Here is a 115,343-nt window from a genome sequence, read left to right on the forward strand (position 1 = left end):
GAAGGAAACCACTTGTTCGCGAAGATCCAACAGCGGCAGCAGGCGGTCGACGAAGGGGATCAGGATGGTGAGCCCGGGGTTGAGCGTGCGCTGGTACTTGCCCAGGCGTTCGACGACGCCAGCGCGCGCTTGCGGGATGATCCTGATCGAGCGGACCAACACGATGATCACAAATATGACGAGAACGAGCAGCACGATCGCGGCTGCAGTTCCTCCCAAGCTATCCATACATCTCCTTCATTCCCCAGTTACGTATTTGATGCGGTCTTGTGTACGGCAAGGCGCCGATTGTTGTTCAGCGAAGTCCGGGCTTGTACCGCCACGGGACGCCGCTCAGTGCGGGCTGTTTTCCGCCGTTGAGGCGACTACCGCCGTCGCGCCGTCAATCCTGGTGACTTGCACTGTCTGGCCGGCGTCAATGATTCCCGCAGCGCTGCGGGCGGTCCACACGTCGCCACCGATCTTCACCAATCCTGCCGTCGCGGAGACGGGCTCCATGACGAGCGCCGATTGGCCGATCAGGCGGTCCACGTTGGTACGTTGTTCGGCGGGACCCTTGCGCAGATGCCTCAGGGCGATCGGGCGGACGAAGGCGATCATGAGCAAGGACACGACGCAAAAGACGACGATTTGAAGCCAGAGATCAGCTCCGGCGAAGTCCGCGGCCAGTGCAGCCAACGCGCCACCGCCGAGCATGATGAAGAAGAAGTTGAGCGTCAGCATTTCCACTACGGCAAACGCGAGGAAAACCGTGAGCCAGAGAGCCCACCAGTTGCTGCCAAGCCATTCAAACATCGTTCCCCCTGTTTCCGGACTTGCGGCGGCAGCCGGCCTGGTCCGGACTGCAGCGTCGGCAAAATCACAGTCGCTGTTTTTCCATCCTAGCCCGGTGCGAAGCTTCGCGTTAGGAGCGTCCCTCCGGGGAAGTGAAAACACTGAGGGTGAACTTTGCGGTGGCACGGACTGATGATTCCGCGGCGGTCGACGCCAACAAGGCAGAGCGCTCAAGGTGGTGACCTGCCGGGCCCATGAAGGCGACATCGGCAATATCGCGCCCATTGAGTGTGAGCTCCACGTCGAGTTCTACGGAATCCGCGGGAGTGAAGAATTCCTGCATGGACTCGGCCAAGCGCTCGTCTTTGCCAGGCTCGATGCTGAGCATCCCAGTGCGGTCCGCAATCTCCTTGAGATGTCCGTTCCGGGGAGTCACCACGATCACCCGGCCTCCAGGTCGCAATACTCGTGCAAACTCAGGAGGATTCCGCGGCGCAAAGACCACGATGATGGCATCGACCGTGTGGTCGGCGAGCGGCAAGGGACGCCAGATGTCCCACACAAGATTAATGGCGCCGGGATTCAGCCGTGCTGCCCGGCGGAGGGCGAACTTCGAGATATCGATGCCAATAGCTGCCGCGGGAGTGCGCTCCAGCACCGTACGTAGATAGTGGCCGGTGCCCGTCCCGGAGTCCAGGACGAGGGATCCCGGCGCCGACAGGACGGGCGCTGCCAGCTTCGCGATCGCATCGGTGAGCGGGGCGTAATGGCCGCCGCCCAGGAAGTCGTTGCGGGCTGCGACCATCTCTGCCGTGTCCGCCTCGAAGACCGTGCCCTTGCCGGTGAGCAGGTTGAAGTAGCCCTGTTTCGCGGCATCGAAATTGTGGCCGGCGACGCAATTCAGCGAAAAGGGGGCCGCGCCCCTGAGCCCGAAAGGCCCCTGGCAGACCGGGCAGCGCAGGGAGGAGACGGCGTCGGAAAGCATACGGACAATCCTACGGTGGCCGGAGTGGCGCATACCGTCGCGGCGGGTCGGCCGCTAGGCTCACCAGCGTGAAAGCCGAACAACTCCCGCTGCTGAAGTCCGTCTCTTCCCCTGCCGCCCACCCGGACGGCACCCGCGCAGTCGTGGCCGTCACCCGGCCGGATTTCGACGCCGATGCGTACGTAGGGCAACTCTGGAATGTTGCTTTCGACCCCTCAGTGCCACCTCGCCGGATCACTCGAGGCTTCCGGGACACCGCTCCGGCATTTTCGCCGGACGGCAGGGTGCTGGCATTTCTTCGGGCGACGCCAGACGGCAAGCCGCAGCTGCACGTAGTGGAAGCCGGCGGTGGGGAGCCGCAAGCCATCACGGAACAAAAATTGGGAGTCTCGGAGTTTTCCTGGTCGCCCGATTCGCGCCGTATTGCGTTCTCGACGCGGGTTCCGGAACAAGGCCGCTATGGGACGGTTGACGGCGTGGGCCCGGGAAGCGAAGACCCCCGGCTGATCACGGACAACCAGTACCGGCTCAACGGGCTTGGCTACACGGCGGACAAGCCCGCCCAACTGTTCGTGGTCGACGTCCCGGAGCCCGGAGCGGAACCTCCTGTGGCTCCCGCGGGTCGGGCTGCGAAAGACAGCGGAACTGATCCGCCGAGTTTGCTGCCGACGGCGGTGCAGCTGACGTTCGACGACGCCGATCACACGTCACCGTCCTTCAGCCGCAATGGCGAGAGCGTCTATTTTGTTGCAGCACTCCATAAAGGGCACGACGCCGATATCGCTTCCGGGATCTATCGCGTCCCGGCCGCGGGCGGCGAGCCAGAAGCCGTGCGGCCGGACGCTGCGCCGCAGTCTGTCCAAGAAGCCTGCGAATCGATCGACGGCGAATGGCTGTTCTTTACGGCGCAAGACCTCGGCGACGACGGTCTGGACTTCGTCGCCAGGAACACTGCCCTGTATGTGATGCCTGCTCGCGGGGGCGAAGCCACCATGCTGAGCGATGTGGAGAACCAGGACATTTCCGGCCCCCTCGAACCTTTCGGGGTGGATGGCGTGCTTGGTCTGAACGCCCGGCGGGGGAGCGTCGAGCTGGTCAAATGGACGGCCGACGGCGGGAGTGCGGTCCTGCTCGAAGGAGCTCGGGTGGCCGGGGGTGCTTCTGCTGTGGGTGGCGTGGTGTCGGTCAGCGTCAGCGACGCTTCAAGGAATGGCGAAGTCGGCGTTCTGGAGCAGGGCGAGCTGCGCTTGCTTACGGACTTCTTTAAGGCACTCCGAGCCGAAGCAACGATTCTTGAACCGCAGGAATTCACTGCCACTGGCAAGGACGGCTACCCCGTCCATGGCTGGGCGGTGCTGCCGGAGGGGCAAGGTCCACATCCGGTGCTGCTGAACATTCACGGCGGCCCGTTCGCGCAATACACAGCCGCGTTCTTCGATGAGGCCCAGGTGTATGCCGAGGCGGGATATGCCGTGCTGATGTGCAACCCCCGTGGTTCTGCCGGATACGGTCAGGCACACGGCGGCGCCATCAAGGAGAAAATGGGCACGGTGGACATGGCGGATGTGCTTGCCTTCCTTGACGGCGCCTTGGACGCCTTCCCGCTGATGGACAGGGAAGCGATCGGCATCATGGGTGGGTCCTATGGCGGATATCTGACGGCCTGGGTCATCGGACATGAACACCGCTTCAAGGCGGCCATTGTGGAGCGGGGTTTCCTTGACCCCGTCAGTTTTGAAGGCTCCTCGGATATCGGGTGGTTCTTCGGCGGCCAATATACGGGTGGATTGCCCGAGCAGATGGCGGCTCAAAGTCCCATGGCCGTCGTGAATGCCGTCCGGACGCCTACGCTCGTGATCCACAGCGAAAACGATCTCCGTTGCCCGGTTGAGCAGGGCCAGCGCTACTTCGCCGCCTTGAAGGCGCAGGGCGTGGAGACTGCGCTGCTGCTCTTCCCCGGCGAGGACCACGAACTTTCGCGTTCGGGAACGCCACATCACCGTCGCCAGCGATTCGAACAAATCCTCGCATGGTGGGCAAAGTACCTGCCTTCCGCGGCAAACCCATCGCGCGAATCCGGCACGGCTAAGAGTTAAGGAATCCCAGCCCGCGGCGTGCCTCGTCGATTCCGGGGTACGCCCAATGGGCGCTGTATTGCTGATCATCGGCAAGGGACCGTAGCTCTGCCCTGTCCAAATAGAGTCCGCCTCGCAGGTGGTCGGTCTCGTGTTGGACTATCCGTGCCTGCCATCCGGAGAATCCTTCCGAGGCCGTACTTCCATCAGGACGTTGGTAGTGCAGCTGAACATCCCGATGCCGCGTCACCACGGCCTGGAATCCACGCATCGACAGGCAGCCTTCATAGAACGACGCCGTGGAAGTCCCTTCGGGCTCGTACCGGGGGTTCAGGATCGCGAAGAAACCCAGTGGTGTCCTCCCGCGGATCTCTGAAGCGACGGGGTCAACGTCGAAATGGTCCTCAAGCACGGCCAGCTGCAAGGGGATGCCGAGCTGGGGTGCTGCAAGGCCAACACCGGGGGCGGCGTGCATGACATCCCGCATCCGCTCGATCAATTGTGCCAGCTCGGTGTCCTCGAGCTGGCCATCATAAGGTGCGGCAAGTTGCCGTAGCACGGGGTGGCCGACCTGGACGATCGGTGGGAGACCGTCGAGCGCCAGTAGATCCTGAACCGCGGCGCGGATTTGGGAGGCGGTGAACGTCGTCTCCGGGCCGGCAGACAGGGGTCGAGTCTCAAAGTCCATGGATCGAGCTTAGTGCGCTGACCCCTCAACCGTCCCCGCAGCTCTTCGTGACGAAATCGTAGATGCTCCCGCGCAGCGCATTACCGGCGGCGACCTTGATAGTCCCGGCGACTCCGTTGACGGTCACGTGAAGCGGCATGAGCGTGCCCACTTTGTCCTCCGCGACGGCATGCGGGTCGCAACGCGCGGGGCGGATGCGCAGGCTGAGGGTCGAGTCGTTGTCGGTGCCATGAATCACGACGCCATGGGGCCACGGGCTGCCCGGATCCGCGGCGAGGAGAGTGGTTTCGCCGATTGACTCGATTGTCATGGATCCTGTTCCGCCGCGGGGTTTGACCATGATGGTCATTGTTGCTAGCCCTTTCTGGGGTCCCGGGTCCAACGTCGGCAGGAGCTCCAGGCCCGCTATGTCCGAGGCGCTGCGTTCCAGGCACAGTTCGCTGTTGTTCCGGCCCAGCACGCCGAAGGGGTCCGTCGCGGATTCGCTGAACACGTGATCCGAGCCCGCCAGGACAAAGTCAACTGTCGGTTCCAAGGAGCCCGGGGGACACGTGGCAGACGGAAGCTGTGCCGGCAGGCTCTTGGTCTGGCCCGGGGGAATGGCCGTGCCATCAGCGTTCGAAACCCATCCTATGCTTCCGTCAAAGGTCCCCGTCCGCAGCGCGGCCCGCACTACGGTGATGGTGTCCGGGCCGGGGTTGCTGAACTGGATCTCGATGACATGCGTGCTGTAGTTGTCCCGGAACTGGTTCAGTTGGACAGTCAATACACTTGCTGGCGTCGTGGGTTGCGGTCCTGGCGCAGCCGAACATCCTGCTGTGGCGGCTGCCGCGATGCCCACCAGGCCGGTGAGGACGACGGCGGCCGCCCGCCGTCGTCGCGCGCTCACTTTTCGCCCCTGGCGGTCATGGATGCAGTCTAAAACGCAATCACGCACCGGTCACGGTGCTGCGGGTCGCGCCGGAATAAGGTGTACTACGCTCGTTGAATGAGCGATTCGACCCCCTTGGAATGTGTGCTCGGATTTATCCGCGCGGTGGAGAGTGGAGGTGGCTCGGAGAGTGTCCGGCCTTACCTCGCGGACGATTTCAAGCTCACGGAATGGCCGCATGTTCTGTCCCCAACCGGCGCCATCCGGGATTTTCGGGCAACTCTCTCCGGCGCCGAACAGAGCAGGAACGTGGTGCGGGACCAGCATTTCGACATTGTCCGAAGCACGAGCGAAGGTGGCCGGGTGGTGCTGGAAATGAACTGGTCCGCAACCTTGCTGTTGGATCTTCCGCATTGGAATCCCGGAGAAATCATCCGCGCCAGAAGCACCGCCGTGTTTGAAGTGGTCGAGGGAAAGATCCGGAGCCAGGACAGTTACGACTGCTACTTCACCGAGCCCGGGCAAGAAGCAGTCCCCGCCGGCGGCAGTGTGCAAAACGGCGCCTAGTGCATGGTGAATCGGCGGGCCACGAGCTCCGAGAACATCGGCAAGGTGATCGCCCGGCCGATCAAGGCGTTCCGTGCGCTCAGGACTTTCGGGGGCAGCGGGCGGCCCAGCGCCATGTTCAGACTCGCCTGCCGGATGGCTTTCTTTGCTGCGCGCTGCCGGTTGCGCTCAAATTCCGCGAGTTCCTTGCTGGCAGGCCTTCTTCCAGACGTGCGCAACGCCTCGCTGATAATCGGCGCCAGCGCGGCCGCATCCAGCCAGCCCAAATTCATCCCTTGACCGCCGATCGGGCTGATCTCATGTGCGGCATCACCGAGCAAGGCAACCCGTCCGTGAACCATTCGGGAGACAAGGCGCGAGGTCACACCAAACGCACTGATCATCGTATTGCTTGCTGAGTCCACCGCCGTTCCGGTCCGCTTTCGGATCAGGGCGGCCAGTACGCGGGGAGTGGGTTCCTGACACGGGGCGTCAAGCCGGACCACCCACCTTCGGATACCGCCGGGCAGCGGAAAAGACTCGACGATCCCTCCCGGTTCAAGGAAGAGGACTGCGCTGCTGCCGTACGTCGATTCATCGTGGAAATCGCCCATGACGTAGTAGTCGGGGTAAGTCCGCAATCGCGGCTCCATGCCAAGGCCCTCACGGACGGCCGAATGGACACCATCGGCTGCAACCACGAAGCGGCCCAAGAACTCCACCGCCGCCCCTCCTTCCTGTCCGCGCAACCGCAGGTACCTGCCGTCGCCGACGACTTCCTCGATGTGTACGCCGCGGAGAAGGGCGCCTGGATCGAGTTCGATAACCCTGGACTCGAGGGCTTGGGTGGTGAGATATTGCGGCACGGAAAGGATGAACGGATACTCAGCTGACGGGCGGGCAAAGTTCATGTCGGCGACTTTGCGGCCGCCGCTGTACGCGGTCCCGTGGGTGATCCGGATACCCGCGGAGACCAAGGGGCGGGCAGCACCTACGGCGTCGAGCGCCGCGAGCGCTGGAGGATGGATCCCGATGGCGCGGGTTTGGCGGCCCGGCGTCGCGCGCCTTTCCAGGATGGCAACGCGGTGCCCGTGTTGTAAAAGCAATGCGGCCATGTAGAGCCCTACCGGACCCGCTCCGACCACTACCACGTCAAACATGCGGAGCCTCAATGGGACTGTAAATCAGGAGGTTGTGCCACAGGCCGCTGCCTTCTACGGTCCAGGCCGGGGGAGCGGCAGCACGGAGTTCGACCGCCGTGTAGCTGCGCCTGATGGACGTGAGCCCGTCGCCGTGGATGTAGGAGCCAATGCCGAGTGGCCAGGCGCCGGCCCAGAAGAGAGAGTAGGCGAGGCGGCTGCGCTTGAGGTCGTTATGGAGGGCAAGCCGGTGGCAGAGCTGTTCGGAGTCGCTGAGGAAGGAGGCGAGTTCCGGGGTGGTCAAGTGGTGCAGGACGTGGTTGGAGATGACGACGTCGAATTGGAGCCCTTCTGATACGAGCTCCGAGCTGAACGCCTTCCGGTAGCTCACGCCCTCGACTTGCGGTGCGGAGTTGGCGAAATGGAAGGCGCGCTCGTCCGGATCGACTCCGGTGACATCGAGCAGGTATCCGTCCGCGGCGGCCCAGAGAGCGAGGCTCCGGGCGACGTCGCCACCACCGCAGCCGATGTCAAGGACTGTGGTGGGTACCGCCGTCGTGAGCAATGGCTTGATCCGGGTCCGGTACGTATCGCGCCAGCCAGATACCACTGCGTTAACGAGCCGAAACCGCGCGTAACTCCGGTTGAGCCGGTCAAGATCGCAATCGAGACGGTCCATGTCTTCCACTGCGGTTTCATCCCGCACGTCGAGAAAGCCGCCTGGGCGGGGGAGGGCAGGTATCACAACGTTGGGGAAATCCGGGTGAACAGCCCCGTCTCCACGGTGAGACCGGGCCCGAACGCCATGGAACAGATACGTTCTTCCGGCTGTTCCGCAGTTTGTCCGAGGATGTGCTTCAAGACGAAAAGCACGGTGGCGCTGCTCATGTTGCCGTAGTTTCGAAGGACTTCGCGGGCGGGAATCATTTGTTCTTCGGTGAGTTCAAGCTTCGATTCGACTTTGTCGAGAATGCTGCGGCCGCCGGGATGGATGGCCCAATGCGTGATGTCCCGGTAGGGGAGTCCGGCGAGGGAGGGGTCCCGTGCAAGCAGGGGTTCGAGCGCCCCGGTGATGTGTTCTTCGATGATGTGAGGCACGTAGGTTCCGAGAACCATTTCGAATCCCTCGTCTCCGATATTCCAGGCCATGGCTTCTTCGCCGACAGGCGTCAGGACGGTCTCGAAATGATCCAGCCTGATCACCGGGTCCGGTCCCTCAGGCTCACGGGAAGTCACGACGGCGGCGGCCGCACCGTCCGCAAAGATCGCCGATCCCATGATGGTGTCCGGATCATTCGAGGTCCGGACGTGTAGTGAGCAAAGCTCCACACAGGTCACCAGGACCACAGCGGAGGGATCGGCCTGACAAAACTGCCGGGCTGCCCGGAGGGCCGGGAATGCAGCGTAGCAACCCATGAAGCCGAGGTGATAGCGCTGCACGGCCGGGCTAAGACCGAGGGCCCGGACTACCTTGTAGTCGGGCCCGGGGTTGAAGAAACCGGTGCAGGAAACAGTGATGACATGAGTTATGTCAAGTAAATCAATATCGGGACACTTCCCGACGGCGGCTTTGGCCGCCTCAATAAACAATTTGGTGGCCTCGACGGCAAAGATTTCGTTGCGGACCTTGGTACTGGGGCTCAAGACCCGGCCCGAATCAGGATCGAAGAATGACGGGTTGTCGGTGTGGTTATCAAGGGTTAGTTCGGCAACAGCGGTAAACCGGGTGTCAATGGCAGCTGAATCGAAGCACGTCCGGACGAGCCGGGATCCGAGCCGCGTCAGGCCGGGTTGGGATGCAAAAACGTCGCGTGCCTGTGGTTGCACAAGCACTGTGGGCGGTACGGCAGTTTCCAGGGACCTCACGTAGACCGGCATGCTTCATTGTTGGCGACGAAGATGCCGTTGACAATGGCAGAGGGCGGAAAAGTGGATGATTTGAGGGTTCAATTTCGCCCTGTGTGGCGGGTGCCGCTGAGGTGTTCAATATCGCCGATAATCTACATTATGTAAAGTAGAATCGTGAGGGACCGGATAGTCGGTGCGTCGATGCGGACGAATCTCAGAAGGCCGCGACCACGTCGGCTGGCCGCTCGGCGGCTCGGATCAGAGGAGGGCTGGCAAGGAGCGAGTCGATGGAGGCTCGGTAGTGGGAGACATCAGGGGGTTCATCCCGCACCTTGTAACGGTACATCGACATGCCTGCGAGCAGGTCCAGGATCAGGTTGCAGTCCGTCTCCGGCGGGAGCTGACCACGGCGTATCCCCCGCTCCAGTATCTCAAGGCCGAGCTGCCTCCGCTTGCCTAGGGGACCTTGCCAAAGGATTTTGACGACATCGCGTTCGCCAAGCGCGGCCCATCCGATCCCGGCCCCCATCGTCGGGACAGTCCTGTACCGCCGGCTGGATTGGAGGACGTGCTGGAGGAGGTCCTCCCCTACTTCTCCTGTGTCAGATGCTGCCGCATCCGTTTCCGAGAAGATCTCGGATGAAACGGCAGCAGCGACGAGCTCGGCCTTGTTGGGCCAGCGCCGGTAGATCGCCGCCTTGCCGCACCCGACGGCGGCCGCGATCCGCTCGATGCGCATCGCGCTGAAACCGTCTGCGCCCAAGCTCCGGCGCGCTTCCTCGAGGATGCGCTCCGTCATCCCCGCATCGAAGGGCCGGCCTCCGGTGGGTTCACCTGTATCCATGATCCATTCTTAGCACCCCAGCGAGGGAAACACTACGGTACGTAACGTTCCGTAATATATGGAACGGAGGGTTCCGTATCTCCCTCCATGCGTGCTTCACTCCTGTTGTCGGCTTTATGAGGCGGGTCACAACGTGGTCGACCCGAGTGCTTCCGGCCGGCGCATCCCAACCCATCCCAGGAGAATCGATGACGATCCATCCGCCATACCCCGAAAATCAGCCATCGCGTCCGCTCAGAGTCAGCGCGGTCGTTGGCTTCCTGGTCTTCGTCGAACTCGCGAGCGGTTTCGTACAGGGCTACTACAACCCCCTCTTCAGCGAAATCGCCCGTCACAGCGGCGTGTCCGATGCGGACATCACGTGGTTCGTGGTGGTCCAGACCCTCAGCGCCGCCGTCAGCGTTCCTATATTGTCCCGACTCGGCGACATGTTCGGACACCGGCGGCTCCTTCGCATTGCGATGCTCCTTGTCCTCGCCGGCGTCCTCATCGTGGCATTCGCGCCGAACTACGCCCTTGTCCTTGTCGGACGGGTCCTGGTCGGCCCGCTAGCAGTGTGGCTCCCCCTTGAGGTCTCACTCGTCCACAGCCGCATCAAGGGCGAAACCGCCCGTAAGGCGATAGGCTTCCTCGTCTCCGCCTTGACCATCGGATACGTCCTCGGCACGCTGGCAGCGGGCTTCACCTCCGCTCTCATCCACAACCTGACTTCCGTCATGCTCGTCCCTGCGGTATTCATTGCCATAGGAGTAATCGCCGTGTTCACCGCGGTCCCCGAGTCGGTCAACAGGACGAGGAAGCGCCTGGACTACCTCGGTTTCGGGGGCTTGGCCGCGGTGATGATCACGCTGCTGTGGGGTCTTCGCCAAGCCCAGGTCACCGGCTTCGCAACGTCCGATACGATCATTCCCCTGGCAGCCGCAGTTGTGCTGTTGGTGCTCTGGGTGTTTTGGGAACGACGGATAAAGAGTCCGGCCGTGGATCTGCGGGTGCTCGGAGCCCGGAATCTCTGGCCGGTCTACGCGGCATCTTTCCTTGCTGGCATGGTCATCTTCGGAACCATGACCATCCTCCCCACATTCCTTGCGGCCGACCCCGTCAAGGCCGGCTACGGCTTCGCCCTTGCGCCCGGTTCGATTGCCCTCTACACCGCATTCACCACCATCTTCTCCACCCTCGGAGCCGCCGTCTTCTCGTTCGTCGCCAAACTGATCGGGCTCCGGGGAGTCCTCATGGCGGGCGCAGCAGTCGGAGCGGTCGGCTACGTGGTTCTGGCCTTCTTCCACCAGCAGCCCTGGCAGATCTGGCTCGGGATCGGCCTGAGTGGCCTCGCCGCCGGCTTCCTCACCGGCGGCCTGCCGGCAGCGGTCGCTGAAGAAGCCCCGGCAGACCACACGGGAATCGCCACCGGCGTCTACAGCTCGATCAAGACCCTGGGCGGCTCGGCCGCCGGCGCTGTGTTCGGCGTCGTCCTCGCCACATTCACCACCCACGGGGCCAAGCTCGCCTCCGAGCAGGGCTACACGACCGTCTGGCTGCTCAGCGCCGCCGCATTCGCTCTGTGCCCGCTGGTCCTGACCGCCCTCCGAACGAACAGCTCCATCCCGGACTGCCCTGCCGAACTCGTAAAAAGCGCCAATGAAAGGACCGCAAGCTAATGCGACAAGCCCGCCTCCCTCTAACTCCCGCCCCGACCACTGGCCCGCTCCGCCTCACGGGGGCACGCCTCATCGACGGAACCGGCTCCGCCCCGATCGAGAACGCCGAGATCGTCGTCGAAGGAGACCGCATCTCTTACGCTGGACCCCACCGGGCCGGCCATCAAGTGCCGGGGGCGGTCGAGGTCGACCTCGCAGGCAAGACGATCATGCCCGGATTCATCGACACCCACGTCCACTTGGCTCTGTCCCTTGAGACGCCCCCGGCCAAGCTGGCCGCCCAGTTCGCCTCTGAAAAGGTCCTCGACGCGGCCAAGACGGTTCACAACACCCTCATGGCAGGTATCACGACCGCAAGAGACCTCGGCGGCCTCGACGCCGGCTACCGCAGGGCCATCGCGGACGGAACCATTCTCGGCCCGCGGCTCCACCTCGCTATCTCCGTCATCTCCCCCACCGGAGGCCACGCCGATCAGTGCATGCCCAACGGGCATGGGGCGCATATCGGGACCGGGCTGCGCCCGGTCGATTCCGACGACGAACTGCGCAAGGCAGTCCGTGAGCTCATCCGGGCCGAGGCCGACGTCATCAAAGTCTGCACCACCGGCGGAGTCTCCAGCCCCTCGGACACCCCGGAGGACCTCGGCGTCCCAGAGCACCAGGTGCGCATCGTCAAGGAGGAAACCTCAAGGCGCTCCGGCCAGCCGGTGGCCGCACATGCCCAAGGCGCCGAGGGCATCCTCGAAGCCATCCACGGCGGCATCGACAGTGTCGAACACGGCTACGGCATCGACGACGACGGCATCGCCCTCATGCTCGAGAAAGGCACCTTCCTCGTCCCGACCCTCAGCTCAGCCCTGCGCGTCCCGGACCCGGCAAAAGTGCCGCCCTACCTTTACGAGAAGAAGGTCGTCTGGTCTGACATTGCACGGGAACGCGTCGGCAAGGCGATCAAAGCCGGCGTCAAGGTCGCCATGGGCACCGACGCCGCCGTCTGTCCACATGGGGAGAACCTCAAGGAGCTCGGATACCTCGTCGAACTCGGGCTCACCCCTTTGGAAGCCATCAAGGCCGGGACCAGGAACGCGGCTGAACTGCTCAGGCTAGAGGATCATCTCGGAACCCTCGAGGCCGGCAAACTCGCCGACCTGGTCGTCACAGACGTCAATCCTCTCGAGGACATCACGCTCCTGGCAGACCCGGCCAGCATCAGTCTGATCATCCAAGGAGGCCGCCCCGTAAAAGACCTGAAGGGCTGGCTCCCCATCGAAACCACAGTTCCCTCCATCTCCGGTTGAGCGGGAATCCGATGAAACGAAGGAAGACCGGAAACACCCAGATGGCGGTCCCGGCCGCGATATCGCTCCAGATCCCCACACGCCCCCGCGGCCCACGGAACTCGGCAGCCTCCGGCAGGCAGGAGAAGCCGGAGGCAGCACACAGCGCATCCCCGGAGGACTACCGTGATTGACTCGTTCCCCGACGTCACGTCGATGGCGAGAGCTGTACGCTCCGGGGAAGTCTCGAGCCTGGAACTCGTTGAGGAAGCACTCGAGCGAGCCGATGCCCTCGACGCGGTCCTCGGGACCTTCATCAGCCGTTTCGACGCGCAGGCAAAACGCGATGCTGCCAGGATCGACCAGGCTCGGAAGGCCGGGGAGGACCTTGGCCCGCTGGCCGGCGTGCCGCTGGGTATCAAGGACTTCATCGCGACCCGGGAGGCCCCCAGCACCGGCCAGAGCCTCGTCTTCGACCCCTCGTGGTGGGCGTCGCGGGATGCGCCGGCGGTGAACCGTCTCCGCAGCGCAGGAGGGATCATCCTCGGCAAGACCACGATGGCCGAGCACGCTGCGGGACGCCCGGATCCGGCAGGGCCTTTCCCGATCCCCAGGAACCCCTGGGACCCAAGACGGTGGACGGGAAGTTCGAGCGCAGGAACCGGCAACGGGATCGCCGCCGGGATCTTCCCCGGAGGGCTGGGCACAGACACCGCGGGGAGCGTCCGGATCCCCGCGGCCATGTGCGGAATCACCGGATTCAAGCCGACACGTGGACTCATCTCCCTCGAAGGCTGCCTCCCCGCGAGCCCGTCGCTCGATGTCATCGGCCCGATGGCAAGAACAGCACAGGATTGCGCAGCCCTGATGTCCCTCATGGCACCGGAGGCCATGAGGGACACCAGCCCAGCCCGCAGCCTGAGGGATATTCGGATCGGAGTGCCTTGGGAGCTGGTCACCAATCCTGCGAGGGGTGTTCAGGCTGAATGCCTTGACTCCTTTGAGCAGGCTGTCACCGTCCTCAGAGAGGGCGGCGCGACGATCGTCAAAGTGGAAGTGCCCGACTTCGACGCGGTCTCGGCAGCGACCATGCTCGTCATGATCCGAGAACTGTTCGAGACCCATCGCAGCAATCTCCCCAACCGTTGGGAGGACTACGGTCGCTCTATCCGCCGCCTCGCCTTCAGTGGAAGCTTCGTGCCCGTGGCCGTCTACGAGCAGGCCCGGCGTTTCCTGTGCCGGGCGCGTGCGTCCCTGACGGCTCGGATGTCAGACGTCCACGCTCTGGCGCTACCAGCCTGGGGCACGGCTGCCCCTTTGTATCAGGGAAACGGGGGCGTGCCTGCCAAGGAAACGAACTTCACGATCGCGTGGAACGGACTGGGGGCGCCCGCCTTGGCGCTACCGATGGGTTTCGACGCCGGAGGCTTGCCCCTCTCCCTTCAGCTCATCGGAAGCCCTGGCTCGGACGGGAGGACCCTCGGCATTGGGATCCTCTATCAGCTTGAGACGGGGTGGCACGAGCTCAGCCCGACGGTTGACGGCCGTGCAGTACCCGCTCCTGTCCCCGACCTCGACCCCCCTTATTGGACCGGTGCCGACCCAGCAGACGTATGCGCCCAGCTGTCGGAGCTGCCCCGGGGGATCACGGATTCGGACCTTCTGGCGATCGCGGGTCTCCACGCCAACCTCAAGGCGGCCGCGGCTGCCGTCTGTTCGGATAACTAGCGAACGGATAGATGGGAAGCGTCCAGAGGACTCCCCCACGGTCAACTTGCCTCCATTCACAGCGCCACCTAGACACGTCTTCGGGGTCGACGGTGACGTTGCGTATTCCGGGCGCCCTACGGGCCGATAAGCCTGGGATGGCGATGCCCGGGAATGTGGTTTGCGAGCCGCGGCGATCCTCTTCGGGTCCGCCCGACCCCTGCATCACGTCCTTGCCACGAGTCACTGCGCCTCTTAGCCTTTCCTCATAGGTGAGGACATCACATCGGAGATTCGGTTGATGGAAGCAAAGTTGCATGGTCGGGATGTCCAGCTTGGGGCGATCGAGGCTTTCCTTATGGAACCCGGAAAGGACTCTCTCCGCGTCGTCAGCGGAGATGCCGGGGTCGGGAAGTCGGCCCTGCTCGAATTCATCGGAGACCGAGCCGCAAGCGCCGGTGCCCAGGTGCAGCTCGCGAGAGCCCTTGAATTTGAAGCGGACCTTCCGTACAGCACAATCAATCAGCTGTTGCTCCCGCTGGTCGACGCTCTCCCCGGGCTCGTGCCGGAACACCAGGAGGCAATCGCCGTCGTTTGCGGGCTGCGGATCGGCGCCATGCCCAGCCTTCTTGTTGCGGGCGCCGCGGCGCTTGCATTGCTCCAACTGACTGCTGCGAAGTCAAGCTCGGTGCTCTTGATTGTGGATGACTCTCCTTGGATGGATCTGCTTTCTGCTATGACGTTGACTTATGTTGGCCGGCGTCTACACGACGTGCCGGCCAAGATCCTGGTAGCGGCCCGAACGGATGAGGAAACAGTCTTCGTCCGCAGCGGATTTCCGTCCCTGCTTATCCCTCCGCTGTCCGACGACGCCGCCGACGCTCTGCTCGTCGAACGCTTTCCGGCTCTGGCACCAAAAGTTCGACGTCGGATCCGTGGCGAAGCGCTGGGCAATCCTCTCGGTCTCCTTGAGTTGCCTGCAGCCCTTGAATCCCCGAATACCCACCCGTTACCCAGCATCTTGCCCCTTACGAAACGGCTGAAGTCGCTCTACGAACACCGTTTGTCGGCGCTTCCCCAACCGACGCGGGAGATGCTGCTCTTCGTGCTTCTCGCTGGGGCCGAAAGCAGTGTGACCATCGAGAAATGTATTCCGTCTGGCGCTGGACACAAAGACTTGGATGCCGCTGAACGCGCTGGCGTGGTGCGTTTCGACCCCCGTTCACGGCGGTGGGAATTTCGTCATCCGCTGATCCGTGCTGCTGTGTTTGAGCTGTCGACAGATGGCGAACGTAGGCGGGTGCACGCAATCCTCGCCAAGGCGTTCGCGGACGAGCCCGAGCGGCGGGCCTGGCACCTCGGACAAGCTGCGACCGTACCCGATGAGGAAGTCGCAGAGCTCCTTGAAACCGTGTCTCAGCGGCTCATTGAGACCGGTGATGGCACCCGAGCAACGGCCGCCATGCTGAAGGCGGCGGAGCTAACTCCCTCTGTCAGCGACCGCGAGCGGCGAGTGGCGCGCGCGGCGTATCTTGGCTCGTTGATTGCCGGAGCAATCAATGAAAGCCCTGTCCTGCTGACCGAGGCGCTTCGAAACCCATCTCAATCACCACAGCTGGCGACTGTCATTGCGGTGACTTACAACCTGCTCAACAGTGAAGGCGACGTTGCAACCGCTAGACGGCTCTTGCTTGCCGCGCTCACGGCGGGAACTTCTGGCCTGGATACGGGCAACGATGAGTATGTAGAAGCCCTCTATACGCTCGTTTTGGTTGGGTTCTTCGGTGGTACGGGCGAATTTTGGCAGCCGCTTTTGGCGCAAACGTCAGCCGCGGGCGACCTGCCCAACGTACTGCAGTTTCAGATAAATCTCTTCATTGATGTGGCTCGGGCGGAAGGACCTGCCATAGAACGCTTTCATCGTGAAACAGATCGTCTTCGATTCGTTTCAGATCCGTTGTACATCGTGCGTTTCGCAATCGCCGGGGCCTACATTGACTCTCTTGGAGGTATGCGCGACGCACTCTGGCGGGTTGTTGATGCTGGGCGGAAAGGCGAAGCCATCACCCCTGCGATTCAAGCCCTCTTCTTGCTCGCCAATGACGACTATTTCACCGGCCGTTGGCATGAGCTTGAAGCAGTGGTTCATGAAGGTTTGGATCTCTCACTCGAACACGGCTATGCACTGACCACGGCTCCAGCCAGGTTCCTGATGGCACTTGTTCATGCGGCCCGTGGAGAGGAATCACTCGCCCACGGCATAGCCGAAGAGTTGCTTATATGGGCCGCGCCGCGACGCCTTTTCGCTCTTGCCAACTACTCGTCGCACATCCGATGCATGACGGCGTTGCCGGCCGGCCGCTTCGACGAAGCGTTCACCCACGCCGCGACTATCAGCCCGCCCGGTATCCTCCCGCCCTACATTCCGCACGCCATTTGGTCGGCTTTCGACCTCATCGAAGCGGCCGCCCGATCGGGCCGCAAGGTACAAGGAGAAATGCACCTAAAGGTGTTCGAATGCGCCGAAGTCGCGAGCCACTCTTCACGGTTGCGGGCTCTCGTCCTGGCTGCACACGGTTTGCTGGACGACGGCCCGGGGTGGAAGGGAAAATTCGAGGACGCGCTTTCAACCCAGGAGGGTGAGCGCTGGCATTTCGACCGAGCACGGATCCGGCTGCTGTTCGGAGAGCAGCTTCGACGTCGGCGCGAACGCGCCGCCGCCAAGATTCAACTCCGCGAAGCGAAGAAGATGTTTCTTCAGCTGGGTGCCAATGCGTGGGCCCTCCGCGCAGAGCGGGAACTTCGCGCACTTGGCGCACCTGAGGTGCGCTCCACCTCACTGACCCCGCAAGAATCTGCAGTTGCTGACCTTGCAGCGACGGGGCTTTCAAACAAGCAAATCGCCGAATCCCTCTTCCTGTCGTCGAGAACTGTTTCCACTCATCTTTCGCGTGTTTTCTCAAAACTCGGGATCTCGACGCGGGCCGGCCTGCGTGACGCCCTCTCGGCCGAGCCGAACAACCTGCGCCCGTGAATGTACGTCATTTGACAGATTACCACGTGCAACCGGAGGTCTAGCGTTGCTCCTGTCCAACACTATTAGGAGCAAAGCATGAAACCAACAATCGTTCTGGTTCACGGCGGATTCGTCGACGGATCAGGCTGGAGGGGCGTATACGACGACCTAGCCGCAGATGGCTTCGATGTTCGAGTTGTGCAGAACCCCACGAAGTCGCTGGCCGATGACACCACAGCCACGCGGCAGGTCCTTGACGAGGTGAACGGGCCAGTTGTGCTCGTGGGTCATTCGTACGGAGGAGCCGTCATCACCGAGGCAGGCAATCACGAAAAAGTATCGGCGCTCGTGTATATCACGGCGTTCGCGCCGGACCAGGGTGAGTCCGTGAACTCCTTGCTCGAAACATTCCCAGGCGACGGCCCGCAGCCACCCATCTTGCCTCCCGTTGAGGGATACCTCTTCCTTGACCGCGATAAGTTCCATGAGTCCTTCGCCGGAGACGTCACACCTGAGGAGGCTGCGTTCCTGGCCGACTCCCAGGTCCCTTGGGGACTGGAAGCGCTCGGCGGAGTCGTTTCTTCAGCCGCCTGGCGGGTGAAGCCGAGCTGGTATCTACACGTTACCGAGGACAATATGATCCCGCCCGTGGCCCAGGCCAGCATGGCAGAGCGGATAGGCGCAACGGTCAGCGAGACTCCAGGAAGCCACGCCGTCTACGTGTCGCGGCCGAAGGTGGTAGCCGACGTGATTAGGAAGGCTGCCGCCTCATTCAGCTAGCTGAACCGCCTCCAGCACGAGCGTTGCTAGTTCCTCAGGGGTGTTTTGGTCTCCCCGGAGGACAAGGGTGTCACTCGTCAGTTGGAAGCGCGCTGCGAGGCATCGTCCCACATTGCTTCGACGGAAATCCCGAGCATTGGCATCGGCTTCTGCGTCTCCATGGATGACTTGTTCCTCAATTCGTCGGTACAGCTCGGCCGCGGGGACATCGAGGAAAACATGCTGGATTGTGATCGCCGACTTTGAAATGAGCTCGAAGATTTCATCCCGGTAGCGTGCGTTCACCAAGGTCATGGGGACGATGACGGTCTGACCGTGGTCCTGCGAGAGCCCTATTGCGAACTCGGCGACGAGCTTGCGCCAAAGTGGGATGTCCTGGGCCGAACGGCGCCGGAAAGACGGTGGAGTCGGGGACTCTTGCTGAGCTACGCCACCTGACGCGAACGGAGGTGTCCTTCGCGTGGAACGGGCTTACAGATGCCGATATTGCCCGCATCCCTGCCATCCACGATATTGCGTTGGTCAACGGTCGCGCCCGCTTCACCGTCGACAGCGACAAGATTTCGTCGGTGCTGCCCGTCCTACGGACCTCGACGTCAAAGGCCTGAGGATCGCACCGCCGTCGCTCGAGGGACTGTTCCTCCGGCACTACGGGGGACGAGATCAATCCGCCTGAAGTGTCAGTGGCGCAGCATGCAGCACGAAAGGCCCGACGTCGGGAAGCCGGCAAGGCGGCGACCGGGCGATGAACACGTTGCTCCTGCAACGGATAAGGCGCGATCGGCTACACTCGCTGATCTGGATTGTGGGCGTCGCGCTTCTCGCTCTGGCGCAGCGGCGTCGAGCCTGAGCGCGATAGCAGTCGGCGATACGTCGGCACGCATCGGAGACTCCCTCGCGGCCGCCGCTGCTCAGCTACCTGCAGCGCTGCTTTATCGGGGTGTGGATGCTGTGCATTGCGGCGGCCGTCGACATTGTTGCGGCGGTCGGCATGAAGCGGCGCGAACTGAACACGGCATAGCCGCCGGCGGGCCGGCGCGGTTCGAGAAAGGAATATCGAACGGATGGCAAAGGACGAACGGGTGCTTCGTGATGCGGCCGGGCAATCGGCCGCTATCTTAACTGCCGCTGGTATGCCAAAAATGCCTGCGCGCGTCCGCATGGCCCTCACCGTTGCAGAGGACGGCGGCCTGAGGGCGTTCGAGCTGGGCAAGGTGCTCGGTGTGAGCGCTGCCGGTATCTCCGGGGCGGTCCGCTATCTGCAATCAATAGCTATCGTGCGCCGCGTAGCTCAGCCTGGCAGCCGCCGGGACCGCTACGAAGTCCCGCCCAACGCATGGCTGGCGGCCTTCGCCCACGAACGCCCGGTATATCGCGCGCTCGCCGACCTCGCCGACCTCGCCGACGCCGCGATTGGCGACCACACTTCCACAGCCGCTGGCAGGCTGGACGGAATGGCGAGCTTTTACAGGTTCCTGGATGACCGCCTTCCCGAGCTCATGGCCGAGTGGGAACACCACCGCAAGGAACAAAAGAGATGACGCAAAGAAGGGACTCATAGTGCTGATCTGCGCAACGTGTGCCGTCGAATACGAGGAACCGACCCCCGCGGTTTGTCCGATTTGTGATGATGAGCGCCAGTATGTACCCGCCAGCGGACAGCGCTGGCTCACCCTGGACGAACTGGCGCGGGACCACCACATCAAATGGAAGGAGAACGAACCGGGACTGATCGGGATCAGCACAGAGCCCGCCGTCGGGATCGGCCAGACCGCACAGCTAGTGGCCACAGCCGCCGGTTCACTCCTGTGGGATCCGGTGGGTTACGTCGATGACAACGCTGTGGACGTCGTACTTGGCCGGGGTCCCGTCCTCGCGATCGCGGCGAGCCATCCGCACATGTTCGGCGTGCAGCTCGAATGGTCTCACCGCCTAGGCGGGGTCCCGGTGCTGGTGGCCGACGCCGATCGCGGCTGGCTAGGGCGAACCGCAGCGGCCGTCGAATTCTGGTCCGGCAGCCGAACAGTCGCCGAAGGGCTCACACTGCACCAAACGGGGGGCCACTTCCCTGGCAGCGCAGTGGCTCACTGGGACGGCGGGGCAAACGGAAAGGGAGTGCTGCTGACCGGTGACAGCGTGTTTCCGAACCCCGACCGCCGCTCGATCGCCTTCATGCGCAGCTACCCGAATCTTATTCCGCTCTCCGGCGCGGCGGCGCTCCGGATCGCCGAGCAACTCGGCGTGCTCGAATTCGATCGGATTTACGGCAACTTCAACAACGTGATCGCTTCGGAGGCCAAGACCGTGTTACGCGATTCTGCTCAACGGCATGCGGCGTGGGCGCGTGGAGACTTCGACCATTTGACCTGAATCGCGTGTGTCCACCTTTAGCTACTTGCCGAAACCGCAGTCCCCAAGCCCAGCGCCGTCAGTATCGCAGCCGAGGTCCGTTCCAAAGCCTTGGTGACCGCCGGCCTTTTCAGCCAAAGAACGGCCCTGGTGGCCACGAAAGACAGGGTTCCGAGGTAGATTATCGAAATTGCAAAGTCGATGATTCCGAGCATCATCGTCAAGCCGAATGATGCGTCCCCGGGTGGCAGGAACTGGGGTACAACGGCGAGGAAGAACAGTCCTACCTTGGGATTGAGCAGGCACGAAACAAGTCCGGCGAAAAAGCTTGAGCGCAATTGACCGCTCACTCCCGGGCCGTCACCTTCCCGCGGTGGTGTTTGCGGTCGGCGGCTGAGGACAAAGGCGCTGACTCCCAAGTAAATCAGGTACAGGCCACCGATGATTTTCACCATCCTGTAGGCTTCGGCCGACTGCTCCAGGAGGGCCGCCAGTCCGATGCCCACAAGACCTGCCCAGAAGATGCTGCCGAGCGAGGAACCGAACGCCGCTGAGAGTCCGGCTTTGACGTTTGACAGGCTGTACCTGAGGACGAGGAAGGAGTCTGGGCCCGGCGTAAGGGCCAAAATTGCGCACAGACCGACGAACGCCGCCAGTGAACTCACCGTCATCGTCCCATTCAACCATTGCCGGAGATTAGTGCCGGGCGTCGCGGGGCCACGGGCGTCTTCCCAGAGGTCCCCGCTACAATGGGGGCCGTCCGTTATTCCCCCGGAGAGGTAGTCCCCCTTTTGGTAACTCGCCACGATGCACCCAACCCGGAAACGGGTCAGCCCGCACCTGTCGCCTATCCGGGGCAGGGCAAATTGGCTACCCGCAGCCGTCGTTTCAGCTATCGCCGGGCACCGCGTTGGTTCAAAATCACGAGCGCCGCAGTGGCTGTCTTGCTGCTCGCCGTCGTCGCGTTTGGAGGGTATTGGGTATGGCGCCTTCAGTCGAATATCTCATCATCCGCCCTTGGCGCCGGCGGCCTCAGGACGGAAGGGCCAGTGGACGACAGCAAGGACCGGCTTCAAATCCTCGTTCTGGGTACCGATACGAGGAGCGGGAAGAACGGGCAGTTCGGCACCACGGACCAATCCTCGGGCTACGGCCAATCGGACGTCATGATGTTGCTGGATATTTCCGCGGACAACAACCATGTCAACGTCATTAGTTTCCCCCGGGACTTGTTGGTCGACGTTCCGGCTTGTACGGACAACAAAACCGGCAAGCAGTACCCTGAACGGCAAAATGCGATGATCAACAGTGCGATGGCCGAGGCCGGCATCGGCTGCGCTGTTGATACCGTCAACAAGCTCACGGGTTTGGAGGTTGACCACTTCATGATGGCCGACTTCAACGCCGTGACCGAACTATCCAAGGCCGTCGGCGGCGTCGACGTCTGTGTGAGCACTGCCGTCAACGACCCCGATTCCGGATTGCATTTGCCCAAGGGCACCTCGCAGGTTGAAGGCGACCAGGCCCTGGCCTTCCTGCGCACCCGCCATGCATTTTCCGACGGCGGGGACCTTGGACGGATCAAGGCGCAGCAATCGTTCCTCGGTTCCCTCGTGCGGAAGCTCAAGGCTGACGGAACGCTCGGAAACCCCCAGAAGATGCTGGGCATCGCCGATACAGTCACGAAGAACCTCACCGTCGACAACGGTCTCGCCTCGGTTCCGTCCCTGCTGACCATTGCTGGCAGGCTCAAGAACATCGACCCGGCAAAGGTCAATTTCATCACGGTACCGAACGTGCCAGCGGCGTCGGATCCCAACCGGCTCGACCTCGATCAGCCAGCGGCGAGCAACTTCTTTGCTGCCCTGACAAAGAGCGCCGACCTCAGCCAGCCCGCACCAAGCGCCGCGGCGTCCCCTGCTCCATCCACGGAAGCCCCGAAAGCCGCATACAACAAGGCACTTCAACCGGTCACCGTCGCCAATGGAACGGGAGTGACCGGCAGAAGCCAGGAGATCGCAGCGCTGCTCTCCTCCGGCGGTTTCACGAAGGTGGCCCGGATCCAAGCCGGTGCCAGGCCACAGACCATGGTCTACTACGGTGCCGGATTTGCCGACGTTGCCGCGGACGTCGCTGCGATGTTCGGGTTGCCAGCGACGAGCGTGGAGCAGGTCGCCAGCGTCCAGGGGGTCCAACTCTACGCCGGGCAAGACTTCGCCACAGGCAACAAGCCGACACTTCCGGCTCCCAAGCCCAACGATGTGGTTGCCCAGACCGCCCAGGACCAGACCTGCCAGGCAACCAACCCTGCGGGATAGCCGGAGCACCAGGCGCCCTGCGTCCCGCGTTGCGGGGCGGACGGCCTCCTTCGTAGTCGCTTGTGTCTAAACAAAGTCTCCACTAACCAACGTGAACCCACGGGCGACGGGTGACCTCCGGTTCAGCCTGACGCAATACCTCGCGCGTCACCGGAGCTATTTCACCTTCCCCCAGGAAGAGGAACTTCAGGAGATTGATCACGGGGTTCCCTTCCGTCCAGCGGAAGTAGATATGCGGCATCAGACCGGTGACATCACGGATATGCAACAGAACCGAAGCGATCGTATTGGGGACCACCGGGCCGTGAACCTCCAACACCGAATAGCCGTGCCGGTAGAGACCATGTACTTCCAACGCAGTTTCAAAGTCCGAAGAATCATCTACCGTGACCTCGAGGAAAACAGCAGGATAGTCATCGGGAAGGTGACTGACTGCCATGGCGGAATCGAGTTTGTTCCTGTAGTCGGCAGCGGTCATCCGGAGAGGCTCGTGAGCGATGATACCGATCGGCCCGGTGTCGTTGGCGGTAATGAACTCAAGTGCTTTCGCGTCGAGCCGGACATGGGTTGCGTGCAGTTCGAAAGAACGCATGATCCGGGAGAGCAATGAGATCAGCACAATGCCGGCGATGAAAAACGCCGCGATCCTTATCCCCTCAGGCCGTTCGAAGATATTGGCAACTGTGGTGTAGATAAATACGACTGCGATGATCCCGAATCCCAGGGTTCGTTTGTGTTGTTGGTGGCGGCGGGCCGACAAAGTCACCGCGACTGCCGCCGAAGTCATCAACACGAGCACGCCTGTCGCGTAGGCGCCGCCTTGGGCGTCGACGTCGGCGTTGAAAAGGTAGGTGACCAGGAACCCAATGAGGGTGAAGACCAGCACCAGAGGCCGCACTGCCCTGGTCCACTCGGGGGCCATGCCGTAGCGCGGCAGGTACCGCGGGACGAGATTCAACAGCCCCGCCATGGCTGATGCCCCTGCGAACCAGAGGATGGCAATGGTACTGACATCGTACACGCTACCGAACCCGGACCCGAGGTATTCATGGGCGAGGAAAGCCAGGGCGCGGCCGTTGGCTTGCCCGCCCGGCAGGAATTCCTGCTCAGGAATGAGGACCACGGTGGTGAAACTACTCGTGATGAGGAAACAGCTCATGATCATGGCAGCCGTCGTCAAGAGCCTGCGGGCGCCTTGGATCCGACCGGTGGGGTGATCTTCAGTGTCGGATCCGTAACCCCGGATTTGCGGCATGACGGCCACCCCGGTTTCGAAGCCTGAGAGGCCGAGCGCAAGTTTTGGGAAGACAAGAAGCGCTATGCCGATCGCCATGAGCGGGTTTCCATGGGACGTGGATAGGGCAACCCACCAGTCGCCAATGGCGCGAGGTCGGGAGAGCACCTCAAGAATGCTTGACGCAACCACGACGACGTTCAGGGCCAGGTAAATGGCCACCAACGCCACAGCCACCCCGATGGCCTCTTTGAATCCCCTGAGGAAGACGGCGCCCAGAAGCGCAAGGAGAATCAAAGTGATGATGAGGTTCTGACCCTGCATCCAGCCCGGGATAAATGGATTCTGAACGAGGTGCGCCGAGGCATCCGCCGCGGAAAGGGTCATGGTGATAAGGAAATCCGTGGCCGCGAAACCCAACAGGACCAGGACGAAAAGCTTGCCGCCCCATCGGGGAAGCAAACGCTCAAGCATGGCGATGGAACCTTCGCCCCGATGGCTCTCACCCGCCACACGGCGGTAGACCGGAAGCGCCCCGAATAACGTGACTGCGACCAGCACCAAAGTGGCCAAGGGCGAAATCACCCCGGCCGCGAGTGCGGCGATGGCGGGCTGATAGCCCAGGGTGGAGAAGTAGTCTACGCCGGTCAGACACATCACCCGCCACCAGGAGTGCGGCTTTTCCTGCGAGGCAAGTACCCCGCCCGGGCCTTGATGTGAGCCTTTGGAATCCTGGAGACCCAGCAGTAGCCATGTCCTGAGAGCTTCCTTGGTCCCTGGAGGGGGCGCGGACGGATCCGCAGGCGGTCTGCTCATGCTGGTCATTCGTGCCCTTTCGCCAGATGCGAAGTGCTGCCCCATTAAGGCCGACGTTAGCACCGCGGGCATACCGGGAAGCGCGATCCCGGGTGATCTTGACGGAATCTTTGCGGTGGTTCCGGGCTTTGTCTGGTGCGGCGGCTGAACGAGGGTCAGTATGAGACCATGAGCGATTCCAGCCAGGTGCATACCGAACCTGGCCGCCCCGCGACTGCGCGCCAGGGCCTGCACCCGTGGAATCGATACGTGGCAATCGGAGACTCCTTCACGGAAGGAGTAGGCGATCCTGAACCTCGCAATCCAGGCGGCCTCCGAGGTTGGGCAGACCGCGTTGCGGAAGAACTCAGCGTAGGCCATCCGGGTTTCACGTATGCCAACCTTGCGGTCCGTGGTCTCTTGTTACGCCAGATACTAGACCACCAGCTGGGAGCGGCGATGGCATTGCGGCCTGACCTGGTAACACTTTCGGCAGGGGGAAATGACTTGGTCTTCCGCGGAAGCGATCCCGACAGGTTGGCGAATGATTTGGACCCCGCCGTCGGAGAGCTGGCGTCCTCTGGGGCCACGGTTGTGCTTTTCGCTGGTCCGGATTGGGGTTCGACCCCCGTTTTGAGGCATAACCGCCGCAAAGTCGCCATCTTCAACGAAAACCTCCGGACCATTGCCAGCCGCTACGACGGAGTGGTTGCAGATCTTTGGGCGCTGCAACAGTTGGCAAATCCTGCAATGTGGGATCCGGATCGATTGCATTTCTCGCCACTAGGACACCACACAGTGGCGCTGATGGTTTTGGATTCCCTCAATGTCGAGAACTCGCTCCGGCCTTTTGAACCCAAGACATTGCCCCCAAGCAGTTGGAGAGAGGCCAGGACCGACGACATCATCTGGGCGAGGGAGTATTTGGCTCCGTGGGTGCTGCGCAGGATCACCCACCGGGCGCCGGTCCAGTCTCTGGTGGCAAAGCGACCGGAGGCCGGACCTGTTTTTACAGCTGGGTGGGAGGGCAGCGCTGCTGTACCAAACCAGCCGCTACCTTAGAGCTTGCATTACTGGGGCTGCTCCCCCGAGACGTTGACGAGCCACGCAATGCCGAACTTATCCGTCACCATTCCGAAAATGTCGCCCCATGGCGCCTTTTCCATCGGTACAGTGACCGTTCCCCCGTCGGCCAGTCCGTCCCAATAGCCGCGAAGCTCGGCTTCGTCGTCTCCGCTGAGGGACACCGAAATGTTGTTGCCGGGGCTGTAGTCCATGCTGTTGGGAGTGTCTGCAGCCATGAGCAGCAGTCCATTGTCCGTCTTGAGTGCCGAGTGCATTATTTTTTCGCTTTCGGCGGGATCTTCACTGGCGTGGAACTCCGCGAAGGTGCTCTGGGTCAACTCGCCGCCGAAGACCGACTTGTAGAAGGCCATGGCCTCCTTGGCATTGTCCCGAAAGCTGATGTAGGGGTTGAGGTTCGTGGTCATTACGTGGCTCCTCAGTGTTCGTGGCAGCGCGATCAGCTACCTTTTCGTCATGCTAACAGCGCCGGCCGACAGCATCCACAGTCAATTTGCCCGACGGCGGCTGGCTACCATAGAGCATGACCATCCCCACGGCTTTGGCTTCCTTCGCCGCCGTCGCCGCGCTGCTGACGATCATTCCAGGAATGGACACGGTCCTTGTGCTGCGCACTGCAATCAGCCAAGGCCGGGTTCCGGCCTTCGCTGCAGCCGGAGGAATTTGCACGGGCACGATGGTCTGGGGCGTTGCTGCCGCGGTCGGCGCCTCTGCTTTGCTCGCCGCTTCGCAGGAGGCGTTTCTGGTCCTCAAATTGGCAGGCGCCGCATATATGGCTTGGCTGGGCCTGTCCATGCTGATCAAGAGTTTCCGGCGAGTGCCACGGGCCTCAGCTTCGGATGTTGCTCCAGCCATCGCTGAGGCAACGGGGCAACACCGGCCGCCAATCGGACGTTCTTCATGGCTCACCGGCATCACGTGCAGCCTTCTGAATCCGAAAGTAGGAGTGTTCTACATGGCGATGATCCCGCAGTTCTTGCCGCCAGATGCTCCGCCGTTGTTGATGGGCATACTTCTGCCTACCGTCCACAGCGTTGAAGGCATCCTGTGGTTCGCGGGCATCATCGCGGCAACCCATTTTGCCCGGAGATGGCTCCAATCGCCTGCGGTGAGCAAGGTCACCGACCGCATCGCCGGCGTCGTACTCATCGGGTTCGCGGCCAAAATCGCCACAGACCGGAATTGACCCTTCCGCTAACTCGCCCTTGGCTCGCGGCCGACGAGTCCCACCGTGTTGCCTTCGCTGTCCTTGATGAACGCCATCCATTCATCGGTTCCAGCAGGTCCAAGGCTCCCGTCAACGTGGCTGTAGATGAGCTGCGGTTCCTGCACGACCTTGGCTCCTGAAGCACGGATCTCTTCAATCGCGGACCTGACGTCCGCCACGTCCAGATAAATCAGCGAGGTCGGAGCGCCCTTATCCAGCAGGAGCCGAACGCCGTCGAGATCGAAGAACAAGAGGCCGGGCGGATCGAATTTTCCCGTCGGCTCGCTGCCCAAGAGCCGCGAGTAGAACGCAGATGCCCGGTCGAGGTCAACCGCCCGCTGGGCAACCTGGATCAACCTCATTCCTTACCTCCAGGGACTGGCTTCGCTTTACGTTTGGTAGCCACATCTTCCGCGCCGCAGGGCTCAGGTTCAAGGCTTTTGGTCCGGCGTTGGTTCCAAAACCGGAAGACTTCGGTTCGAGTTCGGCTTGCGTGCGGGATATGGTCGTTTCCATGCCTGCTGCAAAACCCGCCCTCCTCGGGACTGCCTTCATCGCCGCTCTCGCCGATGCCGTTCTCATTCTGGTATTCGCTGCCGTTGGCCGGGACGCACACCAGCGCGCCGATGTTCTTTCCGGGGTCTTTTCCACGGCCTGGCCGTTTCTTGCCGGTGCCGCGATAGCGTGGGCCTCCGCGAGGATCTGGCGGGCGCCTTTCGCAACCTGGCCGTCCGGCGTCGCTGTGTGGATCGGAACCGTGACCGGGGGCATGCTTTTGCGCGCAATCACCGGCCAGACTGTGGTGCTTGCTTTCATCATCGTTGCTTTGATCAGCTTGGCAATCCTGCTGCTTGGCTACCGCGCCGTGGTCGCCCTCGTGACCCGTGCACGTCGACGGAACCGTCAGCTCTGAGCCTTCAGGCCTGAGACCAGGGCCTATGCACTAGGCTTGCATCGTCCACTGCTGCACTTCGGAAAGGCCGCCCCCAGTGATCACCGCTTTCGTCCTGATCAAGACCGACGCTTCACGTATCCCGGAGACGGCCGAGGAGATTTCCGCCATCCAGGGCATCAGCGAGGTCTACTCCGTCACAGGAGAATGGGACCTTATTGCCGTGGCACGTGTCGCTAAGCATGAGGAGCTGGCGGACGTCATCGCAGACAAGCTTTCCAAGGTTCCTGCAGTGGTTCACACCACCACACACATCGCTTTCCGGGCCTACTCCCAGCATGATCTGGACGCAGCATTTTCCTTGGGCTTCGAGCAGTAAAGGCCGATACCCTGTCGCGTTGCCAGCTCAGTCTTGAGTGAGTCCGACCCACGTATCCAGCACGCGGGCAGCTGCTCCAGAGTCAATGGACTCGGCGGCCCGCAGCCAGGCCGCCTTCATGCGGTCCAGGAACGGTCCGTCGGCGGAAGTATCGAAGGCAACCAGGCCGGCAGCGGCATTGAGCAACACGGCATCGCGGACCGGACCCGGCTTCCCATCCAGTACTTCACGCACGACGGCGGCATTCGCCACGGCGTTGCCGCCCCGGAGATCTGCGACGGTTGCCTTGGCGATCCCAAGGTCAGCCGGCGAGAACAGCTGTTCGGAGACTGTCCCACTCCTGATTTCCCATACGGTGGATGGACCCGTGGTGGTCAGTTCGTCCAGGCCGTCTTCTCCGCGGAACACCAGTCCGCGGCTCCCCCGGCGTGCCAGGACCCCCGCGATCAGCGGCGCCATGGTGGCGTTGGCCACCCCAACGGCGGAAGCCTGGACATGGGCCGGGTTGGTCATCGGTCCCAGGAAATTGAATGCCGTGGGGATGCCGAGTTCCGCCCGCACAACTCCGGTATGCCGGAATGACGGGTGGAATACCTGCGCGAAACAGAAAGTGATTCCGGCCTCTTCGGCGTTGCGGGCAACGCGCTCGATTGGCAAGTCGAGCCTGACGCCAAGGGCTTCCAGGACATCCGCGGAGCCTGACGACGACGACGCCGCCCGGTTCCCGTGCTTCACGACGCGCGCGCCCGCGCCCGCGGCCACAAGTGCAGCCATGGTGGAGATATTGACGGTGTTGAGCTGATCGCCGCCGGTGCCCACGATGTCCAGCTTTTCGCCGGGGATACTCACGGGATTGGCGTTGGAAAGCATCGCCTCGACCAGTCCGGTGACTTCCTCCACGGTTTCCCCTTTGGCGCGCAGGGCAACGAGGAAGCCAGCAATCTGGGAAGGAGCGGCTTCCCCGGACATGATGGTGTTCATGGCCCACGCGGTGTTCTCGACCGAGAGGTCATGCCCCTTGATCAATGCGGAGATGAGTCCGGGCCACGAGTTGCTTGCCTGCTGTGCAGATGCCTGTGAAGTCACCACTCGATGCTAGCGATCGACACTGCTCCATGACCAATGTGAACCACCCCGGGAACTTTTCCGCGCGAATTCGCGTGTTTGTAGAAAAAGTCCCCCCAAAAGGCGGTTCGCATTGGGAAGTCCGGACTTTTACAGACATAATGTCCTTGTGACATCTGCGACCCATGCCCCCAGTACCCCGGCGCACCCGACGCTGAATCGCCCCAATCTGGTTTCCGTTGGAACCGTTGTGTGGCTTTCCAGTGAGTTGATGTTCTTCGCCGGTCTCTTTGCCATGTACTTCACCCTGCGCTCTACGTCAGGTGCGTTGTGGGCTGAAGAAACCGGCAAGCTCAACTTCCCGTTTGCGCTTGTTAACACGATCGTCCTTGTGGCCAGTTCCTTTACTTGCCAGATGGGCGTCTTCGCTGCCGAGCGACTTGAGCCTCGCCGTCGAGGCGGCGTGCTGCAGCTCACGCGCTGGGGTATGAACGAGTGGTTCATCCTGACGTTCCTCATGGGCTCCTTCTTCGTTGCCGGGCAGACCACCGAATACGCCATGCTCGTCTCTGAGCACGTCACCCTTTCGGCCAACGCCTACGGTTCCTCGTTCTACATCACAACCGGCTTCCATGGTCTCCACGTCATCGGCGGCCTCATCGCCTTCCTGTTCATCATCGGCCGTGCGTACGCGGCCAAGAAGTTCGGACACTTTGAAGCGACCTCGGCAATCGTCACCTCGTACTACTGGCACTTCGTGGATGTTGTGTGGATCGGCCTCTTCCTGGTCATCTACGTCCTGAAGTAGCCCGGCACTGACTCTTGTTCCACAAGAGGATGAATTTTCAAGAAGCGGCTCACGGAGCCGACGCAGGATCGAATAAAGGAACCACCACGTGAAGGCACTCTCGCAGAAGCGACGTCATCCACTGGCAGCCATTGCGCTGCTGCTGATGGGACTCCTCGTCACTGGTGGGCTTTACGCCGTTGCCACAACGGTCAACCAGGCGAAGGCAGACACCACTACCTTCAGCGCAAGCGACGCCCAGGAGGGTGGCAAGCTCTTTGCCGCCAACTGCGCCACCTGCCACGGCATGGGCGCTAGCGGAACCAAAGACGGTCCCTCGCTGGTCGGCGTGGGTGCAGCTGCGGTTGACTTCCAGGTTGGCACCGGCCGTATGCCCATGCAGATGAACGGACCCCAGGCCCAAGAAAAGCCAAGGCAGTTCAACGACCAGCAGACGCAGCAGCTGGCGGCTTACGTCGCTTCGCTCGGCGCCGGCCCGGCTATTCCCGATGCAGCACTGCTTGACGAAAAGGGAGATGCCGCCAAAGGTGGCGAACTCTTCCGCGTCAACTGCGCAATGTGCCACAACGCCGCAGCTGCCGGGGGTGCGTTGACCCGCGGAAAGTTTGCTCCGGCGCTGGCCGGAGTCTCGGGCCAGCACATCTATGAAGCGATGGCTACCGGTCCGCAGAACATGCCCGTCTTCAACGACGCCAACATTTCTCCTGAGGGCAAGCGCGACATCATCACCTTCCTGAAGAAGATCGAAGCCAACGGTTCGCCGGGTGGCGCCGACCTCGGTTCGCTGGGTCCGGTTTCCGAAGGCCTCTTCGTCTGGGTTGCAGGCCTCGGCGTCATCATCGCCTTCACCATCTGGCTGACGTCGCGTACGTCTTAGTCCAGACGCACCAAAAGCTTCTGCTGTCCCCACAGCAGTTTTGAATTGAACATTAACCCGGTTACGGCCGGGACAACGAGAGAAGGATGAGGCGAATTATGGGCAACCATAGTGACGGCAGTCCGAACCACTCGGGCACCGTAGCTACGGCTGGTCAGAATGTTGTGGAGAAGTTCCAGGATCCTGGACTTCCTCCGCACCGTTTGCGCCTGGCTGACACGGACCCGAGAGCCGCTAAGCGAGCCGAGCGACAGGTAGCCATTCTGTTTGGCATCTCCGTCGTCGGCACAGTGATCTTCCTGGTGTCGTACTTTGCCATCGATCTTGGGCAAGACTCCACGATCGCAACGATCCGCACCCAAAACCTGCTGCTTGGCCTTGGCACCGCATTCGCGATGCTCGGCATCGGCACCGGCATCGTGCACTGGGCCAAGGCCCTCATGCCGGACCACGAGGTATCGGAAGAGCGCCACGCCATCCGTACCGAGGAAGACCGGCAGGCCGCCGTGCGGATCGTCGAGGACATCGTCGAGGAAACCGGCATCAAGCGTCGCCCACTGATCCGCAACACCCTTTTGGGTGCTGTGGCGCTGGCACCCCTCCCGGCCTTGGCCGTTTTCGGTGACCTTGGCCCCCGCCCGGACGACAAGCTCGCACACACCATGTGGGCACCTCAGGACGGCAAGCTCAAGCGCCTCACCCGCGATCCCGACGGAACTCCGATCAAGGCATCGGATGTAACCATCGGGTCTGCGTTCCACGTGATCCCGGAAGGCCTTAATGAGCTCCAGGAAGGCAAGCTAAGCGCGAAGGCCAAGGCCGTCGTCCTGCTCATGCGCCTCAATCCTGACGACTTGACGATCTCCAAGGGCCGTGAAAACTGGAGCTACAACGGAATTGTTGCCTACTCCAAGATCTGCACCCACGTTGGTTGCCCGGTTGCTTTGTACGAGCAGCAGACGCACCACCTGCTGTGCCCGTGCCACCAGTCGACCTTCGACCTCACCAAGGAATGCAAGGTTGTCTTCGGACCCGCCAGCCGTCCGCTCCCCCAGCTGCCCATCGCGGTCGACGCTGAGGGCTACCTCGTAGCCACGAGCGACTTCAAAGAACCTGTAGGACCGAGTTACTGGGAGCGTGACGAGCATGAGCGCCTCATCAACAGCTGAAGTCCCCTTCGCACCGAAGACCAAAGTTGGCCGGATTACGGACTTTGTTGACGAGCGCGTCGGCGGATCCGGAATCCTGCGTGAATTCGGCCGGAAGGTCTTCCCCGACCACTGGTCCTTCATGTTCGGTGAGGTGGCGCTGTATTCCTTTGTCATCCTCCTCATGTCGGGTACCTTCCTGACGTTCTTCTTTGACCCGTCCATGGCTGAGACCCATTACTCGGGTTCATACACTCCGCTGACCAATGTCGAAATGTCCGTGGCGTACAGCTCCTCGCTGAACATTTCCTTCGACATTCGCGGTGGCTTGTTCTTCCGCCAGGTGCACCACTGGGCGGCTCTGCTGTTCGTGGCTTCGCTTGGTGTGCATATGCTGCGCGTGTTCTTCACGGGTGCCTTCCGCAAGCCGCGTGAAATGAACTGGGTTGTGGGTGGTGTCCTGTTGATCCTGGCCATGGCTGAAGGCTTCACGGGATACTCCCTCCCCGACGACCTGCTCTCAGGTAACGGCCTGCGAATCATCGATGGCGTCATCAAGTCCATCCCGGTGATCGGAACGTACATCTCGTTCTTCCTCTTCGGGGGCGAGTTCCCGGGAACAGCCATCATCGGCCGCCTGTACGTGCTTCACATTCTGCTCGTGCCGGCCATGATTCTTCTGATGATCGTCATCCACCTCTTCATGGTGGTTGTCCACAAGCACACGCAGTACCCTGGCCCGGGCCGCAACGACGGGAACGTCGTTGGCTACCCGCTGGGCCCGGTCTACGCCGCAAAGGCCGGAGGCTTCTTCTTCATCGTGTTCGGTGTTGTCGCGCTTATGGCTGCGATGTTCACTATCAACCCGATCTGGAACTATGGGCCGTACGACCCTTCACCTGTGTCTGCCGGTACGCAGCCTGACTGGTACATCGGATTCGTCGATGGTGCATTGCGTCTTATGCCGGGTGTCGTCAACGACTTCCACTTCGAGTACATCATCTTCGGCCACGTGCTGACGCTGAATGTCCTCCTCCCAGCATTGGTTCCTGCCGGCATCATTTTCACGGTGCTCTTCATGTACCCGTGGATTGAACGGTGGATCACCAAGGACAACCGCGAGCACCACGTCCTCGACCGGCCCCGTAATGCCCCAACCCGCACCGCAATCGGTGTCGCAGGGTTCACTTGGTACTGCGTCATGTGGGCCGCTGCAGGCTCGGACCTCATTGCGACCCACTTCCACGTTGCCCTGAACGACGTCACGTACTGGCTGCGCACGCTCTTCTTCCTTGGCCCGATCATTGCATTCATGGTTGCCAAGCGCGTGGCTCTTGCGCTGCAGCGCAAGGACCGCGAGATCGCCCTGCACGGCCGCGAGACGGGTCGCATCGTGCGCTTGCCGCACGGCGAGTTCATCGAGGTGCATGCACCTTTGGACGATTACAAGCACTACAAGCTCGTAGGCTTCGAGTCACCCGTCCCGCTGCCGGCTGAGCCGAACGAGCACGGCGTGGTTACCCCGAAGGAAAAGCGCCGCGCCGCTCTTTCCAAGTGGTTCTTCGAAGACCGTGTTGCTCCGGCAACGCCAGCTGAGCTTGAAGCCGCACACGGGCATGGCCACCATGAGGCCATCGAGTCCGGCGAAGAGCACAAGAGCCTGAGCCACTAGCTCTCGGCGATAGTAATGAGGGAGGGCCCCGTCCGCACGCGGACGGGGCCCTCCCTCATTGTGTGTATGGGCTGGTGAAGCACGGCACGACACTTTGCGGCTAGTGGTTGCGGTACCCCGTGGATTGGCTTCGGGTGGACCGAACGCCTGGGCGCTGCAAGGGGACCCACAACTTGTACCGGTCAGCCCTGTAGTAGGACACGGAGTAGTCCACCATGGCGCGTGCGACGAAAGCGTGACGCTGAATCTTGAGCAGCGGAGTGCCGACATCCACGTTCAAGAGCCGGGCAGTAGATGGCGAAGCTGCCGTTGCTTCGATCATGTCCTCGCCCCATTCCATAACGAGCCCGTACTTTTCGCTCAACACGTTGTAGAGCGAGGTGGGGGGCGCTTCGTCCAAAAGGCCGGGAACGCGGTGGGCAGGGATGAAGTTCTCATCGACGCTCATAGGCTCATTGTCGGCGAGCAGGAGTCGCCTGAAGCGAACCAACGGAGTGCCCTCCTCTAGTTGGAGTTCCCGCGCCAGGAAGGCACTCGCGGCAATCTGCTCAAAGCTCAAAACCTTCGCCGCCGGAACCATGCCGCGGCGTTGCATTTCCTCACTGTACGACGTGAGCTTTACTTGGAGATCCAGCTTCGGTTTGCGGACGAAAGTTCCCAGGCCAACCACACGCTCAATGACCTCCTCGCCGACGAGGGCATCAATGGCCTGCCGCACCGTCATCCTGGCAAGTCCGAAACGTTCGGAGAGGTCTCGTTCCGACGGCAACGCAGCACCGGGCTTGCAGGACTCCGAGATGTAGCTGCGGAGGATTTCGCGCAGTTGTACGTAGATGGGAGTGCCGTTCTTGCGGTCGATCTCCCCCGCGATACGTGCCGCTTCAGCAGGCATGACGGTCTCCGGCCAAGAAATCTTCCATGAAACAAGCGTAGGCCAATCTCCCTGCAGGTCTAGACCAGCTGGACATTGCGAACGGTGGGCTCCTGTGGCGGCGCTACGCTTGTAGGGATCAAAATCGCAGTCGGCATCTTGGCCGTCCGAGTCAAAGGAGCCGGTTTGCCCGAGCACAAAGCCATCGTCGCCGCAGAGATAGGTCTCCATGCGCGGGCAGCCGCCGTGTTTGTCCGTGCAGTGACGGCCACAGGCCTTCCGGTGACCATCCGGAAGCCCGGCCAGCAGGCGGTCGATGCCAGGTCCCTGCTTGAGGTCATGACCGAGGACTTCGGCCATGGCTGCGAGGTGGTTCTTTCCGTCCCTGGAGAAGCGCTGCCAGCTGGTCGAACCCTTGAAGAGGTCAACGATGCCCTGGCAGCCCTTTCGGCCGTCCTGGAGGCCGTAGAAGGGCGCTGAAGCCACCAAGCGCGGACACTCGGTTCGGACGGTGTAGCCGGCGAGCCTATCCGGGCACAACAACGACGGCGGGCCCCACCAAGGTGGGGCCCGCCGTCGTTGTTTCAGGTACTACTAGTGTGCGTGATCTCCGCGGCTGTATTCAAAAACCCAGCCAACCAGGGCTACGAGAGCCAGGCCAGCGGCGACGAACGTAATCCAGAATCCAACTGCGAGACCAAGGAAGCCACCAGCACAAGCCAAGCCAAGGACCAGCGGCCACCAGCTCCAAGGGCTGAAGTGTCCCTGCTCACCGGCGCCTTCGTGGATCTCGGCGTCAGGGCGGTCTTCCGGACGCATGCCGACGCGCTTGCCGGTGAAACCGAGGTAAGCGCCGATCATGCCGGCCAGGCCACCAACTAGGAGGATACCCAGGGTGCCAACCCACTCAGACCAGTGGGTCAGGAAACCGTAGGCCAGCGCAACCGGGACGAAGAAGAAGCTCCCGGCACCAAAAATCCATGATTCGATCTTCACTTGGCGTCCTTCTGATCAGCATTGCCGAGCAGTGTTGCTGCCGGCTCAGGCGTCTGTGCTGTGTGGTGCTGTGCGAGCTCCGGGTGGTGCAGATCCAGGGCCGGACGCTCGGAACGGATACGGGGAAGCGAAGTGAAGTTATGCCGCGGCGGCGGGCAAGACGTAGCCCACTCAAGCGAGGCGCCGAAGCCCCAGGGATCGTCAACTTCAACCTTCTTGTTGCTGCGCCACGTGATGTAGACGTTCCAGAAGAAGGGCAGGAGCGACGCTCCAAGGACGAAGGAGGAAATCGTGGAGAACTGGTTCATCCAGGTGAAGTTGTCCTGCGGCATGTAGTCCGCGTAACGGCGGGGCATGCCCTCGACGCCGAGCCAGTGCTGGATGAGGAAGGTGCCGTGGAAACCCAGGAACAGGAGCCAGAAGTGGATCTTGCCCAGGCGTTCGTTGAGCATCTTGCCGGTCCACTTGGGCCACCAGAAGTAGAAGCCCGCAAACATGGCGAACACCACCGTACCGAAGACCACGTAGTGGAAGTGCGCCACCACGAAGTACGAGTCCGAAACGTGGAAGTCGAGCGGCGGAGACGCCAGGATGATGCCGGTCAGACCACCGAAGAGGAAGGTGACCAGGAAGCCGATGCTCCAGAGCATGGGCGTTTCAAAGGTAATCGAGCCTTGCCACAGCGTTCCGATCCAGTTGAAGAACTTCACGCCGGTGGGTACCGCGATCAGCATCGTCATGAAGGAGAAGAACGGAAGCAGCACGGATCCTGTGACATACATGTGGTGAGCCCACACGGTCACCGACAAGGCCGCAATGGCGATCGTCGCGTAGACCAGACCCTTGTAGCCGAAGATCGGCTTGCGGCTGAATACCGGGAAGATCTCGGAAACAATGCCGAAGAACGGCAAGGCAATGATGTACACCTCGGGGTGGCCGAAGAACCAGAACAGGTGCTGCCAGAGGACAGCTCCGCCGTTCTCCGGATCGAAGATGTGGGCGCCGAAACGGCGGTCGGCACCAAGTGCGAAGAGCGCAGCGGCGAGCGGCGGGAAGGCCATGAGGACCAAGATGGCAGTGACCAGCGTGTTCCAAGTGAAGATCGGCATGCGCCACATCGTCATGCCCGGAGCGCGCATGCAGATGATCGTGGTGATGAAGTTGACAGCACCCAGGATGGTTCCGAAGCCGGACAGTGCGAGGCCGAAGACCCAGAGATCGCCGCCGACCCCCGGAGTAAATGTCGTGTTCGACAACGGCGCATAGGCGAACCAGCCGAATGATGCCGCACCCTGCGGGGTGATGAAGCCAGACACGGCGATGGTGGAGCCGAAGAGGAAGAACCAGAAGGCCAGCGCGTTCAGTCGGGGGAAGGCAACGTCAGGGGCGCCGATCTGGAGCGGCATGATGACGTTGGCGAAGCCGGCGAACAACGGGGTCGCAAACATCAGGAGCATGACGGTGCCGTGCATCGTGAAGAGCTGGTTGTACTGTTCCTTGGTCTGCAGGATCTGCATGCCGGGCTCGAACAGCTCTGCACGGATGAGCAGCGCCATGACGCCGCCCAGGCAGAAGAACACAAAGGACGCGATCAGGTACATGTACCCGATGGTCTTGTGGTCCGTGGAGGTGATCCAGTTGACGACGATGCGTCCCTTGGATTTCGGTACTACCGGAGACTCAAGGACTCCGGCGGATTGAGTGTAAGTAGCCACGTCGCTTCCCTTAATTCTTCTCGTTCAGGTTCGGGTTGCGGTCGTACTTCGAATCGAGAAGACCGGTGTTGCCGCTCTGGCGAAGCTGATCCATGTGAGCCTGGAACTCAGCCTCGGAAACGACCTTCACGCGGAACAGCATCTCTGAGTGGTATTCACCGCAAAGTTCGGCGCACTTGCCGTCATAGGTTCCCTCTTTGGTCGGGGTCAACCTGATGTAGTTGGTCTTGCCGGGAATCATGTCGCGCTTCTGCAGGAAGGCGGGGACCCAGAAAGAGTGAATGACGTCGCGGGAGTTCAGCTCCAGGTCAACCGACTTGTTGACCGGAAGGTACAACGTGGGGAGCTTGTCCTTGTCCACATCGTTGCCTGTGAGGTGCGCCTGGACGCCTGCTTCGTGAAGGTCCTCACTGACGACCGAGCCTTTGACATAGTTGAAGTCCCAGGCCCACTGCTTGCCACGGACGTCAACGACGACGTCGGCCGGCTGGGAGCGGTCATCAATTGCACGCTGGTCCTGGTCGGTGAAGTAGAAGAACACCAAGACCATGAACAGCGGAATGGTCAAATAAAAGACCTCCAGAGGGAGGTTGTAGCTAAGCTGTTTGGGGAAACCCGTGGTCCCCTTGCGGCGGCGGTAGGCGATGATGCACCAGACCAGCAGGCCCCAAGTAATGATGCCGACGGCCAGGGCGGCGATCCATGAGTTGACCCAGAGGTCCATGATCCGATCGGTGTGGTTGGTGGTGCCACGTTCAGTGGGCAACCAGCCCTTCTCTACCTCTGGTGAACATCCGGTCAAAACCAACGCGCCGGCTAGTGCCAAGCCAGTGATCGAGGTGATCTTTATGCGTCGGCTGCCGGTTCGGTTCTGCGAACTCACAGACGGCCCTTCCTCTTGTTGCTGCAGCCCGGCAGACCAAAGGCCCACCGGGCACACTAAAGTTTTACTACCCGATGTAGAGCTTACCGCTACCGAGCGGTTTTCGCCGACATGCTGGCCCAGTGCGTCGGGGCGGATTGAAACCCGTTCCTGAACTGGGCCAACAGTCTGCGAATGCCCGGGTTAGTGGAACGAATCGCCGCAGGCACAGGACCCGCCGGCGTTGGGGTTGTCGATGGTAAAGCCCTGCTTCGAGATAGTGTCCTCGAAGTCGATGCTGGCACCGCTCAGGTATGGCACGCTCATCTTGTCGACAACTACTTCAACGCCGTCGTAGTCGCGGACGGCATCGCCGTCGAGCAGGCGCTCGTCGAAGTAGAGCTGGTAGATCAGGCCCGAGCAGCCGCCCGGCTGAACAGCGACGCGGAGCCGCAGGTCTGTGCGACCTTCTTGCTCAAGAAGGCTCCGGACCTTGCCGGCGGCGACATCGGTCAACTTGACCTCGTGCTCGGGAAGCTCGCCGCCCGCGAGCTGCGCTCCGGTGCTGTTTTCGTTGGTTGCAGTGCTCATTGGCCTACCTTCTTATGAAGCTCTTGGCGGCTGCGCCTTCGCGCTGCCTGCCCTTACCCAAATACGTGCGGGTTATAGCTACATGCTACGTCGAGCCGGCGCATAGCTATAACTTCTAACGTAACCGGCCGGACCCTTACCTTGTTCCCGACCGTGGATCTTGTTCCCTGGTCGTCCGTAGGGACACCTGAGGGATGTGGCGCGTCAGAGGCCTTCCGTGTTCAGGCGGGCCAGCATCAGTGCCTCGGCCAGGACTGCGTTGCGGAAGTCACCTATGTGAAGTGATTCGTTGGCGCTGTGGGCCCGGGAATCCGGGTCCTCGACCCCCGTCACCAGGATCTGGACATCGGGGTAGGTTTCCGTCAGGTCCGCGATGAACGGTATGGAACCACCGATCCCCATCTCAACGGCGGGCACCCCCCAGGATTCACCCAGCGCCCACATCGCGATCCGCGCAGCAGCCGAGCCAGTGTCGGTAGAGAAGGCGTTGCCCCGCTCCCCCGGCACGAACGTCACTTTCGCTCCAAACGGCGCGTGGGCCGCAAGGTGCCTTCCCATTGCGTCCATGGCGGCGTCCGGATCTTGTCCGGGCGCCAAGCGCAGGCTGAACTTCGCGCGCGCGGAGGGGAGGAGCGTATTGGACGCGACGTCGACGGCGGGTGCATCGATACCGATGATGGACAAGGCAGGCTTAGTCCATAGGCGTGATGCGATGCTCCCGCTGCCGGCAAGCCGCACTCCATCAAGCACAGAGGCATCCGCACGGTATTGTTCCTCGTCAACGTCCTCTACGACGTCGTCCTTGGCAACCAAGCCCTCGATGGCCACGTTGCCGTCGTCGTCGTGCAAGGTCGCGATCAGGCGGGACAAGAGAGTCGGCGCATCCAATACTGGACCACCGAACATGCCGGAGTGCACGGCGTGGTCGAGGACCCGCACCTCGAAGGTGCCGTCCACCAAGCCACGGAGACTGGTTGTCAGGGCTGGGACGCCGACCTTCCAATTGCTGGAGTCAGCCACGACGATGACGTTCGCTTCGAGGAGATCGCGATGTGTTTCGAGGAAAGTGCGGAAGGTTGGCGAGCCCGCTTCTTCCTCGCCCTCGAAGAACAGGGTGACGCCGAGACCGAAATCATCTCCCAACACCTGGGTTACGGCGGCGTACGCTCCCAAGTGGGCCATGATTCCCGCTTTGTCGTCGGCTGCGCCACGGCCATAAAGGCGGCCGTCACGTTCCTGGGCCACGAACGGCTCGGTGTCCCAAAGGCTTACGTCGCCCGGCGGCTGCACATCGTGGTGTGCGTACAACAGGATCGTCGCTTTGCCCGGAGCGGCAACGCGCCGCGCCACAATCGCAGGTCCGCCCGGGGTGCCGTCGGTCTTGTCGCAGCGCAGAATCTGGACGTCGGCGAAACCTGACTCGCGGACCAGTGCCGCAACGGCCTCCGCGCTCCTGTCAAGCTCCGCCGGGTCAAAACTAGGCCAGGCAATCCCCGGAATGGCAACGAGCGCTTTCAGACGCGCCATGGTCTCGTCAAAAGAAGACTCGACGGCGGTCCTCAGCGCGTCGACATTGATCGTGCCGGAGCCGCCGGAAAGGGCCTGCGGGATCTCCGCATTCATTGAAGTCATGCCGAAAACACTACCGGTGGGAGTGATGCTGGGGAACAGGTATGGACGGTGTGGCGGGTTCATTCACGCGGCCGCACGTGACGTCGACTTCGGGAGGGGTCCTGCGGGGTATTCTGTAGGGGTGTTTGGACGTAAAAAGGATGAGCCGAGCGCTCAAGACTCAGTAGACCAGCTTGCCGCCGATGCCGCCGCGAAAGGTGCAGGTGCTGGTAAAGGCGCACCCACACCCAAGCGCAAGGAACAGGAAGCGGCACGGAAGCGCCCCCTGGTGCCAACAGACCGTAAGGCCTCCAAGGAGGCCGAGCGCATCGCCGTGCAGGACCAGCGCCAAAAAATGCGCCAGGCACTGGACACCGGTGATGAAAAATACCTGCCGCTGCGCGACAAGGGACCCCAAAAGCGTTTCGCCCGCGACTACGTCGATGCCCGTTTCAGCCTGGGTGAGTACTTGATGTTCGGTGCCCTGCTGTTCGTGGTCATCTCCTTCATCATTCCTTCAGGAAGCGACGCCCTCAGCTATATCCTGATCGGATTCTGGGTGATGTTCCTGGCGGTCTTCGCGGACGTGTTCATCCTGTCCCGCAAGCTGCGCAAGGGCCTGACGCAGAAGTTCGGCGACGTCGAGCGAGGCACCGTCTGGTACGGCAGCATGCGATCGCTGCAGTTCCGCCGCCTGCGCCTTCCAAAGCCGCAGGTCCAGCGTGGCCAGTACCCCTCCTAGGGCCGCAAACCACCAAGGACAGTCCGACTAAGCAGAAAGACCCTGGAACAGCTGTTCCAGGGTCTTTCTGCTCTTCCGCACTCGGTCATCCACGTGCCTGGCTAGCGGCGCTCCTTGGCAAGCCCCTTGTTGATACCGGCCGCCCAGAACGGACCTTCGTAGAGGAACGCGGTGTAGCCCTGCACGAGGGTGGCCCCTGCGTCGAGCCTTTCCTGGACGTCGGCCGCCGACTGCACCCCGCCGACGGCGACGAGCACCAGACCCTCTCCTACCGCGGCCTTCAGCCGACGCAGCACTTCGAGCGAGCGCTCCTTGAGGGGCGCGCCGGAGAGCCCACCGGCGCCGCAGGCCTCCACCTTGCCCGGCTCGGACACCAGGCCTTCCCGGCCGATGGTGGTGTTGGTGGCGATGATGCCATCGAGTTTAAGGTCCATCGCGAGGCGGGCGACGTCGTCAATGTCGTCGTCGCTGAGGTCCGGGGCGATCTTGACCAACAGCGGTACATGGCGGCCAGCAGATTCGTCGGCGGCATCTCCGACGGCGCGAAGCAGTGGGCGGAGGGTCTCGACATTCTGGAGCAGGCGCAGGCCGGGAGTGTTCGGCGAGCTGACGTTGACCACAAGATAGTCGGCCGCGGGCGCCAGGCTGCGGGCGCTGACCAGATAGTCCTCAACCGCGTCGTCAAGCTCAACAATCTTGGTTTTCCCGATGTTGACACCAATCACAGGGCGAACTCCGGAATGCGTACGTTGCAGGGCCGCCCGCGCAGCCTTGAGCCGCGGGGCGACGGCGGCCGCGCCGTCGTTGTTGAAGCCCATGCGGTTGATCACGGCCTTGTCCTCGACGAGGCGGAAAAGCCGCGGCTTCTCATTGCCCGGCTGGGCCTGGCCCGTGATGGTGCCTACTTCCACGTGCCCGAACCCCAATTCGGCGAGGGCTTCGATTCCGTGGCCTTCCTTGTCGAAACCGGCGGCGAGGCCGAACGGCGAGGGGAAGGTCAAGCCGAAGGCTTCCGTGCGCAGCGAGGGGTGTGGTGCCGTCATTTTGGCCAGAACGCGCCCCGCTCCCGAGCGGTGTGCAAAACGGATCGCCTGGAAGCCGATCTTGTGGGCTTTTTCGGCATCCATCCAGGAGAAGGCCAGCTTGAAGAATGTGGGGTAAACGCGCATGTTCCTAGTTTTCCGGTTTACGGGTCGCGCACCAAACCCGAGCGGATACCGGGCGGTAGCATGTACGAATGCCAAGCAATCCAGGTGATGGAGTTCACTCCAAGGCGATTATTGAGGCCGAGGTCGTCGTTATTGGCGCGGGACTGTCAGGACTGGTGGCGGCGGCCCAGGCCTACGCCCAGGGCAAGCGGGTTGCCGTGCTGGACCAAGAGCCCGAGGCCTCCGTGGGTGGCCAGGCGCATTGGTCTTTCGGTGGGCTGTTCCTGGTCAACTCTCCTGAACAGCGAAGGCTGGGCGTCAGGGACAGCCCCGAACTCGCCTTGAGTGACTGGTTGGCGTCCGCAGCCTTTGACCGGCCGGAGGACTCCTGGGCCCGGCTTTGGGCGGAAGCCTACGTGGATTTTGCCGCCGGTGAGAAGCGCCGGTGGCTGAAGTCCCTCGGCGTGCGGTTCTTTCCGCTGGTGCAGTGGGCCGAACGGGGCGGCTACGGCCCCCAAGGCCATGGCAACACGGTCCCGCGGTTCCACGTCACCTGGGGCACCGGCCCCGGCCTCGTGCAACCGTTCCTGGCAAAGGTCAACGAAGGCGTGGCGCACGGAAGGATATCCCTCCACTTCCGGCATCGCGCCACCGAACTAACGACGACGGCGGGCCGCGTCACCGGGGCCCGCGGCGAAATTCTTGAGGCGTCCGACGCCGGACGCGGTGAAGCGTCGTCGCGCACCGTCGTCGGGGGCTTTGAGGCGACTGCCGGAGCGGTCATCGTCACCACCGGCGGAATTGGTGGAAATCATGCAATGGTGAGGAAGCAATGGCCCGACGGTGACGCGCCGGAGCACATGCTGAGCGGCGTGCCCGCATCCGCCGATGGCGAGTTCCTTGCTGCCGCCGCTGCCGCTGGCGGAGGGCTCATCAACGGTGACCGCATGTGGCACTACCCAGAAGGCATCCACAACCACTCCCCCGTGTGGCCCTTGCACGGCATCCGCATCCTGCCCGGTCCATCCTCACTGTGGATTGACGCTAAAGGACGGCAACTGCCCGCTCCGCTCTTTCCGGGCTTCGATTCCTTGGGCGCCCTCAGGCATATCCTGGCGAGCGGATACGGACATTCGTGGTTCGTTTGCAATCGGACCATCGCGCTGAAGGAATTCGCCTTGTCAGGTTCAGAGCAGAACCCGGATCTCACAGGCAAGGACATACGGCTCCTTGTTTCCAGGCTCAAGCCTGGCAGTGATTCCCCGTTGCGGATCTTCCTGGACCGTGGCATGGATTTCCTGGAGGCCGCAACGGCCGTGGAACTCGCGGCGAAAATGAATGCGCTGACGGGTTCAGCGCTGATAGATCCCGTGCAGCTCGATGCACTCATCCGCGATCGGGACCTGCAAGTGGCGAGCGGGCTGGGCAAGGATCCGCAGCTGGCCGCTATCCGGGCGGCCCGGCGTTTCGCCACCGACAAGATCATGCGTGTGGTCCCTCCGCGCCGGCTCACCGACCCGAAGCACGGACCACTCCTTGCTGTCCGGCTCTCGGTGTTGACACGGAAGAGCCTTGGAGGACTTCAGACGGACCTTCGTTCACGAGTCCTTGACGATTCCGGAGTTCCCGTCCCGGGCCTGTATGCGGCGGGCGAGGCTGCTGGCTTCGGCGGCGGCGGAATCCACGGCTACCGGGCATTGGAAGGGACGTTCCTTGGCGGGTGCCTGTTCTCCGGGCGTGCAGCCGGGCACGATGCCGCGGCGAGTGTCTAAGCTGTTCCCATGGAGTGGCAGACCGATATCCTCGGTGCGGACTTCGAAAGTTGCGCATTCGAGGCGGCTGGACCTGATGGAGTTGTCCGGCGCGCGACGCTCGTCCGTCATGTCCCGCGCCAGGGCGCCGGCAGCCCGGGTGGTTCTCCCCCGCCGGCCAATCGTTCGGTGCTCTTCCTGCACGGCTGGAGCGACTACTTTTTCAATGTCGCCCTGGCAGAGTTTTGGACGGAACAAGGCTTCCATTTCTACGCGCTGGACATGCACAACCATGGCCGCAGCCTGCAAGCGGACAGGCCCGGCGGTTACGTTGAGCACCTGAACGACTACGACGCCGAGATCGGCAAGGCCATCGACATGATCCGTTCCGCGGAGCAGCGTGGTCAGGAACCCGGCTCCTTGACCCTCATGGGGCATTCCACCGGGGGCCTTGTGGCGGCTTTGTGGGTCAGCAGCCATCCCGGCTCCGTCCAATACCTCATCCTCAATAGCCCGTGGCTTGAAATGCACGGAAGTTCCGTGGTCCGCCGCGCCGCGCAGACCATGGTGAAGCCGCTCGCGCGGTTCCGGCCCAAGACAATCCTTCGTCTGCCTGAACGCGGCTTCTATTTCCGCAGCATCAGCAGCTCGGCCGAGGGTGAATGGCTCCTCGATCCAAAATTGCGCCCACCTTTGGCCTTCCCTATGCGGGCTGGCTGGCTCAGTGCGGTTCTCAGCGGACACACGAGGGTGGCCCGCGGGCTGAGAATAGACATTCCGATCCTGGTGCTGATCTCTGGAGCTAGCGCGAACGGCATGGTCTGGCAGGAGTCGATGAGGCGTTCGGACGCTGTCCTGGACGTCAACACCATGGCTGTCCGCGCAATGACTCTTGGCCGCACCGTCACGTTGGAACGGGTGGACGGCGGCCTGCACGATGTGTTCCTTTCAGCCGGCCCGGTGCGCGCCGATGCCTACGCCCGGCTTGCGCGCTGGATTCACGGATACATTTCCAGCGGGCCGGGCCCGGACTACTCGGCAAACCACAAATTTGGAGACCCGGGGGGAATGCCATGACCACGGAGCTGGGGTTGCCCGTATGGCAACAAGACTATTTGGGCCCCGGTTTCGAAGCCTTGGAATTGGAACTTCCACCAGACGAAGAAGGGCCTGTTTGCGCCACCCTTGTCCGGCACGTCCGTCCAGCGGCCGCCCAGTCGGTGCCCCACGGCCTTCTTGACGCCTTGACGGCCTTCACCAGACGCCGACGCCGGCGGGAAGTTCCCGCCACGGAGGGTCCGCCAAGGGTGGTGCTGTATATCCACGGCTGGGCCGACTACTTCATGCAGACCGAACTGGCAGATTTCCTGGGTGCCTCGGGATTTCATTTCTATGCCCTTGACCTGCGTAAGTTCGGGCGGAGCCTGCGGCCGGGCCAGACTCCGGGCTACACCACCGACCTGTCGGTCTATGACGAAGACCTCGACGCCGCATTGCATGCAATACACCAGGACGTTGCTGAGCGGACCGGTAATTCGGAGGTGCCCACCCTTCACTTAGTGGCGCACTCCCTCGGCGGCCTGATTGCGTCCCTGTGGGCTGATCGGAACCCCGGCCGCATTGCCACGCTGACGCTAAACTCCCCCTGGCTGGAACTTCAGGGCAGCAGCTTGATCCGCAGCATCGCGATGCACGTGGTGGAACCGTTTGCGCGTACCGACCCCAAGCGGCCTTTCCGTTTCCCGGAGATGCCGGCCTACTGGGAGAGCGTCAGCAATCTGGCCCACGGGGAATGGACCCTCGACCCCGAGTGGCGACCGCGGGCTTCTTTCCCAATACGGGCAGGGTGGACCAAAGCGGTCCTGGCGGGCCATGCCGCCGTCGAACGCAAACTCAGTATCGACGCTCCGGTGCTTGTGCTGCTTTCCGGGCGCACCCGGATCCAGGCCGAATGGAGCGCGGAACTCATGCGCGTCGACGCCGTGATCGATGTTGAGCAGACTGCCCGCCGGGCCCTGGGACTTGGAAGGCGGACAGCGGTGTTCCGCTATCCTGGCGCCCTCCATGACGTGTTCCTGTCACGGCGTACGGTCCGGCAACAGGCTTACAGGGACGTCGCTATCTGGCTGGCTTCCTATCCGGACTGACCCGGATTTGTCAGTGCACGTGATTTAGCGCATATGTGTTAACCCGAGTGCCGGGTCAACGAGGTGCGGCAGCGTCCACCGCGCCGCCGTAGCGGCGGTCCCGTTTGGCATAGATCTCGACGGCGTCCCACAAGGTCCTGCGGTCGACGTCGGGCCACAGCGTGTCCATGAAGACGAACTCCGCGTAGGCCGATTGCCACAAAAGGAAGTTGGAGAGCCGCTGCTCACCGGAACTGCGCAGGAACAGGTCGACGTCCGGGAGATCCGGTTCGTCCAGGTACTTCTGGATGGTCTTCTCGGTGACCGAGCCGGGTTTTAGGCGACCATCGGCAACATCCTGGGCAATCGCCGCGACGGCGTCGGCGATTTCGGCGCGGCCGCCGTAGTTAACACACATGGTTAACGTGCACGTGTCGTTGCCGCGAGTATATTCCTCCGCTTCCTCAAGCTCCTTGATCACGGAACCCCACAGCCTGGGCCGCCTTCCTGCCCAGCGAATCCGCACACCCCACTCGTCGAGTTGGTTGCGCTGCCGACGTAGCACGTCCTTGTTAAATCCCATGAGAAAACGTACTTCTTCAGGAGAGCGGCGCCAGTTTTCGGTGGAGAAGGCGTAGACACTCACGTACTTGATGCCGAGTTCGATCGCGCCAGCCATCACATCCAGCAGCGCCGGTTCTCCGGCCTTGTGGCCCTCGATGCGCGGCAGGCCCCGTTGGTTTGCCCAGCGGCCGTTGCCATCCATCACGATGGCCACGTGCTGGGGCACCAGTTCTGACGGTATGGCGGGCGGCCTGGCCCCCGAGGGATGGTGGTACGGGGCCTTCACTGGAGTCTTCCGCGCAGTTGATGTCTTCTTTTTTCCCAGTGCCACTGTCAGCTTCGCTCCACATGTTTGAGGGATTTCAATGCTCGTTCAAGATGCCATTGGAGGTAGCTCGCCACCAAACCGGCGGCCTCGCGGCGATGCAAGCTCTCGGACACGTCCGCGGTGGCCCAGTCCCCCGTCAGCAGTGCGCCCAACAGGACCACGGTCTCGGGTGCGGGCGCAGGCGAACCAGGAGGGCGGCAGTCATTGCAGACTATCCCGCCCAAGGGAGCCGAGAATGCAGTGTGCGGACCCGCCGCCCCGCAACGGGCACAGTCCGTGAAGCTCGGTGCCCAACCGCCGGTGGCCAAAGCGCGAAGGAGGTACGAGTCAAGAATGAGTTCCGGCGGGTGGTCGGAACGGCTGAGCGAGGCAAGAGCCCCCACCAGGAGGTTGTACTGCGAGGTTCCCGAATCGGCGTCGGCGTCTGTCAGCTTTTCTGCCGTTTCCGTCATGGCCGCTGCGACGGTGTACCGGGAGTAATCGGCAGCGATCGAGCTCCCGTAGGCTCCCTTCGCGACAGCCTGGGTGACAATGTCCAGGGTGCGGCCGGAGACAAGTTGGAGGTCAGCCACCATGAAGGGTTCCAGCCGTGCTCCGAACCGGCTAGTGGTCCTCCGGACTCCCTTTGCCACCGCGCGAACCTGGCCGTGGTGCTTCGTCAGCAGAGTGATGATGCGGTCGGCTTCGCCCAGCTTGTGGGTGCGCAGCACCACCGCGTCGTCCCGATAGGATCGCGCTGCGAACGAGGAAGGATTGGCCACAGTTAATCTTCGCACCACACCGGGCGTTCTCGAGTGCGGCGCAGCCGTGCGGCGCCGTGTTGACGGCACCGCACGGCAAAATGGCTATGCCCGCACGGCCCTGATGGCGCGGTTGACGGCGGAGATGACTGCCTTGAGTGCTGCGGTGCTTGTGTTGGGATCGATACCGACACCCCAGAGGACCCGTTCGCCGACGGCGCATTCGACATATGCTGCCGCACTGGCGCTGCCGCCCTCGGACAACGCATGTTCCGAATAGTCCAGGACGCGGACGTCTACGCCGTCTTCACGCAGGATGTCCAGCAGCGCGGCGATAGGGCCGTTGCCCGTGCCGGTCCGCTGAACCACGGTGCCGTCCACGCGAAGGGCTGCGTGCAGGGTCAGCTCGCCGGATTCATCGGTCTCGGTGCGGATGGAGCCCAGAGAGTAGCGTCCCCACTGGCCATCGGCCGTGGTAGCCGGAAGGTATTCGTCCTGGAACATCGCCCACAGCTGTGCCCCGCTGACCTCGCCGCCCACGGTGTCGGTGCGGTGCTGGATGACGCCGGAGAATTCGATCTGTGCCCGGCGCGGCAGGTCCAGGCTGTGCTCGTTCTTGAGCAAGTACGCCACACCACCCTTGCCGGACTGGGAGTTGACGCGGATGACGGCCTCGTAGCTGCGGCCCAGGTCCTTGGGATCGATCGGCAGGTACGGTACCTGCCACGTGAAGTCGTCCACGGCCTTCCCAGCTGCGGCGGCTTCCTTTTCGAGGGCTTCGAAACCCTTCTTGATGGCGTCCTGGTGCGAACCGGAGAACGCCGTGAACACGAGATCGCCACCGTACGGGGAGCGTTCGGGGACGGGCAGCTGGTTGCAGTATTCCACGGTCCGACGGACCTCGTCGATGTCCGAGAAGTCGATCATCGGATCGACGCCTTGGACGAACATGTTCAGGCCCAAGGTGACAAGGTCCACGTTGCCGGTACGCTCGCCGTTGCCGAACAAGCAGCCTTCGATGCGATCGGCGCCTGCCAGGTAACCCAGCTCGGCTGCGGCGACACCCGTGCCGCGATCGTTGTGGGGGTGGAGGGAGATGATGATGCCGTCACGGGGATGCAGGTTCCGGTGCATCCATTCAATGGAATCGGCGTAAACATTGGGTGTGGCCATTTCCACGGTGGCAGGCAGGTTGATGATGACTTGCTTGTCCGCGGACGCTTCGAAAACGTCAGCAATAGCGTTGCAAACCCGCGCTGCGTACTCGAGCTCGGTTCCGGTGAAGGACTCCGGCGAATACTCGTAGGTGATATGGGTGTCCGTGAGGGTTTCCTCGTACTTCTTGCACAACCGCGCACCCTGGAGGGCAATATCCAGGATCCCGTCTTCGTCCTGGTTGAACACGACGCGGCGCTGGAGAACCGAGGTGGAGTTGTACAGGTGGACGATAGCCTGCTTGGCGCCCACGAGGGACTCGTACGTACGCTCGATGAGGTGTTCGCGCGCCTGGGTCAGGACCTGGATGGAAACGTCATCCGGAATGTGGCCACCTTCGATGAGCTGCCGCACGAAGTCGAAGTCGGTCTGCGAAGCGGACGGGAACCCGACTTCGATTTCCTTGTATCCCATCTTGACCAGCAGCTGGAACATTTTCAGCTTGCGTGCCGGGCTCATGGGGTCGATCAGGGCCTGGTTGCCGTCCCGCAGGTCCACGGCGCACCAGCGCGGGGCTTTGGTGATGACCTTGTCCGGCCAGGTGCGGTCCGGCAACTCCACGTTGATCTGGTCCTGGAAGGGCAGGTACCGGTGAATGGGCATTCCGGAGGGCTTTTGTGCGTTGCGCATGATTCGGGGCCTTTTCTCTTAATCTTGAAGGAAGATTGGCCGGGCATAGCTAACTCCGCAGCGAGGGTTGGCCTAGCGAAAATTCGCTTTCGAGGCCCCGCCGCGGCAGCTAAGGAGAAGCATTCCTGCACGCACCATTTCACAGTAACACGGGTGCGTATGATGACAATGCAATACCTGAAGCAACGTCCACTATGCAGACGCGGTTACGGTGGTGAGCCGGATCCGCTCGTCGTCCGAAGGAGTTCTTGTGCCACAGTCGGGGATCACACTGTCCAACATCGATGAAAGCGTTCGGCCGCAGGACGACCTCTACCAGCACGTCAATGGCGCGTGGCTGAAGTCGACCGTCATTCCGGACGACCGTGCGCTGGAGGGAACCTTCACTGCACTGCGCGATGGCGCTGAGTTGGCAGTCAAAGCGATCATCGAAGAGGCGGCCGCAAAGGGCGAGGACGCCAGTGGAATCGAGCGCAAAGTCGGTGAGCTCTACAACAGCTTCATGGACGAGGATGCCACAGAGGCCAAAGGCATGGAACCCATCCGCGCCCGGATCGATGAGGTCTTTGCCACCGCTTCGCCCGCAGAGGTTGTTGCCCTGACAGGGCGGCTGTTCCGCTCCGATGTTTCCGGCCTTTTCTCCATCTATCCTGCGCCCGACGCCGGGAACCCGGACCGGATCGTGTTGTACATCGGCCAGGGCGGCCTGGGGCTTCCCGACGAGTCCTACTACCGGGACGAGAAGTTCGAGCCAATCGTCAGTGCTTATGGCAAGTACGTCGCCAAGCTCTTCCGCCTGGCAGGCATTCCCGACGCCGACGCAGCGGCGGCGCGCATCGTCGCCTTCGAGAAGGCCCTGGCCTCGCACCACTGGGACAACGTGACCCTCCGGGACCCTCAGAAGACCTACAACCTCAAGACTGCGGATGAAGGGCGGGAACTGTTCCCCCTCTTGGACGCATGGTTCGACGCCGCACGGATTGAGGGCGACAAATTCACCGAGCTGGTGGTGAGCACGCCCGATTTCTTCACCGGTGCGGCCGCCCTTGTCGAGTCCGAGCCTCTTGCCACTTGGCAGGAATGGTTGGCTTTGCGGGTGCTCAATGCTGCCGCCCCCTATCTGTCGGCAGCCTTCGTCGATGCAAACTTCGATTTCTATGGCACCACCCTAAGCGGCACTCCGCAGAACAAGGACCGCTGGAAGCGTGGAGTCGCCGTCGTCGAAGCCGCCCTCGGAGAGGCGGTAGGACAGATCTATGTGGAGCGCCACTTCCCCGAGGGTTACAAGGCGAGGATGCAGACGTTGGTTGCCAAACTGATCGAGGCGTACCGCCAGAGCATCACTGACCTCGATTGGATGGGCGAAGACACCAAGGTGGAAGCCCTGAAGAAGCTCGAGGCCTTCCGGCCCAAGATTGGGTTCCCGGATAAGTGGATCGACTACTCCGCGGTCGACATTGACCCGACTGATCTGCTGGGGAACGTCGAGCGGGCGCATGACGCCGACGTCGACCGCCATCTTGATGAGATCGGTAAACCGGTTGATTTGAACAAGTGGCTCATGACCCCGCAGACTGTCAACGCCTACTACCACCCGATGCTGAACGAGATTGTTTTCCCCGCTGCCATCCTGCAGCCGCCCTTCTTCACGGCGGAGGCTGACGACGCCGTCAACTACGGCGGAATCGGTGCCATCATCGGACATGAGATCGGCCATGGTTTCGACGATCAGGGCTCCAAGTTCGATGGGACCGGCGCGCTGCGGAACTGGTGGAGCGAGGAAGACCGCACGGCCTTCGAAAGACTGGCGGCCAAGCTCGTGGCCCAATTCGACGCCCTTGCGCCGTATGCGGCTCCCGAGCATAAGGTCAACGGGAAGCTCACGCTAGGCGAAAACATCGGCGACTTGGGAGGCTTGACCATCGCATACAAGGCATACCTTCTGAGCCTTGACGGTGCGGAACCACCCGTCTTGGAGGGCCTCAGCGGCCAGCAGCGCTTCTTCATGTCTTGGGCTGCGGGCTGGCGCCAAGTCATCCGGCCCGAGGAAGCCATCCGGCGCGTCGCTACGGACCCGCACTCCCCCAACGAGTTCCGCACGAACGCCATCGCCAAAAACCTGGACTCATTCCATGAGGCGTTCGCCGTCGAAGCCGGGGACGGGATGTGGTTGTCACCGGAGGACCGCGTCAGTATTTGGTAAATAGCGACACAAACGAAGGGAGTGGGAACCACAGGCTATGGTCCCCGCTCCCTTCGCTTTGGTGTTTGGCTACCGGGTGATGAGGTAAGGGTTGACGGTCTGGCACTTTACGTCGCCTGCGGTCTGCTTGACGACGTCGGCCGGAACGGAAACCATTCCAAATTTTGTTCCCGTCGTGAAGTCGGTGCCCACGTATACCTGGACTCCGACGATGCCCGGAGACGGCTCGATTTGTGCTGCGGGAATGCCCAGCAGGTTGGCAACGTCCGGCGCAACGTCGGCATATCCGGTCCCGTAGTAGACGACCGTCTTGGATGCAGACGCGGCCAAGAAATGGCCGGCTTTGGTGAAACCGCCGCCAATGAGCGCGGCAGCGAGTTCCTGGCCTCGCGACGCGACGCCCGAACCGTCGGCTACCGTCACTGCTTGGAGCGCCTTGTTGTAGGCGGGGGCGGCAGGAGAACTGGGAGCCGGCGCTGCAGCCCCGGACGAGGGTGCCGTCGTCGGAGCAGGCGAAGCGCTCGGAGACGGGGCTGCCGTGGCGCCCGGGTTGGTCAGGTCCAGGTTCGTTCGCATGGCAGAAAACAACTGCGTGGCCCGCGGTTGGACCAGTTCGAGCCGGTTGATGTCGACGGCGGCGGGCTGGGTGGGGACCGAAACGAAGGCCACCTTGGACAAGTCAATGTCTTTGAGTCGGGTCCCGATCGTCAGGAGCGACTGGACGGAGGCCAAGCCGTCATCCACGGTGAGGTTCTTCGTGACGACGTCGGCGATCGAAAGCAGGCTCTGCGGATTGCTGAGCGTGCCATCAGCCTTGACTTTGCGGGTCAGCGAGGAAAGGAACCCCTGCTGTGCCTGGATGCGCCCGAGGTCGCTTCCATCACCAAAACCGTGGCGGGTCCGCAAGAAGGCCAAGGCCTGCTCGCCTTCGACTTTCGAGGTCCCCTTGGGGAGCCGAAGCCCGGAATCGGGGTCGAAGACGGCATCGCTCACGCATACGTCGACTCCGCCCACAGCCTTGGACAGTTCCTTGACGGCATTGAAGTCAGCCATCATGAAATGGTCAATCTCCAACCCGGTGAGCTTGTTCACGGTGTCCACCGCGCAGCCGATGCCGGCCTCAGCCATCGCTGAGTTGATCATGACGTTGTTGTGGGCCTCATAAACGGTGTTGGTTTTGGGGTCAGTGCACTTCGGGACATTTACCAAGAGATCACGGGGAAAGCTGGTGAGGCTCACCCTCTTGTTGTCCGCAGAAATGTCCAGAAGCATCATCACATCTGACTGGCCGTAGCCTGCGGAGTCCTGAGCAGAACCATATTGCGAGTTTTTCCCGTCCCGGGTGTCGGAACCAAGAATGAGGATCTGCAAGCGGTCCGTGGCATCGTTGGCCGCGGCCTCGGTTCTCGTGGCCCCTGCCGTCAAAGGTGCCTTGCTGATGTTCGACTGCAACCGGATGACCCAATAAGCGGCGAACGCGATGCCCGCAACGAGCAGCACAGACACCGACACTGAGGTGATCTTGAGCCAGAGCGGGAGCCCCTTGGGAGCATTCATGTGGCGGGGGGTGCTGCGGGCTTCCCCGTGGCGTGCAGCGCCGTGCGCACCAAGGGTGCCGGGCTCCTGTACGCGTGCATCGCGACGTCGCACTACGCGCTCAACCTTTCCTCGAAAAATGGGATTCGGGCCATTTTACGGGCCCAAACTGGGAAATCCCCAGCGGCTAGAATCCCAGCTTCACGAGTTGCTTCGGATCGCGCTGCCAATCCTTGGCTACCTTGACGTGCAGGTCGAGGTAGATCTTGGTTCCCAGAAGGGCTTCGATCCCCTTGCGAGCGTTGGTTCCAACCTCCCGCAAGCGGCTTCCGGCTTTACCGATGATGATGGCCTTTTGGGACGGGCGCTCAACGTAGAGATTGACCCGCACATCAAGGAGTGGATTGTCTTCGGACCGGCCTTCGCGGGGCAGGATTTCCTCCACCACCACAGCCAGGGAATGTGGAAGCTCGTCCCGGACACCTTCCAATGCGGCTTCGCGAATGAGTTCGGCAACCATGACAGCCTCAGGTTCATCCGTGAGTTCACCGTCCGGGTAGAGAGGCGGCGAAGAGGGCATGTGGCCAATGAGGACGTCGGCAACGGTATTGACCTGAAAGCCGTCGGTTGCGGAGACGGGAACGATGTCCGCCCAGCCTTGCTCGCCGAGCACCTCGCGGCCCAGTGCCGCGACTGCAAGGAGCTGTTCGGTCAGGGCCTGACGGTCCACGAGGTCGGTCTTGGTGACAATCGCGATGACGGGCTTGCGTCCGACGGCAGCTAACTGCGCAGCGATGTATTTGTCGCCCGGGCCGATTTTCTCGTTGGCCGGCAAACAAAAACCAATGGCATCCACTTCGGAAAGGGTGTCCGCCACGAGATCGTTGAGCCGCTTGCCAAGCAGGGTGCGCGGGCGGTGTAAACCCGGTGTGTCCACAAGGACGAGCTGGGCGTCTTCACGATGGACAATGCCGCGGATCGTGTGCCGTGTGGTCTGCGGCTTTGCCGAGGTGATGGCCACTTTTTGACCAACCAAAGCGTTCGTGAGGGTCGACTTGCCGGCATTCGGACGGCCCACAAGAACCGAGAAACCCGCGTGGAAGCCGCCGAAGTCCTGATCGGCGTCGAACTTCTTATTGTGCTTGCTCACGTGGAACTCCCTGTTGCGTTGTGTCGGCCTCGTCGAGAAGGTCTTCAAGGTCAGTGTCTTCTTTTGGAATGGCTGCCGCAATGATATGGCTGACCCGGTTTCGCCGGCCTTCCAGCCTATCGGCTTTGAGGGAGATCCCGTCCACCGCTACTGCGCTGCCTACAATAGGCACTTTGCCCAAGGTCTTGGCCAGGAGCCCGCCCACGGTGTCCACCTCGTCGTCGTCGAGGTCAATGTCGAAAAGCTCGCCGAGGTCGTCGATGCTCATCCGTGAACTGACGCGGAACGTACCATCACCCAGGTCGGTGACCTCCGCATCAGTGGAGTCGTACTCGTCTACGATCTCGCCCACGATTTCCTCAATGAGGTCCTCCAGCGTCACCAGTCCCGCCGTGCCACCGTATTCGTCAATGACCACAGCCACGTGCGTGGATTCTTGCTGAAGCTCGCTGAGGAGGTCGCTGACAGGCTTCGATTCCGGAACGAAACGGGCCTCCCGGGCTATCGCGTCCACATCGGGGCGTACGGAAGGTTGTTCCGGACGGTGCAATGCGGCGGCGACGTCCTTCAGGTAGAGAATGCCGCGGATCTGATCTGCGTTCTCACCGATAACGGGGATCCTTGAATAGCCGGAGCGCAGGAAAAGGGCCATGGCCTGCTCCAGGCTGGATCCCGACTCGATGCTCACAATGTCGGTTCGAGGGACCATCACCGAGCGGACCAAGGTGTCGCCGAAGTCGAAGACCGACTGAATGAGTTCGGCCTCGCTGTCCTCAATCATGTCCGATTCCGTTGCCCTGTCGACGAGCTCACGGAATTCTTCCTCGCTGAAGAACGCTTCATCGCCGCTCGGTGCACCAGGGGCTACCGTGCTTCCGATCGCTACGAGCCAGCCCGGAATGGGCCCCAGGACCCAGCACAGGAACCTGATGAGCGGGGCTGAGAAGCGGACCACGCCGCCTGAGTGGGCGCGCCCAAGTTGACGAGGCGAGACGCCCACCAACACGAAACCGATGACGGCCATGATGCCCGTCGCTGCCAGTCCGGCAAGCCAAACGTTGTCGAGGAGGCTGTGCATGACGACAGCGACAGCCACTGCTGCCGCCATCTCGAACCAGACCCGCCAGAAGCGCAGAGCGCGTATGTGGGCGATAGGTTGGGCGAGGATACTACGAAGCGAATTCCCTCGGCTCTTGACGATGGCTTGTTCTGCCTCATGCCGCGGCAGGAAGGTAAAGGCAGCCTCCGCCGCAGTCAGCAAGGCGACGAAGCTGAGGAACACCAACGCCATGCCGACCAGGATGAGTGAGGTCACTGCATGCTCTCCATGGGGGCGTCCTTGCCGAGGAACGCGGACAGCAGCTCACGCTGGAGGCCGAACATTTCCGCCTTCTCTTCCGGCTCAGCGTGATCGAAACCGAGGAGGTGGAGGATTCCGTGCGTACACAGCAGGAGCATTTCATCCTGGGTTGAATGACCGGCGTTGCGCGCTTGAACCTCGGCCACTTGCGGGCAGATGGCAATGTCGCCCAGCATGCCCTGCGGCGTCGGCTTACCCGGTGTTCCCGGCGTCAGCTCATCCATGGGAACCGAGAGGACATCGGTTGCCCCCGGCTCGTCCATGAGCTCGATGTGGAGCTTTTCCATGGCAGGTTCGTCCACCAGGAGGATGGAAAGTTCAGCCTGGGGGTGGATGTAGAGCCGTTCAAAGACGAAACGCGAAAGCGTCACCAATTGTGCCTCGTCCACCTGGACTCCGGACTCGTTGTTGACCTCGATGCTCATCTGCGTTCTCCCCGCTTGTCGTGCGCGGCCGCGTGCTGTGCACGCACCCGGTGCTTTTCGTCCCAAATGCTGTAAGCGGACACAATATCCGCGACCAGCCGGTGCCTGACCACGTCGGAAGCGTCCAACATCGTAAAGTTCACGCCGTCGATCCCAGTGAGGATTTCCTGGACGATACGCAGGCCCGACGTGGCGCCGAAGGGCAAGTCCACCTGGGTGATGTCCCCCGTGACGACCATCTTGGAACCAAAACCAAGCCGCGTGAGGAACATCTTCATCTGTTCCGCAGTGGTGTTCTGGGCCTCATCGAGGATGATGAATGCATCGTTGAGCGTGCGGCCGCGCATGTAGGCAAGCGGCGCCACCTCAATAGTTCCGGCAGCCATGAGGCGCGGGATCGACTCGGGGTCCATCATGTCGTGCAAGGCGTCGTACAAAGGACGCAAATATGGATCGATCTTGTCGCTCAGCGTTCCCGGCAAAAAGCCGAGGCGCTCTCCCGCCTCGACGGCGGGCCGGGTGAGGATGATGCGGCTGACTTCCTTGAGCTGGAGTGCCTGCACTGCCTTGGCCATTGCCAGGTACGTCTTACCGGTGCCCGCCGGGCCGATCCCGAAGATCACCGTGTTGTCGTCTATGGCGTCAACGTAGCTCTTCTGGTTCAGCGTTTTGGGGCGAATGGTGCGTCCGCGGCTGGAAAGAATGTTGTGGGTCAGCACTTCCACGGGATTCTGAAGGGACTGGCTGCGCAACAAGGAAACGAGCTGCTGGAGCACGTCCGGGGTGATAACAGTCCCCTTGCCGACCAAGCCGCGGACTTCTTCCAGGAGTCGCATGATCCGGGGAACATCGCTGGACGGGCCGCTGAAGGAAAGTTCGTTGCCACGCACATGAAAGTCGACGCCGGGGAACTGGGCTTCGATGTAGCGCAGTGCCTCGTCATGGCTGCCAAGGGTTTGAACCATCTGATCAGAGTTGTCGAAGACAACAACTTCCGTGCGGGCGCCTGGGACTGAGTGCGGGAACTCGGCCGGACCTGTGTCAACGCTGCCGGCCCTGGGCCGCCCGTTCAATGATTCTGTCATAGTGCTGGCCTTGTGGCCTGTGCTCCTCCGGCTTGGTGATGTCCATCGATTTACTCCGATGTCCGTTCGCTGGATGGGCGCAGGATCGCGGGCCTCGGATTGCTTTCAATCCTACGCCAGCCATTGTCCGGCATGGTTCCAGACCATCCCGGGGGCAGGGCCGCAGGCCGCCAATTCCAACGTCTTTTGTTTCAACTCCGCATCGACCTCGTATCAATAGCATTGCAGTTGCCCGGCCGGGTATCGAATAGCCGGTCAGCGCGGCAGGGACTATGACAAGCTGATTTATGGGCAAAAATGCCCTGGGCCCGGTCCGCGGGCGCACGACTCCCCGCCTGACAGCGGGCCGAACACGAGCAGGATTCCAACTATTACCAGGCCAGCCGGCATTCCACAGGACACACGCATGCGGAGACGTTCCGCCATGCTTGTGACCACGCTGACGGCTGCCTTGTTTCTTTCGGGTTGTGTTGCCGACCGCTCGGAACAGGCATCGACGACGCCGCTCCCCAACCCGACCGCCGCCCTGCAGGCGGCACCCGCTACCAATGCGCCGCTTGAGACAACTCAGGCGTCAAACAAGATTCCGGTGTACTGGATCGGACGAAGCGACACGGATATCTTCTTGTACCGCGAATTCCGTGACAACCCAGGCAACGAGAACCCGATCACCACCGCGCTGCGAATCATGATGTCGCAGAAGCCGTTGGATCACGATTTCTTCACGCCATGGCAAAATCCAAGCAACCTTGCGACGTCGATTTCCGGAAAGAACGTGGTCACGGTCGATATCTCCCGCGACGCGTTCAATTCCAACCTCGACTCCGGAATGGCGCAGCGAGCGGTCCAGCAACTCGTTTACACCGCTACTGCCGCTGCGGCGAGTTCAGGCTTGATCGACTCCGGACAGCTGATCAAGGTGACCATCCTGGTAGACGGGCACACGGACTACATGGCGTTCGGTCAGGTCAAGCTCGGTGATCCGATGGTCCGGGACGCAACTATGGTGGCACCTGTCTGGATCATTGACCCGCAGGAGGATCTGACTCTGCCTGCCGGTCCAGTCAAGTTCAATGGGCGCAGCACGGACCCGTCGAAGAAACTGCATTGGCAGATCCTCCGCGAGAACTCAAGCGGCGAGAAGACATCGTACCTGGCGGGTCAGACCACCGCCTCGACCGTGCCGGGACAAGGCGGTGCTTTCACCTTCACTGTGGGCCTCGGAGCGGGACGCTACGAATTGCGCGTTTCCATAGTGGGTCCCAACGACAACGACCTCTCCACGGATACCCGTTCCTTCAACGTCCGCTGACCAGGTACGTGCGCCTCGTGTTACGCGACGGGCTCGGCGACGCGGGCAATTGCGCCACGCCAGCAGCTTTCCTACCAGCGGCCCAATATGTCACTGGCCAGTACGACGGCGGCCGGGCCCGCCGTCGATGAGCGAAGGACGTGGTGCCCCAAGAGAGCGGTGACAGCACCGACGTCGCTCAGTTTGGTCACTTCGCGCGGCGAGATGCCGCCCTCCGGCCCCACGATGAGCAGGACTTCGCGCGCAGCTCCGGAATCCCCGTCGGAAAGCTGATCCTGCCACCACTCCAGGACCTCCCGCAGCGGGCGTTTTGCGTCCTCGTGCAGGATGATCGCCAGATCAGCAGCGGCAACGGCCGCCGCCAAACCGGAGCCGTCGACTGCGGCACGCACCTCGGGAATCCACGCGCGCCGCGCCTGTTTGGCGGCTGCGGTGGCCACCGATTGCCACTTCGCATGGGCTTTGGCGGCCCGCTCGCCCTTCCAACGGACAATGGAACGTTCCGCCTGCCATGGGACCACCGCGTCGATTCCGAGCTCCGTTGCCGTCTCGACGGCGAGCTCATCGCGGTCGCCCTTGGCCAGGGCCTGGACCAAAACGAGACGAACCATCGGCAGGTGCTCCTCCAAGACATCGGAGGCAAGAACTTCAAGGTTTCCCTGGCTGGACGCGGCCACTGTTCCGGTAAGCCGCTTTCCGGCGCCGTCGGCTATGTCGACCGCCTCACCGACTTCTAAACGCTTGACAGTGATAGCGTGCCTTGCCTCAGCGCCGTCGAGCACGAAGATGTCGCCCGGCCCGAGCCCGTCAAGCGTTCCGGCGGCCGTGAAAAATACGGGGTTGCTCACCGCTACAGGTTACCGAGCTTGTCCCGCAGCTTCGCAAACATACCGCCGCTGGCTACGAGCTTGCCCTCGGTGAACTGCTCGCCGCGCAATTTGGCCAGTTGGCGCAGCAACTCTTCCTGCGCGGCGTCGAGCTTGCCGGGCGTCTCGACGTGCAGGTGCACCTTGAGGTCTCCCCGGCCATAACCGCGGAGATGGGTGACGCCCAGTCCGCGCAAGGTGATGACCTCGCCGGACTGGGTCCCGGCCTTGACGTCGATCTCCTGGGCGCCGTCGAAAGTATCGAGCTGAAGCTCGGTACCCAGGGCCGCGGCCGTCATGGGAACGCTCAAGGTTGCGTGCAGGTCGTCGCCCTCACGAATGTAGGTGGAATCAGTGTTGACCCGAATCTCCACGTAGAGATCACCGGAAGGACCGCCGGCAGGACCCGCTTCGCCTTGCGACGACAACTGGATGCGCGTTCCGGTCGCCACACCACCAGGCACTTTGACGGTCAGCGAACGGCGGCTGCGGATGCGGCCCTGGCCGCTGCACTCGTTGCACGGATCCTTGATGATCGTTCCGAAACCTTCACAGGAACCACACGGTGCGGACGTCATGACCTGGCCCAGGATGGAGCGGACTGCACGCTGGACCTGACCCGAACCGCCGCAGATGTCGCAGCGCTCCGGGTGGGTGCCGGCGCGGCAACATGAGCCTTCGCACGTGGGACAGACCACCGCAGTGTCCACTTCAAGCTTCTTGTTGACTCCGAAGACGGCCTCACGCAAATCGATGCGGACGCTGATCAGGGCGTCTTGGCCGCGGCGCATACGTGATGCCGGTCCTTGCATGCCGCCACCACCTCCGCCAAAGAAAGTGTCGAAGATGTCTTGGAACGCGAATCCCTGGCCCGCATAGCCTCCACCGAAGCCGTTGTCGGTACCGTTCTCGTTACCCGTGGCGTCATACACGCGGCGCTTCTGGGGATCGGAGAGGACCTCGTAGGCGTGGGTCACGGCTTTGAATTCCTCGGCGGCGCCTTCCCCCGGGTTCACGTCGGGATGCAGCTTACGGGCGAGCTTGCGGTAGGCCTTCTTGATCTCCTCGCCGGTTGCTTCCGGTGAGACGCCCAGAACGTCATAGTGGCTGCTCAAAGTCGGTATCTCTTCCTTGTTGTAACTGCGTTTCTTGCGAGACGGGTTCCGGCCGGGGCCGTCAGCCGCCCAGAATACGGGAAAGGTAGCGTGCGACGGCGCGGACGGCCGCCATGGTGTTGGGATAGTCCATCCGGGTAGGTCCAAGAATGCCGATCTTGGCGCTACTGCCTGGACCGTAGCCGGTGGCCACCACCGATGCTTCGGAGAGACCGTCGTAGGGGTTCTCACGGCCGATGCTCACGGTGACTCCACGGGGGTCCTCCGCCATGTCCGAGAGCAGGCGCAACATGACCACCTGTTCCTCAAGAGCTTCGAGAACCGGTCCGATGCTCAGCGGGAAATCCACGTTGGAGCGGGCCAGGTTAGCCGTGCCTGCCATGACCATGCGTTCGTCCCGGCTCCTGTCGGCCAGCCTTTCCAGACCATGGGCAAGGACGCCTGCAAGGCCCCGAAGTGTTGGCGGGCACAGGGCAACTACCGACGGCAGGACCTGCGGCATGAGGTCAAGCTGCGAGCCGGCGATGCTTCCAAGGAAACGTCCGCGTAGGGCCATGAGGTCATCGTCAGTGGCATCCGCCCCTGCGTGCACCACGCCCTGTTCCACTTTGCCGGTATCCGCGATAAGTACCACCAGCACCTGGCGCGGAGCCAGAAGCACGAACTCAATGTGCCGAACCCGGGCGCGGCTCAGGTGCGGGTACTGCACGACGGCGACCTGGTTGGTCAGTTGGGACAGGAGCCGAACGGTGCGCTCAAGGATGTCCTCGACGTCGTCGGGTCCCTCAAGCAGCGAGTGGATGGCCCGACGTTCGGCGGCCGAAAGCGGTTTGACCTGGGAGATACGGTCGACGAAGAGGCGGTAGCCTTTGTCCGTGGGGATGCGGCCGGCACTAGTGTGCGGTGCGGCGATGAGTCCTTCTTCTTCCAAAAGGGCCATGTCGTTGCGGATGGTGGCGCTCGACACTCCCAAATGGTGCCGTTCGACCAAGGCTTTGGATCCGACGGGTTCGCGGGAGTGAACGTAGTCCTCCACGATGGCGCGCAACACTTCAAGCTTGCGTGGTTCGCTCACTGCCCACCTCCATTCAACCGCCAGTGCTGAACAGTTCCTACTCAGCGACCTGATATTCAATAGTTAGCACTCAACATGCCCAAGTGCTAACAAGTCTAGTATGAGCCACCACGTTGTTAGCATTGGTACCGCTCGCGGCGAACATGATTCCCGCGCGGTCCCGTGGAATGTCCAGGGCCGTCATTGATCCCCTAGCGCAAAGTGGTGTGAAGACCGTGTCTTACGACAATTGGGGCCCGCAAGATCTCTCCTCCCCTGCCAAGCGGCAGCTGCCGGAGGTGCCCGTTGAACGCGGGATGGTTCTCGAAGACGTGCAGTCCGGTTGGGTCGGGGCCGTGACCAGGGTCGAAAAGTCCGGCGGCATGCACATCGTGGTGCTGGAGGATCGCCGGGGAAAGAACAAGTCATTCCGGCTCGGCTTTGGATTCCTGCTCGACGGACAGCCAGTGAAACTTCTGCCACCCGCGCCACGCGCGGCCGCCGTCGTGGCTGCCGGGCAAGCAAGCCGCACAGCATCCGGATCCGTCCGGGTAGCCGGCCAGCGTGCCCAAGTCGCCAAGGCAAGCCGGATCTGGGTGGAAGGCAAACACGACGCAGAACTGGTGGAGAAGGTCTGGGGAGATGACCTCCGGGTGGAGGGAATCGTCGTCGAACCCCTGCATGGCGTGGACGACCTCAAGGCGGCGATTGCCGAGTTCTCTCCCGGCCCGGGCCGCAGGCTCGGGATCCTCGTGGATCACCTGGTGCCGGATTCGAAAGAGTCGCGGATCGCTGCCGACGCCATGACGCTGCCCGGCGCGCCAGGAAACGTCCTGATCGTGGGCCATCCCTATGTGGACGTCTGGCAGGCCATCCGTCCCAAGGTCCTGGGGATCGAGCAGTGGCCCACCATAGCCCGAGGCACCGATTGGAAGACCGGCATCCTGAAGTCGTTCGGCTGGCCACACACTACGGCCGAGGACGTCGGGCTTGGCTGGCAGAAGCTTCTCGGCGCCGTCCACAGCTACGCGGACCTGGAAGCCTCCCTGCTGGGTCGGGTGGAGGAAGTGATCGATTTCCTGACCGTGCCGTGACGGCGCTTTGCAGATTCGCTTCGCTTTCACGGCGGCTCCAGCGCAGTTTCCCCGGCCTAGGGTCAGGGAGTTGGTCCGCTGATCGCGTGCCGAGCAAGTATTCTGGGACAGCAACACTGCACCGATAGATACTCGAAGGAAGAAACTGTGGCAGACAACGCTCCTGACGAACGGGACGGCGCTTCGGGCCAGTCCCAGTACCACGGCGTTCCTGCCAATGCGCTGCCCTTGACGGCCTCCGAAGACCGGCAGTGGGCCACCCTTGCGCACTTTGGCGGAATCCTTGGCTGCGTGCCTTCGCTCCTGATCTACCTGATCTTCCGCGACCGTGGCCCGTTCACGGCACAGGAATCGAAAGAGGCGCTGAACTTCACTTTGCCGCCAACGATTGCCGCAGTGCTCGCGAACATCCTGGTCCTGCTCCCGGTGGTTGGAAACCTGTTCGCGGTCGTGGCCACGGCCATCTGGGTCGCTGTGACCTGCTTCTCGGTGTCTGCCGGCATTCGCGTCAACCACGGACAGCCGCACCGCTACCGTTTCAACCTGCGCTGGATCAAATAGCGATGGCGCGCAGGGCAGCCGCCCTCGTCAGTTCGCTACTCCGGGAGGATGCGGCGGACCACGGCATCAGCCAATAGCCGCCCCTTGAGCGTCAGTACCAGCCGTCCTTGGAAGGCTGCCGCAGGCTCCACCAGGCCGTCGGCGATGAGGCCCGCCACGGCATGGCGGCCGACCTTGTCGAGGGCATCGACCTGGAGCCCGGTGCCGAGGCGTGCCTCCAGCATGATGCGTTCCACTTCCCGCGTTCCGGCGTCGAGGGTTTCGCGCCCAGCGGCAGGAGAGACACCTTCACCGAGCCTGTTTGCATATGCGGTGGGGTGTTTGACGTTCCACCAGCGGACTCCGCCCATATGGGAATGCGCTCCGGGTCCGATGCCCCACCAGTCATCTCCCCGCCAGTAGGCAAGGTTGTGTTTGCAGGCCTGCTCGGATGTGCGGGACCAGTTGCTGACCTCGTACCAATTCAGCCCGGCTGCGCTGATCAGTTGATCGGCGAGTTCGTATTTGGCAGCGTGGTCGTCGTCGTCAATTCCCGGAACTTCACCGCGCCGGATCTGGGCGGCCAGCTTAGTGCCTTCTTCCACGATCAGTGCGTAGGCGCTGATGTGGTCCGGTTCGTAGGACAGGGCTGTTTCAAGGGAAGTCTGCCAATCCGCCATCGACTCACCGGGAGTTCCGTAGATGAGGTCGAGGCTTACCGCAAGTCCGGCGTCGCGTGCCCATTGGACCACCAACGGAACCCGGTTGGGCGTGTGGGTGCGGTCCAGAACCTTGAGGACGTGCGGCACCGCCGACTGCATGCCGAAGGAAACCCGCGTGAAGCCGGCATCAGCCAGCAGCTGGAGCGACTCGGGGGTCACCGAGTCTGGGTTGGCTTCAGTGGTGACTTCGGCCCCTGCTTCGATGCCCCAGTGCCCGACGGCGGCCATCAGGATGCGTGCCAGATCTTCAGCAGGCAGCAGCGTCGGTGTGCCGCCGCCGAAGAATACCGTGCTCAGGGGGCGATGCGGCAGCCCGGAGGCATCCATGGCCCGGACGGCGAACTCCACTTCCGAAATCGCCGTAGATGCGTAGGCGTCCTGGGATGCGCCGCCTCCAAGCTCTGTGGCGGTGTAGGTGTTGAAATCGCAGTATCCGCAGCGCACAGCGCAGAAGGGTATGTGGACGTAGAGTCCGAACTTGCGTGACTCTACACCGTCAAGCACCTGCGGCGGCAAGAGGCCGTCCGCAGGCGCCGGGTCTCCGAGGGGAAGGACACTAGGCACAGGACCCCCCGTGTGCCCGTGCCCTACGTGCCGGTCCGGACGTGTGTTGGGCGAAGAGCCCCATTACTTCTTGGCCTTGTCCTTGGATTCGTCAGTGGTCAGGGCTGCGATGAACGCTTCCTGCGGAACTTCCACGCGGCCCACCATCTTCATGCGCTTCTTGCCTTCCTTCTGCTTTTCCAGAAGTTTGCGCTTACGGGTGATGTCACCGCCATAGCACTTGGCAAGGACGTCCTTGCGGATGGCACGGATGCTTTCGCGGGCAATGATGCGCGAGCCGATGGCCGCCTGGATGGGCACCTCGAACTGCTGGCGGGGAATGAGCTCCCGCAGCTTGCCTGTCATCATGACGCCGTAGGCGTAGGCCTTGTCCCTGTGGGTGATGGCGCTGAAGGCGTCAACCTGCTCGCCTTGGAGCATGATGTCCACCTTGACCAGGTCGGCAACTTGCTCGCCGTCGGCCTTCCAGTCCAGCGAACCGTAGCCACGGGTCTTGGACTTGAGGATGTCGAAGAAGTCGAAGACGATCTCGGCCAGCGGCAGCCGGTAGCGGATTTCCACCCGGTCCTCGGACAGGTAGTCCATGCCGCCCATGACTCCACGGCGGCTCTGGCACAGTTCCATGATGGCGCCGACAAACTCGTTGGGAGCCAGGATGGTGGCGGACACCATCGGTTCGCGGACCTCCGAGATCTTGCCGGTGGGGTATTCGCTGGGGTTGGTGACGTGGATGACCCGCTTGTCCTCCAGCGTGACCTCGTACTCCACGTTGGGAGCGGTGGAGATGAGGTCCAGGTTGTACTCGCGCTCAAGGCGCTCACGGGTGATTTCCAGGTGCAGCAGGCCGAGGAAGCCGACGCGGAATCCGAATCCCAGAGCGGCCGACGTCTCCGGCTCATAGACGAGTGCGGCGTCGTTGAGCATGAGCTTCTCCAACGCGTCACGAAGCACCGGATAGTCCGTGCCGTCCAAGGGATACAGGCCGGAGAAGACCATGGGCTTGGCGTCTGCATAGCCGGCAAGGGATTCCGAGGCAGGCTTGGCCAGATTGGTTACAGTGTCCCCCACCTTCGACTGGCGGACGTCTTTCACGCCGGTGATCAGGTAGCCGACCTCGCCGACGCCCAGTCCCTTGGAGGGAGTGGGCTCCGGCGAGCTGACACCGATTTCCAGGAGCTCGTGGGTGGCACGGGTGGACATCATCTGGATCCGCTCGCGCGGGTGCAGCATGCCGTCCACGACGCGGACGTAGGTGACCACGCCGCGGTACGTGTCATAGACGGAGTCGAAAATCATGGCGCGCGCCGGGGCGTCGGGGTCGCCGACAGGCGCGGGTAAATCGCGGACGATCTTGTCCAGCAGGGCTTCCACGCCGGCGCCGGTTTTACCGGACACCCGCAGCACGTCCTCGGGGTCGCCGCCGATCAGGTTGGCGAGTTCCGCTGCGTACTTTTCGGGCTGGGCCGCTGGAAGGTCGATCTTGTTGAGCACCGGGATGATGGTGAGGTTGTTTTCCATCGCCAGGTAGAGGTTGGCCAAGGTCTGAGCCTCGATGCCCTGTGCCGCATCCACCAACAGGATTGCGCCTTCACAGGCCGCGAGCGAGCGGGAGACCTCATAGGTGAAGTCAACGTGGCCAGGTGTATCGATCATGTTCAAGGCGTAGCTGGTGCCCTCAAGTTCCCAAGGCATGCGGACAGCCTGGGACTTGATGGTGATGCCACGCTCGCGTTCGATATCCATGCGGTCCAGATACTGGGCCTTCATGTCGCGGGACTTAACGACGCCGGTGTACTGCAACATGCGGTCGGCCAAGGTGGATTTACCGTGGTCGATGTGGGCAATGATGCAGAAGTTCCGGATGATGGCCGGATCTGTCGCGGCGGGCACCGGTGCGGTGCGGGCCATGGGAGACACGCAGGTTCCTTACTGTCGACACTCACACGGCCGAACCCCGGACTGGTCTGGACCAATCCGGCCGATGCCGCATATCTGAACTTATAGTCTCCCATGAACACGACGCCGCTTGTGCACTGTGATCAGGCGCCGTTGCTTTGTGGGAGGCGCAGGATGGCGATGGAAAGTACGGTGGTGCCATGGCATCGGACACGCACCTGCTTGGCAGACTCCTCAAAGGCTCCTTGGGCTACCTTCGGCGGATCATCAGATCCCCCACCGGCACAGGAACCCGCCGGCCACCGAAAACCCGAACGTCAACGGAGGCAAGCCGCCCACGGAACGCAGGGACCGGCGTCGGGCAGCTTTCCCGGCCCTATCCGGGGGACTTCAGGGGCAACGTCTCTCCGAGGTACTCCCCCAACCCGGATGGCAAACCAGACCCCGGCGAGATTGTGTGGTCCTGGGTCCCCTACGAAGAGGATCATTCGCGGGGCAAGGACCGGCCGGTCCTCTTGATAGGGCGCGACGGCGGTTGGCTGCTGGGGCTGATGCTCACCAGCAAAGACCACGACAATGACCGCCGTTCAGACGACTACGTCGACATCGGGACAGGAGCTTGGGACGCCCAGGGGCGGCCCAGTGAGGTCAAGGTGGACCGGGTGGTACGCATCAACCCCTCGGACGTTCGGCGTGAGGGCGCCATCCTGGACAAACGCACTTTCCAAATGGTGTCGAATCGGCTCAACGGGCAACACGACTCGGCGTAAACGGTAAATCCCCGGAAAAGCGCCGAGTCTGATAATATTTATGGCTGTGTGTCCGTGCAGGTCGACGGCCACTCATGGTTGGCTGCCATAGGCATCCCCACGCCGCTCAGTCGATGGCCAACCTGAAAACCCTCTAGACCATTTCCGCATTAAAAAGAGAGTTCACACACGTGGCTAATATCAAGTCCCAGAAGAAGCGCATCCTCACCAACGAGAAGGCTCGCCTGCGTAACAACGCTGTCAAGTCTGAGCTGAAGACGGCCATCCGCGCCGTTGCCACCGCCGTTGAGTCCACGGACAAGGATGCCGCTGCAAAGGCTCTTGTTGCTGCCAGCCGTAAGCTGGATAAGGCTGTCAGCAAGGGCGTTATTCACAAGAACAACGCTGCAAACCGCAAGTCGGCGATCTCCAAAAAGGTCAACGCACTCTAAGGTTTTTCCAGTTCGACTGAGCTGAACGTGAGGCCGGCGCCCAATGGGTGCCGGCCTCAGGTATTTAAGACTCTGCCACGGATGCCGTGGCACGGGTCACTGGAGCTACTGACGATGCGGAATGGACATGCGACGCTGAGTCCGACTGACGTCGCGCAAATGGACCAGTGACGCGCGTATTCCGGCATCGCCAGGAATCGTACGTGTCGCCCAACAATCCGGGTGTCGCGGGCCTGCTCTAGCGGCCCCGGGCCGAGGCAGCAATGACTGTGACAGCGTGCTCCACCGCGTACACGGGATCCCGCGCGAGTCCTTTGACTTGGGCGTCGGCTTCAGCCGTGACCTGGATGGAACGGATCAGGCCTTCAGGAGTCCAGCGCCGGACGTCCCGCTGTGCCTGTTCCACCAGCCAGGGCTGCATGCCAAGCTGCTTGGCAATCTGTGCGGACGAGCCCTGGGCTCCCGCGACTTTGGCAAGGATGCGAAGCTTTGCGGCAAGGGCGGCAACCAGCGGGACGGGGTCAACCCCAGTGGCCAGGGCATGCCGGAGGCTGGACAGGGCCTGCGGTCCATTTCCGGCCATGGCGGCGTCCGCCACCTTGAAGGCAGTGGCTTCCACACGGCCGCCGTAGTAGCGCTCCACTGTGGCTGCGTCCACAGCCGTGGTGGCATCCGCGATGAGCTGGTTGCATGCTGCCGCGAGCTCCGAGAGGCTGGCACCGACTGCGTTGACGAGGGCCTGGACTGCTTCCGCCTCGATGCGCCGGCCGCCTGCCTTGAATTCCGAGATGACGAATGCTGTTTTCTCGGCATCCTTTTTCAAGGGCTGGCAATCTACTACCGGCCATCCGGAGGACTTGATGGAGTCCAGAAGTTTCTTGCCGCGCACCCCGCCGCCGTGACGCAGGACCAACACGACGTCGTTCTCCGGTTGGGCTACGTATTTCAAAGCATCGGCAAGGAAGGCATCGTTCATGGACTCGAGGCCCTCGATCTCGATGAGCTTGGCCTCGTCGAACAGTGACGGCGTGACGGTCATCGCTAGGGAACCGGACTCATAGCTTCCTGCGTTGAGTTTGCTGATTTCCACCTCCGGTGCGGTGGCCCGCACTTGGGAACGGACCCGATCCATCGCACGGATTCCGAGGTACTCCTCAGGGCCGGTAATGAGCACTACGGCGGACGGCGTGACCTCCCGCCAGCTGACGGTGTTTGCCGCGGCGGTTTTAGCCTTGGAGACCGGGGCAGCAGCCAATGTTGCTTCCTTCCAGAGGGGTTTTTGCAGATTCCCAGTCTCCCACGTTCAGCGTTCGGGACAGTGATCCTCAACCCCGCGGGCTGCCTGCCGGGCAGCAGCGAACCGTCGGAAGGGGCTTTTGTCCATCGGCGACGGACAGTAGACTCCCCGGCGGCCATGAGGAACACCAGCCGGCCGTGCAAGTCCAACACGGTGTAGCTGGCCCACGCTGGATGCAAGACAAACCACGCCAACAGGATTGTCACAACGGACCACAGAAGCATGGTGGCAATTCCCGTGAGCCCTTCCGGCCAAGGCAGGGCCGCCCCTGGAAGTCCTGCGAAAAACCGGGCGATGACCGCCACCATTCCCGCACTCGCCCCGGAAATGGCCATAGGAATGACTGCAAGCCAGGGAATCAACGGAACGAGCGGCACTGCAATGGTCCCGAGGATCGTCACGGGTGCGACAAACGGAGCAACCGCGATATTGGTGAGCAATGAGTAGCTGGAGAACTGCGGTTGCAAGGCCACAATCGCCGGGCTGCACAAAAGTTGCGCGGACAAGGGAACGGCAATGGCGGAAGCCAGCCAGGAAGGCATCCAAAGCGGGGCCCAAGTTGCTATGGGCCGTGCCAACAGGACAATTCCCAGTGTGGCGAGGACAGACAAGAGAAATCCGACGCTCATTCCGAGTGAAGGATCCAGAATGAGCAGGCCAGTCACGGCAAGGCAGAGAAAGCCCAGGCTCCGGCCCCGCCGCCCGCCACTTAGCGCGGCGAGGCCGATGGCACCCATCACGGCCGCCCTCAGGACGCTCGCATCTGGGCCGACCATGATGACAAAGCCCGCCAAGCCGGCAAGGGCCACTATTGCCGCCACTCCCCTGGCAAGCCGAAAGGTCCTGGCCAAAAGCACCAGGCCGCCAAGAATGAGACTGCAGTTTGCGCCGCTCACGGCCGTGAGGTGGGTGGTCCCGGTGGTTTTCATCGCAGCCTCCAGGCCTTCGTCCAAGCCGGTGGTGTCGCCGGTGACCATTCCAGGTAGGAGTCCGGCTGCGTCGCCCTGCAACCACTCGGCGGCGGAGCCGAATTGTTTCTTCAACTGCGCCGGACCTTGCGGCATATCGCCCTTCATTTCCGGCCGGCGTTGCGCGTCCGGCCGCATGGGAGGAGTGGCAGCCGCGAGGACGCCAGCCTCCACCTGTCCTGTTTTAGCCTGTTTTAGCTTTCCGGCAGTTCTTACCACTTGTCCCGGTTCAACCTGGCCCCAGCTTTCACCTCCGGTCAGCAGAATTCGTGCGCGGGAGCGGATCAGCATCCCATCGGCGGCAATATCAATCACTTCCGCGGGCACGGCCCATCTTCCCGATCCCCGTGAGTCGGTGCCCAGTTCTCGGGGATCTCCCACAATCAGTGCGTGGATGACAACCGAGTCGCGCGACGCCGAAGCCTCGGCAACCGGACCTTGGCGCGGTCCGGCATCCATCGCGGCATGGGCTGCCACAGCCGCTCCGAACAAACACGCGACGGCCAAAGTGGCGGGAATGGTTCGTAGGCTCGCACGCGGGATACGCCTCCGTAAGGCGCCCGCGTGTCCGTGCCCTGCGTGCCGTTGAGGGGTTTGTCGAGTCTGAGGTATCCGTTGACGTCCGCCTCGCAGCAGAAGCCCCGCGACGACGCAGAGGCCCGCACACAGGGCCACTATCCACGTCGTAGGCAAGAACGGAGCAGACAGTGAGACAGCCCACGCGAGCAAGGCGGACGGGACCAACCGCAGATCGATGCGGCTACCGGGCTCCTGGGCGTCTACATGCCCCGACGGCGCGGACCGCGGAGCATTTGCTTGCCCGTTTCCCTTCATACAGGATCACCAACCATGTCAGACCGTCACCAAGGGCAGCAGGGTTTCCATCATCTTCGGTCCGACACCATCAACGGCATCGAGATCTTCCACCGCCGCGAACGGACCGTGCTGCTGCCGCCACTCGACGATGCGTTTTGCGAGGACGGGACCTACTTTCGGCAAGGCGTCGAGTTCCTCAGCCGTCGCAGTATTAAGGTTAAGCTTTCCTCCCGCAGAGGTTCCGGCTCCCGAGTTCCCGCTATCAGGAGCGCCCACGGTCCCGCCAGCGGCTCCGGCCGCTGGCTCAGGAACGGGCTCCCCTGTCCGCGGAACATGGATCTTGGCAGCGTCCTGCACTACCGCGGCAAGGTTGAGACTGTTCAGCTCGGCAGCCGGCTCTGCGCCCCCAGCAGCGGCGATAGCATCAAACACCCGCGCTCCGGCGGGCAACGTGACGATCCCGGGATTCTTCACGGCGCCGGCGACATGGACAGTAAGCTGGCTGCCCCGCGATTCGGGCGAGTTTTCCCCTGCATTGCTTCCGCCGACGCGTGGCGTTGCACTCGCAAACGAACTGCGGACCAAGGGTTCCACCGTTGGCTGGCCGGTCCACGCCTGCCAGGCGAACCACAACAGCAACAGAAGGCAAGGAACGGCCAGCAGGATGGCTACTCGCCAAGGCGTCCGCCAGCGGAGACGCACGGAAACCCGCGCCTCGTCCCCTTCGGTGCCGGGCCCGGAGGCGCCGAGGACCGGGCCGGCCAAGTGGGAAGTATCGTTGCCATGTGCAGCCGATGGGTGCAGGGGCAGCAGTGGCTCCGTCCCGCTCCTGGGCCTGAGATGGGCGCCGGGCTCTGTTGAGGACGAACCGAGGCTCGCAGCGAACCGGCGCCGGGCCATGCGTGCCGCATCGTCAGCTCGAGAAGCTCCGTTCCTGCGTGGCATAACCTCGAGCCTAGAACCGTCCATGGGCCAGCGGCGGGCAGTAACGGCGATATGTGGACAGGCCACCATCAAGGGTCCTTGTGGAGGACGAGTCGCCGTCGAGCCGCCTTTGCCAGACCATTTGATCCAGATCGAGACCAAGGAGAATCGCTAGTCTCCTTTTTAGTAAAACGTCTTGACTAAAAGGTTCCCCGCTCCTAGCATTTGAGTGTTGCGGGCTGGGCGGCCGCGGGGAGATCGGCTACCCATTGGGTATTTTGATCCCACCCACTCACTCTCCATTGGCATCAGGCATGCGGCCTGTCCAAGTAGCGAGAGGCCGCATTCGCGTAGGAGCGAATCAGAATGGCCAAGCTGGAAACATCCGAACTCACCGCCGCACTCAATCAATCCAATGCAAGCTGGACCGCGCGCGACACGCCGCAGTCTCAACTTACCGACGAAGACAAAACAGCACTCTTAGGCGTCATTTTCACCTCTGCCGACATCGCCCTGAGGGAAGCTGGGGTGCCGCGTGACTTTTCCTCGCCGCCTGCCGGTCTACCCTCGGAGTTGGACTGGCGAAGCAACAACGGAAACCACGTGACCGCCGTTACAGACCAGAAATACTGCGGATCCTGCGTCTCGTTCGGTTGCACGGCCGTGGTTGAATCCATGGCCTCGATCGAGCTGGGCCAATTGCTGGACCTTTCCGAAGCCGATTCGCATTTCAATTCAAGTCATGGCCCGTCATGTGGGGGCTGGGACACGGATTCCTGCATGTCCCAGCTGCAGGCCCGGGGAGAAGTCAGCGAAGGCGCCTTGGGGTACATGAGTGCGTTCGACAACCCTCCGGTTATCGATCCGGCTACGTCCTTATGGAAGCCGTATGTCCGGCCGACTCCCAACCGCGCGAGCACGCAGGTTTCGATCACGAGCCATGGACTCATTACCGACCTCAATGCCCGCAAGCAGTACTTGCATGATCACGGCCCGATGGCGGCGTGCTTCGATGTCTACGATGATTTCTACCACTACTCCAGCGGAGTCTATTCCCACCAGAGCGGTACCCTACGAGGCGGACACTGCGTTGAAGTGATCGGGTATTCCGATTCCGAGCAATGTTGGATCGCGAAGAACTCGTGGGGAACAGGCTGGGGTATGGCCGGCTTCTTCAAGATCGGGTATGGCCAATGCAACTTTGACGTCTACGCGTGGGCCACTGCGCAGGGCGTCAAAGTCCCCGCAACCCCGTCTTGGCGAGGCTGGGAAGGTCTTGGCGGGATCATCACCTCGAAGCCATCCGCTGTTTCCTGGGCCGCGAATCGGATCGACGTCGTAGCGCGCGGCACCGATTCCGCCATGTACCACCGATGGTGGGACGGCTCAGCGTGGAACGGCTGGGAGTCCTTGGGCGGAGACTGCCAGAGCGGCCCCGCCATCTGTTCGTGGGGTTCCGGCAGGCTGGATACCTTCGTTGTAGGTACCGATCACCAGCTTTACCACAAGTGGTTTGAAGGTGGTTGGAGCAACTGGGAGGCTCTTGGAGGGACGCTGTCTTCTGATCCGGCAGCCGTTTCCTGGGGTCCAAACCGGATTGACGTCTTCGCTCGCGGGATGGACTCCGCCATGTGGCACTTGTGGTGGGACGGTAGCAACTGGGGTGGCTGGGAAAGCCTGGGTGGTGTCCTCGACTCAGCTCCCGCGGCGGCATCGTGGGCGCCGAATCGTCTGGACACGTTCGTCAAAGGTACCGACAGCCAGCTCTACCACCAGTGGTGGGCCGGTGCAGGATGGAGTGAGTGGGAAAACCTAGGCGGCTACGTTGGCGGGGATCCCGGAGCCGTTTCCTGGGGTCCGAACCGGATCGACATCTTCTACCCCGGCTCCACGTTCACCATGATGCACAAATGGTGGGACAATGCCTGGAGCGGCGAAGAAAGCCTCGGCGGCACCTTGTCATCCGGCGTCGGAGTCAGTTCCTGGGCGTCCGGGCGCTTGGACTGCTTCGTGGAAGGGACCGACTCGGCGATGTACCACAAGTGGTATGCCTGACAGAGAGGGCCGGTGCCAGTACACGTGATCACGGTAAAAAGCGGCGAACTCTTTATCATCGAGCTTCCAGCGAACCCGTCCACTGGCTACCAATGGTCCGTCGTGGATGTTCCCCACGCGTTGGAACTGGTTGAGGAACACTTCACGCCAGCCATTACCGGAACTACTGCGGCCGGGGTCCCGGCCGCAGTAGGCTCCGGGGGCATACATACCTTCAATTTCATGGCCAATGGGACAGGCGAAGTCGAAATTCGGTTTGACCTCAAACGGGTCTGGGAATCGGAGGCAATCGAGCGCCGGAAGTTCACTGTCCTGGTCAGTTGAGATTCCGTGGGCACCAAGCCCGCTAAAGGTCAGCGATGACCTGGCGCTGGCCCTCATATCCAGGAGTACTGCTTTCCCCAACAACCACAGCCAAAACGCCAAGACCGGCGTGAGCTGCCAAGACGGCGGGCAGGGCACTGATCTGTGCTGGCGGGCAACCCGGGCAGTTTTCCCCGAGCCGGTACGCGAGCCGTTCGGCCTCAGCCAGGTTTCCAAAATGGTGCACGGCGAGCCGGGATTGTCCTGACGGCCGGGAATTGACATCCGCAGCAACGATTTCTTCAAGCCGGGCGACGGCCTTGGCCGCCGAGCGCACCTTCTCGAGCGGCACGATCTTGCCGCCGTCGACCGCAAGGATCGGTTTGATGGACAACATTGTCCCGAGCAAGGACGCGGCAGCGCCGATTCGTCCCCCGCGCCGGAGCTGCTCGAGGCTCGGTACATAAAAGTAGACCTTGGTGCGACTCAATCGTTCCTCGGCGAAGCGACGGACTTCGGTCGCAGAACGGCCGTCTGCTGCTGCGACGAGCGCACTTTGGACACCCATGCCTTGCGCCATTCCCACGGTGCGGGAGTCCAGGACCTCGACGGGAATTGAAACGCGCTGCGCAGCCAACCGGGCGGCATCGGCAGTGCCGGACAGCCCTGCGGAAATGTGGATGGAGACCACAGCGTCGAAGCCGCGATCCCGCGCGGCGAGATAAGCCTGTTCGAATTGCCCGGGCGAAGGACGGGATGTCTTTACTGACGATCCGGCCGCCAAGGCCACCGCGAGTGTCTGGGTGATGTCGTCTTCACCCTCGCCGTAGATTTCTTCGCCCACCATAACAGGCATCGGTACGACGGCGAGGCGCCCGTCCGCAATGAACGCCTTGACCCATTCGGCCGGGAGGGCGGCTGCCGAGTCAGTGACGACGGCGGTGCGCACGGCGACAGGCGACGGTTCAGCGCTGGCGCGACCCGGCGTCGTGGACTGGCGTAGGCGGGCCAAACGTACCTTGAGCCACAACCATGCGGGTGGTTCGCGGTCCGTCAACGATGCCTCCTGGGCTGCTGGCCGGCCGCCGGCAAGCACCGGCGGCCGGATACCCGGCTAGGCCGGGACGATGTTGACCAGTTTAGGCGCGCGCACGATCACCGTGCGGATGCCACGGCCATCGAGTGCGCGCTGCACGTTTTCACTGGCCAGGGCGAGTTCGCGAAGTGCGTCCTCACTGATGTCCGGGGACACCTCGAGGCGGTCGCGGACTTTCCCCTGGACCTGCACCACAGCCGTGACGGTGTCCTGGACAAGAAGCGAAGCATCATGGGAGGGCCAGCCAGCATTCGCTACGGAGGCCGGGTGGCCCAACTGGTTCCACAAGTCCTCCGCCGTGTAAGGCGCGAAGAGGCTCAGGATGATTGCTACTGCCTCGGCGGCTTCGCGGACGGCGGGATCAGCGCCACCGGCCCCCGAATCGATGGTCTTGCGGGTCGCGTTGACGAGTTCCATCAGCTTGGCCACCACGACGTTGAACTTGTTGTTGTCCAACAGCTCTGCTGCGTCAGCGATAGTCCTGTGGGTCACGGTGCGCAGCGCGCGGTCACCGGTGGAGACATCGACGCCGGGCTCGCTCGCGACGTCCTGGCCGAGGCGCCAGGCACGGGCAAGGAACTTCGCCGAGCCAGACGGCGAGACATCCGCCCAGTCGACGTCGTCTTCGGGCGGGGAGGCAAAGACCATGGTCAAGCGGACGGCGTCGACGCCGAACTTGTCCAGTTGCTCGCCAAGATCGACGCCGTTGCCGAGGGACTTGCTCATGGCCTTGCCGCCGTTGAGGACCTGGCCCTGGTTGAGCAGGGCGCTGAAGGGTTCGTCCGCGGCGAGCAGGCCCATGTCGTGGATGACCTTGGTGAAGAAGCGCGCGTAGAGCAAGTGCAGGATGGCGTGTTCCACGCCGCCCACGTATTGGCCCACCGGCATCCAGTCGTTGATCTTGGCTGGATCAAACGGTCCTTCGGTGTAGTGCGGGGAAACGAAGCGCAGGAAGTACCAGGACGAGTCAACGAAGGTGTCCATCGTGTCCGTGTCGCGCTGGGCGGCCCGTCCGCAGTTCGGGCACTCGACGTTGACCCACTCCAATGCCGCGGCAAGCGGGGACGTGCCTCGCGGCGACAGCGCCTCTCCGCGCAGGTTTTCCGGCAGCCGGACGGGCAGCTGATCGTCCGGCACCGGAACCTCGCCGCATTCGGCGCAGTGGATGATGGGGATCGGGGTTCCCCAGAAACGCTGGCGGCTCAGGAGCCAGTCGCGCAGGCGGAAGTTCACGAACTTCTCCCCTGTGCCCAGCTTCTCCAGGATGTCGATGGCTGCAGGGATGGCCTCGGCCTTGGACAATCCGTCCAGTTCGCCCGAGTTCATCAGGGTGCCTTCGCCGGCGGTCGCAACACCAGTTTCGGCAGGGTCTTCCCCACCGGTGTTCAGCACCGGACGCACCGGCAGGCCAAAGGCCCGGGCGAAATCCAGGTCGCGCTGGTCGTGGGCAGGTACTGCCATGATGGCGCCGGTGCCGTAGTCGGCAAGCACGTAGTCAGCGGCCCAGACGGGCAGCTTTTCGCCGTTGAGGGGGTTGATTGCGTAGCGGCCGGTGAACACGCCGGTCTTCTCGCGCTCCGTGGACTGGCGCTCGATGTCCGACAGGGCCTTGACCTTTTCGCGGTAGGCCATGAGGGAGTCGTGGTGTTCGGGCGTGACCAAGTCCAGGGCCAGATGCGCGTCCGCGGCGACAACGAAGAACGTCGCCCCGTACAGGGTGTCCGGGCGCGTGGTGAAGACAGTGACTTCGCGCTCGGCGCGGCTATCGGCGGCTTCGATGACGAACCGCACGTGTGCGCCCTCGGAGCGGCCGATCCAGTTGCGTTGCATTGCGAGCACGCGCTCGGGCCAGTGCCCCTGCAGTTCTGACATGTCGTCCAGCAGGCGATCAGCGTAATCGGTGATCTTGAAATACCACTGGTTCAGGGACTTCTTGGTGACGGGGGTTCCACAGCGTTCGCAAGCGCCGTTGACCACTTGCTCGTTCGCCAGGACGGTCAGGTCCTTCGGGCACCAGTTGACCGGGGAGTCCTTGCGGTAGGCCAGGCCGCGCTCGTAGAAGCGCTTGAACAGCCACTGGGTCCAGCGGTAGTACTCCGGGTCCGAAGTATGGAGCCGGCGGGACCAATCGGCCGAGATGGCATAGCGCTTGAACGACGCAGCCTGGGTATCGATGTTGGCGTAGGTCCACTCGCTGGGGTGCGCGTTGCGCTTGATGGCTGCGTTCTCCGCAGGCAGGCCGAAGGAGTCCCAGCCGATGGGGTGCAGGACATCGAAGCCCTTCTGACGGAGGTACCGCGCCACGACGTCGCCCATCGCGAAGGCCTCGGCGTGGCCCATGTGGAGGTCGCCAGAAGGATAGGGGAACATGTCCAGGACATAGCGCCGCTCACGGGATCCATCGTCAACAGGGGTGAAGACCTTGAGGTCTTCCCAGACCTGTGGCCACTTGGCTTCCATCGAGGCGAAGCTGTAGACACCCTCCTCGGGCGTCTCCCCTGCCACTGTTGACTGTGCTCCGGTTTCTGTCTCCGGCTGAACGCTCACTGCTGCCCTCTTCTGTTCTTCCATGACGGTTTTGCCTCCTGCTCCGGGCCCCGGAAGGTCCCGGACACACAAAAGCCCCTCGGCAAGGAGGGGCGGCCGCTCGGTTCGCGATGTCTAAGAATCGACGTCAACCGGGCGGCTAGCTAAGCAGAAGGATCGCACGCATAAAGCCACCTTACCGCACCAAGTCCATGGCGTGGGTTCGATGGGCGCTGCGGTGTGGACTGAGGTTCCGGGGACTCCCCGCCATGGTGTGGTGGGCACCGCGAAGTGGGCGGGCGGGAGTCCCCGGAACCTCTCTCAAGCGTTGAACCTACTTAACGTCCTCGTCCACCCAATCCATGGACTTGGTCACTGCCTTCTTCCACAGCCGCATCTGGCGGTCCCGCTCGGCGTCGTCCATCTGCGGCTCCCAGCGCTTGTCCTCGCCCCAGTTGGCGCTGAGTTCGCCCAGGTCTTTCCAGAAGCCGACGGCGAGGCCTGCCGCGTAGGCTGCACCGAGGGCCGTGGTTTCCACGACCTTCGGACGGACCACCGGCACGCCCAGGATGTCGGCCTGGAACTGCATGAGCGCCTCATTGGCGACCATGCCGCCGTCGACCTTCAGCTCGGTCAGCGGAACGCCCGAGTCAGCGTTGACGGCGTCGAGCACTTCGCGGGTCTGGAAGGCGGTGGCCTCCAGGGCCGCGCGGGCGATGTGGCCCTTGTTGGCAAAACGGGTCAGGCCCACGATGGCTCCGCGGGCGTCAGCGCGCCAGTACGGGGCGAACAAGCCGGAGAACGCGGGCACGATGTATACGCCGCCGTTGTCCGCGACTCCGGAGGCCAGCGTCTCCACCTCGGGAGCGGAACTGATCATGCCGAGGTTGTCGCGCAGCCACTGGATCAGTGAACCGGTGACGGCGATGGAACCTTCCAGCGCGTAGTGCGGTTTGGCATCGCCCAGCTTGTAGCCAAGCGTGGTCAAGAGGCCGTTCTTGGAGTGGACGATCTCCTCGCCGGTGTTGAAGATCAGGAAGCAGCCCGTGCCGTAGGTGTTCTTGGCTTCGCCGGCCTGGAATGCCGCCTGGCCAAAGGTTGCTGCTTGCTGGTCGCCCAGGATGCCGGCGACGGGTACCTCGCGCAGCAGTTGGGAGGTGTGCACGTTGCCGTAGACCTCGGAGGAGGACTTGATGGCAGGCATCATCGACGCCGGTACGCCAAACGCGTCCAGGATGCCCTGGTCCCACTGCAAGGTGTCGAGGTCCATGAACATGGTGCGCGAGGCGTTGGTGACGTCCGTGGCGTGCACACCGCCGTCGACGCCGCCTGTCAGGTTCCACAGGACCCAGCAGTCGGTGTTGCCGAAGATGAGGTCCCCGGCTTCGGCCTTGGCGCGCGCGCCTTCAACGTTGTCCAGGATCCATTTGATCTTGGTACCGGAGAAGTAGGTTGCCAGAGGCAGGCCGACTTTCTGCTTGAATCGTTCGGGTCCACCGTCCTGGGCCAACTCGTCAACGATCGACTGTGTGCGGGTGTCCTGCCAGACGATCGCGTTGTAGATGGGTTCGCCCGTGTTCTTGTCCCACACGACGGCGGTTTCGCGCTGGTTGGTGATGCCGACGGCGGCGATGTCGTGCCGGGTCAGGTTGGCTTTGGACAACGCCGAGCCAATGACCTCGCGGGTGTTGTCCCAGATTTCGACCGGGTTGTGCTCCACCCATCCGGCCTGGGGGAAGATCTGCTCGTGTTCCATCTGGCCCGAAGAAACAATGTTCCCGGAGTGGTCGAATACGATGGCCCGCGAGCTGGTGGTTCCCTGGTCAATGGCGATGACATATTGCGACATTATGACGTCCTTGTCTGGTTGCTTTGGTGTGGATGCGGGATAAGTGTCTGAGCGGTGTACTACTTGGCGATAGTTGCCATGATCGGCACTGAGTGGGCAACGAGGCCCGCGATGGTCCCGCCAAGGAGCGGTCCGACCACCGGAACCCACGAGTATGCCCAGTCGCTGGAGCCCTTGCCCTTGATCGGCAGAATGGCGTGGGCGATACGCGGGCCAAGGTCACGGGCGGGGTTGATCGCATAGCCTGTGGGCCCGCCAAGGGACGCGCCGATACCCACGACGAGCAATGCCACCGCGAGCGGCCCGAGGCCGGACGGAGTGCCGCCGAAGGTCAGGATCACGAACACGAGCACGAACGTTCCGATGATTTCGGTGACCAGATTCCAGGGGTAGGAGCGGATCGCCGGACCCGTGGAGAACACTGCAAGCTTGCTGGCTGCCAGCGGCTCGGCGTCGAAGTGCTGCTTGTGGGCGAGCCACGCGAAGATGGCGCCCAGGAAGGCACCGGTCAGTTCTCCACCGAAGTAGGTGAACGTGGATGCCGCGCTCACGGCTACCCCCGGGGCGAACTCGGCCTTGCCATCAACCAAGAGGCCAAGCGTGACAGCCGGGTTCAAGTGTGCACCGGACATAGCCGCCACGTACACACCTGCAAATACTGCGATGCCCCAGCCAAAATTCACCATCAGGAACCCGCCATTGTTACCCTTTGTGCCTTTCAAGGCGACGTTTGCCACAACGCCACAACCGAGCAGGGTAAGCATTCCGGTTCCGAACACTTCGGAAAGGAAAACAATTCCGAGAGACATCTTTGACTCCTCATTTTCTTCTGTTGTCAGCCCCGCAGATTTGTTGGGGGCCGTTGGGCCGGCGTCTGTTAGCGCCGTCCCGGTTGCCGCGCTCCCTAGCGGAGCGGAGCGCCGCAACCCTTGTGTCCCGGCTTCATGGCCAGAACAATCAAGCTGATGTGACGTACATTACGTTCAGGCGACGAGGCTGTGAACAGTCACGCCATGAAAACGCAGAAGGACATTCTGTGCGTGCTGGATTTCCGCGTCGCGCTTCGCTGAATCCCAGGCAAGCTGCCCGGAAAGGATTTCGGCGACCTCGTTGAGCAACTCCCCCGTCACGAGGCCCCGGAAGGCCAGGGAGGTGCGGCGAATGAGGACATCCACGAGGTGTCCGATCTGTTCGTTGGAGGCCATGAATTCCAACTCCCGAACGCTGAGCTCGTTCGTGGAGCGCAGTTTCCGGTCCTCTCCTGCACTGAGGTAGGCAATGACATCCACGGCGCGAGTGCCGTAGCGCGTCAGCAAGCCGCTGACCCGATCGGCGTCGAGGCCGGGCGCCATGTGCTTCTTGACCCAGTCTTGGATTCCGTCTTCGCTGTTCGGGAAGCCGGAGCCGCCCCCGATGGCGAGCTTCGCCGTCGAGATCTTCCGTTCCATGCCCAGTTCGCGGAGGACATCGTTGCTCAGGTGTTCGGCGAGGGCCCGGAAGGTGGTCCATTTTCCGCCGATCAATGAGAGGACGACGGCGGCCTTGCCGCCAAGGGCGGCCGCGGCACCGGAGGCTGGGCGCTCGCTCCGTTCGATGCGGTAATCGCGGGACACGAAGCCCGGCTGTGTGTCATCGTGGCGCGGAAGCGGTCGGACGCCGGCGAAACTGTAGACGATCTGGCTGCGATCCACCGTGATGGAGGGGAAGACATAGCCCACGAGGTCGAAGAAGTAGTCAATCTCGGCTTCGGTGCACACGGCGTCCTGGGCCATGTCGGCCTCGACGTCGGTGGTCCCCACCAGGACACGATCGCCCATCGGGTAGATCAGCACGATCCGTCCGTCCGTGTGTTCGAAGAAGATTTCGCGACCGCCGCAGGCGGCGAGCAGTTCCGGGTGGTCCAACACAATGTGCGAGCCTTTGGTCCCTCCCATGAAACGGCTCGCAGCCCCCATGGCCTCGTTGGTGAGGTCCACCCACGCGCCGGTGGTGTTGACGATGACGTCGGCCTGGAAGCTGAATTCCTCACCGGTGAGTTCATCGCGCAGCACGACGGAACCGGCCGCGGACGAGTCCATGGAGACGAGCGAGACGTAGTTGCTGGCGCGGGCGCTGCCACCCGGCAGGCCACTTCCGATGCCAGCCTTTTCACCGTCCTGGAGCACATCGAGCGTGAGTCGCTCGGGATTGTGCACGGATGCGTCGAAATAGGTGGCGGCGTATTTGATGCCTGGGTGCAAGCTCGGCAATTCGGCCAGTGCCTTCGCCCTGCCGCGGAACTGATGGCGAGGGACGCTGCCGCCGTCGCGGGAGAAGAAGTCATACATGCTCAGTCCGAGCTTGATAAGGAAGGCGCCGCGTTCTTTCGGCTTGCCTTGCTTGTGCGTGAGGAAGCGGGTGGGGGCGGACAGTATCCCGGAAAAGGTGCTGAAAATCGGGATGGTTGTCTGCAGCGGCTTGACGTAGTGGGGTGCAATCTTCAGGAGGCGGTTGCGCTCGACGACGGATTCCTGCACGAGGCGGAATTCGCCGTTCTCGAGGTAGCGGATGCCTCCGTGGATCATGTGGGACGAGGCTCCGCTGGCGCCCTGGCAGTAGTCGCCGCGCTCCACGAGGGCAACGTCCACGCCCTGCAATGCCAGATCGCGGAATGTGCCGACGCCGTTGATGCCGCCACCGATAATCAGCACTTGGGCTTGCGGCCGTTCGCGAAGTGCTGAAGCCGAGGTACGGCGAGGTGATCCCGCTGCGGAACCATAAAAGCTGTTGTGTCCCAAAACTGCTCCCTTGGGCTTTGGTATGTGCGTTGCATCACTTGACGTCGCACCTTGCACAACTATTCTTCGAAGGAGTGGAAAATGAAATCAAGCTATTTGCACAAACGTGCAGAACGGAACTGAGATGCCACGATCACGACATTCAGAAGCCCTCCGGGCAGCGCAGATGTACTACCTCCAGGACCTCACGATGGACGCCATCGCCCGCGAACTCCGGACCTCGCGCTCGACGGTGTCCCGCTTGCTGTCCTCGGCACGGGAGTCGGGACTGGTGCAGGTCCAGATCCGGAGTCCACTTGACTCCGCGCCCGAACTGGAGCGGATGATCCGCAGTCACTATGGTGTCGATGTCCACGTGGTGCCTGTCCTGGACACCTTGAACGAGGCGGAAACCCTTGACAGGGTGGCGATGCAGGCAGCACGGACCATCGGACCGCTCGTCGATTCGAACGCCATTATCGGGGTGGCCTGGGGTGCGACCATCAGCGCCGTCAGCAGGCACCTGACCCGCAAGATCACCCACGACAGCACCATCGTCCAGCTCAACGGCGCGGGCAACATGCAAACCACGGGCATCACGTACGCCAGTGACATCATGCGGCGCTTCGGCATCGCCTACGGAGCCCGGGTGGAACAGTTCCCCGTTCCTGCTTTCTTCGACCACGCTTCCACCAAGACCGCCATGTGGAATGAGCGCAGCGTCCAACGCGTGCTCGACCTCCAAGCCAGGATGAGCATCGCGATTTTCGGTGTTGGGTCTGTCCATTCGGACTACCCCAGCCACGTTTACGCGGGTGGCTACCTCGACGAAACTGACCTTAATCTGCTGGCCAGCTCGGACGTCGTAGGCGATGTTGCCACGGTCTTCTTCCGCGCCGATGGCTCTTCCGACGGGATTACCCTCAATGAGCGTTCCACCGGCCCGAGTCACGAGCAGCTAAGGCAGGTCCGCCGCCGCATCTGCGTCGTTTCGGGTGCATCCAAGATCAATGGCCTGCGTGGAGCCCTGGCGGCTCGGCTTGCCACGGATCTCATCCTGGACGAGGCCACCGCCAAGCGCCTGGTAAGTTTCGGGAGCCCATCCTGAATATTTGACTGATCCTGAATCATTCCCGGCACCGAGGTAGGTAGAGTCTTGGCTATGAAACCCTCGCCTCGGCTCAGTCTCAACAACGGCGTCTTGATTGACCAGTTGGGGTTCGGGCTCTACAAAGTGCCGCCGGCGGACGCCACGTCTTTGGTCGCCACAGCGCTGGGCGCCGGCTACAGGCACTTCGATACAGCCGCAATGTATGGCAACGAGACCGGCGTAGGCAGGGGTATTGGCAGCGCCGTCATACCCCCGGCCGGCGTGGACGGCAACACGGGAGGCTCCGGGGAGGGCACGCACTCGCTCTCCCGCGAAGACGTCTTTGTCACCACGAAGCTCTGGAATGACGATCACGGCTATGACGCCACTCTCCGGGCTTTCGATAGCTCCATGGCCAATCTCGGCCTGGACTACGTCGATCTGTACCTGATCCACTGGCCTTGCGCCGGGCGCGGCCTGTTCCAGGAAAGCTACCGGGCCATGGAGACCTTGTACCGAGAAGGCCGCGTCCGCGCGATTGGAGTCTCCAATTTCCAGCCGGCACATCTTGAATCGCTGATGCAGAAGGCCGAAGTGGTTCCAGCCGTGAACCAGATTGAACTGCACCCATGGCTGCAACAGCCCCGGCTCCGCACCCTGCACGAGCAGTTGCGCATCCGCACCGAGGCGTGGAGCCCGCTGGGCCGTGGACAGGTTCTCCAAGATCCGGCCGTCCGGGCGCTCGCGGACAAATACGGCAAAACACCTGCCCAAATCATCATCCGCTGGCACATCCAGCTCGGGAATATCGTGATCCCCAAGGCGAGCTCCGCCGCACGCATCCAAGAGAACTTCAATGTCTTCGGCTTCGAGCTTGATCCCGAAGACATGGACGGCCTTGCCGCCCTCGAACGCCACCACCGCACCGGGTCACACCCGGACAACGTTAACTAGGGGCCGCCGAATGGAACAAGTGGACGCCAACCACTCCCCCGAACCTGCACCGGCCTCCCCGCGGGAGTTCTTTAGCAAGGCCTTGGCCTCCCGGACCAGTGCCTCGGACATCGACCTCGACGGCAGCAACGTGGCCTATTGGTGCTACGAACCGGTTACCGTGACCGCGGACACCCGAACCATCGTGGTCATCCATGGTTTCCGAGGCGACCACCACGGCCTGCTCCGGGTTGTAGACCATTTGCCCGAGATGCGGATCATCATGCCGGACCTTCCCGGATTCGGCAGTTCGGAACCCTTTGCCGGAGACCCCCACACTGTGGAGCGCTATGGAAAGTTCATCACCGGTTTCATGGCCGCCTTGGGGCTTGGCCGGGAAACGGTGTTGCTCGGTCATTCCTTCGGGTCCATCGTCGCGAGCCACTTCGCCGCTGCGAACCCGGGTGCCATCCGCCCGCTGATCCTGGTCAATCCCATTGCGGCTCCCGCGCTCGAGGGACCAAAAGGCCTCATGACCAAGCTCGCGGTCATGTACTACCAGATCTCTGCCAAGCTCCCGCGCCGGTTGGGGCTCGCCGTCTTGCGCAGCCGCCTGATTGTTCGCGTCATGAGCGCCACCATGGCCAAGACCCGTGACAAGGAGCTCCGTGCCTTCGTCCATGGGCAGCACGATGCGTATTTCTCCGCCTTCGCCGACCGTGCCAGCCTTCTAGAGTCCTTCCGGGCCTCCGTCTCCAGCCATGTGGCCGAGGTTGCCGGCCAACTGGACCTCCCGGTGCTGCTGGTGGCCGGCGAAAAGGATGAGATCGCGCTGCTCCGGGACCAGCACAAACTGGTGGAGCTGTTGCCCGACGGTGCGTTGGTAGTGATTCCCGACGTCGGGCATTTGATCCATTACGAGACACCGGCGCCCGCCGCCGCCGCCATCCGCAGCTTCCTGGAGGAACACCCCGCGTGAAAATCGTCATTGACGCCCGCTTCACCCGCACGGACCATCACGACGGCATCAGCCGCTATGGTTCGAGCCTCATAGCGGCGACGTCCAAGATCGCGGATGTCACCATGCTTATCAACGACAAACGCCAGTTGGCGCTCCTTCCGGACGTCCCCTACGTGCTCATCAGCAGCCCGCTGTCGCCGCGAGAACTATTCGTGGCGCGCGAGGTCAACAAGCTCGGGGCTGATGTGGTGGTTTGCCCTATGCAGACCATGGGAACCCTGGGCCGGAAGTATGGCTTGGTCCTGACCCTGCACGATCTCATCTACTATGAGCACCCGGCCCCTCCAGGCTTCCTTCCGGCGCCCGTACGGTTGTTGTGGCGGCTCTACCACAAGGCCTACTGGCCGCAGCGCCTGCTTCTCAATCGCGCGGACGTCGTCGCCACCATCAGCCATACCACCGAGTCGCTCATGGCGAAGTTCAATTTGACCCGGCGGCCTGTGCGGATCGTCGGCAACGCACCCCAGCCAGGACAAACGCCACGCGATCCCTCAGCCGGCGCCGAGAAGTCCCTGCTCTACATGGGCTCGTTCATGCCCTACAAAAACGTGGAGACCATGATCCAGGGCATGTCCGAATTGCCCGGATTCACGCTGCATCTCCTGAGCAGGATCACCCCGCAGCGCCGTGCCGAGCTGGAGCCCTTGGTGCCGCCGGGTGCGCAGGTCGAGTTCCACAACGGCGTCACGGATGCCGAGTACGATTCCCTCTTGATCCGCGCCACGGCCCTCATCAGCCTGTCCAAGGCGGAGGGTTATGGGCTGCCGCTGGTCGAGGCCATGGCGCTCGGCACTCCCGTGATCGCCAGCGACATTCCCATCTTCCGGGAGGTCGGTGCGGATGCCGTGAGCTATGTGCATCCGGAATCGCCCGCCGAATTCGCTGCGGCAGTCAGGGCCCTTGAAAATGAGGAGCTGTGGCAAGCGCGCTCCCGCCGTTCGGTGGAACGCGCGGCCGACTTCAACTGGGAGGAATCCGCCCGACAACTATTGGCGGTTGCCGAAGAGGTCGTGGCGATGCGCAGCCGCAAGCGCTAGAGGACATCCACGCCGTCGAGCCGCAGCTGAACGGGCCCCGAGGTGCGTTTCGCCGCGCTGGCAGCTTTGACAGCCCGCATGGCCCTGGTCGCTTCGGCTGCTTGGGCGTAGGGAATGAAGAGCAGAGTCCGGACGTCCGGATCGCCGTCTCGCGCTGTTGAACGGTGCGCAGACAGGGTGAGCGAAACCGGCGCGGGGCCAGCGGTACGCAACCGGATGTTACTGGCCAGGCTTTCGGTGAAATGCACGACGTCGGCCCTCTTGCCCGTGACTGATGCGATCCGCACCGCTGGCGGCAACTGGAGTTCCTGCCGCAGTACCAGCTCCCGGGAGGCATACCCGGCCGGGTCCCAACGCAACAGGGCGCCGGTCGCGGTGGTGTCGTCGGCAGTGATGACCACAAGTCCGCCTTCGCTCGCGGGGCGCACGAGCGCCGCCGCGTTGAACCACCGCCGAACGGTGTCTTCGCCAGCACGAAGATTCTCCAGGCGGAGGAGCGAATTGCCGTCCAAGAGCAGCGCCGCTGCGTAGCCGCCAGGTGCGATCGGTTCGGCGCCCACCGTAGCCACCACCAGCGCGCAGGCGTCTGACACCGTGGACTTGACCTGGTCTCCTGAAGAAGTCACGACGGCCTTGCCTGGAAAAGCCCTGCCCAGCTCTTCCGCGGTCCGGAGCACGCCGGCAGCCCCCCTGCGAAGACGGCCCCCGCCACAATTGCGGCAACGCCATTCCGGAGCCGGTGTGGAACACCAGCGGCACTGCGGGAGGGCAGCTTGGCCGGCGATTGCGAGGGGTCCTTGGCAATTGTTGCATCTGGCGGGCTCGCGGCAATCCTCACAAACCAACGACGGCGCGTAACCGGCCCGGGCTACCTGTACCAGGACAGGTCCACGTTCCAGCCCGTCCTTGGCTGCCCGCCACGCGGCGCCGGGCAAGCGTGCAATCCGGGCCAGGGGGTCGCGCTCCTGCTCGAAACTGTCCGCCGTGTTGAGCACGCGCGGCGCGCTGGCGCGGACCACCGTCCGCGGGGGTTCCACTGGCACGGCCCAGCCACCTTCGACCAATCGCTGAAGCTCGGTGCTGCGGCTGTGCGCGGCCATGAGGCACGCCGCAGATTCCTGTTCGGAACGCAAAAGCAGGACTTCGCGGGTGTGGGCGTAAGGAGCGCGCTGGTCGATATGGAGGTCGTCGCCGTCGTCCCAACACACTACAAGTCCAAGGTCCTGGACTGGAGCGTATGCCGCGGACCGCGTACCGATCGCCACCTTGGCTGCGCCGCTCAGCAGTCGAAGGAAGCTCCGGTACCGCGCGGACTGACCGTCGTCGGCAGTCAGCCGCGCGATTTCCCCTACCGGCAAGACGGCGTCGAGCGCCGCTTCCATTCGGTCAAGATCACGGTAGTCGGGCACAACCACGACGGCGCCCCGCCCCGAGGATCGGACTGCCGCCACCGCAGACGCCACAAGTTCGGGCCAGCCGGCCGCTCCAAAGCCCTGCACTGCGGTGAGGACGGCCCTGGGCGAGCCACCTCCGGCCAGGTGCTGCAGGTACGGTGCGCCGTTGGTGTAGGAAGCCCACATTGCTTGCGCCGGGGACGCAGCGCCCACAGCATGGCGGGCAGCCTCGGTTCGCTCCTCCAAGAGGGAAGCACCGGAAAGGAGCAACTTCTCCAAGCCCGCGACGCGCGGCGGGATGGCTGTCCGCAGGACGTCGCTCAGCGTCCCGGCATAACGGGCCGCGACGCTGGAGGCAAGCTCCAGCAAAGACGGCGTCAAGACTTGGACAGGCGAAACCACCTTGAGCAGCGGGCTCAAGGGATGCCCGCCTTCCGAGGATTCCGCACGCTCCAGCACGTAGCCGCTAAGTTCCTGGCCGCTAAAACGCACTTTGACCCGTACCCCCGCCAACGCGGTGCCTTCGAACTCAGCCGGGACACTGTAGTCAAAAGGGCGGTCCAAGTGCGGCAGGGGCGATTCGATCAGGACCCGGGCCACCGGATCGCTTGCCGCGAGGGCTGGCCCACCGGCGTCGGTCCCGCGAGCGGGGAAACCCTGCAACAAGGACGGTTGACGGGCCGACGAAGGCAACGCCAGGGCAAAGGGAAGCAACGAATCATTGCTCATGCTTGCCACCTCCCTGGCTCGGCTCTTGGGTCAAGCCAAACACACACCACCGACAATCAGGCTCCGGGCAGACGAGGCTCCGGCGCAGGCGGGGTCAGGCGTTGAAGAATTCCTTCAGTTCGTCCACCCGGTCCAACCGTTCCCACGTGAAGTCTGGCTCGTCGCGGCCGAAGTGGCCGTGTGCCGCCGTCTTGGCGTAGATGGGCCGCTTGAGGTCAAGGGCGTCGATGATGGCACGGGGACGGAGGTCGAAGATCTCCGCAATTGCTTCGCTGATCTTGGCCGGATCAACAGTCTCGGTACCGAAGGTCTCGACGTACGTGCCGACAGGACGCGCCTGGCCGATCGCGTAAGCGATCTGGATTTCCGCGCGCTTAGCCAGCCCCGCGGCCACAACGTTCTTGGCCACCCAGCGCATCGCGTAGGCAGCCGAACGGTCCACCTTCGACGGATCCTTACCGGAGAAGGCACCGCCGCCGTGGCGGGCCATGCCGCCGTAAGTGTCAACAATGATCTTGCGGCCGGTCAGGCCGGCATCACCGACAGGTCCGCCGATGACAAAGGCGCCAGCGGGATTCAGGATGTTCGCGACGTGGGAGATATCGAGGTTGGACACTGCCAGGACGGGATCGATCACGTGCGCGGCGAGGTCGGCGCGCAGGCGATCAAGGCTGGTACCTTCGGCGTGCTGGCTGGAAATGACCACCGTTTCAACTGAAACCGGGCGGTCGCGGTCATATCCGACGGTCACCTGCGTCTTGCCGTCAGGCCGCAGGTAGGCGAGTTCGCCGCTCTTGCGGACTTCAGTGAGCCTTTCGGAGAGGCGGTGGGCCAGCCAAATGGGGGTCGGCATGTAGGACGGGGTTTCGTCGCTCGCGTAGCCGAACATGATGCCCTGGTCACCGGCGCCCTGGAGGTCGTAGTCGTCCTCCTGGCGGCCTTCGCGGGCTTCGAGGGAGTTGAAGACGCCGCCGGCGATGTCGTTGGACTGCTGGCCGATCGAGACAGACACGCCGCAACGGGCGCCGTCGAAGCCGTTGGCGGAGGAGTCATAACCGATTCCGAGGATGGTCTCGCGGACGATCTGCGGGATCTCGACGTACGCATCCGTGGTGACCTCGCCAGCCACGTGCACCAGGCCAGTCGTGGCCATGGTCTCAACTGCCACGCGGGACTCAGGGTCTGCTGCCAGGAGCGCGTCAAGGATCGCGTCGCTGATTTGGTCGCAGATCTTGTCCGGGTGCCCTTCCGTCACCGACTCCGAAGTGAAGAGCCGGAGCTTGGACGGGGTTCCGTGGGATTCATGATGCAGCGGTAAAGTCACTCGACTACCTTACTCGGTTGAGGGCGGTCGGCTTCCGCCGTATGTCCCTATGCTAAGGATGGACCAGCTAAGGAATGAGCGCCGTCCAGGCCTAAGTGGCCGGGTGCACGCGGCTCAGTTCAGAACTGATGCGGTCAATGACGGCGGCGGCGACGTCGGATTTGGAACCCGCGGCCGACTGCGGCTCTGCGCCATGGCCGGAGAGAATGATCACAGAATTCTGGTCTTGGCCGAACACCCGGCCGACGCCAACCTGGTTGACTACCAAGAGGTCGCAGCCCTTGCGTTTGAGCTTGGCGGTGGCGTGTTCCAGGACGTTACCGTCTTCGTCCCCGGTTTCAGCGGCGAAACCGACGATCAGCTGTGCTGTTGATTCAGCGTCGCGGCGCTCTACCAGCTCATGCAGGATGTCAGGGTTCCGTACGAGGCGCACCACGGGAGCGTCGGTGCCTTCGCTCTTCTTGATTTTCGTCGTTGAGACCTCAGCGGGACGGAAATCAGCCACCGCGGCGGCCATGATCACGACGTCGGAGCCGGCGGCGGCTTCCAGCGCGGCGTCACGGAGTTCCAGGGCAGATTCAACCCGCACCAGTTCGACGCCAGCAGGAGGCTGGACGTCCATATGGGCAGCGAGGAATCTCACCTTGGCGCCGGCGTCGAGGGCTGCTGCCGCCAGCGCAACGCCTTGCTTGCCGGAGGACCTGTTCCCCAGGAAGCGAACTGGATCCAAGGCCTCCCTGGTGCCGCCCGCGGAAATCGTGACGGTCCGACCTGACAAAGGTTTGGCGCCAACGAGCTGGGCGGAAGGCATGGAGGCGTCAACCAAAGCGATGGCGGCCGCGAAAATTACCTCTGGCTCGGGGAGCCTGCCCGGCCCGGAATCCGCGCCTGTCAGCCGGCCCACCGCCGGTTCGAGGACGGTGATGCCGCGGCTGCGCAGGGTTTCCACATTCGACCGGGTTGCTTGGTTCTGCCACATTTCAGTGTGCATTGCGGGAGCAAATAGCACTGGGCCATGTGCCATGAGGAGCGTGTTAGTGAGAAGATCCCCCGCCTGGCCGGTTGCGGCCTTGGCCAACAGGTCGGCAGTCGCCGGGGCAACCACAATGAGATCGGCCTCATGACCAAGCCGGACGTGGTTGACCTTCTCGACGTCGTCAAAGACACTGTTGCTCACCGGATTGCCCGAGAGCGCCTCCCAGGTAGCCACGCCGACGAATCGGTTTGCGGCCTCCGTGGGAATGACCGTGACGTTGTGTCCGGCCTCAGTAAAAAGCCGGAGGAGCGATGCAACCTTGTAGGCTGCGATCCCTCCCCCGACTCCGAGGACTATGCGCACGTGACCTCCGTCAACAGGCAGTCTGTTTTACTCTGCGGGTTCGATCGGGGTGGAGACCAGCAGGCCTTCGTTGATCTCGCGCAGGGCGATGGAAAGCGACTTCTCGTTCAGCTTCGTGTCGACCAGCGGGCCAACGTACTCGAAGAGGCCCTCGTGCAGCTGGGCGTAGTAGGCGTTGATCTGGCGCGCGCGCTTGGCGCCGAAAATCACCAGGCCGTACTTTGAATCGGCAGCAGCAAGCAGCTCGTCGATCGGCGGGTTGATGATGCCTTCAAGGTTCGTGGACACGAATTCTCCAAATTCTAACGGGCTGACAAGTGCTAGCGCTTAGCGCTGGTGCGGGGTAAGCCCCATGAGTGAAACAAGCTCGTCCGCTGCCCGGCGTACCTCGTCATTGATGACGGTGTGGTCAAACTCCGGTTCAGCGGCAAGTTCCAGTTTAGCGGTTTCCAGCCGTCGCTGCTGTTCCTCCGGGGTTTCGGTGCCGCGTCCAACCAAGCGGCGGACCATTTCGTCCCAGCTGGGCGGAGCGAGGAAGACGAAGTTGGCGTCCGGAACTGCAGCCTTGACCTGGCGGGCGCCCTGCAAATCGATCTCCAACAGCACGGACTTGCCTTCGGCGATGGCGGCGTCGACTGTGCTGCGGAGCGTGCCGTAGCGGTTCTTGCCGTGCACCACTGCCCACTCAAGCAACTGGCCACCTTCAACAAGTGCGTCGAATTCCTCGGCGGACTTGAAGTAGTAGTGGACACCGTCCTTCTCCCCCGGCCGCGGCGCACGGGTGGTGGCCGAAACCGACAGCCAGACCTCAGGGTAGTTGTCGCGGATATACGTGGATACTGTTCCCTTGCCAACGGCAGTTGGGCCTGCGAGGACGGTCAGTCCCGGATTCTTGCTCACATCGTCCTTCGTGGAGGGGCCTAATACGCTGCATTTCTTCTTAAACGCTGTATTTGTCTTCCATAAAATCTATCAGCGACCGGGACTGGTGAATTCCCAGGCCCCTGAGCCGTCGTGATGCGGCGATTCCAATTTCCGTCATGATGGCCGCTGCCCGGACGGGGCCGACACCCGGGACAGCCTCCAGAAGCTCGGAAACACGCATGCGGGCGATGGCTTCATCAGTCTGCGCCGACTTGATCAGCCCGGCGATACTGAGTTCACCACTCCTGAGCTGTTCCTTTGCCAGAGCCCGTCTTGCACGGGCCCTGGCGGCCTTTTCCAAGGCATCGGAACGTTCCTCCGCAGACAAGGTTTTCAAAGTCACTGACACATCCCCCTTTGGCCGGCATCGAGTGCGTGGCGATTTGGACTGTTCCCGAAGCTACCGCGAGGTCAGTGTGGAGCGCAATGCACAGGACGCAGCAAGATCGCGATCAGCCTTCCAGCAAGCCGTCGCGGGTGGCCTCAGTAGCGGAACGCAAACCGGCGACCGTGGGACCAGCGGCCAGGATTCCCCGGCTCGATGTCGCAAGGACCGCCGGATACGCCTCACGGAATGTCGCACGCAGATCCGCCGGCGTAGCTCCTTGGGCACCGAGCCCAGGAGCCAGGATGGGCCCGCGAACAGCGTTGAGGTCCAAGCCCAGATCCACCAAAGCGGTGCCAATAGTGGCGCCCACCACGAGACCGACAGACCCCATGGTTCCCGCATAGCGACGGTTCTCGTCGGCGGCCGCTTCAGCGATCCGCCGTGCCACCGACTCAGAACCGCCAACGTGCTGAACGGATTTGCCTTCGGGGTTCGAAGTCAGCGCGAGAACGAAAACACCCCGGCCATACTCGTCTGCGAGGTCCAGCGCCGGCCGCAGTGACTCAAATCCGAGATACGGGCTCAGCGTGACAGAGTCCGCAGCCAAGGACGAACCGTCGCGCAGCCAAGCGTCGGCATAGGCCGCCATCGTTGAGCCGATGTCTCCGCGCTTGGCGTCGGCGATGCTCAACACTCCGGCATCGGATGCCGCAGCAAGGGTCCGCTCCAGGACGGCCATGCCTGCGGAGCCGTGGCGCTCATAGAGCGCGACTTGCGGCTTCACCGCGGCAGCGAGCGTCGCCACGGCTTCCACGACGGTGAGTGAGAAGCGCTCCAGCCCGGCGACGTCGTCGTTCAGTCCCCAGTCAGACAGCAGTCCCGGATGCGGGTCAATGCCGACGCAAAGGGGGCCGAGGTCGGCCATGGCGGCAGCCAGCCTGGAACCGAACGGCTGTCGGGGCCCCGACCTGACAACGGGCTGCGCGACTACAACAGACTCAGGCATTGACGGCCTCGGCGGATGCTTTCAGGTTGGCGGCGTGCTCCTGCAAGCTGGTCACCGACCACTCGTAGGTGCGCAACGCCTCGATTGCCTGCACCGCGGCGTTGAACTCGGCCACTGTGGTGATGCACGGGATGCCGATGGACGTGGCGGCCGCGCGGAGTTCGTAGCCGTCGCTGCGGGCTTCGCCACCCGAAGGGGTGTTGAAGACCATGTCGATCTCGCCGGCGATGATGAGGTCCGCGATGGTGCCCTCGCCTTCGGCGCTGCTGCCTTCTGCAACCTTGCGGACCGGGGTTGCCTGAATGCCGTTGCGGCGCAGCACATCCGCGGTACCGCCCGTGGAGACGATCTCGAAGCCGAGATCGGACAGGCGCTTGACACCCATGATCACCGAACGCTTGTCCCGGTTGGCGACCGAGACGAAGATTTTGCCTTCTGTGGGCAGCGCATTGTTGGCCGCGGCCTGGCTCTTGGCGAAAGCGGTGTCGAAGTGTTTGTCAATGCCCATGACCTCACCAGTGGAGCGCATTTCGGGGCCGAGCAGCGAGTCCACCACCTTGCCTTCAGGCGTCCGGAAGCGGCTGAATGGCAGCACCGCTTCCTTCACCGCGACAGGTGCGTCAAGCGGCAGTGTGGAACCATCGCCCGTTTCCGGCAGCATCTTGTAGGCGCTGCGCAGTTGGTTGATGGTGACCCCGGTACCGATCAGCGCTGCAGCCTTCGCCATCTGCACGCCCGTGGCCTTGGACACGAACGGCACGGTGCGTGAGGCACGCGGGTTGGCTTCCAACACGTAGAGCACGTCGGATGCCAGGGCGAACTGGATGTTGATGAGGCCACGGACGCCCACCCCCTCTGCGATGGCCCGCGTGGCTGTGCGGACGCGTTCGATCACGTTGCTGCCGAGGGTGATCGGGGGCAGGACGCACGCGGAGTCACCGGAGTGGATGCCGGCTTCCTCGATGTGCTCCATGATGCCACCAAGGTACATGTCCGTGCCGTCGAAGAGCGCATCGACGTCGATTTCGACGGCATCCTCGAGGAAGCGGTCGATCAGCACCGGATGGTCCGGGGTGATCTCCGTGGCATTGGCGATGTAGCGGGAGAGGTTGGCTTCGTCATAGACGATCTCCATCCCGCGGCCGCCGAGCACGTACGACGGGCGGACGAGGACCGGGTAGCCGATCTCGTCGGCGATCTTCTTGGCGTCCTCGAAGGACACGGCGGTGCCGTTCTTCGGGGCGATCAGGCCGGCCTGGTCAAGCACGCGGGAGAACATGCCGCGGTGCTCGGCGAGGTCGATGGCTTCCGGCGAGGTGCCCAGGATCGGCACACCGGCGTCGGCAAGCTGCTGTGCGAGCTTGAGTGGGGTCTGGCCACCGAGCTGCACGAACACGCCCATGACGCCGCCTGTGCGTTCCTCTGCCGCGATGACTTCGAGGACGTCTTCAAGGGTCAGCGGTTCGAAGTAGAGGCGCGTTGAGACGTCGTAGTCCGTGGAGACGGTCTCCGGGTTGCAGTTGACCATGACGGTCTCGTAGCCGGCCTTGCGCAGCGCCATCGAGGCATGCACGCACGAGTAGTCGAACTCGATGCCCTGGCCAATGCGGTTAGGGCCGGACCCCAGGATGATGACGGAAGGTTTGGCGTGCAAGCCGACCTCGTCCTCTTCGTCGTACGAGGAGTAGTGGTACGGGGTGTACGCGGCAAATTCAGCGGCGCAGGTGTCCACCGTCTTGTAAACCGGGCGGATGCCCAGGGCCTGGCGGACGCCGCGGACTACAGCCTCCGGGTTGTGCGTCAGGGCACCGATCTGCTCGTCCGAGAAACCGTGGCGCTTGGCGTGGCGGAGCATGTCTTCGGTCAGGGCGCCGGCCTTGCGGATCTCCTGCGAGATCTCGTTGAGCAGCTGCAGCTGGTCCAGGAACCACGGATCGATCTTGGTGGCGGCGTAGAGCTCTTCAACCGAAGCACCTCCGAGCAAAGCGCGCTGGACCTGGTAGAGGCGGTCCGTCGTCGGGCGCTTGGACTTCTCGATGAGCTCCGGAACTTCCCACTCGGGCACGTGGCTGAAGTCCAGCTGTGAGCCCTTCTGCTCAAGCGAGCGAAGTGCCTTCTGAAGGGCTTCCGTGAAGTTGCGGCCCATGGCCATTGCCTCACCGACGGACTTCATGGTGGTGGTCAGCGTGTTGTCCGCTGCGGGGAACTTCTCGAAGGCGAAGCGCGGAACCTTGACCACGACGTAGTCGAGCGTCGGCTCAAACGATGCCGGTGTCTTCTGCGTGATGTCGTTCGGGATCTCGTCCAGCGTGTAGCCGAGGGAAAGCTTGGTGGCGATCTTGGCGATCGCGAAGCCGGTGGCCTTGGACGCCAGCGCCGAGGAACGCGAAACACGCGGGTTCATTTCGATGACGACGACGCGTCCCGTGTCCGGTTCGATGGCGAACTGGATGTTGCAGCCACCGGTGTCCACGCCGACTTCGCGGATGACGGCGATGGAGATGTCGCGCAGGCGCTGGTATTCGCGGTCCGTCAGGGTCAGGGCCGGTGCCACCGTGATGGAGTCGCCGGTGTGGACGCCTACGGGATCGAAGTTCTCGATGGAGCACACAACAACGACGTTGTCGTTCTTGTCGCGCATCATCTCCAGCTCATATTCCTTCCAGCCGAGGATGCTCTCTTCCAGCAGAACCTCGGAGGTGGGGCTGTACTGCAGGCCCTGGCCCACGATGCGGCGCAGGTCGTCCTCGTTGTAGGCCAGGCCCGAGCCCAGCCCGCCCATGGTGAAGGACGGGCGGACAACCATCGGGTAACCGAGGTCCTCCGCGGCGCTCAAGGCTTCATCCATGGTGTGGATGATGTGGCTGCGGGCCGACTCGGCGCCGCAGCGTTCCACGACACCCTTGAACTTCTCCCGGTCCTCGCCGAGTTCGATCGCGGCAATGTTGGCACCGATGAGTTCGACGTTGTACTTCTCAAGCACGCCGTTCTTGTCCAGGGCGATGGCCGTGTTGAGGGCCGTCTGACCGCCCAGCGTAGGCAGGAGGGCGTCCGGGCGCTCCTTGGCGATGATCTTTTCGACCACTTCGGGGGTGATGGGTTCCACGTAGGTGGCATCGGCGAATTCGGGGTCGGTCATGATGGTGGCCGGGTTGGAGTTCACGAGGATGACGCGCAGCCCTTCCTCCTTCAGCACGCGCAGTGCCTGGGTGCCGGAGTAGTCGAATTCGGCCGCTTGGCCGATAACGATCGGGCCGGAACCGATGACAAGGACGCTCTTGAGATCTGTACGCTTTGGCATTACTTGGTGTCCTCGTTCTTCGCGGAGTTCGATGTCTGAGTGGCGGCGGCCTGCGCAGCATTCTCGCCGTTCTTCGTGCTCTCCATCAGGTCGATGAAGCGGTCGAAGAGGTAGGCGGCGTCGTGCGGACCGGCTGCGGCTTCGGGGTGGTACTGAACCGAGAATGCCGGGATGTCGAGGCACGCGAGTCCTTCGACGACGTCGTCGTTGAGGCTTACGTGGCTGACCTCCACGCGGCCAAACCGCTCTTCGGGAGCCAGCGTGGCGCCGTCCATGGGAGCGTCGACGGCGAAGCCGTGATTCTGCGAGGTGATCTCGACTTTGCCCGTGCGGCGGTCCATCACGGGCTGGTTGATCCCGCGGTGGCCGTACTTGAGTTTGTAGGTACCGAAGCCGAGGGCACGGCCCAGGATCTGGTTGCCGAAGCAGATTCCGAAGTAGGGTAGCTTCTCATCGAGCACCGAGCGGAGCAGCTTCACCTGGGTGTCGGCGGTGGCGGGGTCGCCAGGGCCGTTGGACATGAAGAAACCATCCGGGTTGACCGCCTTGACGTCTTCCAGCGTGGCGGTCGCGGGCAGTACGTGGACGCGGACGCCACGTTCTGCGAAGCGGGCCGGAGTCATCGCCTTGATGCCAAGGTCGATCGCGGCGATGCTGAACTTCGCTTCGCCCTCCCAACCATGGTCTGCGGGCTCCACGACGTAGGCCTCGTCGACGCTCACTTCTTCGGCAAGGCGTGCGCCTTCCATGGGAGCGCTGGCCAGGACGGTGTCCAGGAGCTCCTTGTCGGAAGCGTTGGCTGCTTCACCGGAGAAGATTCCGGCACGCATGGTCTTGTGCTCGCGCAGGTGCCGGGTGATGGCACGGGTGTCCACGGCCTGGATCCCGACGATGCCCTGCTCAACGAGCTCTTCATCGAGGCTGCGCTCCGAGCGCCAGTTCGAGGGGCGGCGTGCGGCGTCGCGAACAACGTAGCCAGCCACCCAGATGCGGCGGGACTCGGCGTCTTCCTTGTTCACGCCGGTGTTGCCGATGTGCGGAGCCGTCTGGACCACTAGCTGGCGGGCGTAGGAGGGATCCGTGATGGTTTCCTGATAACCGGTCATCCCGGTCGCGAATACGGCCTCGCCCAGGGCAACGCCCGTGGCACCGTAGCTACGGCCACGGAAAGTGCGGCCGTCTTCGAGGACCAGCACTGCTGCGGTGGACTCTGCTGGGTTGGTATTTTCTGTCACTGCGTTGGTGTCCGTCACGTTGTTACTTTCCACTATCGGCATCTGCCTGGGGGGCTGCAGAGATCAATTCTTGAAGTGCTTCGAGGAGGGGTTGCTTGTCGGCGGCGTGCCTGGTCCTGAATCCGGTGTCGAGCTCACGTTCTCCGAGCATCCAGCTCAAGACCACGATTCCATCCTTTTCCACGAATTTTCCGGCCATGCCGCTGGCGCTGCGGCAATCGGTCACGGCTCGCGATGGAATGAACAGAGGTCCAGTTCCCGCGCGGTCGAACAGGACGCCTTCCGGATGGATGCTCATTTCCGCGTTCCCGCGAAAGCCAAGGCCATGGACAGCGATCCGGTCAAGCCAGTCTCCCGCCGTCGTCGTGGCCACATACTGGCCGTCAGCCACAAGGCCTGCCGGGCTGAGTTGTTCAGGCACGTCCGGAAGCGGCCCGAGGCCGGCTTGCCGCTTGAGCCTGCTGCGCCATCCCAGCGCTATGAGTCCGGCGACAATTGCGGCAAGGCACAGGACCAGCAGCAAGGAAGCGATTTTGTCCATCAGATGCTGCTGCCTGCGCCTGCAGGGTCCGCTGCGTATCGGTACGGGGTGTTGAGCTTGCCGCCCAGTACGGTCGGGTGACCCCTGAAGAACGTGGCGACGACCGCGCCCGGCAACTCTTTGCCCGCAAAGGGTGAGTTCCGGCCCATGGTCGCCATCTTATAAGGATCCACGTTCCAGCGGGCGGCGGGATCCACGAGGATCACATTGGCAGGCTCGCCGGCTTCGAGCGGGCGCCCTTGATCTGCCACCCGGCCAATGGCCGCGGGCACCGTGGACGTGACGCGGGCGAAGTCGGCCCACGTCATGAGCCCGGTCTCGATCATGGTTTCCTGGACTACCGACAGGGCAGTTTCCAGTCCCGTCATGCCCATTGCCGCCTGGGCCCACTCGCATTCCTTGTGTTCGCTCGGATGCGGGGCGTGGTCTGTTCCCACGACGTCGATGGTGCCATCGGCGAGCCCGGCGCGAAGCGCCTGGACATCCGCGTCGGTGCGAAGTGGCGGGTTGACCTTGTAGACGGGGTCGTAGCTGCGGACCAGTTCGTCCGTGAGCAACAAGTGGTGGGGTGTGACCTCAGCGGTGACGTTGATGCCGCGTTCCTTGGCCCAGCGGACGATCTCCACCGATCCGGCGGTGGACACGTGGCATACGTGCAGGCGGGATCCGACATGCTGGGCAAGCAGGACGTCGCGGGCGATGATGCTCTCCTCGGCCACCGCCGGCCACCCGGCAAGTCCGAGAACCGCCGAGACGGTGCCCTCGTTCATCTGGGCCCCGGCGGTGAGGCGGGGTTCCTGCGCGTGCTGGGCAACGACGCCGTCGAACGCTTTGACGTACTCCAACGCACGGCGCATCAGCACGGGATCGTGCACGCAGATGCCGTCGTCGGAGAAGACACGGACTTGGGCACGGGAGTCGGCCATGGCGCCGAGTTCAGCGAGCTGCTCGCCGGCGAGACCCACCGTGACGGCACCCACTGGGCGGACGTCCACCCAGCCGGAGGCGCGGCCCAGGCTGTGGACCTGCTCGACGACGCCAGCAGTGTCGGCCACGGGATTGCTGTTGGCCATGGCATGCACCGCGGTGTAGCCGCCAAGGGCTGCGGCACGGGTGCCCGTTTCCACGGTTTCGGCGTCTTCGCGACCGGGTTCGCGCAAGTGGGTGTGGATGTCCACCATGCCGGGAAGCGCCACGAGGCCGGCGGCCTCAATCACCGTCGCTCCTTCTGCGGACAGGCCGGTCCCGCGCTCGGCGATGAGGCCGTCGCGGATCAACAGGTCCTCGGCGTCGCCACCCAGGATGGCCGCGCCGCGGATCAGGTAGGTACCGGTTGCGGTCTCGGTCATCAGTTGCTCTCCTTGTCGGAACGGGCGGTGCCCGGCGTGGTGGCGGCTTCACGGGTATCCCCCGAGAGCAGCAGGTACAGGGCGGCCATCCGGACCGACACGCCGTTGCGGACCTGGGCCAGCACGGTGGAGCGGGGTGAATCGGCGGCGGCGGCGGAAATTTCCAGGCCGCGGTTCATGGGACCAGGGTGCATGATGATGGTGTCCTTGAGCCCGAGGTCGTCGAGGGCCCGGAGGCGGGCATCGTCGAAGCCCCAACGACGCGAATACTCTCGCGTCGAGGGGAAGAACGAAGCATTCATCCGCTCACCTTGGACGCGCAGCATCATCATCGCGTCCACTCCGGCTTCGAGTGTCTCGTCAAGGTCGTAACTGACCTTGCACGGCCAGTGTTCGACGCCGATCGGCAGCAAGGTGGGTGGGGCCACGAGGGTTACTTCCGCACCAAGGGTGCGCAGCAGCCACACGTTGGAACGGGCGACCCGGGAGTGCAGGACGTCACCGGCGATAGCGACGCGCATCCCGTTGAGGTCTGCGCCGTTGGATGCCGAGCCTTTCAGCTTGGACCAGTGGCGGCGCATCGTGAATGCGTCCAGGAGGGCCTGGGTGGGGTGCTCATGGGTGCCGTCTCCGGCGTTGATGACGGCGGCGTCGATCCAGTCGGTGGCAGCCAAGCGGTGCGGTGCGCCAGAGGCCCAGTGGCGGATGACTACCGCATCGGCGCCGATCGCTGCAAGGGTCTGGGCGGTGTCCTTGAGGGACTCACCCTTTGATACCGAAGAGCCCTTGGCTGCGAAGTTGATGACGTCTGCGGAGAGGCGCTTTGCTGCCGCCTCGAAGGAAATACGGGTGCGGGTGGAGTCCTCGAAGAAAAGGTTGACCACGGTGCGGCCGCGCAAGGCGGGCAGCTTCTTGACTTCCCGGTCCCCCACCGCAGCCATCTCTTCGGCGGTGTCCAGGATTCGGATTGCGTTCTCGGCGCTGAGGTTCTCCGTGGAGAGCAAATGTTTCATGCGCCGGCCTCGATGACTACTTCGTTGATGGGCTGACCATCCACAGAATCGAGTTCTTCCAAGTGGACCCGGACCTTTTCCGAGGACGAGGTGGGCAGGTTCTTGCCCACGTGGTCCGCGCGGATGGGCAATTCGCGATGGCCACGGTCCACGAGGACGGCGAGGCGAACGATGCGGGGCCTGCCAAGGTCGACGATTGCGTCGAGGGCTGCCCGGATGGTGCGGCCCGAGTACAGGACGTCGTCGATGAGGACAACAACCTTGTTGTCGATGCCGGACAGCGGCAGCTTGGTGGGATAAGGGGGCCTGGCGGGCTGGCGGGAAAGATCGTCCCGGAACATGGTGACGTCCAACTGACCGACTATTGCCGAGGCGTTGACGGACGGATCCGCGGCGGCGATCTTGTCTGCCAGCCGCACAGCCAGCGGATAGCCGCGGCGTGGGATGCCCAAAAGTACCAAGTCCTGGGAGCCCTTGTTGGCCTCGAGGATCTCGTGGGCGATACGAGTGAGCGCACGGTCGATATCCGCGTGGTTGAGGACAACCCGGGACGGCACCGGCGCAGTGACTTCAGTCATCGCTCGTCTCCCCTTTCCCCGCCTCACGGGACGGAATTAAAAAAGGAACATTTGCCCTACAAAATTACCACAGCCGTGGCGCCCGGCCGACGTGCCCCGGGCGCGGACCATGCGTTTTAGCTCACAACCGTCCGAGTGCATGCGCAGTCCCCATCGCAACCGCCAACGCAAAGGGCTGGCGCCCACAGTTTCCTGTGGGCACCAGCCCTTCGAATGCTTTCACTGCCGCTTAAGCGAGCAGGGAAGGCTTCAGCTTCTGGAGACGTCCGAGGAGGCCGTTGATGAACGCAGGCGATTCGTCGGTGGACATGACCTTGGCCAGCGCAACTGCCTCACTGACCGCGACGCCGTCCGGGACGTCGTCGTTGTAGAGGAGTTCCCAGGCGCCGATACGCAGGATGATGCGGTCAACCGCCGGCATGCGCTCAAGAGTCCAGCCCTGGGCGTAGGTCTGAAGGAATTCGTCGATGGTCGGCTGCATGGCAACCACGCCCTCCACGATGTCGGTCGTGTACGGGTTGACTACGAGATCGGTCATTTCCCGGCGGGCCTTCAAGACCTCGAAAGCGGAGGCGGAACGCTGCTCCGCCTCAAACAGTACTTCGAGGGCCCTGTTACGGGCCTTACCACGAGCACTCACTAGTCGTTGACCCGGCCCAGGTAGCTGCCGTCGCGGGTGTCTACCTTGACCTTGGTGTTGTTCTCAACGAACAGGGGCACCTGGATCTCATAGCCGGTTTCAAGGGTGGCCGGCTTGGTTCCAGCGGAGGAGCGGTCACCCTGCAGTCCCGGCTCGGTGTAGGTGATTTCGAGGACTACGCTCGGGGGCAGCTCAATGTAGAGAGGCGTGCCCTCGTGGATGGCAATGTTGACCATCTGGTTTTCCAGCATGAAGTTGGTGGCGTCGCCTACCGTGGCACCGGAAACCGTGATCTGGTCGAAGTCCTGGGTATCCATGAACACGAAGTCCGCGCCGTCCTGGTACAGGTACTGGTAGTCGCGGCGGTCAACGGTGGCGGTTTCGATCTTGAGGCCGGCGTTGAACGTCTTGTCCACCACCTTGCCAGACATGACGTTGCGCATCTTGGTGCGCACGAACGCGCCGCCCTTGCCCGGCTTGACGTGCTGGAACTCAATGATGTTCCAGAGCTGGCCCTCGAGCTTCAGCACGGTGCCGTTCTTGATGTCATTTGTGGTTGCCACTATTATCCTCTGGTTTCTCTCACTGGTTCTAGCTACTGTTTCTAGCTTCCAGCCGGGTATGCCAATCTGGCATGCCTTGATGGCCGCCAGCGCGTATTTATCAAAAATCCAAAGACCATTCTACCGGCAAATTGCGCAGCGCCTGCCGCCCGCCCTATCAGTCGGGCGAGACCATCAAGGAGGCGCTCCCGTTCAGGAGGCGAGCTCGAGGGCGTTCCGGGCACGCTGCAGGGCAACGGCAGAGGAGTAGATCAAGGAAGCATCGGCTGCCAAGGCAACGCGCAGGTCCAAGGCCTTGGTGAACGATTCCGCTGCGGCGACGGGATTGCCGGCCACAAAATGGGCCCGCCCCAAATACTGATGGACGATCGGTTCCTTGGCTGTTCCATTGACTTCGCCCAGCAGTTGGCGGAAGAGCTCCACAGCGCGGTCGAAGCGGTTGGTAGCACGGTGCAGTTCTGCCTCGAAGATCCGGAGCTTGAAAGACTCGGGGTCGTTGTAGCGGGCCTCGGCCAGCAACTCGGCGGCTTCGCCGGGGTGGCCTTCGAGCATGAGCGCCATGATGCGGTCAGCGGGATCGTTGGACTCGGCCAACGCGGACTGCATGACTTCCTCGTTGACGATGTGCGGCAGGAGGGTGTCCGGATTGGTGCGCACTCCGGGGAACCCGCCCGTAGGCCAATCACTGATGCTGCCGAAGGTTTCATTCGTCATGATGCGATCTCCTGGTAGGCAGCGAAAAGCAGCGAGGTGTCAGGAACGTCGAGGATTCCGGGCTTCGCCACACCGTCGAGCACCACAAAGCGCAAGAGGTCACCGCGGGACTTCTTGTCGCGGCGCATGCCATCAAGCAGGCCCTGCCAGCGGTCCCGGCGGTAGGTGACCGGCAGCCCGAGCCCCTCGAGGATCGTGCGGTGCCGGTCGGCGTCGACGTCGGAAAGCCGGCCGACGCTGCGGGCGAGCTCGGCGGCAAACATCATGCCGACCGAAACAGCCGCGCCATGCCGCCACGAGTAGCGTTCCACGAGTTCGATCGCGTGGCCCAGGGTGTGGCCGTAGTTGAGGATCTCGCGCAGTCCGGATTCCTTGAGGTCTTCGGAAACCACTTTTGCTTTGACGGCGATGGCACGCTCGATGAGCTCGCGGAGCACCGCGGAACCCGGGTCAATGACTTCCTCCGTCTTGTTTTCGACGAGGTCCAAGATGGCGGGATCTGCAATGAAGCCGCACTTGATGACCTCAGCCATTCCGGAAATCAGCTCGTTCTTGGGCAAGGTCTGAAGTGTGTCCAGGTCCGCGAGGACGGCCACGGGCGGGTGGAAGGAACCCACGAGGTTCTTGCCCTCCGCCGTGTTGATGCCGGTCTTGCCGCCCACCGACGCGTCCACCATGCCGAGGAGGCTCGTGGGCATGTGGATGACCTTGACACCGCGCAGCCAGGTTGCCGCGACAAATCCGGCGAGGTCGGTGACAGCGCCGCCGCCAACCGCAACGATGGCGTCCGAACGGGTGAAGTCGTTCTGGCCAAGCACCTGCCAGCAGAAGGCCGCAACCTGGATGTGCTTGCCTTCTTCGGCGTCGGGGATCTCAGCAGTGAGGGCTGTGAATCCCGCAGCCTCGAGTTCCGCGCGAACCGTATCTCCCGTCAGCCGCAGGGCGCGCGGGTGGATCACGAGGACTCGCTTGACGCGCTCCCCCAGCTTCGCGGGAAGGGTCTCCAGGAGGCCGCGTCCGACGACGACGTCGTAGTTTTCGTTCGCGGACTGGCCGGAGACCTTGATGACAGTTGCTTCGTTGCTCACTTTTGCACTTCCTCTTTCAAGGCCGCGTATTCACGCAGTCTTTCCTCCACGTGGAGGGCGATTTCCGCCACGGTTCCGGACCGGACATCGACGGTAACATCTGCCAAGCGTTCATAGACGGGCCGTCTGGCCGCAAACAGGGCATTCCAACGGGCCATGGCGTCGCCCGCCAGGAGCGGTCGGCCGGTGTTGCGGGCGATGCGTTCGGCGACCGTCGCTGCATCGCATTCGAGATACACCACAGTGCAATCGCCCAGGAGCTGTTGCGTGCCTGAATCCAGCACTGCTCCGCCGCCAAGCGAAACAACCCCGCCATTGGCGTTCGCAGCTTCGACCGCACGCGCGACGGTCCTGGCCTCGATCTCGCGGAAGGCATGTTCTCCACGACCCGCGAAAATGTCCGCGATGGTCCCATGGTGCTCAACAATGACGACGTCCGTGTCAACGAACGGCACGCCCAATTGCTGGGCGAGCTGGTGGCCAATGACCGACTTGCCGACGGCCATCGGTCCCACCAAGGCAATCGCGGGCCCGTGACCGGTGCCCGAGGTACCGCGGACCACTAGTGGCCGACCGAGTCCAGGTTTGCCGGAATGCTGTCCATGTAGCCCCGAAGGTTCCGTGCGGTTTCGGCGACGGAGTCGCCACCGAACTTCTCAGTCACAGCTTCGGCCAGAACGAGGGCAACCATGGCCTCGGCCACGACGCCCGCCGCCGGGACGGCACAGACGTCGGAGCGCTGGTGGTGGGCCTTGGCAGCTTCACCCGTGCTGACGTCGATGGTCTTCAGTGCGCGCGGGACAGTAGCGATGGGCTTCATGGCCGCACGGACGCGCAGGACTTCGCCGATGCTCATCCCGCCTTCAATGCCACCTGCCCGGTTGGTCTTCCGCACGATGCGGCCGGCCTCGTCCTTGACGATTTCGTCGTGCGCGGCGGAGCCTCGGCGGGCCGCGGTGAGGAAGCCATCGCCCACTTCGACGCCCTTGATGGCCTGGATGCCCATCAGGGCAGCAGCCAAGCGGGAGTCGAGGCGACGGTCCCAGTGAACGTAGCTGCCGAGTCCCGGCGGAAGTCCGTAGGCCAAGACCTCGACTACGCCGCCGAGTGTCTCGCCTTCCTTGTGCGCTGCGTCGACTTCGGCCACCATGGCGTCCGAGGTCTCGCGGTCGAAGCACCGCAAGGGATCGGCGTCGAGGGCCAGGACATCGGACGGCACCGGCAGCGGCCGACCCTCCGGTACGGTGACGCTCGCGATGGAAACCGTGTGGCTGACGAGTTCGATACCGAGCTGCTTCAGGAATTGCGACGCTACTGTGCCAAGCGCGACACGGGTGGCGGTTTCCCTGGCGCTGGCGCGTTCAAGAACGGGGCGTGCCTCGGGGAATCCGTACTTCTGCATACCTGTGAAGTCCGCGTGGCCCGGCCGCGGGCGGGTCAGAGGTGCGTTGCGGGCCTGTTCGGCAAGGAGGGAGGGATCCACCGGGTCCGCAGACATGATCTGCTCCCATTTGGGCCACTCGGTATTGCCGATCTGGATGGCAACGGGTCCGCCCTGCGTGACGCCGTGCCTGACGCCGCCAAGGATGTTTACTTCGTCCTGCTCGAACTTCATCCGGGCGCCCCGACCATAGCCGAGACGGCGGCGCGCCAAGGCATCGCGGATTTCCTCGCTGGTGAGTTCCACACCGGCGGGGACGCCTTCAACAATTCCGAGCAATGCCGGGCCATGGGATTCACCGGCAGTCAACCAACGCAACATATATCCAATCCTGCCATGTAAGGCCCCTAGTACACCCGCCGGGGTAGCCCGACTGAGTCGCACATCACATCTATGACATCGGCGGTGACTTCAGCGCCGGAAAACAAACGAATTTGCTCGACGGCTTGGTAGAGCAGCATTTCCAGTCCGGGAACCACTACTCCACCCCGCGAATGCCACACTTCGGCAATGCGGCTGGGCCAGGGATCGTAGGCGACGTCGAGCAGCACACCCCAGACATCGTCGGCACGCTTGCCGCCGTCGGGAAGCCGGTCGAGCCCGGCGGCAATGCTGTCCGCCGCCCGCGGCGGAAGAGTGGAGATCACCAGGTCGGCTCCGGCGATGCCTTCAGCCGCCTCGGTCATCGGCCGGAGTTGTACGGAGAGTCCGACGGCGGCAGCTGCGGCTTTCGCCTCGGCCGCCCGTCCGGCGTCGCGCACGTAGACGTCAACATGGCCGGAACCCAGTTCGTGGAGCGCCGCAATGGCCGCCGCGGACGTTCCGCCGCCGCCAAGAATCGCGGAACTCGGCCGCTCCTTGACCCCGGCGTTCCTGACGGCTTGAACGATGCCAGCCACATCTGTGTTGTGACCAACCCGCCGTACACCGTGCTCGGTGGCTTCAAACGCGACGGTGTTGATGACGCCCAGGTGCGAGCCGGCCCCCCGGACCTCATCAACCTCGTCCACCATGGCGGTCTTGAGGGGCATGGTCACGGACAAACCGCACCAGTTATCCTGCGCCTGAAGGCCCGCCATGAAGGCCGGCAGCCGCTCAACCGTCACGTCGATGGCTGAGTAATCGATGTCGAGTCCAAGCTTCGCATAGGCTGCGCGATGGAGTGCTGGTGACTTCGAGTGGCTGATGGGGTGCCCCAAAACGGCAGCACGTCTACTCACACGCACCGTCCCGCGTTGGCGGCACACCATGCGTTGTATTGCTCAACGTACTTGCTGTGCTCCGCCAACGTGCTGGAGAACTTCGTCTCCTTGGTGTCGAGGTTGATGGTCACCCAGTAAAGGTAGTTGTTGGGCGTCGGCTTCGCGGCAGCGTCGATGGCCGTCTTGCCGGGCGAGCCGATCGGGCCAACCGGCAGGCCCACGTTGGCATAAGTGTTGTAGGGGTTGCTCTTGTCGGCCTTCTGGGCATCGGTCAAGTGGAAGGTCTTGGTACCGAGGCCGTAGGTGACGGTGGCGTCCGACTGGATGAGGCCGTTCGTCTCCGTATTGCCCGGCTTGAGCCTGTTGTAGATTGCGCCAGCCACGTTGCCGTAATCGGCCTGGCCGCCTTCTGCCTGCACAATGCTGGCGACAGTGATGGTCTGGTATTGCTTGGCGGGATCCGTGACGCCCTGCGCCTTGAGCTCGTCCGTGGTGGCCGTGACGAGTTTCTGGAGGATGTCCTTGGCCGAGGTCCCGAGGGGGAAGCGGTACTCCCCCGGTGCGAGGAAGCCTTCCAGGTTTTTTGCGGGGGCCGGGACGCCAAACTGGGCCGGCGAGTCACTGAGAGCCTTCAACTCGGACAGAGGGATACCTGAACCCTTGGAGATCGCATCGAGCGACTCTCCTATTCGAAGCCCCGCACTGAGTGCGAAGTACATGACCTTGGAGGCGTCCTTGTTGAGGAGGACATTCACGGCATCGGAGTTCTTCATTTCCGTGCGGAACGTGAAATCACCCGGTGAGAGTTCACCGCCGGCCGCCGTGAATGCGGCCAGGAACGTATCGGCGTTCGCGATGACGTGCTGGTTCTGGAGGTTGGTCGCGACCAGTTTGGGGCCGGAACCCGGAGCCACCGTGACCGTGACGGAGCCGGTGCCCGGGCCAGGGTAGTCGCTGACCTTGTCCATGCCGAGCAGCGGTTTCAGGAACTGAGCTCCCACCGCAACCGCGGCGACGAAAACGGTGAGGGTGAGCAGGAGCGCAAGAAGACGACGGCGACGACGGACCTTCTTCGACGGAGCCTTTGCCACGGGAATCGCAGCCGGGATGAGTTCATGGGCATCGTGCTCGTCATGGACTTCGTATTCGAAATGGGGATCGTGGTGCTCATAACCTTCGTCATGTGCATGCAGTTCGTGGAACTCGTCGCCGTGTGCGGGGTCGTAAACCGGAACCGAATCGGCGTGCTCGGCGTCGTGATGAGGGACGTCAACGTGCACGGCGTCATCATAAGAAGCGTCGTGTTTCTGCACGTCTTCCTCTGGCTCAATCACATCGGCCGGCGGAGGAAATCCCTCGGAAGCCGGGGTCTCGCTGCGAATGCTGTCATCGTGGAATTCCGCGACGGGGGCCGGCGCTTCGGAGGCGGACGGCGCGTAGTGCGGAACATATGCCAACTGCGGCTTCGGTACAGCGACAGGTTCAAAGTGGACGGGCACAGGTGGTGGCAACACCTCCTGGTTCTGCGTCTCCAGGAAGCGTTCCCTGGCACGGATTTCACGACGCGTCAGAGGCCTTGTGCGGTCTTCTGATGCTTCGTTGGAGGGGTCGTTGTTGACCGGGCTCACAATTGTCTTCCCCTCGTTGGAGAGTGTGGATCTGTGCCGGAGGCCGGCAGCGGCGCACTGGCGCCGTCAATGTGTTGGGGTGGCATCAGCGCCTGCACGCGCCTGCCCACATCTGCACCTCTGGCTTTTTGCATGTCGATCGCGTGCTGCAGAATTCCGGCAGCGGCAACCTGATCCACCACTTTACGATGATCCTTGCTGCTCATGCCAGCTTCATGGAGATTGCGGTGGGCCGTCACGGTACTGAGCCGCTCGTCCACCATGTTGACGGGAACGTCAAGTCCGCGGCGCTGCAAGTGGGCCGCCAGCAACTCCGCGTAGTCGGTAGCCATGACGGCGGACGCATGTTCCTCACCCTTCATCGTGCGCGGTAACCCGACGAAAATCTGGACTGCGCCGAGCTCCGCGACATGCCGGACGATGACCCCGACGTCGGAATTCTTCTTTGCATCCCGGCCTACCGTCTTGAACGGCGTGGCCAGGATGCCGTCTGGATCGCAGATCGCCACGCCCACACGGACGGTGCCGACGTCTACCCCCAGTTTGATGCCCCGGGGGTAGTCGTCGTTGCTCGCGGTGGCCTCCAAGATCAGCGCTTGGCGATCGCGTCCACAACGGCCGCAAGGGCCGGTGCGATCTTCGCGGCGTCGGTTCCGCCGCCTTGGGCGACGTCGTCTTTGCCGCCGCCGCCGCCGCCGAGGATTCCCGCTGCCACCCGTACCAGGGCGCCTGCCTTCACGCCCGCGTCGCGGGCGGCCTCGTTGGTGGCCACGATGATGACGGGACGGTCATTGCTGACACCGGCTACTGCAACTGTCGAAGCGCCGGAGCCGAGCCGGTTGCGCAAGTCCATGGCGAGGCTGCGGAGGTCGTCCGCTCCCCCGACCTGGCCGGCGTCGTGCGCCACTACCCGGACGCCCGCGGCGTCCTGTGCCGTGGCAACGAGGTTTGCCGCAACCGCGGTCAGCTGCTCCTTGCGGAGGCGGTCCAGTTCCTTCTCGGTCGACTTGAGCTTGGCCAACGTGCTGGAGATCCGGTCTGCCAGTTGGCCCGAAGGGACCTTGAGCATCTCGGTGAGTTCGGTGACCAGGGCACGCTCGGCTGCGAGGTGCCGGAAGGCGTCAAGGCCAACGAAGGCTTCCACACGGCGGTTTCCCGAACCGACTGACTGCTCGCCAAGCAGCGACAGGCTGCCAATGAGCGAGGTGTTGGCGACATGGGTGCCACCGCAGAGCTCGCGGGACCACGCGCCGTCGATCTCAACCACGCGAACTTCGCTGCCGTAGTTCTCGCCGAACAATGCCATGGCGCCCAGGGCTTTGGCCTCGGCAAGGCCCATGACCTTGGTGTCGACCCGGAAGTTGTTGCGGATGGCGATGTTCGAGACCTCTTCGATCTCGGACTTCGTGGCCGCGCTTAGTCCCTCGCCCCAAGCGAAGTCGAAGCGCAGGTAGCCGGCCTTGTTGAAAGAGCCACGCTGGGTGGCTTCCGGGCCGAGGATCTGGTGCAGGGCGGCGTGCACGATGTGCGTTCCCGTGTGCGCCTGCTCTGCGGCGTGGCGCCGTTCGCGGTCGACGGCGGCGCGCACCATGGCGTCTGAGGCGATCTCGCCTTCGCGGACGATCGCCTTGTGGACGCTCAGGCCCTTCACGGGGCGCTGGACATCGAGGACCTCGACGACGAAGCCGTCACCGGTGATGAGGCCCTTGTCTGCGGACTGGCCGCCTGCTTCGGCGTAGAACGGCGTTTCGTTGAGCACGAGCTCGATTTCGTCGCCCGTGGAAGCGTGGGCGACCCGTCGGCCGGAGCTGACGATGCCGCGCACGCGGGCTTCGCTTTCCAACTCGGTGTATCCCGTGAACACCGTCTCCCCTTCGGCCAGGAGCTCCTGGAAGGCTGAGACATCGGCGTGTCCACCCTTCTTGGCCTTGGCATCTGCCTGTGCACGCTGGCGTTGTTCCAGCATGAGGCTACGGAATTCGGCTTCGTCAACCTTCAGGCCGGCTTCCTCGGCCATTTCGAGGGTGAGATCGATCGGGAACCCGTAGGTGTCGTGAAGGGCGAAGGCATCTTCGCCGGACAGCGGCTTGCCGGCAGCCTTGGAGAGCACCACGGCTTCCTCGAGGCGCGCGGTACCCGAGGCGATGGTGCGCAGGAAGGCTTTTTCTTCGGCATAGGCGATGCGGCTGATGCGGTCGAAATCGGTCTCCACGATGGGGTACACGCCCTTCATGGCGTCGCGGGATGCCGGAAGCAACTGCGGAAGGCAGGCTTCTTCGACTCCGAGGAGGCGCATGGCGCGGACGGCACGGCGAATGAGCCGGCGCAGGACGTAGCCGCGGCCTTCGTTGGAGGGGGACACGCCGTCGGAGATCAGCATGAGGGCCGAACGTATATGGTCGGCAACAACGCGCATCCGGACATCGTCCGTGTGGTGCGGGTCGTCAGCGGACTCGGCGGAGGTGTATTCCTTGCCGGACAGGGCTGCGGCCTTGTCGATGACGGGACGGACCTGGTCGGTCTCGTACATGTTCTCGACGCCCTGCAGGATCATCGCGAGGCGCTCCATGCCGAGGCCGGTGTCGATGTTCTTCTTGGGCAGCTCGCCGACGATGTCGAAGTCCACCTTGGAGCGAACGTTCTCAATCTGGTACTGCATGAAAACGAGGTTCCAGATTTCGACATAGCGGTTTTCGTCCGCGATGGGACCGCCCTCGGCGCCGTAGGCCGGGCCGCGGTCGTAGTAGATTTCCGAGCACGGACCGGCAGGACCTGGCTGCCCGGTAGACCAGTAGTTGTCCGCCTTCCCCATCCTCTGGATTCGGGAGGCGGGGATTCCGGTGTTCTTCAGCCACAGATCCTGGGCTTCGTCGTCTTCCTCGTAGACGGTCACCCAGAGGCGTTCAACGTCCAATCTATAGCCGCCGTCGTCGACGCTCTTGGTGAGCAGTTCGAAGGCAAACTTGATGGCGTCTTCCTTGAAGTAGTCCCCGAAAGAGAAGTTTCCGCACATCTGGAAAAACGTGCCGTGGCGGGCGGTCTTGCCCACTTCCTCGATGTCGCCGGTGCGGATGCACTTCTGCACGCTCGTGGCGCGGTTGAAGGGCGGCTCCTCACGGGCGGTCAGGTAAGGAATGAAGGGCACCATGCCGGCCACAGTGAAGAGCAGGGAAGGGTCGCTGGATACGAGCGACGCTGAGGGGACGGCGGTATGGCCCTTGCTGACAAAAAAGTCCACCCAGCGTTTGGTGATCTCCTGCGACTTCATTAGCTGATTACTTACCCTTCTCAATTCACGGCACATGAGTTTGTGCGCGGCGTTGGCAGTTGCCACTGCCGCAGCTTCTAATTCTGCCTTGTTGACGGCTGCTTGGGCGAACCGCGGCGGTTATATCGCGGCGGCTACCGCCTGCCGGCGTCCGCCTCGTTGATGCCGAGCGCGGCCCGGAGGTCGACTTCGCGTTCATTCATCCCGGCGCGCACTGCGTCAGCGAAGTCATACACTCCATCAGCCAGCCGCGCTACGGCGCGATTCAGGCCGTCGGGACCGATATTGGCCTTCGCTTCGGTGATTTTGCGGAAGGCAATGACTCCGATTGCCACGCCGATCCCCATCCAGACGATTCTTTTCACTGTATTCCTGACATACGAAGGGTCGTGACTTACGAACGGGTTCAGCGGCTGCGGCGGCCACTGCTTGATTTGCGGCGATTGGCAAAGGCCGAGCGCACTCCGTAGCTGAAAGCGGCCACCTTGATGAGCGGTGAACCGACAGTTGCGGCCACCAGTGAGGACAACGCTGAGATGTTGGCGGAGGCATCGGAAACGTTGGAGGTGATGCCATCCACCTTCCGCAGTTGCTGGTTGGTGGTGGAGACCGTCGCGGTGACTTCGTCCATCAGGGGCGTCGCTCCGTCGCTCAAGGAGCGGATGGAGGTGCGGACTTCGTCAAAGACGCGTCCGAGTTTGAGGATGGGCACGGCCAACAGCAGCACAAGGAGCGCAAAGACTCCGGCCGCGATCAGGCCTGCAATATCGCCACCAGTCATGGACACTCATCTCCTAGCATTTGTTGCGGCGCGGTGGGCGCGCCGTGCAGTTCCGCACTGACGGCCCCCGGCGTGGCTTCCCCAAGTACCTTACATACAAAGAAGCCCGCGGCGCGTGCCACGGGCTTCTCGTATGCGCGCTGGAATTTAGCGAGCGTAGAATTCGACGACGAGCTGCTCTTCGCAGGTCACGGGGACCTCGGAGCGCTTCGGGCGGCGAACCAGGCGTGCCTGCAGGGCGTCAATCTTGACGTCCAAGTAGGCCGGGACGACGTTCAGGACGTGTGCGCCTGCTGCTGCAACCTGGAACGGAGCCATGACTTCGCTGCGGCTGTGAACGTGGATGAGCTGGCCTTCAGCAACGCGGAACGACGGGCGGTCCACGCGGATACCGTCAACGAGGATGTGGCGGTGCACAACCAGCTGGCGGGCTTGGGCGATGGTGCGGGCAAAGCCAGCACGCAGCACGAGGGCGTCGAGACGCATTTCGAGCAGTTCGATCAGGTTTTCACCGGTCAGGCCCTTGGTGCGGCGTGCTTCTTCGAAGGCGCGGGTCATCTGGGCTTCGCGGATACCGTACTGGGCGCGCAGACGCTGCTTTTCGCGCAGACGTACGGCGTAGTCGGAGTCCTGCTTCTTGCGGGCACGGCCATGCTCACCGGGGCCGTACGGGCGGCGCTCCATGTACTTGGCGGCCTTGGGGGTCAGAGCGATGCCGAGTGCACGCGAAAGGCGTGCGGTACGGCGAGCACGAGTGTTGTTAGCCACTTGTGTCCTTCCAATATCTGCGGTGTGTCAGTGTTACTGGCCTCCATGAGGGAGAGCATCGGCCAACCGCTGCCTTTTGCTACGGGGCGCAGGGCACAGCACCAAAACGTGAGTTCTGATGGATTGTGCGTCCGTGCCTTGCCAGACAAGCATCCATCCTACCATGAGGCCTACTTGCCCCGGATGATCCTGCGCAGCCGCTCGAGCCTGGGAGCAATATCCCGTTCAGCACCGTTTGCCGTGGGTTCGTAGTAGTCCCTGCCCACCAAATCATCCGGAGCGTACTGCTGGGCGGCCACACCGTGCGGGGCATCGTGGGCGTACTTGTAACCTTGGCCGTGACCAAGTCCCTTCGCGCCTTGGTAGTGGGCGTCCCTCAAATGCGCCGGAATCCCGGTCCCCATCCCCGCGCGCACATCGGCGATGGCCTTGTTGATGCCCATGTACGCGGCATTGGACTTTGGCGCAGTCGCCAGATGCACCACGGCCTCCGCGAGGATGATCCGTCCCTCGGGCATGCCGATCAGCTGCACTGCCTGGGCGGCGGCGACGGCGGTCTGCAGCGCCGTGGGATCCGCCATGCCGATGTCCTCGGCAGCGGAAATGACGATCCGGCGGGCCACGAAACGAGGGTCCTCGCCTGCTTCGAGCATGCGGGCCAGGTAGTGGAGGGCCGCGTCGACATCGGAGCCTCGGATCGATTTGATGAACGCACTGGCAACGTCGTAATGCTGGTCGCCCGCGCGGTCGTATCGGACAGCGGCGACGTCCAAGGCCCGCTCTGTGTGGCGGAGCTCGACGACGACCGGAGCCTCGGGGGCGCCGTCACCGGCGAGCCCGGGCTCTTCGGAGGCGTCGCCGTCGTGGTTCCGGTCTCCGTATGCGACGCCGGCAGCGGCCTCAAGCGCCGTGAGCGCGCGGCGGGCATCTCCCCCGGACAAGCGGACCAAGTGCTCGAGGGCTTCCGGGGTGAGCTCCACTCCCCCTGCCAGACCGCGGGCATCGGCAACGGCCCGTTGCAGGAGGCCTTCGATATCGGCGTCTGCAAGAGGTTTCAGGGTGAGCAAGAGTGACCGAGACAGCAGAGGCGAGACCACCGAGAACGACGGGTTCTCCGTGGTAGCGGCGACCAGGACCACCCAGCGGTTTTCGACACCGGGAAGTAGCGCGTCCTGTTGGGCTTTGTTGAAGCGGTGGATCTCATCGAGGAACAGCACTGTTGTTGTCCGGTAGAGATCGCGGGCAGTCAGGGCATTTTCCATGACAAGCCGGACGTCCTTGACGCCCGCTGTGATGGCGGACAGTTCGACAAACTTCCTGCCGGGTCCGCGGGCGATGACGTGCGCGAGCGTCGTCTTGCCCGTGCCCGGCGGTCCCCACAAGATGACAGAGCTGGGACCGGCGGGACCGGCGGCGTTGGCCCCGGCAGCGAGCTGCCGCAACGGAGACCCCTGGCCCAGCAAGTGCTGC

General features: G+C 62.9%; 105 protein-coding genes and 1 pseudogene (2 of these 106 running past the window's edge). 36 read left to right on the plus strand and 70 right to left on the minus strand.

The genetic code is table 11. The features are described from left to right. The 3 genes from AC1DLO_RS10380 to AC1DLO_RS10390 form a co-directional block, all read right to left on the minus strand. Positions 1 to 228, minus strand: partial view of an SPFH domain-containing protein gene (locus AC1DLO_RS10380; RefSeq protein WP_260404710.1) — the beginning only. 792 nt of this gene lie to the left of the window's left edge; only the first 228 of its 1,020 coding nucleotides appear in the window; its start codon is at positions 226 to 228; its stop codon lies beyond the left edge, outside the window. Positions 229 to 333: 105 nt separating this feature from the next. Next, the gene (locus tag AC1DLO_RS10385; RefSeq protein WP_476889680.1) at positions 334 to 795 is read right to left on the minus strand and encodes an NfeD family protein; all 462 of its coding nucleotides are present in this window, start codon (positions 793 to 795) and stop codon (positions 334 to 336) included. Between the two features lie 109 nt (positions 796 to 904). Next, the gene (locus AC1DLO_RS10390) at positions 905 to 1,759 is read right to left on the minus strand and encodes a methyltransferase domain-containing protein (RefSeq protein WP_476889681.1); all 855 of its coding nucleotides are present in this window, start codon (positions 1,757 to 1,759) and stop codon (positions 905 to 907) included. 68 nt (positions 1,760 to 1,827) lie between these two features. On the opposite strand from AC1DLO_RS10390, the gene AC1DLO_RS10395 reads away from it, so the two are divergent. After that, the gene (locus tag AC1DLO_RS10395; RefSeq protein ID WP_476889682.1) at positions 1,828 to 3,855 is read left to right on the plus strand and encodes a S9 family peptidase; all 2,028 of its coding nucleotides are present in this window, start codon (positions 1,828 to 1,830) and stop codon (positions 3,853 to 3,855) included. Here the strand turns inward: AC1DLO_RS10395 and AC1DLO_RS10400 are convergent. Both AC1DLO_RS10400 and AC1DLO_RS10405 read right to left on the minus strand, forming a co-directional pair. Beyond that, the gene (locus AC1DLO_RS10400; protein WP_476889683.1) at positions 3,845 to 4,522 is read right to left on the minus strand and encodes a peptide deformylase; all 678 of its coding nucleotides are present in this window, start codon (positions 4,520 to 4,522) and stop codon (positions 3,845 to 3,847) included. The two genes, AC1DLO_RS10395 and AC1DLO_RS10400, sit on opposite strands and share 11 nt — an antisense overlap. Before the next feature lie 25 nt (positions 4,523 to 4,547). After that, a complete protein-coding gene (locus AC1DLO_RS10405) occupies positions 4,548 to 5,411 on the minus strand; it encodes a hypothetical protein (protein WP_476889684.1) in 864 nt (287 codons plus the stop codon). Between the two features lie 99 nt (positions 5,412 to 5,510). On the opposite strand from AC1DLO_RS10405, the gene AC1DLO_RS10410 reads away from it, so the two are divergent. Further along, positions 5,511 to 5,960 (plus strand): nuclear transport factor 2 family protein, encoded by a 450-nt coding sequence (locus AC1DLO_RS10410; protein WP_476889685.1) that lies wholly within the window; start codon positions 5,511 to 5,513, stop codon positions 5,958 to 5,960. Here AC1DLO_RS10410 and AC1DLO_RS10415 read toward each other — a convergent pair. From AC1DLO_RS10415 to AC1DLO_RS10430, 4 genes are all read right to left on the minus strand, one after another. Next, positions 5,957 to 7,099, minus strand: coding sequence for an FAD-dependent oxidoreductase (locus tag AC1DLO_RS10415; protein ID WP_476889686.1), 1,143 nt, complete (start codon positions 7,097 to 7,099; stop codon positions 5,957 to 5,959). The two genes, AC1DLO_RS10410 and AC1DLO_RS10415, sit on opposite strands and share 4 nt — an antisense overlap. Next, complete coding sequence (locus tag AC1DLO_RS10420; RefSeq protein ID WP_476914472.1) at positions 7,092 to 7,784, minus strand: class I SAM-dependent methyltransferase; 693 nt, start codon at positions 7,782 to 7,784, stop codon at positions 7,092 to 7,094. The genes AC1DLO_RS10415 and AC1DLO_RS10420 overlap by 8 nt, the downstream gene beginning before the upstream one ends. 35 nt (positions 7,785 to 7,819) lie before the next feature. Then, positions 7,820 to 8,956, minus strand: a complete 1,137-nt coding sequence (locus AC1DLO_RS10425; RefSeq protein ID WP_476889688.1) for a type III polyketide synthase — start codon at positions 8,954 to 8,956, stop codon at positions 7,820 to 7,822. Between the two features lie 184 nt (positions 8,957 to 9,140). After that, entirely contained in the window at positions 9,141 to 9,770 is a 630-nt protein-coding gene (locus AC1DLO_RS10430) for a TetR/AcrR family transcriptional regulator (RefSeq protein ID WP_476889689.1), read from the minus strand. A 188-nt stretch (positions 9,771 to 9,958) separates the two neighbouring features. On the opposite strand from AC1DLO_RS10430, the gene AC1DLO_RS10435 reads away from it, so the two are divergent. The 5 genes from AC1DLO_RS10435 (at position 9,959) to AC1DLO_RS10455 (ending at position 18,208) form a co-directional block, all read left to right on the plus strand. Then, positions 9,959 to 11,428 carry an MFS transporter gene (locus tag AC1DLO_RS10435; protein WP_476889690.1) on the plus strand — a complete coding sequence of 490 codons (1,470 nt, stop codon included), beginning with the start codon at positions 9,959 to 9,961 and terminating at the stop codon, positions 11,426 to 11,428. Then, entirely contained in the window at positions 11,428 to 12,726 is a 1,299-nt protein-coding gene (locus AC1DLO_RS10440) for a metal-dependent hydrolase family protein (RefSeq protein WP_476889691.1), read from the plus strand. The genes AC1DLO_RS10435 and AC1DLO_RS10440 overlap by 1 nt, the downstream gene beginning before the upstream one ends. 165 nt (positions 12,727 to 12,891) lie before the next feature. After that, on the plus strand, positions 12,892 to 14,433 hold the full coding sequence (locus AC1DLO_RS10445) for an amidase (RefSeq protein ID WP_476889692.1): 1,542 nt from the start codon (positions 12,892 to 12,894) through the stop codon (positions 14,431 to 14,433). 280 nt (positions 14,434 to 14,713) lie between these two features. Next, complete coding sequence (locus AC1DLO_RS10450) at positions 14,714 to 17,446, plus strand: LuxR C-terminal-related transcriptional regulator (protein ID WP_476889693.1); 2,733 nt, start codon at positions 14,714 to 14,716, stop codon at positions 17,444 to 17,446. A gap of 78 nt (positions 17,447 to 17,524) precedes the next feature. Beyond that, entirely contained in the window at positions 17,525 to 18,208 is a 684-nt protein-coding gene (locus tag AC1DLO_RS10455; protein WP_476889694.1) for an alpha/beta fold hydrolase, read from the plus strand. On the opposite strand, the pseudogene AC1DLO_RS10460 reads toward AC1DLO_RS10455, so the two are convergent. Then, a pseudogene (locus AC1DLO_RS10460) lies at positions 18,197 to 18,583 on the minus strand (AAA family ATPase); the annotation flags it as partial. The gene AC1DLO_RS10455 and the pseudogene AC1DLO_RS10460 sit on opposite strands and share 12 nt — an antisense overlap. A gap of 26 nt (positions 18,584 to 18,609) precedes the next feature. Between AC1DLO_RS10460 and AC1DLO_RS10465 the strand changes: the two are divergent. The 3 genes from AC1DLO_RS10465 (at position 18,610) to AC1DLO_RS10475 (ending at position 20,578) form a co-directional block, all read left to right on the plus strand. After that, a complete protein-coding gene (locus AC1DLO_RS10465) occupies positions 18,610 to 18,816 on the plus strand; it encodes a hypothetical protein (protein WP_476889695.1) in 207 nt (68 codons plus the stop codon). A gap of 534 nt (positions 18,817 to 19,350) precedes the next feature. After that, positions 19,351 to 19,749: a GbsR/MarR family transcriptional regulator gene (locus tag AC1DLO_RS10470; protein ID WP_476889696.1), complete on the plus strand. Its 399-nt coding sequence runs from the start codon at positions 19,351 to 19,353 to the stop codon at positions 19,747 to 19,749. A 19-nt stretch (positions 19,750 to 19,768) separates the two neighbouring features. Beyond that, on the plus strand, positions 19,769 to 20,578 hold the full coding sequence (locus tag AC1DLO_RS10475; protein ID WP_476889697.1) for an MBL fold metallo-hydrolase: 810 nt from the start codon (positions 19,769 to 19,771) through the stop codon (positions 20,576 to 20,578). A gap of 17 nt (positions 20,579 to 20,595) precedes the next feature. On the opposite strand, the gene AC1DLO_RS10480 is transcribed toward AC1DLO_RS10475, so the two are convergent. After that, entirely contained in the window at positions 20,596 to 21,228 is a 633-nt protein-coding gene (locus AC1DLO_RS10480) for a LysE family translocator (protein WP_476889698.1), read from the minus strand. Between the two features lie 78 nt (positions 21,229 to 21,306). Between AC1DLO_RS10480 and AC1DLO_RS10485 the strand changes: the two genes are divergently transcribed. Further along, positions 21,307 to 22,875: an LCP family protein gene (locus tag AC1DLO_RS10485; RefSeq protein WP_476889699.1), complete on the plus strand. Its 1,569-nt coding sequence runs from the start codon at positions 21,307 to 21,309 to the stop codon at positions 22,873 to 22,875. Between the two features lie 82 nt (positions 22,876 to 22,957). Here the strand turns inward: AC1DLO_RS10485 and AC1DLO_RS10490 are convergent, their stop codons facing one another. Further along, the gene (locus tag AC1DLO_RS10490; protein ID WP_476889700.1) at positions 22,958 to 24,934 is read right to left on the minus strand and encodes an APC family permease; all 1,977 of its coding nucleotides are present in this window, start codon (positions 24,932 to 24,934) and stop codon (positions 22,958 to 22,960) included. Between the two features lie 159 nt (positions 24,935 to 25,093). Between AC1DLO_RS10490 and AC1DLO_RS10495 the strand changes: the two genes are divergently transcribed. Further along, positions 25,094 to 25,966, plus strand: coding sequence for an SGNH/GDSL hydrolase family protein (locus tag AC1DLO_RS10495; RefSeq protein WP_476889701.1), 873 nt, complete (start codon positions 25,094 to 25,096; stop codon positions 25,964 to 25,966). Between the two features lie 8 nt (positions 25,967 to 25,974). Here the strand turns inward: AC1DLO_RS10495 and AC1DLO_RS10500 are convergent, their stop codons facing one another. Then, positions 25,975 to 26,394, minus strand: a complete 420-nt coding sequence (locus tag AC1DLO_RS10500) for a VOC family protein (RefSeq protein WP_184735167.1) — start codon at positions 26,392 to 26,394, stop codon at positions 25,975 to 25,977. 116 nt (positions 26,395 to 26,510) lie between these two features. On the opposite strand from AC1DLO_RS10500, the gene AC1DLO_RS10505 reads away from it, so the two are divergent. Beyond that, positions 26,511 to 27,173: a LysE family translocator gene (locus AC1DLO_RS10505; protein ID WP_476889702.1), complete on the plus strand. Its 663-nt coding sequence runs from the start codon at positions 26,511 to 26,513 to the stop codon at positions 27,171 to 27,173. Between the two features lie 8 nt (positions 27,174 to 27,181). On the opposite strand, the gene AC1DLO_RS10510 is transcribed toward AC1DLO_RS10505, so the two are convergent. Continuing rightward, positions 27,182 to 27,556: a VOC family protein gene (locus AC1DLO_RS10510; protein WP_476889703.1), complete on the minus strand. Its 375-nt coding sequence runs from the start codon at positions 27,554 to 27,556 to the stop codon at positions 27,182 to 27,184. 152 nt (positions 27,557 to 27,708) lie between these two features. Between AC1DLO_RS10510 and AC1DLO_RS10515 the strand changes: the two genes are divergently transcribed. Next, positions 27,709 to 28,107, plus strand: a complete 399-nt coding sequence (locus tag AC1DLO_RS10515; protein ID WP_476889704.1) for a DUF3054 domain-containing protein — start codon at positions 27,709 to 27,711, stop codon at positions 28,105 to 28,107. 76 nt (positions 28,108 to 28,183) lie between these two features. Beyond that, positions 28,184 to 28,465: an Lrp/AsnC family transcriptional regulator gene (locus tag AC1DLO_RS10520; RefSeq protein ID WP_078108932.1), complete on the plus strand. Its 282-nt coding sequence runs from the start codon at positions 28,184 to 28,186 to the stop codon at positions 28,463 to 28,465. Between the two features lie 27 nt (positions 28,466 to 28,492). Here the strand turns inward: AC1DLO_RS10520 and trpD are convergent, their stop codons facing one another. Beyond that, complete coding sequence (gene trpD / locus AC1DLO_RS10525; protein WP_476889705.1) at positions 28,493 to 29,551, minus strand: anthranilate phosphoribosyltransferase; 1,059 nt, start codon at positions 29,549 to 29,551, stop codon at positions 28,493 to 28,495. A gap of 148 nt (positions 29,552 to 29,699) precedes the next feature. On the opposite strand from trpD, the gene ctaE reads away from it, so the two are divergent. From ctaE to qcrB, 4 genes are all read left to right on the plus strand, one after another. Further along, positions 29,700 to 30,338: an aa3-type cytochrome oxidase subunit III gene (ctaE, locus tag AC1DLO_RS10530; RefSeq protein WP_461836758.1), complete on the plus strand. Its 639-nt coding sequence runs from the start codon at positions 29,700 to 29,702 to the stop codon at positions 30,336 to 30,338. 88 nt (positions 30,339 to 30,426) lie between these two features. Next, on the plus strand, positions 30,427 to 31,215 hold the full coding sequence (gene qcrC / locus AC1DLO_RS10535; RefSeq protein WP_184735153.1) for a cytochrome bc1 complex diheme cytochrome c subunit: 789 nt from the start codon (positions 30,427 to 30,429) through the stop codon (positions 31,213 to 31,215). Between the two features lie 98 nt (positions 31,216 to 31,313). Continuing rightward, on the plus strand, positions 31,314 to 32,384 hold the full coding sequence (gene qcrA / locus AC1DLO_RS10540) for a cytochrome bc1 complex Rieske iron-sulfur subunit (RefSeq protein WP_184735151.1): 1,071 nt from the start codon (positions 31,314 to 31,316) through the stop codon (positions 32,382 to 32,384). Beyond that, positions 32,362 to 34,035: a cytochrome bc1 complex cytochrome b subunit gene (gene qcrB / locus AC1DLO_RS10545; RefSeq protein ID WP_184735149.1), complete on the plus strand. Its 1,674-nt coding sequence runs from the start codon at positions 32,362 to 32,364 to the stop codon at positions 34,033 to 34,035. The genes qcrA and qcrB overlap by 23 nt, the downstream gene beginning before the upstream one ends. 100 nt (positions 34,036 to 34,135) lie before the next feature. Here the strand turns inward: qcrB and AC1DLO_RS10550 are convergent, their stop codons facing one another. After that, entirely contained in the window at positions 34,136 to 34,927 is a 792-nt protein-coding gene (locus AC1DLO_RS10550; RefSeq protein WP_476889706.1) for a GntR family transcriptional regulator, read from the minus strand. 165 nt (positions 34,928 to 35,092) lie between these two features. Here AC1DLO_RS10550 and AC1DLO_RS10555 point away from each other — a divergent pair, with 165 nt between their 5' ends. Beyond that, entirely contained in the window at positions 35,093 to 35,386 is a 294-nt protein-coding gene (locus tag AC1DLO_RS10555; RefSeq protein WP_476889707.1) for an HPr family phosphocarrier protein, read from the plus strand. A 114-nt stretch (positions 35,387 to 35,500) separates the two neighbouring features. Here the strand turns inward: AC1DLO_RS10555 and AC1DLO_RS10560 are convergent, their stop codons facing one another. The 5 genes from AC1DLO_RS10560 to AC1DLO_RS10580 all read right to left on the minus strand — a co-directional run bounded on the left by AC1DLO_RS10560 (position 35,501) and on the right by AC1DLO_RS10580 (position 40,702). Beyond that, positions 35,501 to 35,902: a cytochrome c oxidase subunit 4 gene (locus AC1DLO_RS10560; RefSeq protein WP_184735144.1), complete on the minus strand. Its 402-nt coding sequence runs from the start codon at positions 35,900 to 35,902 to the stop codon at positions 35,501 to 35,503. Continuing rightward, positions 35,899 to 37,617 carry an aa3-type cytochrome oxidase subunit I gene (gene ctaD, locus AC1DLO_RS10565; RefSeq protein ID WP_184735142.1) on the minus strand — a complete coding sequence of 573 codons (1,719 nt, stop codon included), beginning with the start codon at positions 37,615 to 37,617 and terminating at the stop codon, positions 35,899 to 35,901. The genes AC1DLO_RS10560 and ctaD overlap by 4 nt, the downstream gene beginning before the upstream one ends. Before the next feature lie 10 nt (positions 37,618 to 37,627). Further along, complete coding sequence (gene ctaC, locus AC1DLO_RS10570; RefSeq protein WP_476889708.1) at positions 37,628 to 38,500, minus strand: aa3-type cytochrome oxidase subunit II; 873 nt, start codon at positions 38,498 to 38,500, stop codon at positions 37,628 to 37,630. A 183-nt stretch (positions 38,501 to 38,683) separates the two neighbouring features. Further along, on the minus strand, positions 38,684 to 39,070 hold the full coding sequence (locus AC1DLO_RS10575; RefSeq protein WP_059390004.1) for a HesB/IscA family protein: 387 nt from the start codon (positions 39,068 to 39,070) through the stop codon (positions 38,684 to 38,686). A gap of 204 nt (positions 39,071 to 39,274) precedes the next feature. Further along, positions 39,275 to 40,702: a M20/M25/M40 family metallo-hydrolase gene (locus AC1DLO_RS10580; protein ID WP_476889709.1), complete on the minus strand. Its 1,428-nt coding sequence runs from the start codon at positions 40,700 to 40,702 to the stop codon at positions 39,275 to 39,277. 121 nt (positions 40,703 to 40,823) lie between these two features. Between AC1DLO_RS10580 and AC1DLO_RS10585 the strand changes: the two genes are divergently transcribed. Next, complete coding sequence (locus AC1DLO_RS10585) at positions 40,824 to 41,423, plus strand: DUF3043 domain-containing protein (protein ID WP_395796624.1); 600 nt, start codon at positions 40,824 to 40,826, stop codon at positions 41,421 to 41,423. Positions 41,424 to 41,524: 101 nt separating this feature from the next. On the opposite strand, the gene AC1DLO_RS10590 is transcribed toward AC1DLO_RS10585, so the two are convergent. Continuing rightward, positions 41,525 to 42,592, minus strand: a complete 1,068-nt coding sequence (locus tag AC1DLO_RS10590) for a quinone-dependent dihydroorotate dehydrogenase (protein WP_476889710.1) — start codon at positions 42,590 to 42,592, stop codon at positions 41,525 to 41,527. Between the two features lie 68 nt (positions 42,593 to 42,660). On the opposite strand from AC1DLO_RS10590, the gene AC1DLO_RS10595 reads away from it, so the two are divergent. From AC1DLO_RS10595 to AC1DLO_RS10605, 3 genes are read left to right on the plus strand one after another with little or no spacing between them, the layout of a single operon-like run. After that, positions 42,661 to 44,343, plus strand: a complete 1,683-nt coding sequence (locus tag AC1DLO_RS10595) for an FAD-binding dehydrogenase (protein ID WP_476889711.1) — start codon at positions 42,661 to 42,663, stop codon at positions 44,341 to 44,343. Between the two features lie 9 nt (positions 44,344 to 44,352). Then, positions 44,353 to 45,399 (plus strand): alpha/beta hydrolase, encoded by a 1,047-nt coding sequence (locus AC1DLO_RS10600; RefSeq protein ID WP_476889712.1) that lies wholly within the window; start codon positions 44,353 to 44,355, stop codon positions 45,397 to 45,399. Then, positions 45,396 to 46,469, plus strand: coding sequence for an alpha/beta hydrolase (locus AC1DLO_RS10605; protein ID WP_476889713.1), 1,074 nt, complete (start codon positions 45,396 to 45,398; stop codon positions 46,467 to 46,469). Before AC1DLO_RS10600 ends, AC1DLO_RS10605 begins: the two co-directional genes overlap by 4 nt. 55 nt (positions 46,470 to 46,524) lie before the next feature. Here AC1DLO_RS10605 and AC1DLO_RS10610 read toward each other — a convergent pair whose 3' ends face one another. From AC1DLO_RS10610 to leuA, 3 genes are all read right to left on the minus strand, one after another. Beyond that, a complete protein-coding gene (locus tag AC1DLO_RS10610; protein ID WP_476889714.1) occupies positions 46,525 to 47,343 on the minus strand; it encodes an isoprenyl transferase in 819 nt (272 codons plus the stop codon). Between the two features lie 2 nt (positions 47,344 to 47,345). After that, the gene (recO, locus tag AC1DLO_RS10615) at positions 47,346 to 48,101 is read right to left on the minus strand and encodes a DNA repair protein RecO (protein WP_476889715.1); all 756 of its coding nucleotides are present in this window, start codon (positions 48,099 to 48,101) and stop codon (positions 47,346 to 47,348) included. 84 nt (positions 48,102 to 48,185) lie between these two features. Further along, positions 48,186 to 49,925, minus strand: a complete 1,740-nt coding sequence (gene leuA / locus AC1DLO_RS10620; RefSeq protein ID WP_476889716.1) for a 2-isopropylmalate synthase — start codon at positions 49,923 to 49,925, stop codon at positions 48,186 to 48,188. Positions 49,926 to 50,175: 250 nt separating this feature from the next. Here leuA and AC1DLO_RS10625 point away from each other — a divergent pair, with 250 nt between their 5' ends. Continuing rightward, on the plus strand, positions 50,176 to 52,128 hold the full coding sequence (locus AC1DLO_RS10625) for a M13 family metallopeptidase (protein WP_476889717.1): 1,953 nt from the start codon (positions 50,176 to 50,178) through the stop codon (positions 52,126 to 52,128). A gap of 69 nt (positions 52,129 to 52,197) precedes the next feature. Here the strand turns inward: AC1DLO_RS10625 and AC1DLO_RS10630 are convergent, their stop codons facing one another. The 5 genes from AC1DLO_RS10630 to AC1DLO_RS10650 form a co-directional block, all read right to left on the minus strand. Beyond that, the gene (locus AC1DLO_RS10630; RefSeq protein WP_476889718.1) at positions 52,198 to 53,778 is read right to left on the minus strand and encodes an LCP family protein; all 1,581 of its coding nucleotides are present in this window, start codon (positions 53,776 to 53,778) and stop codon (positions 52,198 to 52,200) included. A 73-nt stretch (positions 53,779 to 53,851) separates the two neighbouring features. Next, positions 53,852 to 54,814 carry a GTPase Era gene (era, locus tag AC1DLO_RS10635; RefSeq protein WP_184735115.1) on the minus strand — a complete coding sequence of 321 codons (963 nt, stop codon included), beginning with the start codon at positions 54,812 to 54,814 and terminating at the stop codon, positions 53,852 to 53,854. Further along, entirely contained in the window at positions 54,798 to 56,129 is a 1,332-nt protein-coding gene (locus tag AC1DLO_RS10640) for a hemolysin family protein (RefSeq protein WP_476889719.1), read from the minus strand. The genes era and AC1DLO_RS10640 overlap by 17 nt, the downstream gene beginning before the upstream one ends. Then, the gene (ybeY, locus tag AC1DLO_RS10645; protein WP_476889720.1) at positions 56,126 to 56,599 is read right to left on the minus strand and encodes an rRNA maturation RNase YbeY; all 474 of its coding nucleotides are present in this window, start codon (positions 56,597 to 56,599) and stop codon (positions 56,126 to 56,128) included. Before ybeY ends, AC1DLO_RS10640 begins: the two co-directional genes overlap by 4 nt. Continuing rightward, positions 56,596 to 57,684 (minus strand): PhoH family protein, encoded by a 1,089-nt coding sequence (locus tag AC1DLO_RS10650; protein WP_476889721.1) that lies wholly within the window; start codon positions 57,682 to 57,684, stop codon positions 56,596 to 56,598. Before AC1DLO_RS10650 ends, ybeY begins: the two co-directional genes overlap by 4 nt. A gap of 406 nt (positions 57,685 to 58,090) precedes the next feature. On the opposite strand from AC1DLO_RS10650, the gene AC1DLO_RS10655 reads away from it, so the two are divergent. After that, positions 58,091 to 58,996 (plus strand): GerMN domain-containing protein, encoded by a 906-nt coding sequence (locus tag AC1DLO_RS10655; RefSeq protein ID WP_476889722.1) that lies wholly within the window; start codon positions 58,091 to 58,093, stop codon positions 58,994 to 58,996. Between the two features lie 71 nt (positions 58,997 to 59,067). On the opposite strand, the gene AC1DLO_RS10660 is transcribed toward AC1DLO_RS10655, so the two are convergent. The 3 genes from AC1DLO_RS10660 to hrcA form a co-directional block, all read right to left on the minus strand. After that, the gene (locus AC1DLO_RS10660) at positions 59,068 to 59,844 is read right to left on the minus strand and encodes a 16S rRNA (uracil(1498)-N(3))-methyltransferase (RefSeq protein ID WP_476889723.1); all 777 of its coding nucleotides are present in this window, start codon (positions 59,842 to 59,844) and stop codon (positions 59,068 to 59,070) included. Between the two features lie 2 nt (positions 59,845 to 59,846). After that, complete coding sequence (gene dnaJ, locus AC1DLO_RS10665; RefSeq protein ID WP_476889724.1) at positions 59,847 to 60,977, minus strand: molecular chaperone DnaJ; 1,131 nt, start codon at positions 60,975 to 60,977, stop codon at positions 59,847 to 59,849. A 61-nt stretch (positions 60,978 to 61,038) separates the two neighbouring features. After that, complete coding sequence (gene hrcA, locus AC1DLO_RS10670; protein ID WP_476889725.1) at positions 61,039 to 62,052, minus strand: heat-inducible transcriptional repressor HrcA; 1,014 nt, start codon at positions 62,050 to 62,052, stop codon at positions 61,039 to 61,041. A 215-nt stretch (positions 62,053 to 62,267) separates the two neighbouring features. Between hrcA and AC1DLO_RS10675 the strand changes: the two genes are divergently transcribed. Both AC1DLO_RS10675 and AC1DLO_RS10680 read left to right on the plus strand, forming a co-directional pair. Beyond that, positions 62,268 to 63,125 carry a DUF3097 domain-containing protein gene (locus AC1DLO_RS10675; protein ID WP_476889726.1) on the plus strand — a complete coding sequence of 286 codons (858 nt, stop codon included), beginning with the start codon at positions 62,268 to 62,270 and terminating at the stop codon, positions 63,123 to 63,125. 147 nt (positions 63,126 to 63,272) lie between these two features. Beyond that, positions 63,273 to 63,686, plus strand: coding sequence for a DUF4870 domain-containing protein (locus AC1DLO_RS10680; protein ID WP_184735097.1), 414 nt, complete (start codon positions 63,273 to 63,275; stop codon positions 63,684 to 63,686). 35 nt (positions 63,687 to 63,721) lie between these two features. On the opposite strand, the gene hemW is transcribed toward AC1DLO_RS10680, so the two are convergent. Continuing rightward, entirely contained in the window at positions 63,722 to 64,951 is a 1,230-nt protein-coding gene (gene hemW / locus AC1DLO_RS10685; RefSeq protein WP_476889727.1) for a radical SAM family heme chaperone HemW, read from the minus strand. A gap of 63 nt (positions 64,952 to 65,014) precedes the next feature. Then, a complete protein-coding gene (lepA, locus tag AC1DLO_RS10690) occupies positions 65,015 to 66,868 on the minus strand; it encodes a translation elongation factor 4 (protein ID WP_184735093.1) in 1,854 nt (617 codons plus the stop codon). 179 nt (positions 66,869 to 67,047) lie between these two features. On the opposite strand from lepA, the gene AC1DLO_RS10695 reads away from it, so the two are divergent. Beyond that, entirely contained in the window at positions 67,048 to 67,617 is a 570-nt protein-coding gene (locus tag AC1DLO_RS10695; protein ID WP_476889728.1) for a type II toxin-antitoxin system PemK/MazF family toxin, read from the plus strand. Positions 67,618 to 67,787: 170 nt separating this feature from the next. Next, positions 67,788 to 68,048, plus strand: coding sequence for a 30S ribosomal protein S20 (rpsT, locus tag AC1DLO_RS10700; protein ID WP_028267110.1), 261 nt, complete (start codon positions 67,788 to 67,790; stop codon positions 68,046 to 68,048). A 238-nt stretch (positions 68,049 to 68,286) separates the two neighbouring features. Here rpsT and holA read toward each other — a convergent pair whose 3' ends face one another. The 3 genes from holA to AC1DLO_RS10715 all read right to left on the minus strand — a co-directional run bounded on the left by holA (position 68,287) and on the right by AC1DLO_RS10715 (position 72,074). Next, the gene (gene holA, locus AC1DLO_RS10705; protein WP_476889729.1) at positions 68,287 to 69,303 is read right to left on the minus strand and encodes a DNA polymerase III subunit delta; all 1,017 of its coding nucleotides are present in this window, start codon (positions 69,301 to 69,303) and stop codon (positions 68,287 to 68,289) included. After that, positions 69,222 to 70,790, minus strand: coding sequence for a ComEC/Rec2 family competence protein (locus tag AC1DLO_RS10710; protein ID WP_476889730.1), 1,569 nt, complete (start codon positions 70,788 to 70,790; stop codon positions 69,222 to 69,224). Before AC1DLO_RS10710 ends, holA begins: the two co-directional genes overlap by 82 nt. A 375-nt stretch (positions 70,791 to 71,165) precedes the next feature. After that, a complete protein-coding gene (locus AC1DLO_RS10715) occupies positions 71,166 to 72,074 on the minus strand; it encodes a helix-hairpin-helix domain-containing protein (protein WP_476889731.1) in 909 nt (302 codons plus the stop codon). Positions 72,075 to 72,419: 345 nt separating this feature from the next. On the opposite strand from AC1DLO_RS10715, the gene AC1DLO_RS10720 reads away from it, so the two are divergent. Both AC1DLO_RS10720 and AC1DLO_RS10725 read left to right on the plus strand, forming a co-directional pair. Then, complete coding sequence (locus tag AC1DLO_RS10720; RefSeq protein WP_476889732.1) at positions 72,420 to 74,108, plus strand: DUF8189 domain-containing protein; 1,689 nt, start codon at positions 72,420 to 72,422, stop codon at positions 74,106 to 74,108. 12 nt (positions 74,109 to 74,120) lie between these two features. Next, a complete protein-coding gene (locus AC1DLO_RS10725; protein WP_476889733.1) occupies positions 74,121 to 74,432 on the plus strand; it encodes a protease inhibitor I42 family protein in 312 nt (103 codons plus the stop codon). A 22-nt stretch (positions 74,433 to 74,454) separates the two neighbouring features. On the opposite strand, the gene AC1DLO_RS10730 is transcribed toward AC1DLO_RS10725, so the two are convergent. The 5 genes from AC1DLO_RS10730 to AC1DLO_RS10750 all read right to left on the minus strand — a co-directional run bounded on the left by AC1DLO_RS10730 (position 74,455) and on the right by AC1DLO_RS10750 (position 82,659). Then, positions 74,455 to 75,468: a DegV family protein gene (locus AC1DLO_RS10730; RefSeq protein ID WP_476889734.1), complete on the minus strand. Its 1,014-nt coding sequence runs from the start codon at positions 75,466 to 75,468 to the stop codon at positions 74,455 to 74,457. Between the two features lie 57 nt (positions 75,469 to 75,525). Then, positions 75,526 to 78,054 (minus strand): leucine--tRNA ligase, encoded by a 2,529-nt coding sequence (gene leuS / locus AC1DLO_RS10735; protein ID WP_476889820.1) that lies wholly within the window; start codon positions 78,052 to 78,054, stop codon positions 75,526 to 75,528. A 313-nt stretch (positions 78,055 to 78,367) separates the two neighbouring features. Next, positions 78,368 to 79,882, minus strand: a complete 1,515-nt coding sequence (gene glpK, locus AC1DLO_RS10740; protein ID WP_476889735.1) for a glycerol kinase GlpK — start codon at positions 79,880 to 79,882, stop codon at positions 78,368 to 78,370. Positions 79,883 to 79,941: 59 nt separating this feature from the next. Then, entirely contained in the window at positions 79,942 to 80,691 is a 750-nt protein-coding gene (locus tag AC1DLO_RS10745) for an MIP/aquaporin family protein (protein ID WP_184735076.1), read from the minus strand. 174 nt (positions 80,692 to 80,865) lie between these two features. Continuing rightward, on the minus strand, positions 80,866 to 82,659 hold the full coding sequence (locus AC1DLO_RS10750) for a glycerol-3-phosphate dehydrogenase/oxidase (protein WP_476889736.1): 1,794 nt from the start codon (positions 82,657 to 82,659) through the stop codon (positions 80,866 to 80,868). A gap of 124 nt (positions 82,660 to 82,783) precedes the next feature. Between AC1DLO_RS10750 and AC1DLO_RS10755 the strand changes: the two genes are divergently transcribed. From AC1DLO_RS10755 to AC1DLO_RS10770, 4 genes are read left to right on the plus strand one after another with little or no spacing between them, the layout of a single operon-like run. Beyond that, the gene (locus AC1DLO_RS10755) at positions 82,784 to 83,746 is read left to right on the plus strand and encodes a sugar-binding transcriptional regulator (protein ID WP_184735072.1); all 963 of its coding nucleotides are present in this window, start codon (positions 82,784 to 82,786) and stop codon (positions 83,744 to 83,746) included. 54 nt (positions 83,747 to 83,800) lie between these two features. After that, positions 83,801 to 84,682, plus strand: a complete 882-nt coding sequence (locus AC1DLO_RS10760; RefSeq protein ID WP_476889737.1) for an aldo/keto reductase — start codon at positions 83,801 to 83,803, stop codon at positions 84,680 to 84,682. A gap of 10 nt (positions 84,683 to 84,692) precedes the next feature. Then, positions 84,693 to 85,640, plus strand: a complete 948-nt coding sequence (locus AC1DLO_RS10765) for an alpha/beta fold hydrolase (RefSeq protein ID WP_476889738.1) — start codon at positions 84,693 to 84,695, stop codon at positions 85,638 to 85,640. Then, on the plus strand, positions 85,637 to 86,719 hold the full coding sequence (locus AC1DLO_RS10770; RefSeq protein WP_476889739.1) for a glycosyltransferase family 4 protein: 1,083 nt from the start codon (positions 85,637 to 85,639) through the stop codon (positions 86,717 to 86,719). The genes AC1DLO_RS10765 and AC1DLO_RS10770 overlap by 4 nt, the downstream gene beginning before the upstream one ends. On the opposite strand, the gene AC1DLO_RS10775 is transcribed toward AC1DLO_RS10770, so the two are convergent. The 27 genes from AC1DLO_RS10775 to AC1DLO_RS10905 form a co-directional block, all read right to left on the minus strand. Continuing rightward, positions 86,716 to 88,842: a primosomal protein N' gene (locus AC1DLO_RS10775; protein WP_476889740.1), complete on the minus strand. Its 2,127-nt coding sequence runs from the start codon at positions 88,840 to 88,842 to the stop codon at positions 86,716 to 86,718. The genes AC1DLO_RS10770 and AC1DLO_RS10775 overlap by 4 nt on opposite strands. A 94-nt stretch (positions 88,843 to 88,936) precedes the next feature. Beyond that, positions 88,937 to 90,166: a methionine adenosyltransferase gene (gene metK, locus AC1DLO_RS10780; protein WP_184735061.1), complete on the minus strand. Its 1,230-nt coding sequence runs from the start codon at positions 90,164 to 90,166 to the stop codon at positions 88,937 to 88,939. Positions 90,167 to 90,257: 91 nt separating this feature from the next. After that, entirely contained in the window at positions 90,258 to 91,505 is a 1,248-nt protein-coding gene (gene coaBC / locus AC1DLO_RS10785; RefSeq protein ID WP_476889741.1) for a bifunctional phosphopantothenoylcysteine decarboxylase/phosphopantothenate--cysteine ligase CoaBC, read from the minus strand. A 27-nt stretch (positions 91,506 to 91,532) separates the two neighbouring features. After that, positions 91,533 to 91,793 (minus strand): DNA-directed RNA polymerase subunit omega, encoded by a 261-nt coding sequence (gene rpoZ / locus AC1DLO_RS10790; protein ID WP_028267125.1) that lies wholly within the window; start codon positions 91,791 to 91,793, stop codon positions 91,533 to 91,535. Between the two features lie 39 nt (positions 91,794 to 91,832). Next, positions 91,833 to 92,405 carry a guanylate kinase gene (gmk, locus tag AC1DLO_RS10795; RefSeq protein ID WP_476889742.1) on the minus strand — a complete coding sequence of 191 codons (573 nt, stop codon included), beginning with the start codon at positions 92,403 to 92,405 and terminating at the stop codon, positions 91,833 to 91,835. Between the two features lie 40 nt (positions 92,406 to 92,445). Then, complete coding sequence (gene mihF / locus AC1DLO_RS10800) at positions 92,446 to 92,772, minus strand: integration host factor, actinobacterial type (RefSeq protein ID WP_476889743.1); 327 nt, start codon at positions 92,770 to 92,772, stop codon at positions 92,446 to 92,448. A gap of 109 nt (positions 92,773 to 92,881) precedes the next feature. Then, positions 92,882 to 93,763, minus strand: a complete 882-nt coding sequence (pyrF, locus tag AC1DLO_RS10805; protein ID WP_476889744.1) for an orotidine-5'-phosphate decarboxylase — start codon at positions 93,761 to 93,763, stop codon at positions 92,882 to 92,884. Next, positions 93,756 to 97,064, minus strand: a complete 3,309-nt coding sequence (gene carB / locus AC1DLO_RS10810) for a carbamoyl-phosphate synthase large subunit (protein WP_476889745.1) — start codon at positions 97,062 to 97,064, stop codon at positions 93,756 to 93,758. The genes pyrF and carB overlap by 8 nt, the downstream gene beginning before the upstream one ends. After that, complete coding sequence (gene carA, locus AC1DLO_RS10815; RefSeq protein WP_184735048.1) at positions 97,064 to 98,341, minus strand: glutamine-hydrolyzing carbamoyl-phosphate synthase small subunit; 1,278 nt, start codon at positions 98,339 to 98,341, stop codon at positions 97,064 to 97,066. The genes carB and carA overlap by 1 nt, the downstream gene beginning before the upstream one ends. Beyond that, on the minus strand, positions 98,322 to 98,840 hold the full coding sequence (locus AC1DLO_RS10820; RefSeq protein WP_476889746.1) for a PH-like domain-containing protein: 519 nt from the start codon (positions 98,838 to 98,840) through the stop codon (positions 98,322 to 98,324). Before AC1DLO_RS10820 ends, carA begins: the two co-directional genes overlap by 20 nt. Further along, entirely contained in the window at positions 98,840 to 100,189 is a 1,350-nt protein-coding gene (locus AC1DLO_RS10825) for a dihydroorotase (protein WP_476889747.1), read from the minus strand. Before AC1DLO_RS10825 ends, AC1DLO_RS10820 begins: the two co-directional genes overlap by 1 nt. Continuing rightward, the gene (locus AC1DLO_RS10830) at positions 100,189 to 101,202 is read right to left on the minus strand and encodes an aspartate carbamoyltransferase catalytic subunit (protein WP_476889748.1); all 1,014 of its coding nucleotides are present in this window, start codon (positions 101,200 to 101,202) and stop codon (positions 100,189 to 100,191) included. The genes AC1DLO_RS10825 and AC1DLO_RS10830 overlap by 1 nt, the downstream gene beginning before the upstream one ends. Next, complete coding sequence (gene pyrR / locus AC1DLO_RS10835; RefSeq protein ID WP_184735039.1) at positions 101,199 to 101,780, minus strand: bifunctional pyr operon transcriptional regulator/uracil phosphoribosyltransferase PyrR; 582 nt, start codon at positions 101,778 to 101,780, stop codon at positions 101,199 to 101,201. Before pyrR ends, AC1DLO_RS10830 begins: the two co-directional genes overlap by 4 nt. 229 nt (positions 101,781 to 102,009) lie before the next feature. Then, the gene (gene nusB / locus AC1DLO_RS10840; RefSeq protein ID WP_184735037.1) at positions 102,010 to 102,420 is read right to left on the minus strand and encodes a transcription antitermination factor NusB; all 411 of its coding nucleotides are present in this window, start codon (positions 102,418 to 102,420) and stop codon (positions 102,010 to 102,012) included. Then, positions 102,420 to 102,983: an elongation factor P gene (gene efp / locus AC1DLO_RS10845; protein WP_028267136.1), complete on the minus strand. Its 564-nt coding sequence runs from the start codon at positions 102,981 to 102,983 to the stop codon at positions 102,420 to 102,422. The genes nusB and efp overlap by 1 nt, the downstream gene beginning before the upstream one ends. Positions 102,984 to 103,175: 192 nt before the next feature. Continuing rightward, a complete protein-coding gene (locus AC1DLO_RS10850; RefSeq protein WP_476889749.1) occupies positions 103,176 to 103,697 on the minus strand; it encodes a tetratricopeptide repeat protein in 522 nt (173 codons plus the stop codon). Beyond that, positions 103,694 to 104,785, minus strand: coding sequence for a 3-dehydroquinate synthase (gene aroB / locus AC1DLO_RS10855; RefSeq protein WP_476889750.1), 1,092 nt, complete (start codon positions 104,783 to 104,785; stop codon positions 103,694 to 103,696). The genes AC1DLO_RS10850 and aroB overlap by 4 nt, the downstream gene beginning before the upstream one ends. Continuing rightward, on the minus strand, positions 104,782 to 105,291 hold the full coding sequence (locus tag AC1DLO_RS10860) for a shikimate kinase (RefSeq protein ID WP_476889821.1): 510 nt from the start codon (positions 105,289 to 105,291) through the stop codon (positions 104,782 to 104,784). Before AC1DLO_RS10860 ends, aroB begins: the two co-directional genes overlap by 4 nt. A 56-nt stretch (positions 105,292 to 105,347) precedes the next feature. Then, positions 105,348 to 106,547: a chorismate synthase gene (aroC, locus tag AC1DLO_RS10865; RefSeq protein WP_476889751.1), complete on the minus strand. Its 1,200-nt coding sequence runs from the start codon at positions 106,545 to 106,547 to the stop codon at positions 105,348 to 105,350. Between the two features lie 26 nt (positions 106,548 to 106,573). Beyond that, positions 106,574 to 107,446, minus strand: coding sequence for a shikimate dehydrogenase (locus tag AC1DLO_RS10870; RefSeq protein WP_476889752.1), 873 nt, complete (start codon positions 107,444 to 107,446; stop codon positions 106,574 to 106,576). After that, positions 107,443 to 109,056, minus strand: coding sequence for an endolytic transglycosylase MltG (gene mltG / locus AC1DLO_RS10875; RefSeq protein WP_476889753.1), 1,614 nt, complete (start codon positions 109,054 to 109,056; stop codon positions 107,443 to 107,445). Before mltG ends, AC1DLO_RS10870 begins: the two co-directional genes overlap by 4 nt. Beyond that, the gene (gene ruvX, locus AC1DLO_RS10880; RefSeq protein WP_476889754.1) at positions 109,053 to 109,643 is read right to left on the minus strand and encodes a Holliday junction resolvase RuvX; all 591 of its coding nucleotides are present in this window, start codon (positions 109,641 to 109,643) and stop codon (positions 109,053 to 109,055) included. Before ruvX ends, mltG begins: the two co-directional genes overlap by 4 nt. Positions 109,644 to 109,645: 2 nt before the next feature. Beyond that, positions 109,646 to 112,324 carry an alanine--tRNA ligase gene (alaS, locus tag AC1DLO_RS10885; protein WP_476889755.1) on the minus strand — a complete coding sequence of 893 codons (2,679 nt, stop codon included), beginning with the start codon at positions 112,322 to 112,324 and terminating at the stop codon, positions 109,646 to 109,648. Positions 112,325 to 112,458: 134 nt separating this feature from the next. Continuing rightward, a complete protein-coding gene (locus AC1DLO_RS10890; protein ID WP_184735630.1) occupies positions 112,459 to 112,671 on the minus strand; it encodes a hypothetical protein in 213 nt (70 codons plus the stop codon). A 59-nt stretch (positions 112,672 to 112,730) separates the two neighbouring features. Beyond that, positions 112,731 to 113,105, minus strand: a complete 375-nt coding sequence (locus AC1DLO_RS10895) for a DUF948 domain-containing protein (RefSeq protein ID WP_184735021.1) — start codon at positions 113,103 to 113,105, stop codon at positions 112,731 to 112,733. 147 nt (positions 113,106 to 113,252) lie between these two features. Then, positions 113,253 to 113,873 (minus strand): 30S ribosomal protein S4, encoded by a 621-nt coding sequence (gene rpsD / locus AC1DLO_RS10900; RefSeq protein WP_028267147.1) that lies wholly within the window; start codon positions 113,871 to 113,873, stop codon positions 113,253 to 113,255. Between the two features lie 170 nt (positions 113,874 to 114,043). Beyond that, positions 114,044 to 115,343: the 3' portion of a replication-associated recombination protein A gene (locus tag AC1DLO_RS10905; protein WP_476889756.1), read on the minus strand. The gene runs 155 nt beyond the window's last position; the window shows 1,300 of its 1,455 coding nt (coding positions 156-1,455); the start codon falls outside the window, past its right edge; it ends in the stop codon at positions 114,044 to 114,046.

This window comes from Arthrobacter sp. 01T419 (genome assembly GCF_056398865.1).

Bases quoted from the DNA above. Each gene is read 5' to 3' on its own strand.
- AC1DLO_RS10505 (WP_476889702.1), top strand. From the start codon at position 26,511: ATGACCATCCCCACGGCTTTGGCTTCCTTCGCCGCCGTCGCCGCGCTG.
- qcrA (WP_184735151.1), top strand. From the start codon at position 31,314: ATGGGCAACCATAGTGACGGCAGTCCGAACCACTCGGGCACCGTAGCT.
- AC1DLO_RS10440 (WP_476889691.1), top strand. From the start codon at position 11,428: ATGCGACAAGCCCGCCTCCCTCTAACTCCCGCCCCGACCACTGGCCCG.
- AC1DLO_RS10400 (WP_476889683.1), bottom strand. From the start codon at position 4,522: ATGGACTTTGAGACTCGACCCCTGTCTGCCGGCCCGGAGACGACGTTC.
- AC1DLO_RS10850 (WP_476889749.1), bottom strand. From the start codon at position 103,697: ATGACGAATGAAACCTTCGGCAGCATCAGTGATTGGCCTACGGGCGGG.
- AC1DLO_RS10590 (WP_476889710.1), bottom strand. From the start codon at position 42,592: ATGCGCGTTTACCCCACATTCTTCAAGCTGGCCTTCTCCTGGATGGAT.
- AC1DLO_RS10775 (WP_476889740.1), bottom strand. From the start codon at position 88,842: ATGAGCAATGATTCGTTGCTTCCCTTTGCCCTGGCGTTGCCTTCGTCG.
- AC1DLO_RS10435 (WP_476889690.1), top strand. From the start codon at position 9,959: ATGACGATCCATCCGCCATACCCCGAAAATCAGCCATCGCGTCCGCTC.
- AC1DLO_RS10425 (WP_476889688.1), bottom strand. From the start codon at position 8,956: ATGCCGGTCTACGTGAGGTCCCTGGAAACTGCCGTACCGCCCACAGTG.
- AC1DLO_RS10720 (WP_476889732.1), top strand. From the start codon at position 72,420: ATGGCCAAGCTGGAAACATCCGAACTCACCGCCGCACTCAATCAATCC.
- AC1DLO_RS10450 (WP_476889693.1), top strand. From the start codon at position 14,714: ATGGAAGCAAAGTTGCATGGTCGGGATGTCCAGCTTGGGGCGATCGAG.
- AC1DLO_RS10575 (WP_059390004.1), bottom strand. From the start codon at position 39,070: ATGAGCACTGCAACCAACGAAAACAGCACCGGAGCGCAGCTCGCGGGC.
- AC1DLO_RS10430 (WP_476889689.1), bottom strand. From the start codon at position 9,770: ATGGATACAGGTGAACCCACCGGAGGCCGGCCCTTCGATGCGGGGATG.
- AC1DLO_RS10830 (WP_476889748.1), bottom strand. From the start codon at position 101,202: ATGAAACATTTGCTCTCCACGGAGAACCTCAGCGCCGAGAACGCAATC.
- alaS (WP_476889755.1), bottom strand. From the start codon at position 112,324: ATGAAGTCGCAGGAGATCACCAAACGCTGGGTGGACTTTTTTGTCAGC.
- AC1DLO_RS10495 (WP_476889701.1), top strand. From the start codon at position 25,094: ATGAGCGATTCCAGCCAGGTGCATACCGAACCTGGCCGCCCCGCGACT.
- AC1DLO_RS10715 (WP_476889731.1), bottom strand. From the start codon at position 72,074: ATGCCACGCAGGAACGGAGCTTCTCGAGCTGACGATGCGGCACGCATG.
- AC1DLO_RS10860 (WP_476889821.1), bottom strand. From the start codon at position 105,291: ATGGCCGTCGGCAAGTCGGTCATTGGCCACCAGCTCGCCCAGCAATTG.
- AC1DLO_RS10455 (WP_476889694.1), top strand. From the start codon at position 17,525: ATGAAACCAACAATCGTTCTGGTTCACGGCGGATTCGTCGACGGATCA.
- leuA (WP_476889716.1), bottom strand. From the start codon at position 49,925: ATGCGCAACGCACAAAAGCCCTCCGGAATGCCCATTCACCGGTACCTG.
- AC1DLO_RS10415 (WP_476889686.1), bottom strand. From the start codon at position 7,099: ATGTTTGACGTGGTAGTGGTCGGAGCGGGTCCGGTAGGGCTCTACATG.
- AC1DLO_RS10410 (WP_476889685.1), top strand. From the start codon at position 5,511: ATGAGCGATTCGACCCCCTTGGAATGTGTGCTCGGATTTATCCGCGCG.
- qcrB (WP_184735149.1), top strand. From the start codon at position 32,362: ATGAGCGCCTCATCAACAGCTGAAGTCCCCTTCGCACCGAAGACCAAA.
- AC1DLO_RS10485 (WP_476889699.1), top strand. From the start codon at position 21,307: ATGGGGGCCGTCCGTTATTCCCCCGGAGAGGTAGTCCCCCTTTTGGTA.
- AC1DLO_RS10480 (WP_476889698.1), bottom strand. From the start codon at position 21,228: ATGACGGTGAGTTCACTGGCGGCGTTCGTCGGTCTGTGCGCAATTTTG.
- AC1DLO_RS10470 (WP_476889696.1), top strand. From the start codon at position 19,351: ATGCCTGCGCGCGTCCGCATGGCCCTCACCGTTGCAGAGGACGGCGGC.
- AC1DLO_RS10500 (WP_184735167.1), bottom strand. From the start codon at position 26,394: ATGACCACGAACCTCAACCCCTACATCAGCTTTCGGGACAATGCCAAG.
- aroC (WP_476889751.1), bottom strand. From the start codon at position 106,547: ATGTTGCGTTGGTTGACTGCCGGTGAATCCCATGGCCCGGCATTGCTC.
- AC1DLO_RS10755 (WP_184735072.1), top strand. From the start codon at position 82,784: ATGCCACGATCACGACATTCAGAAGCCCTCCGGGCAGCGCAGATGTAC.
- AC1DLO_RS10650 (WP_476889721.1), bottom strand. From the start codon at position 57,684: ATGACAGAATCATTGAACGGGCGGCCCAGGGCCGGCAGCGTTGACACA.
- AC1DLO_RS10695 (WP_476889728.1), top strand. From the start codon at position 67,048: ATGGCATCGGACACGCACCTGCTTGGCAGACTCCTCAAAGGCTCCTTG.
- ybeY (WP_476889720.1), bottom strand. From the start codon at position 56,599: ATGAGCATCGAGGTCAACAACGAGTCCGGAGTCCAGGTGGACGAGGCA.
- AC1DLO_RS10490 (WP_476889700.1), bottom strand. From the start codon at position 24,934: ATGACCAGCATGAGCAGACCGCCTGCGGATCCGTCCGCGCCCCCTCCA.
- AC1DLO_RS10825 (WP_476889747.1), bottom strand. From the start codon at position 100,189: ATGACCGAGACCGCAACCGGTACCTACCTGATCCGCGGCGCGGCCATC.
- AC1DLO_RS10820 (WP_476889746.1), bottom strand. From the start codon at position 98,840: ATGGACAAAATCGCTTCCTTGCTGCTGGTCCTGTGCCTTGCCGCAATT.
- AC1DLO_RS10390 (WP_476889681.1), bottom strand. From the start codon at position 1,759: ATGCTTTCCGACGCCGTCTCCTCCCTGCGCTGCCCGGTCTGCCAGGGG.
- glpK (WP_476889735.1), bottom strand. From the start codon at position 79,882: ATGTCGCAATATGTCATCGCCATTGACCAGGGAACCACCAGCTCGCGG.
- AC1DLO_RS10745 (WP_184735076.1), bottom strand. From the start codon at position 80,691: ATGTCTCTCGGAATTGTTTTCCTTTCCGAAGTGTTCGGAACCGGAATG.
- AC1DLO_RS10595 (WP_476889711.1), top strand. From the start codon at position 42,661: ATGCCAAGCAATCCAGGTGATGGAGTTCACTCCAAGGCGATTATTGAG.
- AC1DLO_RS10605 (WP_476889713.1), top strand. From the start codon at position 45,396: ATGACCACGGAGCTGGGGTTGCCCGTATGGCAACAAGACTATTTGGGC.
- AC1DLO_RS10895 (WP_184735021.1), bottom strand. From the start codon at position 113,105: ATGACTGGTGGCGATATTGCAGGCCTGATCGCGGCCGGAGTCTTTGCG.
- AC1DLO_RS10760 (WP_476889737.1), top strand. From the start codon at position 83,801: ATGAAACCCTCGCCTCGGCTCAGTCTCAACAACGGCGTCTTGATTGAC.
- pyrF (WP_476889744.1), bottom strand. From the start codon at position 93,763: ATGCCTGAGTCTGTTGTAGTCGCGCAGCCCGTTGTCAGGTCGGGGCCC.
- carA (WP_184735048.1), bottom strand. From the start codon at position 98,341: ATGCCGATAGTGGAAAGTAACAACGTGACGGACACCAACGCAGTGACA.
- AC1DLO_RS10890 (WP_184735630.1), bottom strand. From the start codon at position 112,671: ATGGGGATCGGCGTGGCAATCGGAGTCATTGCCTTCCGCAAAATCACC.
- carB (WP_476889745.1), bottom strand. From the start codon at position 97,064: ATGCCAAAGCGTACAGATCTCAAGAGCGTCCTTGTCATCGGTTCCGGC.
- AC1DLO_RS10510 (WP_476889703.1), bottom strand. From the start codon at position 27,556: ATGAGGTTGATCCAGGTTGCCCAGCGGGCGGTTGACCTCGACCGGGCA.
- AC1DLO_RS10580 (WP_476889709.1), bottom strand. From the start codon at position 40,702: ATGACTTCAATGAATGCGGAGATCCCGCAGGCCCTTTCCGGCGGCTCC.
- AC1DLO_RS10765 (WP_476889738.1), top strand. From the start codon at position 84,693: ATGGAACAAGTGGACGCCAACCACTCCCCCGAACCTGCACCGGCCTCC.
- AC1DLO_RS10655 (WP_476889722.1), top strand. From the start codon at position 58,091: ATGCGGAGACGTTCCGCCATGCTTGTGACCACGCTGACGGCTGCCTTG.
- AC1DLO_RS10600 (WP_476889712.1), top strand. From the start codon at position 44,353: ATGGAGTGGCAGACCGATATCCTCGGTGCGGACTTCGAAAGTTGCGCA.
- AC1DLO_RS10550 (WP_476889706.1), bottom strand. From the start codon at position 34,927: ATGCCTGCTGAAGCGGCACGTATCGCGGGGGAGATCGACCGCAAGAAC.
- AC1DLO_RS10515 (WP_476889704.1), top strand. From the start codon at position 27,709: ATGCCTGCTGCAAAACCCGCCCTCCTCGGGACTGCCTTCATCGCCGCT.
- pyrR (WP_184735039.1), bottom strand. From the start codon at position 101,780: ATGACTGAAGTCACTGCGCCGGTGCCGTCCCGGGTTGTCCTCAACCAC.
- AC1DLO_RS10385 (WP_476889680.1), bottom strand. From the start codon at position 795: ATGTTTGAATGGCTTGGCAGCAACTGGTGGGCTCTCTGGCTCACGGTT.